The 107,784-nt window shown below is 60.6% G+C and carries 135 protein-coding genes and 1 tRNA gene (2 of these 136 cut by a window edge); 66 read left to right on the forward strand and 70 right to left on the reverse strand.

Annotated features, from left to right (window positions below; translation table 11 throughout):
• The 6 genes from hscB to Q3Y64_RS04290 all read right to left on the reverse strand — a co-directional run.
• On the reverse strand, nt 1-413 hold the 5' portion of the coding sequence (gene hscB / locus Q3Y64_RS04265) for a Fe-S protein assembly co-chaperone HscB (RefSeq protein WP_101943835.1). 100 nt of this gene lie to the left of the window's left edge; only the first 413 of its 513 coding nucleotides appear in the window; its start codon is at nt 411-413; the stop codon falls past the left edge of the window.
• Between the two features lie 147 nt (nt 414-560).
• Entirely contained in the window at nt 561-884 is a 324-nt protein-coding gene (gene iscA / locus Q3Y64_RS04270; RefSeq protein WP_101943837.1) for an iron-sulfur cluster assembly protein IscA, read from the reverse strand.
• Nucleotides 884-1,273, reverse strand: coding sequence for a Fe-S cluster assembly scaffold IscU (gene iscU, locus Q3Y64_RS04275; protein ID WP_101943839.1), 390 nt, complete (start codon nt 1,271-1,273; stop codon nt 884-886). Before iscU ends, iscA begins: the two co-directional genes overlap by 1 nt.
• 19 nt (nt 1,274-1,292) lie before the next feature.
• Nucleotides 1,293-2,501: an IscS subfamily cysteine desulfurase gene (locus tag Q3Y64_RS04280; RefSeq protein ID WP_303560223.1), complete on the reverse strand. Its 1,209-nt coding sequence runs from the start codon at nt 2,499-2,501 to the stop codon at nt 1,293-1,295.
• A 31-nt stretch (nt 2,502-2,532) separates the two neighbouring features.
• Nucleotides 2,533-3,687 carry a cysteine desulfurase family protein gene (locus Q3Y64_RS04285; protein ID WP_303560224.1) on the reverse strand — a complete coding sequence of 385 codons (1,155 nt, stop codon included), beginning with the start codon at nt 3,685-3,687 and terminating at the stop codon, nt 2,533-2,535.
• A 12-nt stretch (nt 3,688-3,699) separates the two neighbouring features.
• Nucleotides 3,700-4,191 (reverse strand): Rrf2 family transcriptional regulator, encoded by a 492-nt coding sequence (locus tag Q3Y64_RS04290; protein ID WP_101943844.1) that lies wholly within the window; start codon nt 4,189-4,191, stop codon nt 3,700-3,702.
• 166 nt (nt 4,192-4,357) lie between these two features.
• Between Q3Y64_RS04290 and Q3Y64_RS04295 the strand changes: the two genes are divergently transcribed.
• The 3 genes from Q3Y64_RS04295 (at nt 4,358) to Q3Y64_RS04305 (ending at nt 8,026) form a co-directional block, all read left to right on the forward strand.
• Entirely contained in the window at nt 4,358-5,026 is a 669-nt protein-coding gene (locus tag Q3Y64_RS04295; protein ID WP_303560225.1) for an RluA family pseudouridine synthase, read from the forward strand.
• Nucleotides 5,027-5,072: 46 nt separating this feature from the next.
• Nucleotides 5,073-5,714 carry a VC0807 family protein gene (locus Q3Y64_RS04300; RefSeq protein ID WP_303560226.1) on the forward strand — a complete coding sequence of 214 codons (642 nt, stop codon included), beginning with the start codon at nt 5,073-5,075 and terminating at the stop codon, nt 5,712-5,714.
• A gap of 107 nt (nt 5,715-5,821) precedes the next feature.
• Nucleotides 5,822-8,026 (forward strand): DEAD/DEAH box helicase, encoded by a 2,205-nt coding sequence (locus tag Q3Y64_RS04305; RefSeq protein ID WP_303560227.1) that lies wholly within the window; start codon nt 5,822-5,824, stop codon nt 8,024-8,026.
• Nucleotides 8,027-8,080: 54 nt separating this feature from the next.
• Here the strand turns inward: Q3Y64_RS04305 and Q3Y64_RS04310 are convergent, their stop codons facing one another.
• Together Q3Y64_RS04310 and kduI are read right to left on the reverse strand one after the other, a co-directional pair.
• Nucleotides 8,081-8,956, reverse strand: coding sequence for a class I SAM-dependent methyltransferase (locus Q3Y64_RS04310; protein WP_101943852.1), 876 nt, complete (start codon nt 8,954-8,956; stop codon nt 8,081-8,083).
• Between the two features lie 109 nt (nt 8,957-9,065).
• Nucleotides 9,066-9,905, reverse strand: coding sequence for a 5-dehydro-4-deoxy-D-glucuronate isomerase (gene kduI, locus Q3Y64_RS04315; protein WP_216821775.1), 840 nt, complete (start codon nt 9,903-9,905; stop codon nt 9,066-9,068).
• 255 nt (nt 9,906-10,160) lie between these two features.
• Here kduI and Q3Y64_RS04320 point away from each other — a divergent pair, with 255 nt between their 5' ends.
• The 6 genes from Q3Y64_RS04320 (at nt 10,161) to Q3Y64_RS04345 (ending at nt 15,832) form a co-directional block, all read left to right on the forward strand.
• Nucleotides 10,161-11,207 carry a hypothetical protein gene (locus Q3Y64_RS04320; RefSeq protein ID WP_303560228.1) on the forward strand — a complete coding sequence of 349 codons (1,047 nt, stop codon included), beginning with the start codon at nt 10,161-10,163 and terminating at the stop codon, nt 11,205-11,207.
• Between the two features lie 68 nt (nt 11,208-11,275).
• Nucleotides 11,276-12,454, forward strand: coding sequence for an 8-amino-7-oxononanoate synthase (gene bioF, locus Q3Y64_RS04325; protein WP_303560229.1), 1,179 nt, complete (start codon nt 11,276-11,278; stop codon nt 12,452-12,454).
• Nucleotides 12,451-13,158, forward strand: coding sequence for an alpha/beta fold hydrolase (locus Q3Y64_RS04330; protein ID WP_303560230.1), 708 nt, complete (start codon nt 12,451-12,453; stop codon nt 13,156-13,158). Before bioF ends, Q3Y64_RS04330 begins: the two co-directional genes overlap by 4 nt.
• Complete coding sequence (locus Q3Y64_RS04335; RefSeq protein WP_303560231.1) at nt 13,148-13,900, forward strand: methyltransferase domain-containing protein; 753 nt, start codon at nt 13,148-13,150, stop codon at nt 13,898-13,900. The genes Q3Y64_RS04330 and Q3Y64_RS04335 overlap by 11 nt, the downstream gene beginning before the upstream one ends.
• On the forward strand, nt 13,897-14,565 hold the full coding sequence (bioD, locus tag Q3Y64_RS04340; protein ID WP_303560232.1) for a dethiobiotin synthase: 669 nt from the start codon (nt 13,897-13,899) through the stop codon (nt 14,563-14,565). Before Q3Y64_RS04335 ends, bioD begins: the two co-directional genes overlap by 4 nt.
• Before the next feature lie 103 nt (nt 14,566-14,668).
• The gene (locus tag Q3Y64_RS04345; protein ID WP_303560233.1) at nt 14,669-15,832 is read left to right on the forward strand and encodes a DUF2863 family protein; all 1,164 of its coding nucleotides are present in this window, start codon (nt 14,669-14,671) and stop codon (nt 15,830-15,832) included.
• 36 nt (nt 15,833-15,868) lie between these two features.
• Here the strand turns inward: Q3Y64_RS04345 and Q3Y64_RS04350 are convergent, their stop codons facing one another.
• Complete coding sequence (locus tag Q3Y64_RS04350) at nt 15,869-16,192, reverse strand: hypothetical protein (protein WP_143707448.1); 324 nt, start codon at nt 16,190-16,192, stop codon at nt 15,869-15,871.
• A 1-nt stretch (nt 16,193) separates the two neighbouring features.
• Between Q3Y64_RS04350 and Q3Y64_RS04355 the strand changes: the two genes are divergently transcribed.
• The 3 genes from Q3Y64_RS04355 (at nt 16,194) to Q3Y64_RS04365 (ending at nt 17,788) form a co-directional block, all read left to right on the forward strand.
• Complete coding sequence (locus tag Q3Y64_RS04355) at nt 16,194-16,514, forward strand: hypothetical protein (protein WP_303560234.1); 321 nt, start codon at nt 16,194-16,196, stop codon at nt 16,512-16,514.
• Between the two features lie 66 nt (nt 16,515-16,580).
• Nucleotides 16,581-16,934, forward strand: coding sequence for an ArsC family reductase (locus Q3Y64_RS04360; RefSeq protein WP_101943866.1), 354 nt, complete (start codon nt 16,581-16,583; stop codon nt 16,932-16,934).
• Nucleotides 16,931-17,788, forward strand: coding sequence for an Hsp33 family molecular chaperone HslO (locus tag Q3Y64_RS04365; protein WP_303560235.1), 858 nt, complete (start codon nt 16,931-16,933; stop codon nt 17,786-17,788). Before Q3Y64_RS04360 ends, Q3Y64_RS04365 begins: the two co-directional genes overlap by 4 nt.
• 48 nt (nt 17,789-17,836) lie before the next feature.
• On the opposite strand, the gene Q3Y64_RS04370 is transcribed toward Q3Y64_RS04365, so the two are convergent.
• Genes Q3Y64_RS04370 through gpmA form a run of 4 tightly spaced genes read right to left on the reverse strand, consistent with a single transcriptional unit; the run spans nt 17,837 to nt 21,766 of the window.
• On the reverse strand, nt 17,837-18,289 hold the full coding sequence (locus Q3Y64_RS04370) for a hypothetical protein (protein WP_303560236.1): 453 nt from the start codon (nt 18,287-18,289) through the stop codon (nt 17,837-17,839).
• A 49-nt stretch (nt 18,290-18,338) separates the two neighbouring features.
• Nucleotides 18,339-19,775 (reverse strand): S41 family peptidase, encoded by a 1,437-nt coding sequence (locus tag Q3Y64_RS04375; protein ID WP_101943871.1) that lies wholly within the window; start codon nt 19,773-19,775, stop codon nt 18,339-18,341.
• A gap of 12 nt (nt 19,776-19,787) precedes the next feature.
• Nucleotides 19,788-20,966: a murein hydrolase activator EnvC gene (locus Q3Y64_RS04380; protein WP_303560237.1), complete on the reverse strand. Its 1,179-nt coding sequence runs from the start codon at nt 20,964-20,966 to the stop codon at nt 19,788-19,790.
• Nucleotides 20,967-21,016: 50 nt separating this feature from the next.
• Nucleotides 21,017-21,766, reverse strand: a complete 750-nt coding sequence (gene gpmA, locus Q3Y64_RS04385; RefSeq protein ID WP_101943874.1) for a 2,3-diphosphoglycerate-dependent phosphoglycerate mutase — start codon at nt 21,764-21,766, stop codon at nt 21,017-21,019.
• Between gpmA and Q3Y64_RS04390 the strand changes: the two genes are divergently transcribed.
• From Q3Y64_RS04390 to Q3Y64_RS04410, 5 genes are read left to right on the forward strand one after another with little or no spacing between them, the layout of a single operon-like run.
• Nucleotides 21,740-22,363, forward strand: coding sequence for a rhodanese-like domain-containing protein (locus Q3Y64_RS04390; RefSeq protein ID WP_254048275.1), 624 nt, complete (start codon nt 21,740-21,742; stop codon nt 22,361-22,363). The two genes, gpmA and Q3Y64_RS04390, sit on opposite strands and share 27 nt — an antisense overlap.
• Nucleotides 22,360-22,620: a glutaredoxin 3 gene (grxC, locus tag Q3Y64_RS04395; protein ID WP_101943877.1), complete on the forward strand. Its 261-nt coding sequence runs from the start codon at nt 22,360-22,362 to the stop codon at nt 22,618-22,620. Before Q3Y64_RS04390 ends, grxC begins: the two co-directional genes overlap by 4 nt.
• A gap of 39 nt (nt 22,621-22,659) precedes the next feature.
• Nucleotides 22,660-23,130 carry a protein-export chaperone SecB gene (gene secB, locus Q3Y64_RS04400; RefSeq protein WP_101943879.1) on the forward strand — a complete coding sequence of 157 codons (471 nt, stop codon included), beginning with the start codon at nt 22,660-22,662 and terminating at the stop codon, nt 23,128-23,130.
• Nucleotides 23,131-23,145: 15 nt separating this feature from the next.
• Nucleotides 23,146-23,592: an SH3 domain-containing protein gene (locus Q3Y64_RS04405; protein ID WP_101943880.1), complete on the forward strand. Its 447-nt coding sequence runs from the start codon at nt 23,146-23,148 to the stop codon at nt 23,590-23,592.
• A complete protein-coding gene (locus tag Q3Y64_RS04410; RefSeq protein ID WP_303560377.1) occupies nt 23,589-24,596 on the forward strand; it encodes an NAD(P)H-dependent glycerol-3-phosphate dehydrogenase in 1,008 nt (335 codons plus the stop codon). The genes Q3Y64_RS04405 and Q3Y64_RS04410 overlap by 4 nt, the downstream gene beginning before the upstream one ends.
• A gap of 65 nt (nt 24,597-24,661) precedes the next feature.
• On the opposite strand, the gene Q3Y64_RS04415 is transcribed toward Q3Y64_RS04410, so the two are convergent.
• Entirely contained in the window at nt 24,662-25,330 is a 669-nt protein-coding gene (locus Q3Y64_RS04415; protein ID WP_303560238.1) for a GntR family transcriptional regulator, read from the reverse strand.
• A gap of 70 nt (nt 25,331-25,400) precedes the next feature.
• On the opposite strand from Q3Y64_RS04415, the gene uxuA reads away from it, so the two are divergent.
• The 7 genes from uxuA to Q3Y64_RS04450 all read left to right on the forward strand — a co-directional run bounded on the left by uxuA (nt 25,401) and on the right by Q3Y64_RS04450 (nt 32,202).
• Nucleotides 25,401-26,471 carry a mannonate dehydratase gene (gene uxuA, locus Q3Y64_RS04420; protein ID WP_303560239.1) on the forward strand — a complete coding sequence of 357 codons (1,071 nt, stop codon included), beginning with the start codon at nt 25,401-25,403 and terminating at the stop codon, nt 26,469-26,471.
• Nucleotides 26,468-27,322, forward strand: coding sequence for an SDR family oxidoreductase (locus Q3Y64_RS04425; protein ID WP_101943887.1), 855 nt, complete (start codon nt 26,468-26,470; stop codon nt 27,320-27,322). The genes uxuA and Q3Y64_RS04425 overlap by 4 nt, the downstream gene beginning before the upstream one ends.
• Before the next feature lie 22 nt (nt 27,323-27,344).
• Nucleotides 27,345-27,614, forward strand: a complete 270-nt coding sequence (locus tag Q3Y64_RS04430) for a DUF2164 domain-containing protein (RefSeq protein ID WP_303560240.1) — start codon at nt 27,345-27,347, stop codon at nt 27,612-27,614.
• Nucleotides 27,615-27,732: 118 nt separating this feature from the next.
• Nucleotides 27,733-29,133 carry a glucuronate isomerase gene (gene uxaC, locus Q3Y64_RS04435; RefSeq protein WP_101943890.1) on the forward strand — a complete coding sequence of 467 codons (1,401 nt, stop codon included), beginning with the start codon at nt 27,733-27,735 and terminating at the stop codon, nt 29,131-29,133.
• Nucleotides 29,134-29,228: 95 nt separating this feature from the next.
• Nucleotides 29,229-31,139, forward strand: a complete 1,911-nt coding sequence (gene mnmC / locus Q3Y64_RS04440) for a bifunctional tRNA (5-methylaminomethyl-2-thiouridine)(34)-methyltransferase MnmD/FAD-dependent 5-carboxymethylaminomethyl-2-thiouridine(34) oxidoreductase MnmC (RefSeq protein ID WP_303560241.1) — start codon at nt 29,229-29,231, stop codon at nt 31,137-31,139.
• An 8-nt stretch (nt 31,140-31,147) separates the two neighbouring features.
• Complete coding sequence (locus Q3Y64_RS04445) at nt 31,148-31,693, forward strand: DapH/DapD/GlmU-related protein (RefSeq protein WP_303560242.1); 546 nt, start codon at nt 31,148-31,150, stop codon at nt 31,691-31,693.
• Complete coding sequence (locus tag Q3Y64_RS04450) at nt 31,693-32,202, forward strand: DNA-deoxyinosine glycosylase (RefSeq protein WP_101943896.1); 510 nt, start codon at nt 31,693-31,695, stop codon at nt 32,200-32,202. The genes Q3Y64_RS04445 and Q3Y64_RS04450 overlap by 1 nt, the downstream gene beginning before the upstream one ends.
• 48 nt (nt 32,203-32,250) lie before the next feature.
• Here the strand turns inward: Q3Y64_RS04450 and Q3Y64_RS04455 are convergent, their stop codons facing one another.
• The 4 genes from Q3Y64_RS04455 to yjgA all read right to left on the reverse strand — a co-directional run bounded on the left by Q3Y64_RS04455 (nt 32,251) and on the right by yjgA (nt 36,144).
• Entirely contained in the window at nt 32,251-32,508 is a 258-nt protein-coding gene (locus Q3Y64_RS04455) for a hypothetical protein (protein WP_101943898.1), read from the reverse strand.
• 265 nt (nt 32,509-32,773) lie between these two features.
• A complete protein-coding gene (locus tag Q3Y64_RS04460) occupies nt 32,774-34,954 on the reverse strand; it encodes a patatin-like phospholipase family protein (RefSeq protein WP_303560243.1) in 2,181 nt (726 codons plus the stop codon).
• A gap of 31 nt (nt 34,955-34,985) precedes the next feature.
• Nucleotides 34,986-35,576 carry a molybdopterin adenylyltransferase gene (mog, locus tag Q3Y64_RS04465; RefSeq protein ID WP_216821783.1) on the reverse strand — a complete coding sequence of 197 codons (591 nt, stop codon included), beginning with the start codon at nt 35,574-35,576 and terminating at the stop codon, nt 34,986-34,988.
• A complete protein-coding gene (gene yjgA, locus Q3Y64_RS04470; protein WP_303560244.1) occupies nt 35,569-36,144 on the reverse strand; it encodes a ribosome biogenesis factor YjgA in 576 nt (191 codons plus the stop codon). The genes mog and yjgA overlap by 8 nt, the downstream gene beginning before the upstream one ends.
• Before the next feature lie 117 nt (nt 36,145-36,261).
• Between yjgA and pmbA the strand changes: the two genes are divergently transcribed.
• Nucleotides 36,262-37,611: a metalloprotease PmbA gene (pmbA, locus tag Q3Y64_RS04475; protein WP_303560245.1), complete on the forward strand. Its 1,350-nt coding sequence runs from the start codon at nt 36,262-36,264 to the stop codon at nt 37,609-37,611.
• A gap of 112 nt (nt 37,612-37,723) precedes the next feature.
• On the opposite strand, the gene Q3Y64_RS04480 is transcribed toward pmbA, so the two are convergent.
• Complete coding sequence (locus Q3Y64_RS04480; protein WP_303560246.1) at nt 37,724-38,608, reverse strand: TraB/GumN family protein; 885 nt, start codon at nt 38,606-38,608, stop codon at nt 37,724-37,726.
• Nucleotides 38,609-38,626: 18 nt separating this feature from the next.
• Here Q3Y64_RS04480 and miaA point away from each other — a divergent pair, with 18 nt between their 5' ends.
• Nucleotides 38,627-39,580, forward strand: coding sequence for a tRNA (adenosine(37)-N6)-dimethylallyltransferase MiaA (gene miaA, locus Q3Y64_RS04485; protein ID WP_101944036.1), 954 nt, complete (start codon nt 38,627-38,629; stop codon nt 39,578-39,580).
• Here miaA and Q3Y64_RS04490 read toward each other — a convergent pair whose 3' ends face one another.
• From Q3Y64_RS04490 to Q3Y64_RS04500, 3 genes are all read right to left on the reverse strand, one after another.
• On the reverse strand, nt 39,581-40,504 hold the full coding sequence (locus Q3Y64_RS04490) for a CobD/CbiB family protein (protein ID WP_101943906.1): 924 nt from the start codon (nt 40,502-40,504) through the stop codon (nt 39,581-39,583). It lies immediately after the preceding gene.
• Between the two features lie 75 nt (nt 40,505-40,579).
• The gene (locus tag Q3Y64_RS04495) at nt 40,580-41,191 is read right to left on the reverse strand and encodes a CoA pyrophosphatase (protein WP_303560247.1); all 612 of its coding nucleotides are present in this window, start codon (nt 41,189-41,191) and stop codon (nt 40,580-40,582) included.
• Nucleotides 41,192-41,195: 4 nt separating this feature from the next.
• Entirely contained in the window at nt 41,196-41,810 is a 615-nt protein-coding gene (locus Q3Y64_RS04500) for a TIGR02281 family clan AA aspartic protease (RefSeq protein ID WP_254048277.1), read from the reverse strand.
• 31 nt (nt 41,811-41,841) lie between these two features.
• On the opposite strand from Q3Y64_RS04500, the gene Q3Y64_RS04505 reads away from it, so the two are divergent.
• The 4 genes from Q3Y64_RS04505 to Q3Y64_RS04520 all read left to right on the forward strand — a co-directional run bounded on the left by Q3Y64_RS04505 (nt 41,842) and on the right by Q3Y64_RS04520 (nt 47,053).
• Nucleotides 41,842-42,555: a type 1 glutamine amidotransferase gene (locus Q3Y64_RS04505; protein WP_303560248.1), complete on the forward strand. Its 714-nt coding sequence runs from the start codon at nt 41,842-41,844 to the stop codon at nt 42,553-42,555.
• 51 nt (nt 42,556-42,606) lie between these two features.
• On the forward strand, nt 42,607-43,068 hold the full coding sequence (locus Q3Y64_RS04510) for an OmpA family protein (protein ID WP_170023057.1): 462 nt from the start codon (nt 42,607-42,609) through the stop codon (nt 43,066-43,068).
• Nucleotides 43,069-43,116: 48 nt separating this feature from the next.
• Entirely contained in the window at nt 43,117-45,459 is a 2,343-nt protein-coding gene (gene pbpC, locus Q3Y64_RS04515) for a penicillin-binding protein 1C (RefSeq protein WP_303560249.1), read from the forward strand.
• A 73-nt stretch (nt 45,460-45,532) separates the two neighbouring features.
• On the forward strand, nt 45,533-47,053 hold the full coding sequence (locus tag Q3Y64_RS04520; RefSeq protein WP_158239262.1) for a YiiX/YebB-like N1pC/P60 family cysteine hydrolase: 1,521 nt from the start codon (nt 45,533-45,535) through the stop codon (nt 47,051-47,053).
• A gap of 46 nt (nt 47,054-47,099) precedes the next feature.
• Here the strand turns inward: Q3Y64_RS04520 and rnhA are convergent, their stop codons facing one another.
• Nucleotides 47,100-47,561, reverse strand: a complete 462-nt coding sequence (gene rnhA / locus Q3Y64_RS04525) for a ribonuclease HI (RefSeq protein ID WP_101943917.1) — start codon at nt 47,559-47,561, stop codon at nt 47,100-47,102.
• Nucleotides 47,549-48,295 (reverse strand): class I SAM-dependent methyltransferase, encoded by a 747-nt coding sequence (locus Q3Y64_RS04530; RefSeq protein ID WP_101943919.1) that lies wholly within the window; start codon nt 48,293-48,295, stop codon nt 47,549-47,551. The genes rnhA and Q3Y64_RS04530 overlap by 13 nt, the downstream gene beginning before the upstream one ends.
• A 25-nt stretch (nt 48,296-48,320) precedes the next feature.
• On the opposite strand from Q3Y64_RS04530, the gene gloB reads away from it, so the two are divergent.
• Nucleotides 48,321-49,097 (forward strand): hydroxyacylglutathione hydrolase, encoded by a 777-nt coding sequence (gloB, locus tag Q3Y64_RS04535; RefSeq protein ID WP_303560254.1) that lies wholly within the window; start codon nt 48,321-48,323, stop codon nt 49,095-49,097.
• On the opposite strand, the gene Q3Y64_RS04540 is transcribed toward gloB, so the two are convergent.
• Entirely contained in the window at nt 49,098-49,496 is a 399-nt protein-coding gene (locus Q3Y64_RS04540; RefSeq protein WP_303560255.1) for a response regulator transcription factor, read from the reverse strand.
• Nucleotides 49,493-50,443, reverse strand: coding sequence for a diguanylate cyclase (locus tag Q3Y64_RS04545; RefSeq protein WP_303560256.1), 951 nt, complete (start codon nt 50,441-50,443; stop codon nt 49,493-49,495). Before Q3Y64_RS04545 ends, Q3Y64_RS04540 begins: the two co-directional genes overlap by 4 nt.
• A 262-nt stretch (nt 50,444-50,705) precedes the next feature.
• Here Q3Y64_RS04545 and Q3Y64_RS04550 point away from each other — a divergent pair, with 262 nt between their 5' ends.
• From Q3Y64_RS04550 to Q3Y64_RS04605, 12 genes are all read left to right on the forward strand, one after another.
• A complete protein-coding gene (locus Q3Y64_RS04550; protein WP_303560257.1) occupies nt 50,706-51,110 on the forward strand; it encodes a flagellar biosynthetic protein FliO in 405 nt (134 codons plus the stop codon).
• On the forward strand, nt 51,100-51,834 hold the full coding sequence (fliP, locus tag Q3Y64_RS04555; RefSeq protein WP_303560258.1) for a flagellar type III secretion system pore protein FliP: 735 nt from the start codon (nt 51,100-51,102) through the stop codon (nt 51,832-51,834). The genes Q3Y64_RS04550 and fliP overlap by 11 nt, the downstream gene beginning before the upstream one ends.
• Nucleotides 51,835-51,849: 15 nt before the next feature.
• On the forward strand, nt 51,850-52,119 hold the full coding sequence (gene fliQ / locus Q3Y64_RS04560; RefSeq protein ID WP_101943928.1) for a flagellar biosynthesis protein FliQ: 270 nt from the start codon (nt 51,850-51,852) through the stop codon (nt 52,117-52,119).
• Nucleotides 52,120-52,129: 10 nt separating this feature from the next.
• Complete coding sequence (fliR, locus tag Q3Y64_RS04565) at nt 52,130-52,915, forward strand: flagellar biosynthetic protein FliR (protein WP_303560259.1); 786 nt, start codon at nt 52,130-52,132, stop codon at nt 52,913-52,915.
• A 100-nt stretch (nt 52,916-53,015) separates the two neighbouring features.
• A complete protein-coding gene (gene minC, locus Q3Y64_RS04570; RefSeq protein WP_303560260.1) occupies nt 53,016-53,798 on the forward strand; it encodes a septum site-determining protein MinC in 783 nt (260 codons plus the stop codon).
• A 29-nt stretch (nt 53,799-53,827) separates the two neighbouring features.
• Entirely contained in the window at nt 53,828-54,646 is an 819-nt protein-coding gene (gene minD / locus Q3Y64_RS04575) for a septum site-determining protein MinD (RefSeq protein WP_101943931.1), read from the forward strand.
• 1 nt (nt 54,647) lies between these two features.
• A complete protein-coding gene (minE, locus tag Q3Y64_RS04580; protein WP_101943932.1) occupies nt 54,648-54,908 on the forward strand; it encodes a cell division topological specificity factor MinE in 261 nt (86 codons plus the stop codon).
• Nucleotides 54,909-54,972: 64 nt separating this feature from the next.
• Complete coding sequence (locus Q3Y64_RS04585) at nt 54,973-55,593, forward strand: trimeric intracellular cation channel family protein (protein ID WP_303560261.1); 621 nt, start codon at nt 54,973-54,975, stop codon at nt 55,591-55,593.
• Between the two features lie 51 nt (nt 55,594-55,644).
• Nucleotides 55,645-55,729 (forward strand) — tRNA-Leu (locus Q3Y64_RS04590).
• A 578-nt stretch (nt 55,730-56,307) separates the two neighbouring features.
• Nucleotides 56,308-56,514: a hypothetical protein gene (locus Q3Y64_RS04595; protein WP_303560262.1), complete on the forward strand. Its 207-nt coding sequence runs from the start codon at nt 56,308-56,310 to the stop codon at nt 56,512-56,514.
• A gap of 98 nt (nt 56,515-56,612) precedes the next feature.
• Entirely contained in the window at nt 56,613-57,245 is a 633-nt protein-coding gene (locus tag Q3Y64_RS04600) for a ParA family protein (RefSeq protein WP_303560263.1), read from the forward strand.
• Entirely contained in the window at nt 57,242-57,481 is a 240-nt protein-coding gene (locus Q3Y64_RS04605; protein ID WP_303560264.1) for a hypothetical protein, read from the forward strand. Before Q3Y64_RS04600 ends, Q3Y64_RS04605 begins: the two co-directional genes overlap by 4 nt.
• Before the next feature lie 138 nt (nt 57,482-57,619).
• Here Q3Y64_RS04605 and Q3Y64_RS04610 read toward each other — a convergent pair whose 3' ends face one another.
• The 6 genes from Q3Y64_RS04610 to Q3Y64_RS04635 form a co-directional block, all read right to left on the reverse strand.
• Entirely contained in the window at nt 57,620-57,865 is a 246-nt protein-coding gene (locus Q3Y64_RS04610; protein ID WP_303560265.1) for a hypothetical protein, read from the reverse strand.
• Nucleotides 57,862-58,218 carry a hypothetical protein gene (locus Q3Y64_RS04615; RefSeq protein ID WP_303560266.1) on the reverse strand — a complete coding sequence of 119 codons (357 nt, stop codon included), beginning with the start codon at nt 58,216-58,218 and terminating at the stop codon, nt 57,862-57,864. Before Q3Y64_RS04615 ends, Q3Y64_RS04610 begins: the two co-directional genes overlap by 4 nt.
• On the reverse strand, nt 58,215-58,661 hold the full coding sequence (locus Q3Y64_RS04620) for a DUF5675 family protein (protein ID WP_303560267.1): 447 nt from the start codon (nt 58,659-58,661) through the stop codon (nt 58,215-58,217). The genes Q3Y64_RS04615 and Q3Y64_RS04620 overlap by 4 nt, the downstream gene beginning before the upstream one ends.
• Before the next feature lies 1 nt (nt 58,662).
• Nucleotides 58,663-58,920 (reverse strand): hypothetical protein, encoded by a 258-nt coding sequence (locus Q3Y64_RS04625; protein WP_303560268.1) that lies wholly within the window; start codon nt 58,918-58,920, stop codon nt 58,663-58,665.
• Between the two features lie 171 nt (nt 58,921-59,091).
• On the reverse strand, nt 59,092-60,498 hold the full coding sequence (locus Q3Y64_RS04630) for a hypothetical protein (RefSeq protein WP_303560269.1): 1,407 nt from the start codon (nt 60,496-60,498) through the stop codon (nt 59,092-59,094).
• A 2-nt stretch (nt 60,499-60,500) separates the two neighbouring features.
• Nucleotides 60,501-60,917, reverse strand: a complete 417-nt coding sequence (locus tag Q3Y64_RS04635; RefSeq protein WP_303560270.1) for a hypothetical protein — start codon at nt 60,915-60,917, stop codon at nt 60,501-60,503.
• Between the two features lie 113 nt (nt 60,918-61,030).
• Between Q3Y64_RS04635 and Q3Y64_RS04640 the strand changes: the two genes are divergently transcribed.
• Entirely contained in the window at nt 61,031-61,249 is a 219-nt protein-coding gene (locus Q3Y64_RS04640; RefSeq protein ID WP_303560271.1) for a hypothetical protein, read from the forward strand.
• On the opposite strand, the gene Q3Y64_RS04645 is transcribed toward Q3Y64_RS04640, so the two are convergent.
• The 36 genes from Q3Y64_RS04645 to Q3Y64_RS04815 form a co-directional block, all read right to left on the reverse strand.
• Entirely contained in the window at nt 61,250-71,491 is a 10,242-nt protein-coding gene (locus Q3Y64_RS04645) for an LPD38 domain-containing protein (protein WP_303560272.1), read from the reverse strand.
• Nucleotides 71,492-71,545: 54 nt separating this feature from the next.
• Complete coding sequence (locus tag Q3Y64_RS04650; protein WP_303560273.1) at nt 71,546-72,712, reverse strand: hypothetical protein; 1,167 nt, start codon at nt 72,710-72,712, stop codon at nt 71,546-71,548.
• Nucleotides 72,713-72,714: 2 nt separating this feature from the next.
• A complete protein-coding gene (locus Q3Y64_RS04655; RefSeq protein WP_303560274.1) occupies nt 72,715-73,614 on the reverse strand; it encodes a hypothetical protein in 900 nt (299 codons plus the stop codon).
• A complete protein-coding gene (locus Q3Y64_RS04660; RefSeq protein ID WP_303560275.1) occupies nt 73,611-74,648 on the reverse strand; it encodes a hypothetical protein in 1,038 nt (345 codons plus the stop codon). The genes Q3Y64_RS04655 and Q3Y64_RS04660 overlap by 4 nt, the downstream gene beginning before the upstream one ends.
• A 445-nt stretch (nt 74,649-75,093) precedes the next feature.
• Entirely contained in the window at nt 75,094-75,291 is a 198-nt protein-coding gene (locus Q3Y64_RS04665; RefSeq protein WP_303560276.1) for a hypothetical protein, read from the reverse strand.
• Complete coding sequence (locus tag Q3Y64_RS04670; protein ID WP_303560277.1) at nt 75,288-77,057, reverse strand: hypothetical protein; 1,770 nt, start codon at nt 77,055-77,057, stop codon at nt 75,288-75,290. The genes Q3Y64_RS04665 and Q3Y64_RS04670 overlap by 4 nt, the downstream gene beginning before the upstream one ends.
• Complete coding sequence (locus tag Q3Y64_RS04675; RefSeq protein ID WP_303560278.1) at nt 77,054-77,371, reverse strand: hypothetical protein; 318 nt, start codon at nt 77,369-77,371, stop codon at nt 77,054-77,056. Before Q3Y64_RS04675 ends, Q3Y64_RS04670 begins: the two co-directional genes overlap by 4 nt.
• Nucleotides 77,361-77,708: a hypothetical protein gene (locus Q3Y64_RS04680; protein ID WP_303560279.1), complete on the reverse strand. Its 348-nt coding sequence runs from the start codon at nt 77,706-77,708 to the stop codon at nt 77,361-77,363. Before Q3Y64_RS04680 ends, Q3Y64_RS04675 begins: the two co-directional genes overlap by 11 nt.
• Nucleotides 77,709-77,710: 2 nt before the next feature.
• Nucleotides 77,711-78,517, reverse strand: a complete 807-nt coding sequence (locus Q3Y64_RS04685; RefSeq protein WP_303560280.1) for a hypothetical protein — start codon at nt 78,515-78,517, stop codon at nt 77,711-77,713.
• A gap of 13 nt (nt 78,518-78,530) precedes the next feature.
• Entirely contained in the window at nt 78,531-79,151 is a 621-nt protein-coding gene (locus tag Q3Y64_RS04690) for a hypothetical protein (RefSeq protein WP_303560281.1), read from the reverse strand.
• Between the two features lie 3 nt (nt 79,152-79,154).
• A complete protein-coding gene (locus tag Q3Y64_RS04695; RefSeq protein WP_303560282.1) occupies nt 79,155-79,493 on the reverse strand; it encodes a DUF6682 family protein in 339 nt (112 codons plus the stop codon).
• A complete protein-coding gene (locus Q3Y64_RS04700) occupies nt 79,493-79,906 on the reverse strand; it encodes a hypothetical protein (protein WP_303560283.1) in 414 nt (137 codons plus the stop codon). The genes Q3Y64_RS04695 and Q3Y64_RS04700 overlap by 1 nt, the downstream gene beginning before the upstream one ends.
• A 72-nt stretch (nt 79,907-79,978) precedes the next feature.
• Nucleotides 79,979-80,452, reverse strand: a complete 474-nt coding sequence (locus Q3Y64_RS04705) for a hypothetical protein (protein WP_303560284.1) — start codon at nt 80,450-80,452, stop codon at nt 79,979-79,981.
• Between the two features lie 51 nt (nt 80,453-80,503).
• Entirely contained in the window at nt 80,504-81,619 is a 1,116-nt protein-coding gene (locus Q3Y64_RS04710; RefSeq protein ID WP_303560285.1) for a N4-gp56 family major capsid protein, read from the reverse strand.
• 69 nt (nt 81,620-81,688) lie between these two features.
• Nucleotides 81,689-81,898, reverse strand: a complete 210-nt coding sequence (locus tag Q3Y64_RS04715; protein ID WP_303560286.1) for a carbon storage regulator — start codon at nt 81,896-81,898, stop codon at nt 81,689-81,691.
• A 3-nt stretch (nt 81,899-81,901) separates the two neighbouring features.
• Nucleotides 81,902-82,840, reverse strand: a complete 939-nt coding sequence (locus Q3Y64_RS04720) for a hypothetical protein (RefSeq protein WP_303560287.1) — start codon at nt 82,838-82,840, stop codon at nt 81,902-81,904.
• Nucleotides 82,837-85,215: a hypothetical protein gene (locus Q3Y64_RS04725; RefSeq protein ID WP_303560288.1), complete on the reverse strand. Its 2,379-nt coding sequence runs from the start codon at nt 85,213-85,215 to the stop codon at nt 82,837-82,839. The genes Q3Y64_RS04720 and Q3Y64_RS04725 overlap by 4 nt, the downstream gene beginning before the upstream one ends.
• Complete coding sequence (locus tag Q3Y64_RS04730; protein ID WP_303560289.1) at nt 85,212-85,652, reverse strand: hypothetical protein; 441 nt, start codon at nt 85,650-85,652, stop codon at nt 85,212-85,214. Before Q3Y64_RS04730 ends, Q3Y64_RS04725 begins: the two co-directional genes overlap by 4 nt.
• Nucleotides 85,653-85,709: 57 nt before the next feature.
• Nucleotides 85,710-87,242, reverse strand: a complete 1,533-nt coding sequence (locus Q3Y64_RS04735; RefSeq protein ID WP_303560290.1) for a hypothetical protein — start codon at nt 87,240-87,242, stop codon at nt 85,710-85,712.
• Nucleotides 87,223-87,792, reverse strand: a complete 570-nt coding sequence (locus Q3Y64_RS04740; RefSeq protein ID WP_303560291.1) for a terminase small subunit — start codon at nt 87,790-87,792, stop codon at nt 87,223-87,225. Before Q3Y64_RS04740 ends, Q3Y64_RS04735 begins: the two co-directional genes overlap by 20 nt.
• The gene (locus Q3Y64_RS04745; RefSeq protein WP_303560292.1) at nt 87,786-88,070 is read right to left on the reverse strand and encodes a hypothetical protein; all 285 of its coding nucleotides are present in this window, start codon (nt 88,068-88,070) and stop codon (nt 87,786-87,788) included. Before Q3Y64_RS04745 ends, Q3Y64_RS04740 begins: the two co-directional genes overlap by 7 nt.
• Nucleotides 88,071-88,249: 179 nt before the next feature.
• Nucleotides 88,250-88,597, reverse strand: a complete 348-nt coding sequence (locus tag Q3Y64_RS04750; protein ID WP_303560293.1) for a hypothetical protein — start codon at nt 88,595-88,597, stop codon at nt 88,250-88,252.
• A 527-nt stretch (nt 88,598-89,124) separates the two neighbouring features.
• Nucleotides 89,125-89,577 carry a RusA family crossover junction endodeoxyribonuclease gene (locus tag Q3Y64_RS04755; RefSeq protein ID WP_303560294.1) on the reverse strand — a complete coding sequence of 151 codons (453 nt, stop codon included), beginning with the start codon at nt 89,575-89,577 and terminating at the stop codon, nt 89,125-89,127.
• Nucleotides 89,574-89,972: a hypothetical protein gene (locus Q3Y64_RS04760; RefSeq protein WP_303560295.1), complete on the reverse strand. Its 399-nt coding sequence runs from the start codon at nt 89,970-89,972 to the stop codon at nt 89,574-89,576. The genes Q3Y64_RS04755 and Q3Y64_RS04760 overlap by 4 nt, the downstream gene beginning before the upstream one ends.
• 649 nt (nt 89,973-90,621) lie before the next feature.
• Nucleotides 90,622-91,044 (reverse strand): hypothetical protein, encoded by a 423-nt coding sequence (locus Q3Y64_RS04765; RefSeq protein ID WP_303560296.1) that lies wholly within the window; start codon nt 91,042-91,044, stop codon nt 90,622-90,624.
• A gap of 47 nt (nt 91,045-91,091) precedes the next feature.
• The gene (locus tag Q3Y64_RS04770; protein WP_303560297.1) at nt 91,092-91,265 is read right to left on the reverse strand and encodes a hypothetical protein; all 174 of its coding nucleotides are present in this window, start codon (nt 91,263-91,265) and stop codon (nt 91,092-91,094) included.
• Complete coding sequence (locus Q3Y64_RS04775) at nt 91,262-91,459, reverse strand: hypothetical protein (protein ID WP_303560298.1); 198 nt, start codon at nt 91,457-91,459, stop codon at nt 91,262-91,264. Before Q3Y64_RS04775 ends, Q3Y64_RS04770 begins: the two co-directional genes overlap by 4 nt.
• The gene (locus Q3Y64_RS19485) at nt 91,452-91,688 is read right to left on the reverse strand and encodes an ArsR family transcriptional regulator (RefSeq protein WP_368506640.1); all 237 of its coding nucleotides are present in this window, start codon (nt 91,686-91,688) and stop codon (nt 91,452-91,454) included. Before Q3Y64_RS19485 ends, Q3Y64_RS04775 begins: the two co-directional genes overlap by 8 nt.
• Nucleotides 91,688-92,203, reverse strand: coding sequence for a hypothetical protein (locus Q3Y64_RS04780; RefSeq protein WP_303560299.1), 516 nt, complete (start codon nt 92,201-92,203; stop codon nt 91,688-91,690). The genes Q3Y64_RS19485 and Q3Y64_RS04780 overlap by 1 nt, the downstream gene beginning before the upstream one ends.
• Nucleotides 92,200-92,853, reverse strand: a complete 654-nt coding sequence (locus Q3Y64_RS04785; RefSeq protein WP_303560300.1) for a hypothetical protein — start codon at nt 92,851-92,853, stop codon at nt 92,200-92,202. Before Q3Y64_RS04785 ends, Q3Y64_RS04780 begins: the two co-directional genes overlap by 4 nt.
• Nucleotides 92,854-92,879: 26 nt before the next feature.
• On the reverse strand, nt 92,880-93,836 hold the full coding sequence (locus Q3Y64_RS04790) for a hypothetical protein (RefSeq protein WP_303560301.1): 957 nt from the start codon (nt 93,834-93,836) through the stop codon (nt 92,880-92,882).
• On the reverse strand, nt 93,829-94,071 hold the full coding sequence (locus tag Q3Y64_RS04795) for an HNH endonuclease (RefSeq protein WP_303560302.1): 243 nt from the start codon (nt 94,069-94,071) through the stop codon (nt 93,829-93,831). Before Q3Y64_RS04795 ends, Q3Y64_RS04790 begins: the two co-directional genes overlap by 8 nt.
• 10 nt (nt 94,072-94,081) lie before the next feature.
• Nucleotides 94,082-94,396, reverse strand: coding sequence for a helix-turn-helix domain-containing protein (locus Q3Y64_RS04800; protein WP_303560303.1), 315 nt, complete (start codon nt 94,394-94,396; stop codon nt 94,082-94,084).
• Nucleotides 94,393-94,587, reverse strand: a complete 195-nt coding sequence (locus tag Q3Y64_RS04805; RefSeq protein WP_303560304.1) for a hypothetical protein — start codon at nt 94,585-94,587, stop codon at nt 94,393-94,395. The genes Q3Y64_RS04800 and Q3Y64_RS04805 overlap by 4 nt, the downstream gene beginning before the upstream one ends.
• Before the next feature lie 11 nt (nt 94,588-94,598).
• Nucleotides 94,599-94,922, reverse strand: a complete 324-nt coding sequence (locus Q3Y64_RS04810) for a hypothetical protein (RefSeq protein WP_303560305.1) — start codon at nt 94,920-94,922, stop codon at nt 94,599-94,601.
• 79 nt (nt 94,923-95,001) lie between these two features.
• Nucleotides 95,002-95,385 (reverse strand): hypothetical protein, encoded by a 384-nt coding sequence (locus Q3Y64_RS04815; protein ID WP_303560306.1) that lies wholly within the window; start codon nt 95,383-95,385, stop codon nt 95,002-95,004.
• Between the two features lie 119 nt (nt 95,386-95,504).
• Here Q3Y64_RS04815 and Q3Y64_RS04820 point away from each other — a divergent pair, with 119 nt between their 5' ends.
• On the forward strand, nt 95,505-95,747 hold the full coding sequence (locus tag Q3Y64_RS04820; RefSeq protein ID WP_303560307.1) for a hypothetical protein: 243 nt from the start codon (nt 95,505-95,507) through the stop codon (nt 95,745-95,747).
• 262 nt (nt 95,748-96,009) lie between these two features.
• Nucleotides 96,010-96,546, forward strand: a complete 537-nt coding sequence (locus Q3Y64_RS04825; RefSeq protein WP_303560308.1) for a helix-turn-helix transcriptional regulator — start codon at nt 96,010-96,012, stop codon at nt 96,544-96,546.
• On the opposite strand, the gene Q3Y64_RS04830 is transcribed toward Q3Y64_RS04825, so the two are convergent.
• The gene (locus tag Q3Y64_RS04830) at nt 96,547-96,792 is read right to left on the reverse strand and encodes a hypothetical protein (protein ID WP_303560309.1); all 246 of its coding nucleotides are present in this window, start codon (nt 96,790-96,792) and stop codon (nt 96,547-96,549) included. It lies immediately after the preceding gene.
• A 190-nt stretch (nt 96,793-96,982) separates the two neighbouring features.
• Here Q3Y64_RS04830 and Q3Y64_RS04835 point away from each other — a divergent pair, with 190 nt between their 5' ends.
• Both Q3Y64_RS04835 and Q3Y64_RS04840 read left to right on the forward strand, forming a co-directional pair.
• Nucleotides 96,983-97,222: a hypothetical protein gene (locus tag Q3Y64_RS04835; protein ID WP_303560310.1), complete on the forward strand. Its 240-nt coding sequence runs from the start codon at nt 96,983-96,985 to the stop codon at nt 97,220-97,222.
• Nucleotides 97,223-97,266: 44 nt separating this feature from the next.
• Nucleotides 97,267-97,569, forward strand: a complete 303-nt coding sequence (locus Q3Y64_RS04840; protein ID WP_303560311.1) for a hypothetical protein — start codon at nt 97,267-97,269, stop codon at nt 97,567-97,569.
• Between the two features lie 43 nt (nt 97,570-97,612).
• Here the strand turns inward: Q3Y64_RS04840 and Q3Y64_RS04845 are convergent, their stop codons facing one another.
• Complete coding sequence (locus Q3Y64_RS04845; protein WP_303560312.1) at nt 97,613-97,849, reverse strand: hypothetical protein; 237 nt, start codon at nt 97,847-97,849, stop codon at nt 97,613-97,615.
• A gap of 161 nt (nt 97,850-98,010) precedes the next feature.
• On the opposite strand from Q3Y64_RS04845, the gene Q3Y64_RS04850 reads away from it, so the two are divergent.
• The 18 genes from Q3Y64_RS04850 to Q3Y64_RS04935 all read left to right on the forward strand — a co-directional run.
• Nucleotides 98,011-98,160, forward strand: coding sequence for a hypothetical protein (locus Q3Y64_RS04850; protein WP_303560313.1), 150 nt, complete (start codon nt 98,011-98,013; stop codon nt 98,158-98,160).
• A gap of 3 nt (nt 98,161-98,163) precedes the next feature.
• Nucleotides 98,164-98,481, forward strand: a complete 318-nt coding sequence (locus tag Q3Y64_RS04855; RefSeq protein ID WP_303560314.1) for a hypothetical protein — start codon at nt 98,164-98,166, stop codon at nt 98,479-98,481.
• Nucleotide 98,482: 1 nt separating this feature from the next.
• Entirely contained in the window at nt 98,483-98,671 is a 189-nt protein-coding gene (locus tag Q3Y64_RS04860) for a hypothetical protein (RefSeq protein WP_303560315.1), read from the forward strand.
• Complete coding sequence (locus tag Q3Y64_RS04865; protein ID WP_303560316.1) at nt 98,668-98,877, forward strand: hypothetical protein; 210 nt, start codon at nt 98,668-98,670, stop codon at nt 98,875-98,877. Before Q3Y64_RS04860 ends, Q3Y64_RS04865 begins: the two co-directional genes overlap by 4 nt.
• Nucleotides 98,877-99,092: a hypothetical protein gene (locus Q3Y64_RS04870; protein WP_303560317.1), complete on the forward strand. Its 216-nt coding sequence runs from the start codon at nt 98,877-98,879 to the stop codon at nt 99,090-99,092. Before Q3Y64_RS04865 ends, Q3Y64_RS04870 begins: the two co-directional genes overlap by 1 nt.
• The gene (gene bet, locus Q3Y64_RS04875) at nt 99,089-99,964 is read left to right on the forward strand and encodes a phage recombination protein Bet (RefSeq protein ID WP_303560318.1); all 876 of its coding nucleotides are present in this window, start codon (nt 99,089-99,091) and stop codon (nt 99,962-99,964) included. The genes Q3Y64_RS04870 and bet overlap by 4 nt, the downstream gene beginning before the upstream one ends.
• A gap of 5 nt (nt 99,965-99,969) precedes the next feature.
• A complete protein-coding gene (locus Q3Y64_RS04880; protein ID WP_303560319.1) occupies nt 99,970-100,575 on the forward strand; it encodes a hypothetical protein in 606 nt (201 codons plus the stop codon).
• Nucleotides 100,562-102,289 (forward strand): YqaJ viral recombinase family protein, encoded by a 1,728-nt coding sequence (locus Q3Y64_RS04885; protein WP_303560320.1) that lies wholly within the window; start codon nt 100,562-100,564, stop codon nt 102,287-102,289. Before Q3Y64_RS04880 ends, Q3Y64_RS04885 begins: the two co-directional genes overlap by 14 nt.
• Before the next feature lie 68 nt (nt 102,290-102,357).
• Nucleotides 102,358-102,705 (forward strand): hypothetical protein, encoded by a 348-nt coding sequence (locus Q3Y64_RS04890; protein ID WP_303560321.1) that lies wholly within the window; start codon nt 102,358-102,360, stop codon nt 102,703-102,705.
• On the forward strand, nt 102,702-103,049 hold the full coding sequence (locus tag Q3Y64_RS04895) for a DUF1937 family protein (RefSeq protein ID WP_303560322.1): 348 nt from the start codon (nt 102,702-102,704) through the stop codon (nt 103,047-103,049). The genes Q3Y64_RS04890 and Q3Y64_RS04895 overlap by 4 nt, the downstream gene beginning before the upstream one ends.
• A gap of 1 nt (nt 103,050) precedes the next feature.
• Nucleotides 103,051-103,467, forward strand: a complete 417-nt coding sequence (locus tag Q3Y64_RS04900) for a hypothetical protein (protein ID WP_303560323.1) — start codon at nt 103,051-103,053, stop codon at nt 103,465-103,467.
• Entirely contained in the window at nt 103,464-103,706 is a 243-nt protein-coding gene (locus Q3Y64_RS04905) for a hypothetical protein (RefSeq protein ID WP_303560324.1), read from the forward strand. Before Q3Y64_RS04900 ends, Q3Y64_RS04905 begins: the two co-directional genes overlap by 4 nt.
• 49 nt (nt 103,707-103,755) lie before the next feature.
• On the forward strand, nt 103,756-104,082 hold the full coding sequence (locus Q3Y64_RS04910; RefSeq protein ID WP_303560325.1) for a hypothetical protein: 327 nt from the start codon (nt 103,756-103,758) through the stop codon (nt 104,080-104,082).
• A 466-nt stretch (nt 104,083-104,548) separates the two neighbouring features.
• Nucleotides 104,549-104,830 (forward strand): hypothetical protein, encoded by a 282-nt coding sequence (locus Q3Y64_RS04915; RefSeq protein ID WP_303560326.1) that lies wholly within the window; start codon nt 104,549-104,551, stop codon nt 104,828-104,830.
• A gap of 256 nt (nt 104,831-105,086) precedes the next feature.
• On the forward strand, nt 105,087-105,938 hold the full coding sequence (locus tag Q3Y64_RS04920; protein ID WP_303560327.1) for a phosphoadenosine phosphosulfate reductase family protein: 852 nt from the start codon (nt 105,087-105,089) through the stop codon (nt 105,936-105,938).
• A 27-nt stretch (nt 105,939-105,965) separates the two neighbouring features.
• Nucleotides 105,966-107,342, forward strand: coding sequence for an ISL3 family transposase (locus Q3Y64_RS04925; protein WP_303560328.1), 1,377 nt, complete (start codon nt 105,966-105,968; stop codon nt 107,340-107,342).
• Nucleotides 107,343-107,369: 27 nt separating this feature from the next.
• Nucleotides 107,370-107,492: a hypothetical protein gene (locus Q3Y64_RS04930; RefSeq protein WP_303560329.1), complete on the forward strand. Its 123-nt coding sequence runs from the start codon at nt 107,370-107,372 to the stop codon at nt 107,490-107,492.
• Nucleotides 107,493-107,547: 55 nt separating this feature from the next.
• Nucleotides 107,548-107,784, forward strand: the 5' portion of a protein-coding gene (locus tag Q3Y64_RS04935) for a hypothetical protein (protein ID WP_303560330.1). The gene runs 18 nt beyond the window's last position; the window shows 237 of its 255 coding nt (coding positions 1-237); it begins with the start codon at nt 107,548-107,550; its stop codon lies beyond the right edge, outside the window.

Below are 107,784 nucleotides of genomic sequence, written 5' to 3' on the forward strand. Positions count from 1 at the left end.
ACCTCATCGATGGCGTGCTTGAGATCGTCGAGCATCACACGCTCATCACGCGCCAGCTCCTTCTGCAGGCGCTGCAGCTCGACTGCATCGCCGCTGGCTTCCTCAGCCGCTTCGCGCCACTCCATCTGCTGCATCAGGAACGCGTGCGACATCCCGGTATTGCGCTCGGCTTCAACGGCATAGCCACGGCGCTCCAGCAGGTAGCGGGCCCGATTGAGCGGGCTCTTGAGGGTTCGGAAAGCTTCATTGGCGAGCGTAGCCCATTGCATGGCCACTCGCCGTTCAGCTTCAGGGCGATGGGCAAAGCGGTCCGGATGCACCTGTGCCTGCACATTGCGATAGGCCGCTTCGAGCTGGGCAGAATCGAGCGTATAACGCTCGGGCAAACCGAAGAGTGAGAAGTACTCTTGCATGGTGTGGAACGCCTTGCCACACACGGGGCACGACAAGGCGTCTGATCAGGTTAGGTTCCGGAAGGGCTGAGAAACAAGGCGGTAGGCTTTACCGCCACCGACAACACCGCATTGGAGAAGTATTGCCGGGCGCATGTCTGACAAGCCCTAGACGTTGAAGCTCTCGCCGCAGCCGCACTCGTTCTTCACGTTCGGATTGTTGAACTTGAAGCCTTCGTTGAGGCCTTCGCGCACAAAATCAAGCTCGGTGCCATCAATGTAAGGCAGGCTCTTCGGATCGACCATGACCTTCAAACCCTGACTTTCAAAGACCAGATCATCGGCTTCAGATTCGTCCGCATACTCGAGCTTGTAAGCCATGCCCGAGCACCCAGTCGTTTTCACGCCCAAGCGAACGCCGATGCCCTTGCCACGCTTGGCGAGGAACTTGGTGATATGCCGCGCAGCGGCTTCGGACAGGGTGACAGCCATTACTTTGCCTCGTGCTTCTTGCGATAGTCGTCGACAGCAGCCTTGATTGCATCTTCGGCCAAGATCGAGCAGTGGATTTTAACCGGCGGCAGCGCCAGCTCTTCCGCAATCTGCGTGTTCTTGATGTTGAGCGCCTCATCCAGCGTCTTGCCCTTCACCCACTCGGTGACCAGCGAGCTCGAAGCAATGGCCGAGCCGCAGCCATAGGTCTTGAATTTTGCATCTTCGATCACGCCAGCTTCATTGACCTTGATCTGCAGTTTCATCACATCACCGCAAGCCGGCGCACCGACCATGCCGGTGCCCACAGTGGTGGCCTCATCCTTGCCGAAGCTGCCAACGTTACGGGGGTTTTCGTAGTGGTCCAAGACCTTGTCGCTATATGCCATTTTGTTTCTCCTGCCAGATTCAGTGTGCAGCCCACTGCACGGAATTCAGATCGACGCCTTCCTGCACCATTTCCCACAGCGGCGAGAGTTCGCGCAGCTTGTCGATCTTGGCGTGCATCAGCTTGATCGTGTAGTCAACTTCTTCTTCGGTGGTAAAGCGGCCGATGGTGAAACGGATCGAGCTGTGAGCCAGCTCGTCCGAGCGTCCAAGGGCGCGCAACACATAGGAAGGCTCCAGCGAGGCTGAGGTGCACGCCGAGCCACTCGATACGGCAATATCCTTCACCGCCATGATCAGCGACTCGCCTTCCACATAGTTGAAGCTGATGTTGAGGTTGTGCGGCACGCGATGCGCCACATCACCATTCACATAGGTTTCAGGAATGTCTGAGAGCCCCTTGAGCAAACGATCCCGCAATGCGCCGATACGCGCGTTTTCGCTGGCCATTTCTTCGCGGGCGATGCGGAAAGCCTCCCCCATGCCAACGATCTGATGCGTAGCCAAAGTGCCTGAGCGCATACCGCGCTCGTGGCCACCGCCGTGCATCTGCGCTTCGATCCGCACCCGCGGCTTGCGACGCACGTAGAGAGCCCCAATGCCTTTAGGACCGTAAGTTTTATGGGCCGAGAAGGACATCAGATCAACCTTGAGTGTTTCGAGATTGATCTCGACCTTACCGGTAGCCTGCGCTGCATCGACGTGGAAGATGATGCCCTTCTCGCGGCAGATTTCACCGAGCTCGGCAATCGGCTGGATCACGCCGATTTCGTTGTTCACGAACATCACTGACACCAGGATGGTGTCCGGACGCAGCGCCGCCTTAAAGGCCTCCAGATCCAGCAGACCGTTTTCTTGCACCTCAAGGTAGGTGACTTCGAAGCCTTGTCGCTCCAGTTCGCGCATGGTGTCCAGCACAGCCTTGTGCTCGGTCTTCAGCGTGATCAGATGCTTGCCCTTGCCCTTGTAGAACTGGGCAGCCCCCTTGATGGCGAGGTTGTTGGACTCGGTGGCGCCGCTGGTCCACACGATGTCTTTGGAGTCAGCCCCCACCAGCGCGGCAACCTGCGTGCGCGCCTCTTCCACTGCGGCCTCAGCATCCCAGCCATAGGGATGCGAGCGGCTAGCCGGATTACCGAAATGTTCGGTCAGCCAGGGAATCATTTTCTGCGCCACGCGCGGATCAACCGGGGTGGTTGCTGAGTAATCGAGGTAGATGGGGAACTTCATCAGCTGCTCCAGGGGGCTTGTTGTCTTTGTTTCAGACTGCAAGCGCAGTCAGGTTCTTCAATTCATTCAGGGTCTGACGCAAGGCCAGCAGAAAACTTTCAATTTCGCTCATCTGTGTGCCCTGTCCCACGCTGACCCGCACCGCGCCACGCGCCAGCTCAGGGGCAATCCCCATCGCCAACAGGGTGCGCGAAGGTTCGGGATTGGCCGATGAACAGGCCGCGCCACTCGCCATTGCAAAGCCGGCACGATCCAGCTTGCCAACCAGGGTTTCGCCGTCGATCCCCTCAAAAGCGAAAAAACTTGTATTCGGCAAGCGCGCAGCCTGAACACCGAAGAGACAGGCCTGCAATTTCCGCAACCCGACCTCCAGGCAATCACGCAGCGCCTGCATATGCTGAACCCGCCGCTGCAGATCATCTTGCAGCAGTTCGCAGGCAAGGCCGAAGCCAACGATGGCCGCGACATTTTCGGTACCGGAGCGCAGCCCGCGCTCCTGAGCTCCACCGCCAATCAGCGCCTCTAATTCGACCCGCTTGTCCAGCACCAATGCACCAGCCCCAAGGGGGCCATAAACCTTATGCGACGAGAGCGTCAGTCCATGCACACCCAGCGCGCGGAAGTCGAGCGGGATTTTACCCAAGGCCTGCACCGCGTCACTGTGAATATATCCACCCTGCGCACGCTGGGTTTTGGCCAAGGTCACAAGATCATTCAGCACGCCTGTTTCATTGTTGGCCAGCATCACCGAAACCAGCGCAGGCTTGTCACGCAGCACTTGATCAAGCGCGGCATTTGTATCAAGTGCACCCTCAGCACTCAGCGGCAACTCGTTCAACTGCCATCCCGCATGCCGCAACTGCCGGGCCGGTTCGCGCACACAGGGATGTTCACTGGCACCGATGGCGATTCGCCCCACAGGCAGATTCGCGGCCGCGCCCTTGATGAATAGGTTGTTGGATTCGGAGCCGCCGCTGGTGAAGATCACCTCGGTCGGGTGCGCATTCACCGCCGCAGCCACTTGCTGGCGCGCCTGATCAATCGCAGCGCGTGCCTGCCGGCCATATTCATGACGACTCGACGCGTTGCCCCAGCGCCCGCCGCCCAACCAGGGCAGCATGGCCTCACGCACACGCGCATCAAGCGGCGTGCTGGCATTGTGATCGAGATAGGCCGGGGCAAACATGACAGTCTCCGCTCAGGCCAGCGCCTCAGCATCGGCCTTGCTGCCGCGACGAAACTCGTCGCACAGCACGACAGCCTGATGCGGGTTTTCGCGCTGACGAATCTGGCTGACCAGAGTATCCAGATCCACCGATTCGAGATACTCGAACATGCGGCGGTTCAGATTGGACCACAGATCATGGGTCATGCAACGGTGATGCGGCTGGCCGTTGCAGTCTTCCTTGCCACCGCACTGAGTGGTATCCAGTGGCTCGTCAACAGCAATGATGATGTCTGCGACGGTAATCTTGTCCATGGTACGGGCCAGGCAATAACCGCCGCCAGGGCCACGCACGCTAGAAACCAGCTGATGGCGACGCAGCTTGCCGAAAAGCTGCTCAAGATAGGAAAGCGAGATACTCTGACGCTCGCTGATGCCGGCCAGCGTTACTGGCCCCTTGTCCTGGCGCAGGGCCAGATCGATCATGGCGGTAACGGCGAAACGACCTTTGGTGGTGAGGCGCATGTTCTGCTCCGGTCTCTGTGGGTGGCTGGCTGAAATCCTTTGCGGGGCTGGCGCGCGGGGCCTCAGGGCAATACTTGATTGTTTTGCTCAAGAATACAATTCCCGACCAATCTGGTCAAGCATTCCCGAACCCGGAAAGACGCTATCGGCACGATAGAATCCACGCATGCTTCCCCCCCCTTCGCCCTATCAGCCACCGCCCGACCAAGGCCTGCCACTCATTTACGTTGACGAGGCTTTGCTAGTGCTGGACAAACCTGCCGGCCTGCTAACCGTGCCAGGCAGAGGCCCGGAAAAAGCGGACTGCCTCGCTGCAAGGGTGCAAAAACGCTTCCCTGAAGCACTGATCGTTCATCGGCTGGACATGGAAACCTCTGGGCTCGTCCTGATGGCACGTGGCCCGGCCATGCAACGCGCGCTGAGTCAGCTCTTCGAGCAACGGCGCATCAACAAGCGCTATCTGGCGCGGGTGGCAGGCCGGCTGACCCCCGAGCGCGGAGCAGTCAACCTGCCGCTGATCACGGATTGGCCCAGACGCCCGCGCCAGATGGTCGATCATGGCATTGGCAAACCTTCGCTGACCCACTATGCCAGCCTGCACTTCGACGCCGCAACGCAGAGCAGCCGGGTAGCACTGGAACCACTCACCGGCCGCTCCCACCAACTCCGGGTGCACATGCTGAGCCTTGGGCACCCGATCCTGGGAGATGCGCTCTACGCACCCGAAGCGGTGCGCCTGGCCGCCCCGCGTCTAATGCTGCATGCTGAATGGCTGAGTTTTCCGCATCCGGATAGTACTGAGCCGGTCGAATTCACTGCGCCCTGCCCGTTCTGAGGCACAATCCCGCCCCCTGTCCATAGCCCCCCCCTCCATCCATGCAATGAAGGTCCGCCTGCATACATTCCTTGAACTATTGCTTAATCTGCTGGCGCCTTGGCTGGCCTACTCGGCCGCGGAACCCCACTACGGCGAATTTGGTGCCCTGATCGCGTCCTCCCTGCCGCCCTTGGCATGGAGCGTCTTCGAGTTGCTCCGCTATCGGCGCGTGGATGCCCTGAGTTTCTTCATTCTCGGCGGCATTGCCCTCTCGCTGCTGGCCATGGCTTTGGGCGGGGATGCCCGCTTGTTGCTGGTGCGCGAATCACTCATTTCCGGCCTGGTCGGAATTGCTTTCCTGGTTTCGCTGCTGTTTCAACACCCGCTTGTTTACTATCTCGCGTGCGCAATGGCAAAACGTGGAGACGAGCAGCATGGCGCTGAGCGTTTTCATGCCTGGTGGCTGCTTGCCGGCAGCCGCAAGCTCATTTGCGAGATCAGTTTCGTATGGGGTACGGGCCTGGCACTGGAGGCGGCTCTACGCATCTGGCTAGCCTGGCACTGGGAACCGCAACGCTTCCTCGCTATCGCTCCGCCACTGGGCTACGCAATCGCCGGCCTGATGGGCGCATGGACATTCTGGCGTGTGCGCCGGCATTTATCGGGCCAGCCCAAAGCGACAAAGACTTCAGCAACTGCTGAATAAATCCGCTAAACATCCTGAATCGGCGACAATAGCGGTATTCCCGCGCTGTCGCCTTCCTGCATTTCCCCGGCTCGCCCATTTGCGCAGCCCAATCCGGTACCACTGCCATGTCAGACTCCATCGCCAGCTTCGCCGACCTGAAGCTTTCCGCCCCCATTCTCCAGGCCCTTGCCGACGTCGGTTATGAAACCCCGTCGCCCATTCAGGCTGCCTGCATCCCGATCCTGCTTGATGGCGGTGACATTCTCGGCGAAGCCCAGACCGGTACCGGCAAGACCGCAGCCTTCGCACTACCGCTGCTTGAGCGCCTCGATGCCAGCGACCGCCGACCGCAGATTCTGGTTCTCACACCGACCCGCGAACTGGCCATCCAGGTCGCCGAAGCTTTCCAGAAGTACGCCCGCTACCTGCGCGACTTTCATGTACTGCCGATCTACGGCGGCCAGAGCATGGTGGTTCAGCTACGTCAGCTCTCGCGCGGTGCTCAGGTCATTGTCGGCACACCCGGCCGCGTCATGGACCACCTGGAACGCAAGAGCCTTGATCTCACCAACCTGAAAGCCCTGGTACTGGACGAAGCTGACGAGATGCTGCGCATGGGCTTCATCGACGACGTCGAGTGGATACTCCAGCACATTCCTGACACGCGCCAGACAGCGCTGTTCTCCGCCACCATGCCGGACGTAATCCGCCGCGTGGCACACAAGTATCTGAAGAGCCCGCAAGAAATCAAGATCAAGGCTTCGACCAGCACCGTGGCGGCAATCAGCCAGCGCTACTGGCAGGTTCGCGGCGTAAACAAGCTCGATGCACTAACCCGAATCCTTGAAGTCGAGGAAACTTTTGACGCCGCGATCATCTTCGTTCGCACCAAAATCGCGACCGAAGAGCTCGCGGACAAACTCGAAGCCCGTGGCTATGCCGCGGCCGCCATCAACGGCGATATGAACCAGGGCATGCGCGAGCGTGTGATCGAGCAGCTCAAGAGCGGCACCCTCGACATCCTCGTTGCCACCGACGTGGCCGCCCGTGGCATTGACGTACCGCGCGTCTCACATGTCATCAACTACGACATTCCCTACGACACCGAAGCCTATGTGCACCGTATCGGCCGCACCGGCCGCGCAGGCCGTACCGGCAACGCCATTCTCTTTGTCGCCCCGCGTGAGCGCGGCATGTTGCGCGCCATCGAGCGCGCCACGCGTCAGCCGATCGAGCAGATTTCCCTGCCGACGCGCGAAGATGTTGAAGGCCGCCGCATCGCTCAACTCAAGCAGCTGATCCTTGACACTATCGAAGCCGAAGACATGCAGTACTTCAGCGAAGTGCTGGATCAGCTAGCGGAAGAGAACGAACTCTCGGTTGAAGAGATCGCCCCGGCTCTGCTCTTCATGGCTCAGAAGGAACGCCCGCTGAAGGTTGAAGAACACGGCCATGGCTGGGACGTAGCCACGGCACCAGCCGACGCCCCGCGCAAATTTGATGGAGGCAGCTTCACCGAGCGCAACGAACGCCCGGCCCGCTTCGAGGAGCGTGGTGAGCGCCCCCGTTTCGAGCGCGAAGAGCGCGCGCCGCGCGAACGTGCCCCCCGTCAGGAGTTCGTCTCGGACGGCAAGACTCAGCGTTACCGCATCGAAGTGGGCCGTGCTCATGGCGTGATGCCCAAGGAGATTGTTGGCGCCATCGCTAACGAAGGGGGTATCGACGGCCGCATGATTGGTCAGATTGACCTCTTCGACGATTTCAGCACCGTTGATCTGCCGGTGTTGCCTGAACCACTACTGGGCGTGCTCAAGCGCACCCGCGTGCGCGGCCAGGCCATCAATATCCGTGCCCTGGCAGAAGGTGAACGCTACGAAAAGAGTCGCGCCCCGCGTGAAGAACGCCGCCCGCAAGGCGCCTACGACGAAGGCCGCCGTGGCGGTTTCTCGCGCGACGAGGCCCCGCGCCCGCGCCGTGAGGGCGGCTTCCCGGAAAAGCGCAGCTTTGACGATCGCCCGCGCAGCCCCTACAACAACGAAGCCCCGCGCCGCAGCTTCGACGATCGCCCGCCGCGCCCACGTGAAGGTGGCGCTCCCTTCGATGGCCCACGCAAGAGCTTTGGCGGTGATTCCGCTGCGCCGCGCCGCAACTTCAGTGATGCACCACGCAGTTTTGGCGATGCGCCCCCGAAACGCAGCTTCGCTCGCGATGACAGCGCCCCGCGCCGTGATGAGCGCCCGACGCAGCCGCGTGAGGGCTTCAGCAAACCGGCCTTTGGTGACAAACCCAAGACCGGCTTCAAGGGCGGTAAGCCAAAGAAGAGCTGGTAAGCAGAAACGAAAAGCGGACCTACAGGTCCGCTTTTTTTTGTGTCATCCCCTGCCTCAGATCGCCATTGGCATCGCCATACCTCCGAAATGGAAGAAGCGGGCATAGTCAAGCAAGTCCCGGCGTTGAGCCGGCTGAAGCCGGCTGATCAACTGGCGGGCGCGTGCTTCAGCAGGCGCGTCTGGCAGCCAGCGCGGAGGACTGCGCAGGGCAAGCATGAAGGGCGCCATCCAGGTTCGGTGGAGACTGACGTCAGATCCCAGCACGGGCGCCAGTTGGCGTAACTCAGGCTCGCTGAAGGCAGCGCGCAGTGAGTGGCGGTAATCTTCGGTGAACAATTCCGGCTGCAGATCGGCCCGATCCGTAGCAAAAAACTCCTGGGTCTGCGGGCGACGCAGACGACCAAAGTCGATCAGCAGAACACCGCCACCAGGCTTCAGGACTCGTCTGAGCTCGCGAAAACAGGCTTCAAGTGCTGCCAGATCTGGCAGATGATGCAGCGACAGGGTGGACGTCACCACGTCAATGGAGGCATCCGCGAATCCTTCCAGCTTGCAGATATCTCCCTGCCGCAGGCGCATGTTGTCCAACTGCTGGCGTGCCAGCGTAGCTTGGCCGTGCTCAAGCATCGCAGCCGAAGCATCTAGGCCGATGAACTGTGCCTGTGGATGCAGGCTTGCCATCACACCCAGCTGGTTCGCCGGGCCACACGCCAGATCCAGCACGGTATCACCGGGGCGAATCAAGGACAGGGTCTGGAGCGCGTTATAGACGTAGGTAAAGGCGAGGATGCCATCCTCGCGCCCGGCGCGCATGAAGGCCTCGACCTTGGCCGGATCCTCCATCACCAGCGCCGGCTCCGGAACGCGCACCTGCTCGTGACGAGCGAGGCGGTCGAGAACGAGATGGAACATCATGACGAGGCCGGACATGGCAAGAGCGTGAGCAAATTGAAACGCGATTGTAATAGGCAATCCCGCACACCAACAAAAACGCCGGTCATTCGCACGACCGGCGCCCAGGCAACGGCAAAGCCCGGAATTACTTCAGGGCAGTCATGGCCACGTGATCCATGTCCGGGAAGGTCTGGTTTTCACCCGCCATCCCCCAGATGAAGGTATAGGTCTGGGTTCCTACGCCGGTATGGATCGACCAGGACGGCGAAATCACGGCTTGCTCGTTGCGCATCACGATATGACGGGACTCGGTCGGTTCGCCACACATGTGGAAGACCACTCCGTCCGCATTCATGTTGAAGTAGAAATACACCTCCATGCGGCGCTCGTGGGTATGACAGGGCATGGTGTTCCACATGCTGCCTTCTTCCAGTTTGGTCAGGCCCATGATCAGCTGGCAGCTATCCACTACGCCCGGCACGATGTACTTGTTGATGGTACGGCGATTGGAAGTCTTGGCGTCCCCCATGGTTTGCGGGCTGGCCATTTCACGGGTGATTTTCTTGATCGGATAAACCGCGTGGGCCGGGGTGCTGTTGTAGTAGAACTTGGCAGGATGAGCAGCGTCCGTACTCCTGAACACCAACTCCTTGTTGCCCTTGCCAACGTAAAGCGCTTCTTCGCCGTTCACTGCGAACTCAACACCGTCGACGACAACGACACCGTCGCCACCAATATTGATCAAACCCAGTTCACGACGCTCCAGAAAATAGGCGGTGCCATAGGTTTTGCCCAGATCAGGCATGGCGATCGGCCCTGTCACCGGCATGATCCCGCCAAAAACGATGCGGTCGACGTGGCTATAAGTCATGGTGATCTGGTCTGCCACAAAAACCTGCTCGACCAGATACTCCTTTCGCAGACCTTCGGTATCAAGCGTCTTGCTGTAGGCGGCGTTGCAGGATTGGCGAATATCGATTTGCATGCTTGCTCCAAAGAAATGAGGCGCGGCGCGGCAGGCACCCGGCCTGTGAAAGGGTCTGACAAAGCCAAAGGCGAGCCATTGTACGAGGGCGTCAGGGCTTCCTGCTGCTGGAAGGGCTGCCCGCCCTTGATCCAGGCCACATTTCCTGTCGAAATTGCGGCCCTGCCGGGTATGATCACACGGAAAACTAAATGAAAACGCTGTCACCATCCAGCAGTTGTAGTGACAGCGAAACAATAGGCAGGGGACTCTGTAATGGCAAGCGAATACCGCGTCGTATTCAAGGGTGAGATTCTTGATGGTTTCGATCCGGAAGCCGTGCGTATCAAGGCATCAGCCAAACTCAAAGCATCGCCTGAGCAGGTCGAACGCCTGTTTTCCGGACGCAGTTCGGTACTGAAGAAAGGCATCGCCGCCGATGTCGCTGAACGTTATGTGAAAGAGCTGGGCAAAATCGGCATGCGGGTGAAGCTCGAAGCCGTGGCTGAAGCAGCCCGCACACCGCCGCCCACACCAGTCGTTCAGGCCTTCTCCGATCTGGAAAAAACTCAACTTGCCGATCCCCTGGCGCTTTCGCGCTATCTTCAGGGCGAACAGGACGCAGCCAGTGCGCCCACCGTGATCGTTACCCCCGCTCAGCAGCAGGAAGTTCTGGACGCTGTTGCCAGCATGGGCGCTGCAAACGCTCCGACCCTGATCGTGACGCCTGCGCTGCGCGCCGGTTTGCTTGCCGAGCACGCGCCCAGTGCGGCCGACATGCCGACCGTGATCGTCAATCCTGCCCCCGGTGGCAGTACCCCCGGCATGGTGGTACGCGAGGAAAAAACCAGCCCACCGCGACACGATCCGGAGCGCACCCTGATAGCTAATCCAGCCGCGCTGGACGCTTATTTCAAGACTGAAAGCAGTGCCCAGCCCGCCGCAGCCCCGACCCAATCCCAGTTCCCGACAGGCGTGCCGCTGGACCCACACAAGACCGAGCTGAACCCGGATGCGCTTGACGCGTACCTGAGCGCCCATCCTCAGCCACCGGCCATCACCAAGCCGGCGCCGCTGCGCGAGGTGACCGTCAGCGTCGCCAAGGATTTCAACACCGGGTCGGGAGATCAGGCGATCAGCGTGTTTGCCCCCTCCATGCCCAGTGGCCCCTTTGCAGCCGCAACAAGCCCGACCCAGTGGATGGAAACCGAGCAGGACGAGGATCTGGCGCCACCACCCGACCACGCAGCTACCCGCCTGCGCAAGATCAAGATCGGCGCCGCTGTCACCTTGGCCTTCCTCTTACTTTGGTGGCTACTGTAGGCCGTAGCCCCCAGAGGGGGCGTCCGGGCCGCTACAATGGCGGCCCTTTGCATTTCTGTTGACGCGCCATGCCCCTCGAACACCCTGCGCATGAAGCACTCCAGGCGCAGCTTGCAGAGCTGGATGCCGCATCGCTCAAACGCCAGCACCGGATACAGGCCCACGCCTGCAGCCCGGTAACCCTGGCCGATGGCAAGTCGCTCCTGGCATTTGCCAGCAACGACTATCTTGGGCTTGCCAATGCGCCAGAATTGATTGCCGCGGCCCAGGCTGCCGCCGCTCGCTGGGGCGTTGGTGCTGGCGCTTCGCACCTTGTCAGCGGACATACTGAAGCCCATCAGGCACTGGACGAAGCGCTCGCCCGCTTCACCGGCTTCGAAGCCGCGCTAGGATTTGCTACCGGCTATCTCGCGAACATTGCCGTCATGCCCGCTCTGCTCGGGCGGGGCGATGCCATTTTTGCCGACCGTCTTAATCACGCCTCACTGGTCGACGGCGCACGCCTCAGTCGTGCCGAACTGAACCGCTACGCCCATTGCGACCTGACCATGCTGGATGCGCAACTGTCAGCCAGCCGTGCCCGACGCAAGCTGATCGTTACCGACAGTGTATTCAGCATGGACGGTGATGTTGCGCCACTCGCCAAGCTTCTGACGCTCGCCGAACAGTACGACGCCTGGCTGCTGGTTGATGACGCACATGGCTTCGGCGTGCTTGGCCCGCAGGGACGCGGCGCACTGGCCGAGGCGGGTCTGAACTCCGGGCGCCTGATCCTGATGGGCACCCTCGGCAAGGCAGCCGGCGTGGCGGGCGCTTTCGTCGCCGCTTCGCGAACCGTCATCGACTGGCTGCTGCAAACAGCCCGCCCCTATATTTTCACCACAGCCACACCTCCGATGCTGGCAGCGACGCTGCAAGAAGCTCTGACGCTGATTGCCGCCGGTGATGAACGCCGTGCCCATCTGCAGAGGCTGATTGCCGCACTCACCGCGGGGCTTGCCGATACGCCCTGGAAGCACCTCCCCTCACGCACCGCCATTCAGCCCATCCTGATCGGCGAAAACGCCCGCACACTTGCCATCTCCAAAGCGCTTGAAGCACGCGGCCTGCACGTTCCGGCAATCCGCCCCCCGACGGTACCGCAGGGCACGGCAAGGCTGCGCGTCTCTCTATCCGCCGCACACACCGCCGAAGATGTCACCCGCCTGTGCAGCACCCTGCACGACTTAGCACAGGACTTCGCGTGACGCCCGCCCTGGTCTTCCTCCCCGGCTGGGCTTATCAGCCCACGCTCTGGGATACTCTGCGCGCAACGCTCAGCGAATTCCCCTCCCATGCGCCTGAATTGCCCATTCACGCCGGGGGGCTTGAGTGCTGGGCAGATACGCTTGCTGGCAAACTGCCGGAAAACGCCCTTCTGGTCGGCTGGTCGCTCGGCGCCATGATCGCTCTGGTGCTCGCGGCACAGCACCCTGAAAAAGTGCGCGGCCTCTATCTGATCGGGGCCACTCCGCGTTTCGTCACCACTCCGGACTGGCCACATGGGCTTGATGCATCGACGGTCAGCGCCTTCCGCCGAGGGTTTTCCAGCTCACCCGAACGCACCTTGCAGCGCTTTCTGACCCTGCAAGTGCTGGGAGACGCACGCCGCAGCACCCTCACACCGCAACTTGAAGCCTGTCTGGCCAAAACCACAGAGCCCGGCCTTGATGAAGGCCTGCAGCAACTGGAACGCGCCGAACTGCGGCCGCTGCTCGCACATGTGCGCCAGCCAGTCTATCTGCTGCATGGCAACCGGGACGCGCTGATGCCGGTCGGCGCTGCAAAGTGGCTGGCCGCCCAATTACCCACTGCCAAGCTGGAAACTCTAGCTGAGGCCGGCCACGCACCGCTGTTTGACCAAATTCCCGAGTTGGCTAGGCGCATCCGGAGCTTTGCCAATGCGCGCTGAGAAGCAGCTCATTCGCGCAGCCTTCGGCGCTGCTGCGACCCGCTATGACGCGGTCGCCGAACTCCAGCGCCGCATTGCGCGTGACTTGCTAAGCCGCACCCCCGCCGCCCACCGGATGTTGGACGCCGGTTGCGGCACCGGTTTTGGCGCCCGCCTGCTGCGTTCGGCGCACGCTGAAGCGAACGTGTTTGCGCTGGATGCGGCACAGCCCATGTGTGCCCACTCAGGCGAAGCGCTAGCCACCTGCGGCGATATCGAAGCCCTGCCCTTCGCCAACGCCAGCTTCGATCTGTACTGGTCCAGCCTCGCCTGGCAATGGACCACCCCCCTGCTGGCCGCGCACGAAGCGGCGCGTGTTCTCGCGCCCGGCGGGGTCTTGCGCGTCGCGACACTGGGCCCCGACAGTTTGCGTGAGTTGCGCGAGGCCTTTGCCAGCGTGGATAGCCATGCTCATGTGCGTGATTTCGACAGTCTTGAGCACCACGCCAATGCCTTGAACACAGCAGGCTTCAGCACTCTATATATCGAGCGTGTCGTCATCCAGGCTTTCCTGCCCGATCTCAGAACAATCCTGCGGGACTTGCGCCAGCTCGGCGCCCACGCCCTGGGGGCTGCCCGCCGTCGCGGCATGCTCGGGCGCCAGGCCTGGCAGCGTCTTGAAACCGCCTACGAAGCACACCGCAGCCCAGCCGGCTTGCCCGTGAGTTACGACGTGATTTATCTCGCTGCGAGCAAAGCATGAGCGCCTTCTTTCTTACCGGAACGGATACGGAGATCGGCAAAACCTTCTCGGCCTGCGCCCTGCTTCACGCCTGGCGCAACCAGGGATTCAGCTCCGTGGCTTACAAACCGGTTGCGGCGGGTGCGGAACTGATTGAGGGCCAATGGAGCAACGAGGACGCGCGCCGCCTGCAGGCTGCCTCCAGCCCAGGCTTCGTGCTTGAAGAAATCAACCCGCTGTGCCTGCGTACCGCCATCGCACCGCACCTGGCAGCCGCCGAGGAAGGACGCGAACTCGCACTGAGCGACATGCTGGCGGGCTTCCAAGCCCTGCAGGCGCGCGCCCAGCGCGTACTGGTCGAAGGCGTGGGTGGCTTTCGCGTACCGCTCGGGCAAGACTTTGACAGCGCCGACCTGGCCGTGGCGCTGGGCCTGCCCGTGATTCTTGTGATCGGCCTGCGTCTGGGCTGCCTGAACCACGCCCTGCTGACGACGGAAGCAATCCAGGCACGCGGCCTGAGGCTCGCTGGCTGGATCGGCAACACACTGAATCCGGCGATGAACCGACTCGATGCCAACATCAGCACGCTGCATGAGCATCTGCGTGCTCCCTGCCTGGGTATCCTGCCTCACGCAACCGATGGCGAAGCCGGCGGCGTGGCGCAGCATCTCCTTCCGCCCGCTTGAGCCCAGACCGAATCAGCGGATGATTGTCAACAGACCCTGGGCACATAGCCAAACGGGGGGAATGCTAGACTCCAAGCCTTTCCCTGCCCCGCATACCTCCTCCATGAAACGCTCCCGCCTTGGCCGCCGCAGCGGCCTGCCCCGCGAAGCTGAAGAAATTCTCTGGCTGGCCAATGGCCTGGCCGAATCCGGCAGCCGCGCCGAAGACGCCGGTTGGGAGAACCCACTCCTGAAAGCCCTCGAAGCCCTTCTGCAAGCAGGCGATGAAGAAGTGCTTACGAGCACCCTCGACCACCTCTACAACACCAACCAGCGCGCTTACGATGTGCTCGCCGACTGCATCGAAACCAGCGCCGAGCAACTGCTGACGCCAGCCGGTGAAGTGCTGTTGCTGGCTGTGCCGGTACTGGCCTGGTCACGCTTCTCGATTCCGGCCAGTGCCATTCCGGCCAAGGTGCTGAACAATCTGCGCGTGCATCTGCAAGCCCATGTACTAGCTCAGGGTGTGAAGCTCGGGCTGGCTGACGCGCTCTTCAGCCCAGATCAATTGCCTCAGGGCTATTGCGAAACCGCGCGTTTTACCGCGGCCATGATCGAAACAACCCTAGCTGAAGGCGTGCTGCACATTGATCAAGAAACCCAACCGGAAACCACTCGTTTCCTGTCGGATGTTCGTTACATTCTGGCCGCCGTTGAGGTACGCCCGGGTCAGCCGGTGTTCCACTGGCAGGAAAAGGATGGCAGCAAGGAACAGGCTGGCGAACAGTGGCGCGCCCAGGGCGGAGCCTGCCTGTTACCCCTTCTGGCCGGCTGCGCCATGGAACTGGTGCTACCCGACGCCTATTTCTCAGCCTGCCGACAGGCCGATCGCGCCTCACGCCCCTATTCGGTACGCGCTTCCGCAGCATTTTTGAGCACTACGCTGGATGTCGCGCCAGGGGAATTGCGTGCGGTGGTAGCGCCGTTCTACGACCGTCAAATCGAGGAGTACCGCATCGGTTTTACCACCACCAAGGGCAAAAACGTAGTGCATGGTGTGGTGTGGCCGCTGCTCGGACCAGAGGACGACTCGGCCGAAGTGCCCGGGCAGATTGAGGCTGCGCTGAAAGATAGCGGCATCACTCGCATCGAGCACCTCGACAACCGCTTTCCGCTGGAATACTGCGATGACTGCGGAGCCCCGATGTATCCCTCGCCGGACGGCGATGCAGTGCACGCCGAGCTGCCTGAAGACAAGGCGGAGCAGATGCCCAGACACCTGCACTGAGCCCTGCAGTGGCCGCCTCAGGGCGGCCCCTTGTGCTCATTCCATCCGGTCGGCGAGGTTACGGCCATTGATCAACACAGTGGCAGTAGACAGGCCGCTGGCGTCAGTGCTGAGCGGGTCGATCATCAGGCTGCCAGATTCAAGCTGCTTTTGCAGACGCTGCTTGGCCATATCACTGCTATCCCCCTGCAAGCCAGCCACTTTGTATTTGCGACCCTGGTAGAAAAAGGTGTCTCCATCTACTGCGTAGGCACGGTCCGGGGCGCTACGGGCTTTTACTTCAGTCTCTGGCCCGTCTGCTGCCGGTTTATCCAGCGCGTCCCGGGCGATCGGGCTGCTGAGCGTTTTTTCGACCGGCACGTTGCAAATCTTCCTGCTGGTCCAGCCCTTGGCCGTCCTGACCCTCTGCATTTTGCAGCCTTCAAGTGCAGCGCTCGTTCCTGCCGTTTTTCCGGCGGACTTCCTGGCCCCAGCCTTCTTGCCCGTAGTCTTACCCGTGGGTTTGGCTGGCACCGGTTTGCTGGTGCTTTGCTTGCTGACCGGCTTTTTGCTGCTGGTTGTTGCTGCCGCAGCAGTCTGGGCAAACCCCGCGCACAGCAGGCCGGCAAACAGGACACAAAGCACTCGCTTCATCGTTTCTCCACTTCAGGCACATTCATCGCTTCCGGCATTTTCGCACTGATCACGTGCGAACATGGCGCACAGGTGAGAAAATCCGTCTCCCGCAAAGTTCCCTACCGCCTCTCCCATGCTCCGGATTTACGGCATCAAACAATGCAGCAGCATGCAGAAAGCCTTCGCTTGGCTGGATGCACGCAGCCTTCAATATGACTTCCACGACTACAAGAAAAACGGCATCGACGCCGTTACCTTGCAAACCTGGAGTACCCAGGCGGGCTGGCAAGTTTTGCTCAACACGCGCGGCACCACCTGGCGAAAACTTAGCGAGAGCGAACGTCAGGATGTTGATGAGGCCAAAGCCATTCGCCTGATGCAAGCCAACCCCAGCCTCATCAAGCGGCCCGTCATCACCGGCGGCAAGCAACTGGTCGTAGGTTTCGACGAAGCCCGCCTTGCCGCAGCCCTGGAGCCTCAAGCATGACCAATGCCGTTACCCGTTTCATGCTCGATGCACTGGATATCCGTGGTGCGGTCGTTCAGTTAGGAAGCACCTGGCAGCAAGTGTGCGTCGGTCGCCACTATCCACCGGCGGTGCAATCACTGCTCGGCCAGATGTGCGCTGTGACTGCAGTCATCGCTGCCAATCTCAAACAGGCAGCCCGGATCACCTTTCAGCTCAGCGGCCACGGCCCGGTTTCGCTACTGGTGATTGACTGTAATGAACGCTTGAACCTGCGCGGCTACGCCCGCCACGAAGCGGCGCCTGTCGGGCCTACCGGCCTACAGGAACTGCTCGGTGACGGCCGCCTGCTGATGTCACTCGACATGGAGGGGGCACGCCAGCCCTGGCAAAGTTATGTACCGGTCGAAGGTGAATCAATCGCAGCGGTTTTTGAGCACTACCTGGCACAATCCGAACAGCAACCCGCACTGCTCGTGCTGTTTGCCAACCAAGAACAGGCTACCGGCCTGTTCCTGCAGAAGCTGCCCGGTGCAGATCTCAAAGATGCAGACGGCTGGAATCGCATCGTGCACCTCGCTTCAACCGTGAAAGCAGAAGAGTTGATGGAGCTTTCAGCTGAGGAAGTGTTGCTGCGCCTGTTTTTCGAAGAAGAGGTGCGTATGTTTGAAGCACGCCCGGTGACCCATGACTTCCCACCGGATCGCGACAAGATCGCTACCATGCTGCGCAGCCTTGGTCACGAAGAAATCAAACGCATCCTGGCCGAGCATGGCGAAGTACGTATCCATGATGATCTTTCCAATCATGAGTACATATTCAGCCGAGAAGAAGCGCTGGCGCTATTTAGTCAGGGCCGACCGACCCTGCACTGACTGGCGTCAAACAACAATGGAAATGGCCGTCACAAGACGGCCATTTTTTTATTTGAACTCGCGTAATTCAGGCGGTGTTTCGTCCCGATCTCCGTGTGGATGATGCTCCCAGGCTTTGACGTAGACCTGATTGGATTGCTTGATCAGACGCTGCGGCGCGGTTGCATTGCGGCTACGCGTTTCTTCGCAGAAATGGGTCAGCGAGCGCTTGATTCGTGAAATCAGGCTGTCGTCGAGACAAAAGCCCTCAGCCTCCAGAGCCTGCTCAATACCACGCAGGGAGTAGTGCGCAAGGTCGTAACACACATGCAGACTCTCCGCGTGCACTCCGGGCTCCACATGCAGCCAAGGTTGATTCTGCAGGAACAGCAAAGCTCTGGCGCTCTGACCTTCCGGATACTGCGCAAAGCGTAGCTCGTGCTCGCACAATGCCTCAGCCAGCGCGTTTTCGTGCAGATGCTTGCGTCCGGCAAGCTTGTAGGCAGTTTCGCGACGCATCATGCCCTCCGCCGTCAAATGCGGGCCAACCGACGGCTGACCCGGTATTCACTTACTTGGGCTGCGAGGCCTCAGCTGCCGGCTCCGCGACTTCGGATTTCACAACAGCAACCGGTTTGCCCTTGAGCAGATTCATGGCTTGCTCAAATTGATAGTCACCCGCACCAGCTGGCTCAAAACGTGCAGGCGGTTCATCAGCTTCAGGCTTGCGACCATTCTTGGCCGGCTTTGCTGCCGGGGCAGACGCGGACGCAGCAGGCGCAGATTGCTCTGTCGGATTGGCAAGATGACGCGTCAGATCGGCTTCACGATAGAACGGCTCCGAAGAACCATTCGGCGTCTCATCAACCTGGAAGTCGGGATCGATACCCTTTGCCTGGATCGAACGGCCAAGCGGTGTGAAGTACTTGGCGATGGTCAGCTTGACGCCAGTCTGCCCTTGGATGATCGGGAAAATGGATTGCACAGACCCCTTGCCAAAGGAACGAATTCCCAGCACTTTGACGCGCTTGTAGTCCTGCAAGGCTCCGGCCACGATCTCCGAGGCCGAAGCAGAACCACCGTTGACGATCACCACCATCGGCACGGTCTTCACGCCCTTGGGTAGACTCTTGAGTGCATCCTCACTGCCACGCGAATACTCGCTGGCCTCTGCGTGATACTTACGCCGTGCATCGGGGATACGCCCCTCCGAATACACCACTAGACTCTTGGCTGGCAGGAATGCGGCGGAGACTCCTACCGCCGCATCGATCAGACCACCCGGGTTGTTTCGCAGATCAAGCACCAGCCCCTTGAGCGGGCCATCCTTGTAAAGCTTATCCAGATGGCGAGCCAGGTCAGCCGTCGTCTGTTCCTGGAACTGGGCCACACGAACATAGCCATAGCCCGGCTCAATCAATTTGGACTTGACGCTTTGCACCTGGATTTCTTCACGCACCAGCGTGAACTCGAGCGGTTTTGTTTCACCCTTGCGCACAATGGTGATGTTGATCGAGGTGCCAGGCTTTCCGCGCATGCGCTTGACGGCATCGGTCAAGGTCAGGCCGCGCACAGGGGTATCATCGAGCTTGAAAATCAGATCACCAGACTTGATGCCAGCACGGAAAGCTGGCGTGTCTTCGATCGGGCTGACGACCTTGACCAGACCATCTTCCATCGAAACCTCGATACCCAGGCCACCAAATTTACCCTTGATCGAGATCTGCATGTCCTTGAAGGCTTCTTCATCAAGGAACTGCGAATGTGGATCCAGACCCGCGACCATGCCGCTGATCGCATCGTTGATGAGTTTCTTGTCTTCGACCGGCTCTACGTAAAGCTGCTTGATGTGGTTGAACACGTCAGCGAGGCTACGCACCTCATCCACCGGGAGCTGCGGCGTTGCACCGCCTTCGCGATTGGCGTTGGCCGCGAACTGCAGGCTCACCAGCACCCCCAGGCACATGCCGCACAGCACCAACCCCAACTGCTTGAATCTGCTCATCAGCTCTCCGTCAGACTATTTTGCCGCCATCCATTTGGCGGGATCTTGCGGTTGCCCGCGATGTCGTATTTCAAAGTATAAACCCGATTCTTCGAGGCCACCGCTGCTGCCCGCACTGGCCAGCACCTCTCCTGCCCGTACGTCGTCTCCCGGGTTCTTGAAGAGCGACTCATTGTTGCCATACACGCTCATGTAACCATTGCCGTGATCAACGATCACAAGGTTGCCAAAACCGCGCAACCAGTCGGCAAAAGCTATCTTGCCGGAGGCGATGGCGCGCACATCGGCACCACTGGCTGTTTTGATGAAAACCCCACGCCAGCTCGCCCCCCCCTCCGCACGCGGGCTGCCGAATCGCGCCTTGATGGTACCTGCCACGGGCCACGCCAGTGCCCCCTTGCGCGCAGCAAATTCACCGCCCTCAACATCACTATCGGCCACGCGAGAAATCTGCTCTTCCTTGCCTACGGGCTTGCTTGGAGCAGACTGAACGCTTCTGGGCGCAGGCGACGGACGGCTGCGAGAAATTTTCTCCAGTCCACGCAACAGCTTTTCCATGCGCGCCTCGTCACGTTGCAGGGTCTGCATCTGCTTGCGCTGACCACGCAACTGACTGGCGATCTGCTCCAGCACTTCACGCTGCTTGCGTCGCTCGCTCTGCAAGCCCTCCTGCTCGCCGCGACGCTGCTGCTCAAGACGCAGCAGTTCAGTCCGTCTAGTCTCGGCCTGGGCTACCACGCCAGCCAACTCCTGCATCGCCGAGCGGGCACGCTCGATCGCCACAATGCGCTGACGCGCAATCTGCTCGAGGTAATAGGCATCCCGGGACAACTGATTTGGACTATCGCCAGAAAGAAAGCGGCGAGCCCCCCCCTGGCCACCTTCAACATACATGCGGAACACTGCATCGCCCAATTGCTTTCGCAATACGGCAATCTCGTTTTCAAGCGCGAGCTGCTGCTCCCGCAAGCGTTGAATTTCGGCTTCAGCTGCCTGACGTAACAGTGATATTTCACGCAGGCGGCGCTGCGCGGCAGAAATGGCCTTGTCCGAGCCAGCCAGCTCGTCAGCCACCTCCTCCTTGTTTTCTTCGCTGCGGGCAATTTCATCCTGCAGGCTATGGATCTTCTCGCGCAGGGCGGAAAGCTCACTGCGCTTGCTGTCAGCCGGGGCCGCACGGACTCCGGCTGACATCAGGCAGGCGCCTGCCATGCATACAGCGGCAAGGCCTGCTCGCCAAGTCATCAGGCCTTGGCCTTGCCCTGATTGGCAACTGCGTTCATTGCAGCCTCGATCACCGACGGATCAGCCAAGTAGTAGCTCTTGATCGGCTTCAGATCCGCATCCAGTTCATACACCAGCGGTTGTGCAGTCGGGATGTTGAGCTTGAGGATGGCCTCTTCGCTCATGTTGTCCAGGTACTTGACCAAGGCACGCAGGCTGTTGCCATGGGCAGCAATAACCACGCGTTTGCCGGATTTCACTACCGGCGCAATGGTCTCCAACCAGTAGGGAATGAAGCGCTCGACCGTGTCCTTCAGACACTCGGTGCGCGGAAATTCGCCCGGCTTCATGTCAGCGTAGCGCGGAGCCTTATCTTCCATGCGCGGATCGTCCAAATCCAGAGCAGGCGGCGGCACATCATAGGACCGACGCCACACCAGCACCTGCTCCTCGCCGAACTTGGCTGCGGTTTCAGACTTGTTGAGACCTTGTAGCGCACCGTAGTGACGCTCATTCAGACGCCAGCTGTGTTCGACCGGAATCCACAGTTGATCCATCTGTTCCAGTACGCCATTCAAGGTCTTGTTGGCACGCTTGAGCATCGAGGTGTAGGCGATGTCGAATTCAAAGCCCTTTTCCTTGAGCAGCTTGCCGGCGGTAATCGCTTCTTCGACACCACGCGGCGTGAGATCCACATCGGTCCAGCCGGTAAAGCGATTTTCAAGGTTCCAGGTGGATTCACCGTGACGCATCAATACGATTTTGTACATGACGTTAGCCTATCAGAGGGAAGTGAAAGCGGTCTCTCCGCCGCCCGTAAAACGCGGGTTGCGGCAAAAGTGGTATTGTATCGGATCACTTGGCCCGCGACGCATTGCCGCACGAGCGGATCGCGCGTGTTTTTGATCGCAGGCACGTTTTCCGGAATTTTGCAGAAAAGAACCATGGATTTCGTTTCACAAAACATCTTCCTAATCACCCTCGCCGTCATCAGCGGCCTGGCTCTCTTCATCCCCGTACTGCGCGATGCCCAGGCCAGCACCAGCCAGGTTTCGCCGGCCCAGGCCGTCATGCTGCTGAACCGCCAGAATGCGGTCATCGTTGACGTGCGCGAAACCGCAGAGCTTGCGACAGGCAAGATCGAAGGTGCCCGCCACATCCCTGCTGGCGAGATCAAGGCCCGCAGTGGCGAACTGGATAAATTCAAGAACCGTCCGCTGATTCTCGTATGCGAGAGCGGCGCGCGCTCTGGCCGAGCCCTGGCCGATCTGCGCAAAGCCGGCTTTGCCCAAGCCTACAATCTGGCCGGTGGCATCAAAGCCTGGAAAGAAGCAGGTCAGCCTCTTGCTGGTAGCAAACAGACATGAGCAAGGTCGTCATGTATTCCACGGGCGTCTGTCCGTATTGCGTACGTGCCGAGCAACTGCTGCTGCGCAAAGGTGTCACTGATCTTGAAAAAATCAGGATCGATCTGGATCCGCAGCAGCGCGATCACATGATCGAGATCACCGGCCGGCGCACCGTCCCCCAGATTTTCATCGGCGCTACGCATGTGGGCGGCTGTGACGACCTGTATGCGCTTGAGCACGAGGGCAAGCTTGAAGCCCTGCTCAAGGACGCCTGACACTTACCCGTTTTAACTTCCACGCGGAAACTCCACATCATGGATCAGAACCAGCAACCCGTTTTCAAGATTGAAAAGCTCTACGTCAAGGACCTCTCGCTGGAAGTGCCGAACGCTCCGGCCATCTACCTCGACCCGAATTCGCCTTCCGTAAATGTTGACCTCACCACCCAGGCGGCGGCCGTGGGTGAAGGCTTCTTCGAAGTGTCGATCACGGTAACCGTGACGGCCAAGATGGAAGAGGAAGAGAAGGTCGTCTTCCTGGTCGAAGCAACCCAGGCCGGCATTTTCCAGGTGCGCAACATCCCCGCTACGGACATTGAGCCTCTGCTGATGATCGGCTGCGCCAACATCCTGTTCCCGTATGCCCGCGAAACCGTGTCGGACGCGGTCACCCGCGCAGGCTTCCAACCGGTGCTGCTGGCGCCAGTTAACTTCGAAGGCATGTATGAAGCTCGCCAGCAAGAACTCGCCGCTCAGCAGCCGAAGATCGAAGTGCCGATTCAGTAAGCAGGCCTTCAAAGCATGAAGCACGGATTCCTCAGACTGATCCTGGCCTGCAGCGCGGCATCCGCGTCCTTCGCGGCGCCGGCTCTGGAGTACAAGTCCTTGGCCGACAATGCCATCTTGTATGACGCCGGCTCCACCAAGGCGCAGCCGCAGTTCATCCTGCTCAAGGGCACACCGGTCGAAGTGATTGTGACGGTGGACAAGTGGCTCAAGGTGCGTGAGCAAGGTGGTGGCATGGGCTGGGTTGAGCGCGGCAGCATCAGCGACAGCCAGCAAGTCATCGTCAGCGCAGCCACGGCTGACGTACGCCAGCGCGCCGAGGAATCCGCACCGCTGGTCTTCCAGGGCAGCAAGGGCTTGTTGCTGGAAGTACTTGAAAAACCTGTCGGTGCCTGGCTAAAAGTCCGGCACCGCGACGGGCAGAGCGGTTACGTTTCGCTCAAATCTGTCTGGGGAATCTGAACGTGTCCCGTATTGTTGTACTCGGCGCAGGTGCCTGGGGCACTGCGCTGGCGAATTCCTATTGCTCTTCCAATCACAGCGTCACGCTTTGGAGCATCGAGGCCGATCATGTCGCCGAGATGCAGGCCGAACGCGTCAATCGTCGTTACCTGCCGGACATCGCGCTGAATGAAACACTCGCCATTACGGGCGACTTTGCCACCGCCTGCAAAGATGCCGACCTGGCACTAATTGCCACGCCGGTAGCGGGTCTGCGCCCTACGCTGAAACGTATCGCCACCGAGTTTCCGACCCTGCCGGTGCTGTGGGTGTGCAAGGGCTTCGAAGCGGGCAGCGGCAAATTGCCACATGAGGTGGCCGCCGAGCTTCTGGCACCAGGTACTGGCCGCGGCGCACTAACCGGGCCCAGCTTTGCGCAGGAAGTCGCCACCGGCCTGCCCTGCGCAATCACCTTGGCCTCGAAGGACCTTGCTTTTGCGCGCCACTGGGCCGGTAAGTTGATGCATCCGCGCCTGCGCCTCTATGCCAATGACGACATTGTCGGTGCCGAGATCGGCGCTGCGGTGAAAAACGTGCTGGCGATTGCTGCCGGCATCTCAGACGGGCTCGGCTTTGGTTTCAACGCCCGCGCCGCCCTGCTGACGCGTGGGCTGGCCGAAATTGCCCGGCTCAGCACTGCACTAGGCGGACGCAGCGAAACCCTGATGGGCCTCGCCGGCATGGGCGACCTGATCCTCACCGCGACCGGCGATCTCTCGCGCAACCGTCGCGTCGGTCTGGCGCTAGCAGAAGGCAAGCAATTGCCGCAGATCCTCCAGGAACTCGGGCATGTAGCAGAAGGCGTGCTGACCACGGCCACTGTGGTGCAGCGTGCCCGCAGCCTGAGCGTCGAAATGCCGATCACAGAGGCGGTGCATGCCGTGCTTGAAGGAGGCTTGAATCCACGCGACGCGGTCGAGCAATTGATGACCCGTGAAGCCAGATTGGAGAACGGCGCGGGCTGATACTCGCCCGAGCCGAAAAACAAAGCCCGGTCATGTGCCGGGCTTTGTTTTTGCGCAGCAAGCGCTCAGAGTTCAAACATCTCCGGATACTGCGCCGCCAACTGCGGCAACTGCTGCAGGATCTCGGCCATATGAATGCGCACTGCCGCCTCGGCCGCACTGGCGTCATGCGCCGCAATGGCCTCGACGATCTCGCTGTGCTGGCCGATCAACCGTTCGGCCGGGCTGACATCGGTGTAGCTCAAATAGCGCACCCGATCCATCTGCGCCTTGATTTGGTCCACCACGCGCCAGGCCGCCTCGCGCCCGGCGATCAGGGCAATTTCATGATGCATGGCTTCGTCGGCAGCCAGAAACTCCGCATTACCTTGAGCGCCCGCCTGCGCCTCCAACGTTGCGCGCAGGCGTGCAACCGCAGCCTCATCGGCTTTCAGCGCTGCCTCCCGCGCCACCGCCACTTCAATCGCCTCGCGTACGAAGCGCGCATCCAGCACATCCGCCATCACTATGCGCTTTACATAAGTGCCACGCTGCGGGCGGATTTCGACCAGATCTTCCTGCGCCAAACGAATGAAAGCCTCACGCACCGGCTGGCGACTAACCGTGTAGCGCGCCGCAATCTCGGCTTCTGACAATGCCGTACCCGGCTTCAGCTCGGCACGCACAATGGCGTCGCGCAAGGCCTGGTGAAGCTGGGAGCCGATGGATGCGGCGCGTTGCGGAATGCTTTTCATGATTTCGTTGACCCTCAAAAACTCACTGCTATACTACCATACAAGTTAGATCACCCGAAGGAGTAGCGCAATGAAGATGACCTTCCGCTGGTACGGCGAATCCGATCCGGTCAAGCTCGAATACATCCGCCAGATCCCCGGCATGACCGGCATCGTGTCGGCTATTTACGACGTGCCGGTCGGTGAAGTGTGGCCGCTGGAGAGCCTGCAAAAGCTCAAGGCCCGCATCGAAAGCGTCGGTCTGAAATTCGAGGTGGTGGAAAGCGTGCCGGTGCATGAAGACATCAAGCTCGGCAAGCCTTCGCGCGACCGGCTGATCGTCAACTACCAGCAAAACATCCGCAATTGCGCCGCCGCAGGCGTGAAGGTGATCTGCTACAACTTCATGCCGGTCTTCGACTGGACTCGTACCGAGCTCGAAAAAGAGTTGCCGGACGGCTCCACCACGCTGGCCTTCGATGCTGCAGCGATCGAGAAGCTCGACATATCCAAAGGCATTTCCCTGCCGGGCTGGGATAGCAGCTACGGCGCCGATCAGCTGCGCGCGCTGCTCGATGAATATGCCGCCGTGGGGGAAGAACAGCTGTGGGCCAATCTGGAGTATTTCCTGAAGGCCATCATCCCGGTCGCCGAAGAAGTCGGCGTGAAGATGGCCATGCACCCGGATGATCCGCCCCGCCCGATCTTCGGCCTGCCACGCATCGTGAAGAACCGCGACGATCTGGCGCGTCTGGTGAAAATCGTCGACTCACCGGCCAACGGTCTCACGCTGTGCTCGGGCTCGCTCGGCGCGGATCTGTGCAACAACATCGAATCCCTGGTGCGCGAATTTGGCGGCATGGGTCGCATCCATTTCGGCCACCTGCGCAATGTGGCGGTGGATCCGGACGGCAGTTTCCATGAAGCGCCGCATCTGTCCTGCACCGGCTCGCTTGATATGGCTCGCATCCTGCGCGCTTACCATGAGATAGGCTTTGAAGGTTATGTGCGCCCGGACCACGGCCGCATGATCTGGGGCGAAACCGGCAAGCCCGGTTACGGCCTCTATGACCGCGCCCTCGGGGCGGTCTACCTCAACGGACTATGGGAAGCCATCACCAAGTTCGTTCCCGCCCAACCTGAACAGAAAGACGCAGCATGAGCGCCACCGACAATTCCCTGCCCTTCGCAATCGACTTGAACAACAAGGTGGCCGTCGTCACCGGCGGTGCCGGCGTGCTCGGCGCCGCCATGTGCCGGGCGCTGGCCGCCTGCGGCGCGAAGGTCGTGATTATCGGCCGCGACCTAGCCAAGGCTGAGGCCCTGGCCGGCGAAATCGAAGCCACGGGTGGCGTTGCCCAGGGCCTGTCCTGCAATGTGCTCGACCGCGCTGCACTGGAAAGCGCAGCAACCCACATTGCCAGTAGCTTCGGACCCTGCGACATCCTGATCAACGGCGCCGGCGGTAATCACCCGAAAGGCATCACCGATCAGGAGTACCTGGACACCACCGGCAGCGGCAGCAATTTCTTCGACCTGGACATGGAAGGCTTCAAATTCGTGTTCGATCTGAACCTGATGGGTACCCTGCTCCCCAGCCAGGTTTTCGCGAAACAGATGCTCGGCCGCCCCGGCTGCTCGATCATCAACATTTCCTCGATGTCCGCACTCAAGCCCCTGACCAAGGTTGCCGCCTACAGCGGCGCCAAGGCGGCAGTCAGCAACTTCACCCAGTGGCTGGCCGTGCATCTGGGGCAGAGCGGCGTGCGCGTGAATGCGCTCGCGCCTGGCTTCTTCATCACCGAACAGAATCACAAGCTGATGCTGCAGGAAGATGGCAACTACACCCCGCGCGCCCAGAAAGTGATCGCCCAGACGCCGATGCGTCGCTTCGGCGAGGCCAATGAGCTGATCGGCGCCCTGCTGTGGCTGGTGGAACCCAAGGCCTCCGGCTTCGTCACCGGGTCGATCATCGCGGTTGACGGTGGTTTCTCGGCCTACGCCGGGGTTTGAACCCTCGCGTACAGATTGCCCCATGAGCATTGAAATTTCAAAAGAGGCCCGCCTGCAGGCGATTGCTTCGATCGAACGTTATTTCATGACCCATATGGAAGAACCGATCAGCAATCTGGCTGCCGGAGGGCTGCTCGGTTTCTTCTTGGAAGAGATTGGCCCCCTCATTTACAACAAGGCGGTCAGCGATGTGCAGACGCGGATTCAGGCCAGGGTGGCGGAAATCGACATCGAAGTGCATGAAGAGGAATTCGGCTACTGGCAGAAATCGGGCCGCTCACGCAAAACTTAGTCAGACAACTTAGGGTAAATCCCGGCTTATGGCATAATTGGTCAGACAACATAATCAGCTTTTCGCTTGCGGCCCCGGTAGACCACAGCGGCCCTCACGCACTTCAGGAGATCAAAGCATGGCCAAAACTTTCATGGACGAGAACTTCCTGCTCGAGTCCGCCACCGCGCAGAAGCTCTACCACGAGTACGCCGCAGCACAGCCGATCATCGACTACCACTGCCACCTGCCGCCCGAGCAGATCGCGCAGAACAAGCAGTTCAAGAACATCACCGAGATCTGGCTCGGCGGCGACCACTACAAGTGGCGCTTCATGCGCTCCTCCGGCGTCACCGAGGATTTCATGACCGGCAACCAGCCGGATGAAGCCAAATTCCGCAAGTTCTGCGAAGTGCTGCCGATGGGCGTGGGTAACCCACTGTTCCATTGGAGCCACCTGGAGCTGCAACGCTATTTCGGCACGAAAACCCTGGTCTCGGCCGCCACGGCCGACGAACTGTGGAACCACTGCAACAGCCTGATCGGCACGCCGGAGCTCTCCGCACGTGGCCTGATGGTTCGCTCCAAAGTACGCGTGGTGTGCACCACCGATGACCCGGTCGACACTCTGGAGCACCACAAGGCCATCGCCGCCGACGGCTTTCAAGTGAAGGTGTTGCCCACCTTCCGCCCGGACAAATCCTTCAACATGGATCGTGCCGGCTTCCAGGACTACATCCGCAAGCTCGCCGAAGTTTCAGGTGTAGCGATCAATTCGTTTGCCGACGTGACCCGTGCGCTGGACAAACGCCTCGATTATTTCGCCGCCCACGGCTGTAAGGTGTCGGATCACGCCATCGACGTGGCCTTCTTTGCCGAAGCCGGTGAAGCCGAGCTGTCCGGAATTCTCGCTCGTGCCATGAACAATGAAGTCGTGAGCCGCGACGACGTCGAGAAATACAAGACGGCCATCCTGCTGCACCTGGGCCGCGAATACGCCAAGCGCGGCTGGGCCATGCAGCTGCACATCGGCGCTCAGCGCAACAACAGCGCGCGCATGTTCCGCAATCTGGGCCCGGATACCGGCTTTGACTCAATTGCCGATGACATCATCGCCGCCAAGCTGGCCCGTTTTCTCGATGCGCTGGATGGCGATGACCAGTTGCCCAAGACCATCCTCTACAACCTGAATCCGATGCACAACGAAGTGCTGGCCACCATGATCGGCAACTTCCAGGACGGCAAGGTCGTCGGCAAGATGCAGTTCGGCTCGGGCTGGTGGTTCCTCGACCAGCAAGATGGCATGAAGCGCCAGCTCACCGCCCTCTCGCAACTCGGCAACCTCGGCGCCTTCATCGGCATGCTGACGGACTCACGTTCATTCCTGTCCTACACCCGCCACGAATACTTCCGCCGCATCCTCTGCAACATGATCGGCGGCTGGGTAGAGAATGGCGAATACCCGCAGGACTGGGCACAGCTGCAAAAAGTCATCGAAGGCATCTGCTACAAGAACGCCGAGGCCTATTTCAATTTCTGATTGAAGCCCTCCCCCGCATCGAAGCCCCGCCGCGCGCGGGGCTTTTTGCGGGTGCCGCCTGCTAAACTTCGGCGACTCCAGAATCCGCCGCTCCCGTGACGCCACTCCAGCCCGCCTCCCTGCAGTTCTCCGCCGAAGGCATTCCCTTCTCCGCCGAGTATGGCGACGTGTACCACTCGGCCAGCGGCGCGCTGGCCCAGGCCGAGCACGTCTTCCTTGCCGGCAACGGCCTGCCCGCCCGCTGGCAGGACCGTGATCGCTTCGTCATCGTCGAGACCGGCTTCGGCCTCGGCAACAATTTCCTCGCCACTTGGCAGGCCTGGCGCACCGATCCGCAAGCCTGCGAGCGCCTGCATTTCATCTCAGTTGAAAAACACCCCTTTGCAGCAACGGACCTTGCCAGCGGACTGGCTGGCTCTGGCGCACCGGCCGAGCTGGCCGGGCAGCTCTGCGCACGCTGGCCCTTGCCACTGCCGGGCATGCATCGCATCGAATTCGAGAGTGGCCGCGTCGTTCTGAGCCTGATTTTCGGCGAGGCCGCAGAAGCCTTGCAGCAGATCGCCGCGCGAGCCGACGCAATTTTTCTGGACGGTTTTTCACCGGCCAAGAATCCGCAGATGTGGTCGGACGGGGTATTCCGCGCACTCGCCGCCCTCTCGGACAGCAGCACGACTCTGGCCACCTGGTCGGTGTCCTCTGCCGTGCGCGAAGGCCTCGCGCGGGCGGGCTTCGTGGTCGAAAAGGCTCAGGGCTTTTCCGGCAAGCGCGAAATGCTGCGCGGCCAATATCGCGGCGCCCGGCCGCGTCCGACCCTGCCCACGGAGCGTCACGTACTGGTGATCGGTGCCGGTCTGGCCGGCTCGGCGATTGCCGAGCGTCTCGCTGCGCGTGGTTTCACAGTCGACATCCTGGAGGCTCAGGAAGACATTGCCCAGGGCGCTTCCGGCAATCTGGCCGGCGCCTTCCGCCCCCTGCCGAGCAAGGACGACAACCTGCTCGCGCGGATCACCCGGGCCGGATTTTTCTATGGCCTGCAGCATCTGGCCAGCCTCCGAAGGCAAGGCCATGAAGTTTTGTGGGAAGCCTGCGGCGTACTGCATCTGGCCCGCAGCGCCGATCAGGAGCGCAAGCAGCAGGCCGTCTGCGAAACCCTGGACTTCCCACGCGAATATCTCGACTGGGTGACGGCCGCCGAGGCCACACTCAAGGCCGGGCATACGGCTTCGTTCGGCGGCTGGTGGTTCGCGCGAGCTGGCTGGATTCAGCCGCGCAGCCTGGTCGCTGCCAATCTCGCCGCCGGCGGCGAACGTATCCGTTTGCGCGCCGGTCTGTCAGTCACCAGTCTGCGTCGTGAAGGCAAGCAGTGGCAGGCACTGGCTGCCGACGGCTCGGTGCTTGCCGAAGCGCCCCAAGTGGTGCTGGCCAACGCGCATGATGTACGCCGCCTAGCCGAAGCCGACTGGTTGCCGCTGCGCGCCGCGCGCGGCCAGGTTAGCCATCTGCCGATGGCCCAGCTTGCCCCGCTGGGCGTGGTGGTCTGCGGTCAGGGCTACATCACACCCGGCATCGGCGGCCATGCCGCACTTGGCGCGAGTTTTGTCGTCGATGATTTCGACTTGGCACTGCGTGAAGACGAACACGCCGAAAACCTCGCCAAGCTGGGGCGCATGCTGCCGGGCATGGCCGGGGAGCTGCAAGGCAGCGAACTCGAAGGGCGGGTCAGTCTGCGCCCGGTGTCACTCGATCGCCTGCCGATGGTGGGCCAACTGCCTGCTGTCACGACTGGCGAAGGTTTCAATCTGGACACGCTGCCGCGCGCCGATGGCCTGTGGATGCTGACCGGCTTCGGTGCCCGCGGCCTCGTGTGGAGCAGCCTGTGCGGCGAGTTGCTGGCCGCCCGCATGTGCGGCGAACCGCTGCCGATCGAAGCCGAGCTAGCCGAAGCGATGGACCCGGCGCGCTTCGTGATCCGCCCGCCCGCCCGCCTCGCCTTCGGCACGGAGTAAGCACCGCCATGATCGCCGTCCTGCGCCGCCTCTATCGCCGCCTCAGCGGCCGCGATCCGCTGCCCCGCCTGATCGCGCGCGGGCTGGTCGTCGGCCGCAACTTCTACATGCAGGATGGCTGCACCATCGATGCCTGCCACTGCTGGCACATCACCATCGGCGACGATGTCACCCTCGGCCCCAACGTCACCTTGCTGGCGCATGACGCCAGCACAAAACGCGCCTTAGGCCATGTGCGCCTGGGCAAGGTCGAGATTGGCAACCGGGTTTTCATCGGCGCCGGCAGTATCGTACTTCCCGGCGTCAGCATTGGTGATGACGTGATCATCGGCGCAGGCAGCGTGGTCACCCATGACATTCCAGCGGGCAACCTCACCGCCGGTAACCCGGCCAGAATTCTGGGCCTGACGGCCGACTATCTGGCGCGCCAGGCCGAGGCGATGAAGAGCGCCCCCTGCTTCGATCAGCGCTACACCCTCAGTGCTGGCGTCACGGCCGCAATGAAGGCCGAGATGAACCGTCGCATGGGAGACGGACCTGGCTATATCGTGTGATGGCCCGCCTGGAAGCGTTTCCGCCAATTGCCACGCCAGAGGCGAAAATCCTGATCCTGGGCAGCATGCCGGGCGCGGCTTCGCTTGGCGCACAGCGCTACTACGCGCATCCGCACAACCAGTTCTGGCCGATCATGGCCACTCTCCTCGGCTTTGACCCGACTCTCGACTACGCCAGCCGCTGCGACAGACTCAGCACAGCCGGCATCGCCGTGTGGGATGTACTGCAGAGCTGCCGCCGGCAAGGCAGTCTGGACGCCGCAATCGAGCGCGACAGCATCGTGGTGAACGATTTTGGCCGCTTTTTCACAGCCCATCCGCGCCTGCAGGAGATCTTCTTCAACGGATCGACTGCAGAGCAGTTATTCCGCAAACATGTAACGGCAAGCATATTGCCAGCGGGGCTACACCTGCAGCGCCTGCCCTCGACCTCTCCGGCGCACGCCAGCCTGAGACCAGAAGCCAAGCTGCAACACTGGCGCCAAGCCCTTCAGGCCGACCGCCAATGAAAACGGGCAGCCGCAGCTGCCCGAAACACACCTTGGCTGAAACCTGTCTTACTTGGCCGTATTCCAGGAAGCACCCTTGCCATCACTGGTGAGCTTGCACTGCACCTTCACACCGGAAACCGTCGCTACGGTGCCCACAGCCTGGAAGCTTCCCAGGTCTCCGTTGTAGCACTCCGGGGCCTTGGGCGCTGCGGGAGCGGCCACCACCGGAGCTGCCGGCGCAGTTGCCGCGACCGGCTTGGTTTCGGGGCTGCTGGCACAGGCAGCGGTCAGCAGGAACAGCGAAGCAACAAGAATCGTACGCATGAAAAACTCCAGTGGTCATCGGACAGTGAATGCCCGGCATGCGCCGGGCCTGCCAGCATGATCCACGCGGAGTGTTACGTTTTCATGAAGCGTCACATGACGCGATGGTTTCGAAGGCTGTTCACGATCTTTAGCGAGAGGCCGTCGGCGGGGAGAAAAGCAGCGCAGGAACCGGAGTGTATGTGGATACATGAGGATTCTGAGCAGCGCATGAGGCCCCTCAGTTGCCAATGAGCGGCCTCGCAGTCAGATCGTGAATAGCCTTTCAGGGCGTGCCGATGAACAGATACCAGTGCGAAGAAGCATTGCGCACATGGCCCCAGCCCAGGTACATGATGCCCATCGGAGTCTCGCCACCGAAATAGAGCGAGCTGGCTTGCTGCCAGCCGTCGCGCTCGGTCTCGGTATAACGCAGGCCCATTCGGCCGGCCTCCAGTGTCGCCCCCACCCGCAGGTCACCGCGCAGGCCCAGCGGCATGCGTCCGACAATACGCGCCACACCCACAGACCCAAAGCGCATCGAATCACCGATCATCTGGTCGCTGTAGAAGCCGGACAGGTTCATGAAGCCCCCCAAGCGAGCCGCGTCATATAGCGGCAGATTGCCCTTAGGGGAGTCCGTCATGCGCAAGGCAGTCGTGAAAACGAAGTCGTTCCAGTTCTGGGCGCCCTTGAATTCCCCAGTGATCTTGCTGTAGTCCCCGCTGACCGACTCGAAATAACTGCCATTCAAGGCCCAGCCCTTCTGCGGGAAATACAACCGGTCCATCTGATCCATGTCGGCCCGCAACTCCGGCCCGGAACTCCATTTCTGTACATTGGGCAACAGGGGGACGCCGGTGTAGAACTCGTAATCACTCATGCGCGTCAGCCACCCGCCCTTGACCTGCCCAACCGAGCCGAGCGCGAGACCTGCAGCCAGGCGAGTTTCCAGCGTGCGCACCTGATATTCCGCATAACGCTTGTCGTTCTCGTAGATGCCCTGGCGCTCACGCCTTGCCAGCATGGAAGGCTGCACAAACACGTGCTGGGTCTTCTCCACAGGCTGGTACCAATCCACGCCCAGGGCCGAGCTGTTGCCGATCTCACCGGTCACCAGCAGCTCGCCGCCCAGGGAATTGATCCATGTCTTGTGATAGGCCCCGCGCAAGGCAAAAGTCGCTTCGTCTCCCAGCACCGCATCGAGGCGCAAACCGAAGCGCAGGTAATCCGGCCCCCAGGACTTTTCGATCGGAGTGATCCGCAGGATGTTCTTGTCTCGCTCCTGCAGCACGGAGTAATCAACCGACTCGTAAAAACCATCACCATAAACCCGCAACAGATCGCGTTCGATCTTCTCCGGCTCCGGCGTATTGCCATATTTCAGATTCAGATGGCGGGTCACTGCACGCGAATCGACGTCCCCCAAAGCAGCCACCTGGACCTCGTGAATGGTCAGCTCACGATCCGGTTGAGGGAAGCGCTCGCGCCAGGCCAGGTATTCTGGCTCGGGCACCTTGAAACGTTGCAGTTGCGGCACGATGGCTTCTGCGGCGGCCTTTCCGCGGTCCGCGATCTCGGCATTCTTCGGAAAATCCCCCGCCGTAAGCCCTTCAAGGTCCGGGCGCAGATAGAGGTCCCGTGCCGGATCCAGCGCTGCGATCGAGCGCGCCACGTTCTGCTCGGTCAGGATGTTGATCATCTGGGCCGACACAGTCAGCAGCGAGCCGACATCCTCGGCCTTCAGCAGCGGCGAGCCCACGTTGATGGCGATCACCATGTCTGCATTGCACAGGCGCCGCGCCTCCTCCACCGGCAGGTTATCGACCAGACCGCCATCGACGAACTTGCGCCCTCGATAAACCTGCGGCGAGAGCAGCCCCGGCACCGACATGCTGGCGCGCATGGCCTGGGTCAGACTACCGTCACGGAACACCACACGCTCACCGGTGCCGATGTCTGTCGCGATGATCGCCAGTGGCATGGCGAGCTTCTCAATCATCGGCTCGCCGTATTCAGCGCGCACCACCCGGTTGAAGAAAAGCTTGATCTTCTGGCCTGCTACCACGCCGGGCTGGTACTGCACGCCCTTGTCGGTCACCCCGGTCTCGGAGCCGGGCAGATAGCGCTGCGACACGACATGGTTGCGATAGCTCAGCTCCGAGTAAGCCGGGTTGTCCTGGAACATGTCGACCCAGTCCGCCCCGGCCAGCATCTCGCGCATTTCGGCTGGTCTAAGGCCGACAGCAAGAGCGCCCGCCACTAGCGCACCCATGCTTGTGCCAGCCACGCAATCTATTGCCACCCGCTCACGTTCCAGCACTTCGAGCACACCGATATGCGCGGCGCCTCGTGCGCCGCCGCCACCGAGCACCAGGGCCACTCGCGGACGCTCGGCCGCAACGAGTGGCAAGACCCACACGGCCAGACAAAAACAGAGGGCAAGACGCTTGGCAGTGTCAGTCATGGCGACGGGGAAACCCTAAAGGGGACGGGAGTCAGGATGCAGGCGAACGCTGGGCGCTCTTGGGGCGGAAAGCCTTGCAGACCTCCGGGCGAGTCTCGATGTAAGGTCCGCCGATCAGGTCGATGCAATACGGCACAGCGGCGAAGACACCTTCGACAAGCAGTTTGCCATCGGCATCACGCAGACCTTCGAGCGTTTCGCGGATCGCCTTGGGCTGCCCCGGAAGATTGATGATCAGACTCTGCCCACGGATGACGGCGGTCTGCCGTGACAGAATTGCCGTCGGTACGAAATGCCGCGAGATCCGCCGCATCTCCTCACCAAAGCCCGGCATTTCCTTGTGCGCCACGGCCAGAGTGGCTTCCGGCGTTACATCACGCAGCGCCGGGCCGGTGCCGCCAGTAGTCACGATCAAATGACAGCCGGCCACATCCGCCAGCTCGATCAGGGTCTGTTCGATTACAGCCTGTTCATCTGCGATCAATCGCTGTTCGGCTCGCCACGGAGAGTGCAGCGCAGCGGCAAACCACTCCAGCAGCGCCGGAATGCCCTTGTCCTCATAGACTCCGGAGGACGCCCGGTCACTGATCGACACAAGGCCGATGCGCAAACCCTCACTCACCGTGGGGACCTGCGTGATCATGCCCATCGTCCTCACTATGATGGTGCGGATGTTCGGTAGCGACACCGCCCTCTTCCATCTCACGCAGAATCTGGAAAATTTCGCGGTAGGCCTTCGGCGGCTTGTTCTCGCTGCGCTCCTTGATGGCATTACGGCGCAACTGGCGCATCCGATGCAGATCGGCTGCCGGATAGAGGTTGCCGATTTCGGTCAGCATGGTCTCGTCTTCAAGAAAGCGCTCGCGCAATTTTTCGAGGCGATGCATGCGCGCCACTTCGGCGTGAGACTTGCCCTCGATCACATCCAGAGCGGCCTGGATCGGGCCGATTTCTTCGCTGCGCATCAACTTGCCGATGTATTGCAGCTGACGCGCACGCGCTCCGTTAGCCGTGAGGCGGGCCATCTCGACGAGGGCTTCGCGCAGGTTGTCGGACATCGGCACTTTCTTGAGGCGCGCCGGCCCGTATTCCGTGAGCTTCTTGCCCAGATCCTGAAGGGCGTCCATATCGCGCTTCTTCTGCGACTTGGAGACGAAATAACTGTCTTCTGATTCTTCGTGCTTGTGCATATCGGGGTTTGGCGCGTCTGCTCACGCCGCCTTGCAGCAGCTGAAGTGCAGTGAGATGCGCCTGAAGAGGCCTTAAACGGTAAGATTATAGCCCCTCGCATCTGCATCCCCCTCCTCATGTCCAGGAAGAACAACAGCTTCAGCTATTCCCAGTCCGAACTTCACGACATTTCCCAGGACATTCTCGCCTACGCGGCTTCGCGTGGCGCCAGCGCCTGCGAAACCGACATTTCCGAAGGCTTTGGTCAGACGGTCACCGTCCGCTGCGGCAATCTCGAAACCATCGAGTACAACCGTGACAAGGGCATCGGCGTCACGGTCTATCAAGGACAGCAGCGCGGCCATGCCAGCTCATCGGACTTCTCGCGCGAGGCCTTGCATGCCACCGTAGATGCGGCCCTGTCGATCGCCAGTTTTACCGCCCCTGATCCAGCCGCGGGCCTCGCCGACGAAGCCTTGCTGTGGCGCGGAAAGAAGATGGACCTCGATCTCTACCATCCCTGGCGGATTGACACCGACCAGGCGGCCGAAATCGCCCAGCGCTGTGAGTCCGCTGCTTTTGCGGTCAGCCCTGAAATCCGCAACTCGGATGGCGCCAGCGTCTATGCCCAGCAATCCCAGTTCATGGCGGCCAACAGCGCGGGCTTCTGTGCCGGCTTCGCCACCTCACGCCACTCGATCTCGGTCGGCGTGATTGCCGGCGAAGGCGATTCGATGCAAACAGGTGACTGGTACAGCTCGATGCGCGATCCGCAAGAGCTCGCCAATCCTGCCGCCATCGGCGACTACGCCGCGCGTCGCGCGCTCTCACGCCTGGGATCGCGTCGCATCAAAACCTGTGAAGTCCCGGTGATCTTCGAAGCGCCGCAAGCCTGTGGCCTCCTGGGTAGCTTCGTGCAGGCTGTCAGCGGCGGCAGTCTCTATCGCAAGGCCAGCTTCCTGATGGACTCGCTTGGAAAACCAGTGTTTTCCGCCAACGTCCATATCGACGAATTGCCGCATATCCCGAAGGCGCTCGGCAGCACCCCTTTCGACGATGAAGGCGTGGCAACGCGCGAGCGCAAACTGGTGGACGCTGGCGTGCTCAATGGCTATTTCCTCGGCAGCTATTCGGCCCGCAAGCTGGGCATGCAAACCACTGGCAATGCCGGTGGCTGTCACAACCTGATCCTGCGCGCCGGTGACAAGAGCCTTTACGAGCTGGCACGCGAGATCGGCCGCGGCCTTTTGGTCACCGAACTGCTGGGCCAGGGCGTAAATTACGTCACAGGGGATTACTCCCGTGGCGCAGCCGGGTACTGGATTGAAAACGGAGAGATCTGCTACCCGGTGCAGGAAATCACCATAGCCGGCAATCTGCGCGACATGTTCCGCAACATCGTTGCCATCGGCAATGACACGATCGTCCGTGGTGGCAAACAATGCCCCTCGCTGGTAATCGGCAAGATGACCATCGCCGGGGAGTAAGGCTGACAGGCGCTTAACAAAGCGCCTTCACCCTGCTTTCAATACGCAAAGACAGACCGCCCGCCGTGCTATAGCGCATGGCACAAAGTATTGCTTCGGTGGCAGCCTGAAATTAGTCCCCATCGCTCAGCTGGCGCAGCTTGAAGCCTTGTTGCGCCAGCAGGGCCGGCACCCCTTTGGGGCCGACCAGATGCGCCGCACCGACCACCACAAAGAGTTTGCGTGAGGCGGGCAGGAATTGCTTCTGCAGCTTGTCGGCCATTTCAGCGTTGCGCCGATCCAGCAATTCATAAGTAATGCTCGAGCCTTTCGGCGCACCTTCTGCCGTCAAACGTTCAAGGGCGCTGGTATCGCCCCGCTGCCAGGCTTGGCGCATTTCCTCGAACATGCCGGGCAAGCGGCCGGCATTCACCTGTTGCAGCAAGAGCTGCAGCGCCTCAAGCTGCTCGTGCTCACTGCCGGCAGAAGCCGCCGCAATCTGGCGTTCCACGCTTTCAAGCTCCAGCACCTTCTTGCCTTGCGCACGAGCGCGTTCCAAGGCCCATAGATCGATCCCCTGTGAAACATCAAAACCGGCCTGCTGCGCAGCCTGCAGAGTGATGGTCAGACTCAACATCCAGGGATGAAAGCCCGCCATCATGGGTGCTGGCAAGCCCAACTTTTCGAGACTGCGCTCCAGTACCTGCCATTGCCCAGCTGACATTTTCCGCTGCAGGCTATCGCCCGCGGGATACATGCCAGCCGTCAGCAAGCCCAGTTGGGCTTCACTGCGAGCCGGATCAAGTTCCAACACCAGTGCATCACTGGCATCCAGACGACGCGTCACACTGGCGCTCAAAGGAAAGCAGCTCGCCTTGCAGACGTGGATCGAGCCGAACAAGTACACTGTGCCCTTCGCACTGCTTGCCTCCCACAGCATCAAGCGCTCGCCCGCCAATGCGAAAGGGCTACCCAGCAGCCCGAGCATCAATCCCAACACCGCCACGATCCTGTACATCCTTACGCTCCTGTCCTGATGTCTGATACCCGCCTGCAAGCTGTTCTCCTGATGGGCCCTACCGCCAGCGGCAAGACAGCCGCCGCCCTGCATCTGGCCCGTCAGTCGCCGATCGAGATCATCAGCGTGGATTCCGCCCTGGTGTTCCGCGACATGAACATCGGCACAGCCAAGCCGGACGAGGAAGAACTGGCGCAATGTCCGCATCATCTCATCGACATCATCACGCCGGAAGAAGCTTACTCAGCCGCACGTTTCTGCAGTGATGCCCAGCGCCTCATCGGCGAGATCTGCGCCCGCGGCCAGCTGCCCGTGCTGGCTGGCGGCACCATGCTGTATTTCAAGGCATTGCTGGAAGGACTATCGGACTTGCCGCAGGCTGATGCCGCCCTGCGGCAGGAGATCGAAGAGCATGCTGCTCGTGCAGGCTGGCCAGCCCTGCACGCGGAACTTGCCCGCCTCGATGCGACCGCTGCCAGCCGCCTGAATCCGAATGATGCCCAGCGCATCCAGCGCGCGCTGGAAGTTGTACGCCTGACCGGCCGCCCCCTGGCTGAGAGCTACGCCCAGCGTGAGAGCACGAGCCCAGCCATTGACTACCTGCCACTGGCGCTCCAGCCGGCCGAGCGCAGCGTACTGCACACCCGCATCGCCCGGCGCTTCGATGCCATGCTGGATGAGGGCTTTGAAGAGGAAGTTAGGCAATTACGCACGCGCTATCGCCTGAACATCGAAATGACCTCGATGCGTTGCGTTGGCTATCGCCAGATGTGGGAATACCTCGACGGCGAAGTCAATGCCGCCACAATGCGCGAAAAAGGCATTGCCGCCACCCGCCAACTGGCCAAACGCCAGATCACCTGGCTGCGGCAATTCCGCGAAAACTGGAGCGGCTATCAGGAGTTCGACAGCCTCGATGCGCAACATCTGACGCAACTTGAAGCGGCGCTCAACGCCTGGCGCAAAACCTGATCAGGCAGCCAGGCGGGACAGGCTCAGGAACACCAGCGCCAGCACGTTGAGCACCAGCGTGCGCCGTACGAGTCCCACAAAGCTCTGCAGATAGGCGACTTCAGCGTCGTCGCCTGCGCCCAGAAGCGGTCGATCCAGAATTTCGCCGCTCTCCTGCACCGGTTGACCGACCTGCACACCCAGAGCCCCCGCGCCCGCAGAGATGAGGATGCCTTCGTTGCGGTCCGGCCAGCTGCTTGCCTGGGTCCGCCAGCAGTGCGCGGCATCTTCAAAGTCACCCACAATGGCGAAGGCCATCGCGGTAATCCGTGCTGGAAGCCATTCAATCACCGCAAAGGCACGCCGTGCGAAAGCACCAAAATCACCGATTTCCGGATCACTGCGCGCGCCCCATTCGCGGTTGAAGAAATCCGCCATGCGATACAGCACTGCGCCGCTGGGACCCGGCAGAAGCAGGAAACAGACAATGATCGCGAACACCTGACGATGAGCACCGACAATGCCCTTCTCGAGCGTGAGACGCACGATTTCCTCGCTGCTGCTCTGATCGTGCAGATGGCCACGCCATTCACCGATCAGCTTGCGCGCTTGCTGCAGATCCTGCGCTCGCAAGGCCGCATGGATGCGCGTGAAGTAGTGACTGCTGTGACGAAAACCCATCGTGCAATAGAGCAGCGCAATGTTGAAGAGCAGCGCAGCGAGCGGATGGATGGCGTAGAGCAGGAAATGGATCAGGGCCGAGAGCAGTACCGGCGGCAGCACCATCACACACCAGGCAATCATGCCGTGGTGGGCTTTGCCATCGTTGAAGCGCCCTTCGAAGAAACGCCCTAGCGCGGCCAGCGCCGGATAGAGAAAGCGCGTCGCATTCAGCGGGCGGAACTGTTCAAGAACCAGCGTGAGGATGATCGCGAGCAGGGTCATCGGAAAACCAGCGGAAGAATCTCGGGGAAGCGCCTTGCCATCGTGGCGCAGGCGGGGAAGATAGCATAGGCCCCGTCAGCCCGCCCGGCCTTGTGGCGCTTTGGTCACATCATCGAGCAGGAAAGCCGCGAACATGGCCAGGATTCCTGCCGTGGCGCCCCAGATGAAACGCCCTCCATGCGGTACGGCATGAACACGACGCTCGCCCTCACGCCAGCGAACGCGATGCAACTGGTAATTTTCGCGTTGCAGCAGAAATTCCAGCGGCACCTCGAAGACCTCGGCCACTTCGAAATCATCCAGGCGTAACGCGGGGTCTCCGAGCAGCAGGCCAACGACCGGCGTAATGCGAAAACCACTCGGCGTCCCAAACTCCGGCAACACTCCAAGCACTTCGACGCACGCTGGATCGAGGCCAATCTCCTCCTGCGATTCACGCAGAGCGGTCTGGATCAAGGAAGTGTCTGCCTCTTCACGACGGCCCCCAGGAAAACTGATCTGCCCCGCATGGTGATTGAGATGATCGGTACGCCGGGTCAGCAGTACCTGCAAGCCATTCTCGGCCGGGCGCACCGGCAACAATACGGCCGCTTCGGTCTGACGCTCGCTCAGAGGCCAGGTCTCATGCCAGGCAAACTCAGCCAGATGCGCAAACCGTGCGCGTAGGGCATGGATGTCGTGAGCCATGCCGTCAGTAACGTTGGGTCAGCACCATGGTGCTGCCATCCCGGCGCATTTCCATCCGGTTCAGAAAACTCATCCCGAGCAGCACATAAGGCATATCCACCTGCATCACAGCGCCCTCAACATCGTTGAGGAGAATGTCACCGATCCGCACATTGCGGATCCGTACCCGCCACATCGGCACCACACCATTGGCAGTACCGGCCATACCCGGCTCGCCCTTGCGAAAATCGATACCGGCAGCCATTGCGGTAGATGCCCCCATCGCGACCGAAGAGGCCCCCGTATCAACCAGGAAAGTCACATTGGCACCATTGATGCTGCCAGAGGTGCTGAAGTGCCCCCGGACATCAGAGACCAGCGTCACCTGCTTGGCAGTGCTGTTTCGCTCACCCACACTGACGGGAGAATCGCCCATCCGCAAGCGCGAGCGCTGGCCGCGAATCTCGATCTCGGCGGTATCGCTGCTCACACTCAGGAGCTTCACATCGCCAACGAGCTGCCCCACAGCCAGGGTACGCGGAGCGCCGCCATCAATCACCAGCAAGGCCTTGCTGCCCAACACCCCCACCAAAGCCACTTCGGCAGCCACCGCATGCCACGCCGAAATCGCTAGAATCATTGCTATTGCGCAGCGCAGCCTCTTCATCATCATGAAACCCATCGCAGTATTCCAGCACAGCCCGCTGGTAGGGCCTGGCCATTTTGCCAGCTTCCTCGACGCCCGCAAGCTGCCCTGGCAGCACATTCGCATAGATCAGGGTGCAGCCGTGCCGGATTCAGCGGCGCCCTTTGCAGGCTTGTGCTTCATGGGCGGCGAAATGAGCGTGAACGATGAACTACCCTGGATCACACAGGAGCTGGCCCTGATCCGCGAGGCCGTAGCCCTGGACATCCCGGTTATCGGACACTGCCTTGGCGGGCAACTGATGGCCAAGGCACTCGGCGGCACGGTGACACGCAATCCGCAGCACGAGATCGGCTGGGGCCGGGTAGAGCTTGCGGCCAACGCCACCGCTCGCCACTGGCTGGGAGATTTGTCGGACTTTGACTGCTTTCACTGGCACAGCGAGACCTTCACCCTGCCGGCTACGGCTGTGCCGCTTTTCTCCAGCGCCTTCTGCTCCAATCAGGCCTTTGCCCTGGGGCCACATCTCGGCATGCAATGCCATGTGGAGATGACCGAAGGCCTGATCACAAGCTGGGCTTCAGAATGGTCCCATGATCTGGCGGTGGAGCCCAGCGCTCCCGCCCCGGTGCAGAGCCGCAGCGCCTTGCTCGCCGAGCTGCCAAGCAAGCTGCCGGCGATGCGCGCCGTTGCCGAACATCTGTATGAGCGCTGGCTCCTGAATGTGCATACGAAATGAGTTGCGCGTATCCTTCGCGTCTTCAAAAAAAGAATTTTTCCCGGAGAGAACATGGAGAAAGATGAACAGATCGGGCTCGTCGTACTGATCGGCGGCCTGGTACTGGCCTGCGTGCTGGCAGTGATCAGTTTCGGTGTCTACACCACCTCACCCGGCTACCGGAATGTATCGGTCAAAACCCAAGCCGGCATACCGCAGGGCGAGCCGGTGGCACGCATCTACTTCAATCTCGGCAGCGACGAATTGCCCGAAGAGGCCGGTGGAGCCATCCAGACCCTGAAGGAAAAAATCGCGGCCAATCCGAAGGCGCAGGTGCTGATTTCCGGTTTTCACGATCCCTCCGGCGATCCAGTCAAGAACGCTGAATTGGCCAAGGAGCGCGCCATGGCAACCCAGAAAGCCCTGATCGGGGTCGGCGTGCCGGCCGAGCGCATCGTGCTGCGCAAGCCGGAGCAGCTCACCGACACAGCTGATATGCAGGAAGCACGCCGCGTGGATATCCACCTGCAATAAACCGCATCGCTCTGAAGCAAATGCCGGCTCACGCCGGCATTTCTTTTCATGCCCCACTTCCTGCACCTGCGCGCCCTTCTTCGTCAAAGCCTCGCCTGGCTGCGCCGCCATCCGCTGCGCGGCGGCCTAGCCCTGCTGCTGACCCTCGGTCTCCTGGCGGATCAGCTCTTCCCTTTGCCGCTGCCACGTAACGAATCCGCCCAGGTCGTACTGGCCAGCGATGGCAGCAGTCTGCGCAGCTGGCCCGGGCGCGACGGCATCTGGCGCCACCCGGTTGCCATTGAGGCGGTCTCGCCGCTTTATCTGGAAGCCCTGCTGGGCTACGAGGATCGCTGGTTCCACTACCATCCTGGTGTAAATCCGGCCGCCCTGCTACGCGCCGCCCTGCAATGGGCAAGGCACGGCCACATCATTTCGGGTGGCTCCACGCTGAGCATGCAGGTAGCCCGTATCATCGAGCCGCCAGGTCGCAGCCTTGGCGGCAAGCTACGCCAGATCCTGCGCGCGCTGCAGCTTGAATTGCATTTCTCGAAGCGTGAGATTCTAGGCTTGTATCTGAATCGTGCTCCGATGGGCGGCATCGTTGAGGGCGTGGAAATGGCCAGCCGGATGTATCTGGGCAAGCCATCCTCACATCTAAGTGCCGCCGAGGCCGCCCTACTGGTCGTACTGCCCCAGGCGCCCTCGCGCCTGCGCCCGGACCGCTTCCCTGCACAAGCCCAGCAAGCACGCGACAAGGTGCTCAAGCGGATGGCGGAGCTTGGCGTATGGACGCCAGCCGCGGTGGAGGACGCCCGGATCGAACGCGTCGGCGTGAATCCGCTGCGCGCGCGTTGGGTAGCGCCGCTGGCCGCCGAGCGTCTGCGCCAGTTACATGCGGGCCGCCATGCGCCGCTCATCCGCTCTACGCTGGATGCAGAAACCCAGAGTACGGTTGAGCGTCTGCTGCAGGATCGCGTTGAACAACTGCCACCACGCGTGTCGATGGCGGTGCTGGTGATGGAGACGGCCAGCCTGGAGGTGCGTGCCTACGCAGGTTCGGCAGACTTCAGCGATGCCCAGCGCTTCAATCATGTAGACATGGTGCGTGGCCTGCGCTCGCCAGGCTCCACTCTGAAGCCCTTCCTGTATGCGATGGCGCTGGATGAAGGCCTGATCCACTCCGAAAGTCTGCTCAGCGATGCACCGCAATCCTTCGCTGGCTACGAGCCGGGCAACTTCCAGGCTAACTTCTCCGGCCCGGTCAGCGTGGCCGAAGCCTTACAACGCTCGCTCAACGTGCCAGCCGTTGACCTGCTCGACCGCCTCGGTCCGCAGCGCTTCGCCGCCCTGCTCCATAACGGAGGGCTGCCACTGCGCCTGCCTGCCGGCAGCGAACCGAACCTGTCGATCATCCTGGGCGGCGCCGGTGCACGCCTGGAGGAACTCGTCGGCGCTTACCGTGCCCTGGCCGCCGGCGGGCTCAGCGGCCAGCCTCGCCTCACCCCTGAGGCTCCCCGCATCGAGCGACGCATCATGAGCGAGGGCGCAGCTTTCATCGTGCGCGACATCCTCGAAACCGGCGGCCATCCGGATCGCCCCTTTCACGAAGGCGCGACTCATCGCCTGGCCTGGAAGACCGGCACCAGCTTCGGCTTCCGCGACGCCTGGGCGATCGGGGTGAGTGATTCCCATACCGTCGGCGTGTGGGTGGGGCGCCCGGATGGCACACCCAATCCGGGTTTCTTCGGCGCCAACATCGCGGCCCCGCTGCTGCGCGAGCTGATTGCCGCCCTGCCCGCTGGGCCTGCCACACCGCGCCAGCGGCCCGCCAGCGTCAGCACCGCGACCATCTGCTGGCCGCTGGGCACCGCGCTTGATGCCACACCGGCGGAATACTGCCCTGAAAAGCGCACCGCCTGGATACTGGCTGGAGCCATCCCGCCGACCTTGCCAGAACGCGATGCCCGCCCGGGCCTGGTCGAAACGGCCTGGATCAACCCGGTCAACGGCCTGCGCACCAGCCCGGCCTGCCAGCCAAGCGCCCAGACCCGCGAGATCCTGCGCTGGCCCGCGCATCTCGAACCCTGGCTGAGCCCGGCCCGCCAGTCAGTCCTCGAATGGGACCCTGCTTGCCGTCAGGCACTCGGAGTCGGCCCCTTACGACTACACGGCATTGCCAGCGGCGCACGCCTGCGGGCTACTCCAGGCAAGCGCGAAGCCGAGCTGAGCCTGCATGCCAGCGGCGCAAGCGGGCGCGTGTATTGGTTGCTTGACGGTGCCTTGCTGCGCCCGGCCAGCACTGACGGCAATTTGTTGCTGCGCCTGAACACCCCGGGCGAGCACCGCCTCAGTGTGGTCGATGATGCCGGCCGCCACGCCAGCGCGCATTTTGAATTCCGCCGCGATTGATCCGACGGGCAAGGCTTGGCGAGTCGTGTGCCAGCGGCTTATGCTTCTTCGCCCCGATGCTGGAGACCTTCTCGTGCGCCTGCCCCACCTACCCTGCCTGATCCTTGCCTGCATCAGTCTGCTCAGTCTGCCTGCCACCGCTGCAGCGGCCGGGAGCTGCGCGGCGCAGGAGATCGAAACGCTGCAGCCACTCGCTGCCGAAGCCGTCCAGGCCGTATTCCGCGAGCGCATCGAAGCCTTCCAGCCCTTGGCGGAAGAGGCCCTCGCCGAGCGTGAAAAACTGATCCGCGGCGCCATCGTCCTGCGTGACAAGCGCGATCGTGGCGAGCCCCTGAGTGGCGCCAATCTCGAAAACATCCGCCTCGCCACCCTCGCCCATATCAAGTTGCGCGAGCGCCTGCTGCAGATAGCTGAGCACAATGAATGCTGGCTCGAACCGCTCGCGCCTGCCTTGAGAACACGTGCGGAATTCCAGCGCGCGCGCAATGAAGGCGTAATGATGGCACTGGCCGCGGCCCTGCTGCTCTACGACAACTACCTGCTCGCCGTATCCCTCTATGAACAGGACGGTGCCCTTCGGCGCATCGTGGACCAGGCCGATCCGGGCTGGGGTCTGTCACCCGGGCAGATGCGCGAAGCGCAGCGTGGCTACCATTCGGAAGCCAAGCGCCAGCGCGTACGGCGCGCCATCGAGCATTACCAGCGCGAGATCCGCCCTCAGCGCGACAGCCTGCCCAGTAGCGAAGAACGTTACCTTGCCGGGCTGGTTGAACAGAGCCCTTCCTTCGTCCGGATACAGGAAAGCAGCGTGGCCGGACGCGTACTCAATCGCATCGGCCTCTTCAACCAGCTCACCGGCGACCAGGTACGCCGCCTTGGAAAAGACGGCATGGGCATGTTCTCAATGCTCTTCGGCAATGCCATTGGTGTGATTGAAACCCGCCAGGGCTATCTGCACGAGAATCAAAGCGCACGTACCCAATTACTCAGCCAGCTCAAGGCCGGTGACATCCTGCTGGAGAAGACGCCCTTCCGCCTGACCGACGCCTTGATCCCCGGCTACTGGGGGCATGTCGCAATCTGGGTCGGTAACGAAGCGGAACTGCGCGAACTGGGCGTATGGGATCACCCCGTGCTGCGGCCGCACCAGGCCTCCATCCGCAATGGGCGCTCGGTGATCGAGGCGCTGCGCCCCGGCGTGACCGCCAGCACCCTGGCGCATTTCATGAACGTGGACGATCTGCTCGCCCTGCGGGATCCAGCAGCCAGTCGCGAAGCTCAGGTCCAGCGCGTGCTGCGCGCCTTCCGCCAGATCGGCAAACCTTACGATTTCAATTTCGACGTCGAAAGCACCGATCGCATCGTCTGCTCAGAACTGGTCTACCAGGTCTTCACCGAGATGAGCTGGCCGACCTCACGCGCCATGGGGCGCGCCACCATCAGCCCGGATCAGGTAGCCGAACGCGCGCTCGACGGTCAGGGCCTGCATGTGGTGGCGCTGTATCAGGCAGGCAAGCCAATCGAACAGGATCCGGCACGCCAGCTCCACCGTTTGATGCGCGGGCGCGAGCCCGCGAAAGTCGCACTGCGCTAGGATCTGTCAGCATACATTCGGCAGATAGAATGTATGCCGACAGTCCCTAGACCGGCTCTACGGCCTTGCCACTCTTGCGCACCGCCTCCACCCCGAGGCGGGCCAGTTCGTCGCAGCGCTCGTTTTCGGTATGCCCTGCGTGGCCTCTGACCCACACCCATTCCAGCTGGTGGCGTGCCGCCTCGGCGTCCAGCAGGCGCCACAGGTCCTCATTTTTCACCGGCTCCTTGCCAGCAGTTTTCCAACCGCGTTTTTTCCAGCCCTGCAGCCACTCAGTCATCCCCTTTTGAACATACTGGGAATCGGTGTGCACGCGCGCCGTCACCGGCCGCTTGAGTGCAGCCAGTGCCCGAATTACCGCCAGCATTTCCATGCGGTTATTGGTCGTGGCGGGCTCCCCCCCCCACAGCTCCTTCTCGTGAGTACCCGCGCGCAGGATGGCGCCCCAGCCGCCGGGGCCGGGATTGCCCGAGCAGGCACCATCGGTAAAGATTTCTACATGTTCCATTCTGAATCCTGGTGTGGGTTTTTCTGTGTCACCACAGCCATGCCTTTCTTACTTGCCTTTAACTGACGCCAGCGCGGCATGATCAGGCGCAGGCCTTGTACCCGCTTCACGGCATGCAGCACATAGGCCCCGCCAGCGATCGGCCAGCAATGACGGCCAGCTGCTTCCATAAAAGACCAGCGCCGCAGCCACACTTCGCTCGCCAAGGGCGGCGCATAGCAGCCGTATTGCAGATCGTGCACTTCAAGGCCCAGCAGGCTCAGCCAATCCTTCAGGCGCGACACCGACAGATACTGACCGGTCCACGGAATTTCGCCCATATGCCCCGAGAAACTGCGCCGCAGCCCCCATAGGCTCAGTGGATTGAACCCACTGACCAGCAGATGGCCTTCGGGCAGCAGCACCCTTTCCACTTCGCGCAAAACCTGATGCGGATGGCTGGCGAACTCCAGCACATGCGGCAGGATCACCAGATCCAGACTCTGCGAAGCAAAAGGCAGCTCTTCGACAGCAGCCTGCAGCGCACCGGGCTCGCCTGGATCACGACAGACATTGCAGTGCACACGGTGCGGCATGCGGTTGGCACGCAGAAAGTCCTGCCCGCACAATCCGACCTGCACCGCATTGAAGCCGAAAATATCCGCCACACGCTGATCGAACTGGCTTTGCTCCCAGGCTTGCAGATAAAGCCCACGCGGCGTTTCGAACCATTGACCGAGATTGCTCAGCGACATGCGGCAAGCCTCGTAGAATAAAGGCATGGAGAAGATGACCCTGCGGATTGTTCCCGTTTCTGCCCTGCGCGACAACTATATCTGGGCACTGTGCAGCGGCACGTATTGCTGGCTGGTCGACCCAGGCGAAGCTGCGCCCGCCGAAGCCTTCCTCGCCCGCGAAGGACTCATCCTGGGCGGCATCCTGCTCACCCATCGCCATGCTGACCACCAGGGCGGCGTTGCCGAGCTGCTGACGACGAGATCCTGCCCAGTTCTGGGGCCAATTAGTCCAGCCATCCCGGCAGTGACCTGCCCGCTGCGAGGCGGTGAAAAGATTGAACTGGCTGGGCTGCCCGGCCTGGCCACTATCTTTGCAACCCCCGGCCATACCGAGGAACACATTGCCTATCTATGGCAAGGCGCACTGTTCTGCGGTGACACGCTTTTTGCCGGCGGCTGTGGACGTTTGCTGGGCGGTACCGCGCCTCAACTCCATGCTTCACTGCAAATGCTGGCAAACCTGCCCGGCGACACCCGGATCTGCTGCGCGCATGAATACACGCTGTCCAATCTGGCTTTTGCGGCCGCTGTCGAACCTGCCAACCTCGCAATCGCCCGGCGCCGTGCCCACTGCGAAACGCTGCGTAGCGAAGCTCATCCAACCGTCCCGTCACACCTGCGGGACGAGCTTGAAACCAATCCCTTCCTGCGCTGTGATCAGCCTGCGGTACGGCAAGCTGTTGAAGCCCGGGTAGGCCACTCCCTTGAGGAGCCACTGGAGGTATTCACCGCGTTGCGAGGCTGGAAAGACAGTTTCTGATCACCCTCGGAGCTTGCGTCCGGTTGCGCCTTCGATGGAGGCAATCACTTTGGCGCCGTTGAAGGGTTTCACAAGGTAGCCACAAGCACCGCCCTGAATGGCGGACTGAACGGTATCGCGATCCGTCGAGCCGGTCACCATGAGCACCCGCACATCCGGCATCTCGGCCTTGATCTGCGCGAGCACTTCAATCCCGGACACATTCGGCATCATCACGTCCAGGCACACCAGCCCCGGGCGCAGTTTGCGCACCAGCGCAACCCCTGCCTCCCCATCCTTGGCCTCCCCCACTACTTCAATACCCTCCGCGCGCAGGATGCTGCGCAACATGGCCCGGGTGGTGTCGTTGTCATCAATGATCACCACGCTCAGGCCGGCAAAACGGTTTTGCAGGCTCATTGCTCTTCTCCCGAATAAGGCACAACACGATTACGCCCCGATTGCTTGGCCTGGTAGAGCGCGCTATCGGCGTCTCCCAGAAGTTGTTCGGCGGTGCCGCGCTCACGACGCGGGATGGTACAAGCGACACCAATACTGATAGAGACCAGCCCCAGCTCCGCACCGCCATGCGGAATGGCCAGCGCCTCAACGCCCAGCCTCAACTCCTCCGCAACCTGCAGCGCGCCATCCAGCGCGGTATCCGGCAGGATCACCGCAAACTCCTCACCGCCATAGCGCGCAGCCATATCTGCAGGACGTCGTGCGCCCTCCTTGAGCACAGCCGCCACGCTGCGCAGACATTCGTCTCCGGTCTGATGACCATAGAAATCGTTGTACTGCTTGAAACTATCCACATCACACATCAGCAAGGACAAGGGCGCAGCCGAGCGCACGCCGCGCGCCCATTCTCGCTGCAGAAATTCATCGAACTGACGGCGATTAGAGATGCCGGTCAGCCCATCAACAGAAGAGAGCCTCAGCAGTTCGCGATTGGCCTCATCCAGGCGGCGGGTGAGCACCACCAGGGAGTAGCGCATCTGGGCAATACGCTGCATGGCCCGGACCTTGGCATTAAGCACGATCTCGGAGACCGGCTTGACCAGATAATCATCTCCCCCCACTGCAATGCCACGCTCAAGGTCTTCGTCGTTGGTACGTGCCGTGAGGAAAATGATGGGCGTCCATTCACCATCGCGCTCGAGCTGACGCATGCGCTTAGCCGTTTCGTATCCATCAATGCCGGGCATGATCACGTCCAGCAATACCAGATCTGGCCGGTGTTCCTTGAACAGCTCGATGCCCGTCGCACCGTCAGCAGCCGTCAGAGCCTCGATACCCATCTTGCGCAGCTGATGGCTGATCACGGTAGAACTGGTAAGCGTGTCGTCGATAACCAGTGCTTTCATCTGCTTGAATATTCCGCCCCGAAAATTGGCTGCCGATCCACCCAGACCTGACAGCAGGACAAGGTCGACGCCGTTCGCCGGAATCCCTGGTCCCTCTCCTGTTTTCGGACAGAGACCTGACATTCTTTAGGGCTCTTTACAACCGGAGGGGCCGTCGCAAGGCAAGTCGGCAGAATTTGCCGCCCTTTTCCGCGGCTTTTCCGCTGCTGATTTCAAGCCCGGCGGCCCTAAGCTGCAGACATTCCCACTTCGTCTGCACATCGTGAGCCTGCGCCTGCTCCTCCTGCTTCTGCCAAGCCCGGCTTTTGCCGCTGATGCTCTGCCGACACCTGCCACCAGCCTGCTGCAAATGCTGCTAGGGCTGGGCGCCACGCTGCTGGTGCTGCTTGGCGCGCTGATCATGCTCAAGCGCCTGCAAGGCCGTCGGCCTGGCCAGGGCAACCTGATGCACATCCGCAGCGCAATCTCGGTGGGCACGCGCGAGAAAGTTGTATTGCTGGAAGTCGGCAAACAGGTGCTGGTGCTGGGCGTCACGCCTGGCCGCATCAACGCCCTGCATTGTCTCAATGCGAGCGATCTTCCCCCGGCCACAACACCAGGTCCCTTGCCCGGCAGCGAGTTTGCCGGACGCTTGCGCCAGATGCTGGAGCGTCGCAATGAAAACTGAACGCGCGCTCGCCCTGTTGCTCCTGATCCTGCCGGCCCTGGCCCAGGCTCAGGGCATTCCAGCGCTGACCAGCACCCCTTCAGGGGGTGGCGGCACCACTTACAGCCTGTCGGTGCAGACGGTCCTGATGCTCACGGCACTGAGCTTCCTGCCGGCGGTCATCCTGATGATGACCTGTTTTACCCGCATCATCATCGTGCTCTCTCTCCTGCGCCACGCTTTAGGCACCCAGACCACACCGCCCACCCAAGTCTTGCTCGGTTTAGCCTTGTTTCTGAGTTTTTTTATCATGTCACCGGTGCTGGACAAGGTGTATGACGAGGCCTACCGGCCGCTGGCCGAAAACCGCATCCAGTTCGACGAGGCTATTCAGCGCGCCTCCGTGCCGATGAAAGCCTTCATGCTGGCGCAGATCCGCGAACCAGACCTGTCGCTTTTCGCTCAGCTCGCCAAAGTGCCGAAAGTGGACAAGGCAGCCGATCTGCCGATGCGGGTGATCGTACCGGCCTTCGTCACCAGCGAACTTAAAACAGCCTTCCAGATCGGCTTCATCATCTTTATCCCCTTCCTGATCATCGACTTGGTCGTGGCCTCGGTGCTGATGTCGATGGGCATGATGATGATGTCGCCGGTCATCGTCAGCCTGCCCTTCAAGATCATGCTGTTCGTGCTGGTGGACGGCTGGAACCTGCTGATTTCGTCGCTAGTGCGAAGTTTCGGCTAGCGCAAGGAGACCGCCATGACCCCCGCCACCGTAATGGAAATCGGCCGCAGCGCACTCGAAGTGGCGCTGATCGTTGCTGCTCCAATGTTTGCAGCCGCCCTGATCACTGGCCTGATCATCAGCATCCTTCAGGCCGCCACCCAGATCAACGAGCAGACCCTATCCTTCGTGCCAAAGCTGATCGTAATGTTTGTCACCCTGATTCTCGCCGGCCCATGGATGATCACCATGCTCACCGACTACATCCGTCGCCTCTACGGGGCTATCCCGAGCCTGATCGGCTAGCTCCAGCATCATGCTGACGATCACCGCAGCCCAGCTCGATGCCTTGCTGCTGGCCTGGATGTACCCGCTCGCCCGGGTGCTCGGCATGGTCAGCGCAGCGCCGATCTTCAACAGCCGCGCCACGCCACTACGAATCCGGCTCGCCATTGGTGTGGTTCTCACCGTCGCCATCGCCCCGATGCTGCCTCCCCCACCGGCCATGGCCCCCGGAAGCTGGGCGGGCATCGCTCTTTTTGTGCAGCAGATCCTGATCGGCAGCGCCATGGGCATCACCATGCGCATCGTGATGGCCGCATTGGATATTGCCGGCGAAATCATCGGCCTGCAGATGGGCCTCTCCTTTGCAACCTTCTTCGATCCGGACACTTCAGCGCAGACCGCCGTGCTCGGCGAATTCCTCGGTCTGCTGGCGATTCTGGTATTCCTCGCGCTCAATGGCCACTTGCTGCTGGTCGACGTTCTGATCCGCAGCTTCGAGCTGGCCCCCATCGGCGGAGTGAAGCTGACCGACAAGCCCTGGCTGGGACTGCTCCGCGTGGTCACCCTGGCTTTCTCGAGTGGCCTGCTGCTGGCCCTGCCGATCATCGCTGCGCTACTCATCACCAACATCTCACTGGCCGTGCTCACGCGTGCTGCGCCGCAGCTCAATATCTTCGCCATCGGCTTCCCGGTCACCTCCACGGTGGGGCTGATCGTGATGATCGTCTCACTTGAGGCCCTAGCGCCGGCCATGCAGCTGGTTTTTGAACGAGGTTTCGAGCTGGTCGGGCAATTCCTGCGTGCCCTGCCGGGATAAAGTCACAAACACAGGTATGCCGTTTGCAGATCCGGCTTGCCGGCAAGCCCCCCAAAAAGTAGACTCGGGCGCTTAATTACAGCCGGATTTCATGCCGTTCATGGCAAAACCCATTGAATTCAAGGCCGGTACGCTCACCGCGATGAGCGCCGTGCTGCGCGAAGTCGACAACGTTCGCCTGGCCGACGCCCTGCAAGTGATGCTGGGTGGCATGGGCGAATTTTTCGCCGGTGAGCCTACGATCATCGATATCAGCCAGGCCAAGAGCCTGCCGGACCGCGTGGACTGGAGCGGCCTGCAGAGCCTGCTGCGCCGCTATGGTCTGCAGCCCGTAGCCCTGCGCGGCGCTCCCGAACATCTGCACGATGCAGCCCGCCGTTCCGGCCTCGCGGTACTCGGCGATGAAGCCGCCAAGCTCAAAGCAGCCACGACAGTCCATCCCGTTGCGGCGCCTGTGGCAGAAGTGGTGGCCGAGCCGGCTGCGGGCAGCACCGGTGCAGCACCAGCACCGGCAGATTCTCTGCCCCCGTCCGTCGGCACCATGGTAGTTGACCGCACCATCCGCTCTGGCCAGCAGATCTACGCCAAGGGTGCCGATCTGGTGATCCTTGGGGCGGTCAGCAATGGCGCGGAAGTCATCGCTGACGGCAGCATCCACTGCTACGGCCCCTTGCGTGGCCGCGCCATCGCTGGTGCGGCCGGAAATCGTCAGGCACGCATTTTCACCACCAATTTCGGCCCCGAACTCATCTCAGTGGCAGGCGTATTCCGCACCTTCGAAAAAGGCATTCCCGCAGCGATCGCCGGCAAACCGACGCAGGCGCAGCTGCGCGGCGAGGACGACAAGGCCGCACTCGTGCTCGATCCGCTCAAGCTCGACTGAACACAACAAACAAACCAGGGAGAAACCCAGTGACCACCCGCATCATCGTCGTAACCTCCGGCAAGGGAGGGGTGGGCAAGACCACCACCAGCGCCAGTTTCGCCTCCGGCCTCGCGCTGCGCGGTTTCAAGACCGCCGTGATCGACTTTGACGTCGGCCTGCGCAACCTCGATCTGATCATGGGCTGCGAGCGCCGCGTGGTGTATGACTTCGTGAACGTCATCCAGGGCGAAGCCAATCTGCATCAGGCCCTGATCAAGGACAAGCACTGCGAAAACCTATTCGTGCTGCCCGCCTCACAAACCCGCGACAAGGACGCACTCTCCGAAGAAGGCGTCGAAAAGGTGCTTAAGGAGCTCGAGCACATGGGTTTCGATTACGTCATCTGCGACTCGCCGGCCGGCATCGAGCACGGCGCCATCATGGCGCTGACCTTTGCCGACGAAGCCCTGATCGTCACCAACCCGGAAGTCTCCTCGATCCGTGACTCCGACCGCATCCTCGGCATCCTGCAGAGCAAGAGCCGCCGTGCCAAGGAAGGCCGCGAAGCCGTCAAGGAACATCTGGTAGTCACCCGCTACTCCGCGCGCCGCGTCGAAGAGGGCGAAATGCTTTCCTACAAGGACGTGCAGGAACTCCTGCGGGTTCCGCTACTGGGCGTCATCCCAGAGTCCGAAACCGTTCTGCAGGCCTCCAACTCCGGTGCTCCGGTGATCCACACCAAGGAATCCGAAGCCGCCGAAGCCTATCAGGACGTCGTCTCCCGCTTCCTCGGCGAAGAACGCGAAATGCGCTTCGTGACCTATGAGAAGCCGGGTCTGCTCAAGCGTATTTTCGGAGGAGCCTGAGATGAGCTGGCTTGAAAAGATTTTCGGCGGCACCCAACCGAAAACGGCTCAGCTTGCCAAGGAACGCCTGACCCTGGTGATTGCCCACCAGCGCGCCGACGAAGCCGGCGCGCCGGACTTCCTGCCCGAGTTGCAGAAAGAACTGATCGCGGTGATCTCGAAGTACGTCAAGGTCAATGCCGACGACATCAAGGTGCAGCTGGAGAAGAAAGGTAATTACGAAGTGCTAGAGGTCAATATTGTGATGCCCGAAGCACACTGAGCGCAGCCCCCTGCAACACCCATGCTGCCCGGCAATGCCGGGCAGTTCCATTTTCGCTCATGCCATGGACAACCTGATTTCCTTCGACTGGCTATACCTGATCGGCACAGTCTCGTTCTCGATTTCCGGCTACCTGATCGGCGCCCACAAGCAGTTCGACATCCTCGGCATCACCATCCTGGCGCTCCTCACCGCGATTGGTGGTGGCCTCCTGCGCGACGCCCTGATCGGCCGCATGCCCCTCGTCTTCATCAACGCCGGGCCAGTCATAGCCTGCTTTGCAACCCTGAGCGTCGCCTGGCTGATCAAACTGCACCGCCACAGCCAGCTCTTCCTGCGCCGTGCCTTCATCATTGCGGACTCAATCGGGTTGGTCGCCTTCAGCATTGCCGGCGCTCAAGTCGGAATCGGACTTGAGCTGAACCTGTTCGGCGTCGCCTTCCTCGGCTTCATCACCGCGGTGGGCGGAGGTCTCGTACGCGACATGATGGTGAACGAAGTCCCCTTCATCCTGCATCGCGACTTCTACGGCACGGTCTCCATCCTTGTCGCAGTCATGCTCTACGGCGCAGCACATCTCGGCGCGGCAGACCGGGTCACCCACTGGGCCCTGTTCCTATTCGGACTAGCCCTTCGCCTGATAGCACACAGCCGTGACATGAGCCTGCCACGGGCCGACAAATAATCCCTCGCAAAGCCAGACAGAACAGGCTTTCGGGTTAGAATTCGACGCCCTGCCCGGGTGGTGAAACTGGTAGACACAAGGGACTTAAAATCCCTCGGCGCAAGCTGTACGGGTTCGATTCCCGTCCCGGGCACCATATTGAAAGCAAAGGATTTTTGCTTCAAAGCACTCCAAGAACTGCCAGCGATAAAAACAAAAAGTAGGGCTGGTGTAGGAGACAGAAAAATCTGCTACAGTTCATCAGCTGGTTAAGCGCGCATAAATCCATGTTCGTCGGGTTGGGACTGCCTGGCCGCCAGCATCCACAAGCAAGCGCACTGCTAACCAATGGCAGGGCGGCCGAAGTAAGCGGAGAGAAGCGACGGCGATGCACTCCGTGGGTCAGTCGGCAGGTAGCGCGCTTGGCTTGTGGGTGTAGCTCAGAGTCCATTCGGAGAGCGCCGGGCCTCATCGCTGCAAGACGGAGGGCTCCCGGAGGCGGCTGGCGGGCAGGCCCCAGCGACCCACTTCAACATGCCGGCATAGCTAAGTTGGCAGAGCAACCGCCTTGTAAGCGGCAGGTCACACGTTCGATTCGTGTCTGAGGCTCCAGCTCCTGCGCCGGGGGGTTCATTGAATAAGCCAGCCGCCGACCTTCCACGCGCAGGCACGGCATCAGCGGCCCTGCATCGGTAACGGTGTGGGGCCGCAGTCCATTACACTTCGATCATGGCAATGATCATCCTCTACTCATTCCGCTATCCGGACCCCATCAAGCCCGGGCGTCTGGTCAAGTCGCGCTACAAGGCGACCCGCGACGACATACTGAGCCGACATCCCGGAGCGATCATTGATGAAGAGTCCGCAGAAATGCGCGAGGCTCCAGATGATCACGCGAAGCTCCAGGCATCACACCTGATGGCGCGCAGAGGTCAGGAGTAGCCCCCCTATTCTCGCCCCTATTCTTAGCCTCGCATCCGCATGTGCGCTGATCCACACTTGCGCAATACCGCATTGGCGGTAGCGCGCAAGGGGATGCAATGCAAACAATTGTGGTGGCCAGCAGGAAGGGCGGCGTCGGCAAGACGACCATTGCCGGGCATCTGGCCGTAGCACTCGGGGAAGGTGTGGCGATCATTGATACAGATCCACAAGCCAGCCTGGCGGACTGGTTTCACGCTCGAGCAAATGAAGCGCCGGTTTTGTTCGGGTCGGATCTGGCGAGCCTGGCGGATGATCTTCGCAAGATCGAGGGCCGCGGCTACCGGTATTGCATCATCGACACGCCGCCTGCCATCGGCGCGGACATCAAGCGGGCGATCCGCTGCGCCGATCTGGTATTGGTGCCAGTGCGGCCAAGCCCGCATGATCTGCGCGCCGTGGGTGCCACGGTGGATATTGTTGAAGCAGAAGGCAAACGCATGGTGTTCATCGTGAATGGCGCTACGCCTCGGGCAAGGCTCACGGCTGGCGCTGCCATCGAGCTATCGCAGCACGGCACAGTCGCACCAGTCACACTGCATCACCGCATCGACTACCAGGCCAGCATGATCAACGGCGGCACAGCACAGGAGATTGACGCATGCAGCAAGTCGGCCGGAGAAGTTGGGCAATTGCGGGAATACATCGTTGCGCAACTGGCGCGTCACGCAAGCAAGGAGGCGGGCAAATGAGCAAGCAGCCACAATTCCCCGGCATGGGCGGCCTGGTCAAGAAGGCAATCCAATCGACCACCAGCACCAAGGGTGCGAAGGCCGTCACCGTCAAGCTGGAAGGGGCGCGCTACATCGCCATGCGCCTGGCGGCAATCGATACCGACTTGAGCCACCAGGAGATTCTGACGTCCGCGCTTGATGCGTGGCTACGGAATCACGAGATTGCGAAGGCCATCACTTCCGCAACCGAGTAGGTACGGGCTTGCGTAAATGCGAACCGTTATTCGGCTCACGCTTCTCGCGGATCTGAGCCGATTGGGCCACGATCCATTCGAAGACGTTGCCGTCTTGCTCTGGCCGGTAGGTCGGCAGCTTGTCCTGTGGGCAGATCATCACCGGCACCCCGCCATTTGCGTGACGAGCTCCGCGGCGTAGGCCTTGGCTGCGTTGAGGTCCGACAGCAGCACGCGACTGGCGGCCGTCTCGCCCGGGTATTCGCCGGTGCCAAACTGATAGGCCGGAGCCTGCGGCGCTGGCCCCAGGCATGGAACTGATACCGGGACTTCCTCGCGCACGATCTGCGGATTGCAGGCGGGCATCATCAGAAGGATGGCCGCAATGATCAGAATTCTGCTCACAGTCGCCCCCATGCTTCCTTGAGGTTGTCGCCGCAGGATCCGGTTAGCTTGCTTATCCAGTCGTCACGCTTTTTGGCTGCTGCGCGCTGGGCAATCGCCTCACGCTCGGCGCGCTGGCGGGCGGTGTTCGCCGCATCTGCGGCAGTGCGCAATTGCGCAATTGCGCTATCGTGGTCCTTGGCGGCCAGCTCCAGCGCGTGAATGCGATCGACCTTTTCAGCCATGGCCTCGGCTTGGCCTGCCTTGATCCGCCAGCCATTCACCGCGGCGCCAGTGACGCCTGCCATTGCGAAGCCTGCGAATAACGCAACAGCACGCACCCACGGCGGAATAACGACGTCTGCAACGTTCATGCTGGATCATCCTTGATCGTAATGAAAACCCGCCCACGCTTGAGCGCGGCCCGGGCCTCCTGGTTGAATTGCGCCATGGCGGCGCGAGAGTCAGCCACTCCGTTTCCGGTGTGGCGCATGCCGAGAATCAGGCAGCCTTCGGTGTCGTCAGCCGTGTTGCCGGAATGAATCCTGATGCCGACAAAGCCAGGCACGCCGACGAGCTCCAGCATGTTCTTGCCGAAGCGCGGGCTCCATGTGTCGCGGATTTCGTAGGTGCCTGCCGGTATCGCGGTCTTGCCGTCGATCTTCCCTGTGCAGGTTGTGGTGCTGCAGTTCGACAGCGGCCGGACGGTATCCTCTACCGTCGAATACTGATGCGCGCCGGTGACCAGCACGCCAAGAGTGAAGGCGCCGGCCAGTATCTTGCGCGTCAGCGTGAAGCGCGTTTCAGTCGCCGCCATGTCAATCATCAGCCTCGGCACGCAACGTACCGGCCGCTGCGGCTTCCATCACAGCCTTTGTGCGCTTGCGCTGCTCCAGCCAAGACATCAGGCCGAAAGCAAACGTCAGAATCACCCCGAGTCCCGCAGCATGGGTGTTGAGCGTGCCGAGTGTTTTATCAACCAATCCAAGCAGCGTTGTCATCAACCCGCTTATCCAGGTGGCCGGCCAGCTCCACTTTTCACGATTACTCCAAACCAGCGAGGCAATCAGCGCCATCGCAACGAGTACCCCAGCCATCCATGCCCGCGCTTTCGCCATATCCGCCTCACCGGTTGTTTAGCGGCAAGGTGCCATACACGGCGCGAGCCCTCGCGCAAGGTCGCGGCAAGAAAAAGCCCGGCGCTGGGCCGGGCTGTTTATTCGATCAGCGTGCCGAGGGGATTAGATTTACGCCACGCGCTTGACTGACAGCGCCCCGAGATACCCATACCGAGACCCGGATGTGCGGTCGTCGTTCGACAGCTCAAACTCGATCACTCCGGATGCGTTCGGGGTAACAACAAACGTGACGTAGTTTGCGATTGTTCCGCTTGCCGGATTGCTTGCGCTGTACTGCTGTGACGATCCACCGGACGTAGGCGTGCCCGTCACAATGTCAATCCGCGTCATACGAGTAGTGTCTGTGCTGGCGGAGCCACGGCTTCCGGACATGACCAGCTCATAGCTTGCGCCCGGCGTCAGGCGCTTGACGGCGAACTTTGCGACGGTCGTGCCTTGGCAATACAGGCTGTGTGATAGGTCGCCTGCGTCAAAGTGCCCGGGAACCGTAAGCGCCGCATTCCCGCCAGTGTTGTAGGACGTAGGCAACGCGACCTTGCGGAATACGGAAGGCAGATATGATCCGGTTACGGTGTCTCGTCCAAGGTCTCCACGAGCGGAGTCCTTGCCCATCGCACATGCGTTTGATCTGACGGTTTTCAGCGTCGGGTCATACACAACCCACACACACTGCGACCCTATCGCATCGCTGCCGATTTCCGGCAGGGTGAATTTAGTGCTGACAGGCGGAGATTTAGTCCAGCTCGGGACGACGATCTTATCGACTATCTCCTGACGGATCGGATTGCTCATTACCCCGGGGGCGTTATGCACCTCATCAGTCAAAAATGACGCATGTCGCATCCACAGATGGTAGTAATCGAGCCAGCTAGTGCCGTCAGGGTAGAACCTGTTCTTGTATGGATGCGTCAGAGACAGATTCAAGGCGTGTGCGATGCGGTCTCTGAATGGAGCAGCACCAGCAGATTCATCCTCGAAACAGTTATTCCCGTAATCGCGCCACGAAATATCAACAATGTGCCAGTCCCAGCCACGGGCATTGCAGTCGTTGATGATCGCGGTCAGATCCGCATTGATCGTCGCAATTAGCGCGTCGTCTGATGCGCCATACGGCTTCATGTTTGTAATATCGTTGCCGTAACACATAAGCAACACCATCGTGCTGGAATCGTAAGGCAATGGGGTTGCGCCGCCAGTGCTGTACTTGGCTCGGATAGTGCCGTCCCAATGGGTTTTTGCACCATCAACGGTGCGCCCATTTACCGACTCGTTGTAGAACGTCACCTGCCCAGCGGCAGCGGGAACAGCGGCGGCAATCCTGCTCTGAATATCAGTCGTGTCTGCGGCGGTGTTAAACGTGAAATTCTCGATACTCGCGCCCAGCAGGATGATGTTGCGCACCGGCAGTGTCGTGTCACCCGAATAAACATCGCGAGTCCCTACCTTTACAGATAGAACTTGGCGGGTGCCGATATAGCGCGCCAGCACATCACGCGAACCGATCTTGATAGCCATAATCAGGCGCTCACGATGTTGTATTCGGTTTCGGAATCCACTGTGCCAGCAGCTACCAGCGCGTCATATTGGGCCTGAGTCACTACCGCGATTTTTGTAATCCCCCCGGTGACCGACGTCGTGACTGTCACAGACTGGCTGCCGCGCGTGCGGCATTGGATCATTCCGTCGCCAGACAGGAAGCGAACCCTTACATGCTGATCGACGTCCGCCGCAGCATTGCCAATATCCATCCAGTTGGCGCCGGTGATGGTTGCAGTGGCCACCTGCTGCCAGGTTGAACCTAGACCAACCTCGAGCGCTACGGTTACGCTTGATCCCTCGCGCAGCCATGCTTCAACGAGATGGCTTTCCATCCACGGATCGAATTCTGCAATCAGCCCTGGCTTGACGTTCCCAATGATCTTTACGCGGCTCATGACATGCCTCCGGTCTGTAATGACAGCAGGCTGACATACACGGCGCGAGAGGCTCTATATCCGCCCCCTTTCCTGCCCTTGTTTGCAGGCGGCATGATCGCCATACTTCCGGAATGCAATTCGCTCTTGTCCTTGCGCTCGTAGTCGCCGGACTGATCACGCTCGCCTGGTCGTTCCTCTTCGGCGCGCTGCTGATCGTCGCCGGCGTTCTGCTGCACGCCTATATCAGCAAGCAATCAGAGGAAGTGTTTTTTGCGTGGCTGTTCATGCTGGCAGGAATTTCCATTGCGGCAGAGGTCGGCGCCGATCTGTGGCGCCGCCTCTTTTCCTGATCAGATCGATCCGCCCCAGGCCTTGATTCCCTGCTTGGCGATGTCGGCCGCGCGCAGGTTCCGGCGCTCCAGAATCTGGTCGATCTGCTCGCGCTTCTCGTCCGGCGTCAGGTCTTCGCTCTTGCGAACCCGCTCGATCTGCTTGCCGGCCTGCGTCATGGACTTGGCCGCATTGCGCAGGCGCGCTTCCTGCTGGATCTTCTCGCCATGCTCGGCTTTGATTTTCTCGGCGCGTTCGGTGTTGCCTTCCTTGCGTGCCGCGTCCATCGAGCGTTTCAGCTGGGTAGCATCGGCCGCCATTTTGTAGATGTCTTCCACGTACTGGCTGTTCTTGGCCGGGTTCTCGCGGTAAAACACCCCAAGCAGCGGGTATTCATCAAGGCGCATGGCCTCGCGGTACGGCAGGCCCTGGAAGCGGCGCACCACCATGTCAGACCCGGCAAGCACGGTTGCGCCCACTGATCCGAGGTAGCCATTGAACAGGTGCTCCAGCTTCTTCGGGCTCAATCCGGTGGCGTCGGAGACGCCCGGCGCCATCCCGGCCAGCGCCTTCATCGTGTCGCTGGTGTAGTAGCTGGCGCGCATGCTCGGCAATTTGCCCTCGTCGCCCTGGTTCTCGATCGGACGCTTGGAAAACCCGTCCTCGTTCTTCCAGACTTCGATTGCCGGCTTCACGATCTGCGGCCACTGGATCAGGTTGAACTGCTCGGCCACGTTGAACCAGGCGCGCGAGGCAAGTTTCTTGGGCGAATCGCTCGCTGCCGCACGGAAGCCGATCCATTGAGCCGCGTCACGAACAGCGTCAATCCCAAGCGCAGCCCTAGTGATCCGCTCCGGAAGCGTGCCGAAGATCACGCCCACTTCAAACGGCTTTGGCATGCGGAAGTGATGGCCGCCGATGAAGAAGTGCCAGTAGGTGTCCTTGTCCCAATCCGGCAGAGCTTCATATTCATCATCGCCAGCGTTCGCCATGGCCAGCAGCACAGACGGCAGCAGAAGCATCAAGGCGCTGCGCATGGCTGCCTGCTTCAGATCCGAACGGCCTAGGCGATACAAGCCCTGCACGCGGGCATTCAGGAACGGGGTAATGTCCGCGAACAGCTGATACAGGGCAGCGGATCCGCGCAGGCGGAAGTCCATCAGGTCCAGCGCTTCAAAGGCCGCGGCCGTGTCGCTCTTGCCGGCCAGCTTCGCGGCTTCAAATACCGCTTCACGGTTAGCGTTCTCGACGGCTTCGCCGATCTTGTTCCAAGCATCCAGCATCTTGGCGCCAGTATCAACGACCGTTCCCATGAACTCTTCAGTCGATGCGGCTGAAAGTTTCTTCTTTCGCAGCGCTCTGCGCATCGCACTGGCAGCGGCCTCTTGGTCTGAACCATAAGCCTGGCCGCCAGCGAACGACGCCCCAGCGAACAGCATCTGCTCGTACCCGCCCGTCTCGTTGAAACTCTTCAGCACGCCGCGCATTGCCCCGAGTACCGCGGTACGGTCCCGGCTGATCATCGCCGTAGAGGCCGAATCGCGGATAAAGTTGCGCGCCATGAATGCCGGCGTTGCGGTAACCGATTGGGTCAGCACGCGCTTGAAGACGCGCATGGTTCCAAGCCCCGGCACGTTGAACGGCTCAAAGCTGGTGACCGCCTTCAGCAGCAGCGGATCGGTCACGCGGTAGAAGTGCGGCTTGCCCCCATCCATCACGCGAACAATGTCCTTGCCTTCAGGTGCATGCAGCGCCCACATCTTGGCCAGACCTTCAAAGGCCTCTGGCGGCATGGCCGAAATCTGCAGCGGATCCACACCGGCCGCCAGCAATTGCTTCTCGACCTGAGCGCGCGGGATCATCACTCCCTGCATGCCGTAGCCGACCGATTCAAGGAAGGCGTCCGCATCCGGGCCTTGCTCGATGTTGGCGATCACCTTGCGCAGCGCGTTGTTCTTCAGGCTCGCATCAATCAGGTGCTGGAAGTTCATCAGAATGTTTTCAAGCGGGTCGTTCATGGCCGATTCGCCGCCTTTCAGCTGGCGGATGCCGGAAGACTGCTTCGACAATCCACGCTTGCCGCCCGGCGCCTTGGTCGTGTCGTCCTGCATCTGGCGATAGAACGGGATCCAGTCAGCGTGATCCCACAGCCGGCGCCCGGCCGGATCAATCAGCCCGGCCTGCTCGGCAATGTCCAGCACGCTGCGCTTGAAGTCTGCGAATTCCTTGGCCACCGCCTTGAACTCAGCCTCGCGGCCGTTGGCCAGCGCCAGACCGGCCTTGATGTCGTCGGCCGTGAAGTTGTTTTCGCGGCCTTCCTTCATCAAGCGGGCGGCGCGGTTCGCCACCATCCAGCCCAGCCAGTCGTCCAGCTGGCCCTCAACCGGCTTGAGGATGTCCAGCAGCCCCTTGCTGCCGTCGATCTTCTCCAGGTGCTGGCCATTGGCCGCCCACTTGGCTTGACCATGGCCCAGCAGCCCGGCCATCACCGAAGACGAGCCGGTAGCCAGTCGCGCCGTCACATAGGCCGATTGCTCCACCGGCAGCATGCCCACCGTGCGGGCTTCTGCCAAACGGATGCCGTGGAACTGGTCAAGCGCGCCCTGCCTGAAAGCATCCCAGCTGATCGAATCGCGGAAGTCGCGGAACATGCGCTCGATCTTCTGGCGGATCGTCGGCCGTGCCCCGATGCCGGCCTTCTGGCGGAAGGCTTGCTGCTCGGGGGTGTAGCGGATGTTGCGCATGGCCCGGGCCTCAATCTGCACGGCGGCATCATCGAAGATCACATAGTTGTAGGTGCCGCCACCTGTGCCATCTACGCGGCTCGCTCCGTCGCGGTACTTGATGCCCTTAATGCCGAACTCTTCAAGCCATTTTGATGCAGCCTGATCGTCACCAACCATGCGGGAGCTTGCCTTGTAGATTTCCTCCCCGGTCGGGTCCATATCAAGGATATTTTGCCCTGACCGATTCGGAATGCTGCCGCCAGCAAGGGCGTCACGCACCACTACAGGCTGCTCACTCAGCGGCAGATCCCAATGCAGCATTTCGCCGTCTTCAGGAATCTCGACTTCGTAAAGGCTGCCGTTCATAGCCTTGGCCGCCTCTGCCAACTCCTGAGACACATCATACAGATCAGGCTCTTTGAACAAAGATGTAAGCGCTTGCGCCGGGTAATCAAACCCAAGCCAGTCCTCCGCAGCAAGGGCTTTTATCACGCGCGCCATTTCTTGTGGCGCGTCACCGCTTTCAGCCCATTCCAGCGCTTCGCTGGTGTCAGCATCGTCCGGCATGGCATCGCGGAACTTGCGCACCATGTCGCGATAGCTCAGGTTGCCCCGATACCACTCTGCAATGTCTTTCTTCTGGGCGAAGTACAGCCCCCAGCCGTAGGCTTGCGCCCCTTCACCGTTGCCGATGTGATCCAGGCTGAACTTGTCGAACCGGTGCGGCGAGCCATGGTAGGCGCGCTGCGCCCGCGTCCCATTCGCCACCGCCTGCGCGTAGGCATTGCGCGGCTTGTCCTGCCAGTACGCTTGCGCCTCCTGCAACAGCAGGCGGATGTCGTTGTCCGACCACTGGCGCACAAAGCCCAGGCTGCGCAGCCACTTGCGGACCACTGCGGCGATCTTGCCGAAGCCCTTGAGCTTCGCCATTTCGTTCGCCTGCGACCACTCGGCCAGCACTTCCTCGGTCGCCTCGGAGACCGAAGCGCCCGGCACGTCCTGCATGAAGTTCTCGACCAGATCCGCAATTGCCGGGTTGTGCTCCCGGATCTGCAGCATCAGCGCGTCCAGCGTGTTCTTGTCCATCAAGCCACGCAGGCCATAGTGGAAACCTTCGTGCAGGATCGCCTCGCGGGCTTGGTCCAGGTGCGTAAGGTTGTCCGTGAAAATGTAGATCCGGCCGTTGCTCATGAGCGCGGGCATGTTGTCCAGGCCGTTGCGGTCCTTCATCCATCCGTAGGCGGCCTGATCAATCTCGTCACCCTTGCGAATCTGCTCGGGGCTCTTGAGCATCTGAACGGGCGGCAGGTTGTGGGCAGACTGCAGCAGTGGCGCAATCGCTGCGCGGGCATCCTCCGAAGTCACGCGCGGCACCTTCACCAGCCGGCCGCCTTCGCCCATCTTCAAGGAGCGATTCTGCGGCGCGGCGCGGGTGGGGCCGGTGTTCATGGCGCGTGTCCGCATGGCCATGGTTACGCCCTGCTCGGTTTCCTTGGTCTGGATGGCCCCGATGAACTTGTCGAATGCCGCATTGATGGCTACGCGCTCTTCGCCGGCAGGATACGGGCGGACCCAGCCCCACGGCGTTTCGACGAGCTTGTTCGTGCCATAGGTCAGGAAGTAACTCTTGCTGTCCTTCTCGGCCAGCTTGTCTTCGACGTATGCCTGGAAAGCACGCGCTGCCATTTCGTGTTCTGTCGTCCAGTAGTCTGACGCGCGGCCCTGGTCGATGGCCTTGGCATCCATCGCAAAGTCAGTCGGCACACTTTTGGTTTTCTCGGTACTGGCTTGTGCTTCGGCCAGCATTTTCAGGCGCTCGCTGTACCGCGCCATATAGCTGCGCAGTTTATCCATCGCCCCGGTCTTCTCGGCGTTGAACCCGGAGCGGCCACGAACGGCCTTGTAAATTTCTCCAAGCTGCTCCATGGCGTCGTTCGTCCAGCGCCCGCCGCTTACCTTCGCCCGGGTCTTTCCGATCTGGCTGTTGTAGCGCCATTCTGTCGTCAGAGACTCCCCGGCAATCATCGCCTCGGCGATTGTGTCAAAGGCGGCAAGCTGTTCCGCGCTGGCGGCCTTGTTGTTGCGCTTGTAGTAGCGCGGGTCAAGATCCTTGGCGAGATAGTCGCGCAGGCTTTGAAGTTCCTGGGCAAGATCGGTCTTGGCTGCGCCGACAAATTTCTCTGCGCGCTGCGTGTCCTCCACGAACTTTTCCGCCTTGCGGAACATCGTCTTGATCAACGCGGAATACGCCTCACGCAGCTCTTCGCGCACGCCGGAACCCGCGTACTTGAAGCCGTGGCTTGCAAAGGCGCTCTCCGCGTCCTTCGCGCCAAACACCATGTCGCCGCGATCGTTAGGAGACCGCGTTGCCGGCGTCTTGCCGTCCTGCCTGCCGAAGAAGTGATCGAGCGAGTGGAACCATTCATGCGCCAGCGACCCGGCGCCCTTCATCTTGGTTAGGTTGATGGCGCCATAGTCCAGCTCGTAATGCGCCCGCGCACCGCTCAAGCCGTGGCCACGCGCACCGAACGCCAGCGCCAGTTCGCCGTTCAGGCCAATGGCACGCGCCGGAATGTTTAGCACTTCGGCAAGATCAGCCAACGCGTCGTAGGCGTGATTCATTACCTCCTGGCGCTCGTCCTGATTGTTCCAGTTGCCGAACTCCACGCCACGAAAGCCGAAGGTTTCCTTCAGGTCGCGCCCTGTCACATCGCCATCACGACGGGGAGCCCCGCTGCGCAAAACCTTCTCAGGGCGCGGCAGGATCTCTTCTCCGAAGCTGGTCTTCGTCTCGATGACCCTCTCTGCGTTTTCGACCATGTACTGCATGGCCTCGTCGCGGGAGCCGAACGTCTGGCCGACCACCTGAACGCGCTTGCGGTCTGACACGTCGCGGTAGATCTTGAAGCCCCCATCCGTCGCCACAACACGGTGATTGCGCGCAACTTCAATCCCCGGCAGCGCGGCTTCGGCCTCGGCCTCGCTCTTGAACTCAGCCCGAACGTAGCCATTCCGGACGGCCTTCTCCTTGCGCTTGTCGAAGATCACCCAGGGGCGCTGATCTTCCGGAATCGTCATGTCCCGCAAATCCTGCAAGACAGCATAGCGCTTGCGCCATGTCGGCGTTTCGTCGGCCACTCCGGCGCGGCGACCGCGCGTACCGCCCTTGGTAGCGGTGTCCTTGCGCGCGCCGCCGATCTTCTCGCCTACGTCCTCGATCTTAGCGGCCGGCGATTTCGATTGCGATCCATTCAACGCCTTAACAGCCGCGATTAGCCGATCCGCACTATCCATCGTCACATCAAGGTTGAAGTGGAATTGAGCCGGAACCAGCCCAACTCCTGCATCAACCGCTTCTCTAGCAATACTCAGTGCTGTATCGAATGGGACATAGCGCAGGCTCGTTGTAACGATGTCGTCATCTGCCGCTTGGCCGTCATTTGCCGAGGCGCGCATTGCACGCTCAAAGCGTTCTGGATCATTGTCAGCGCTGTTTTCCTGCTCTGCTCGCGCGGTTTCTGGCTGTTTTGCGGTGGTTTCGGCGCGAGCAGGCGGGTTTTCTTGCGCTGCTTGCTCGTCGTGCCAGTTCCGCCCGGTCGCAAATACAGGGCGCGGATCGCGTTCAGGCGATGCGCTGGCTGTATCAGGAACCAAGTGGAAGCGCACAACGGTATCGCGGCTGACTTGCGGCTTGCCATTCTCGATAGGCGCAGCGTCAAGCCAGTCATGCCGGGCATGCAGCGCCATGTACTCTTTGCCTTGCTCGTCCCGCACGATGTCGCCGGAATTGAAGTTTCCAGCTTCGTCCGGGGTTACGCGAGAAGGCCCAGACTGTGTACCGAATACCTTGTGTAGTTTGCGCGGATAGACTATTGGATACTTCACGCCGCCGTCGCTGGTAACGTCTCCAGACGCAGCCCCCAAGGCCTTCCTGATCCCGTTGCGCGAAACGCCCATGTACTCAACCAGGAAGGCGCCGACAGCGCTCTGTTTGACATAGGCATTCATTGGGTTCAGCCCGAACAGGTCTTTCAGTTCCTTGTCTGTCGGTTGCTCTCCGCGCTTGAGCTTTTCGGCTACCACCTGGCTGAGTGCCGCCATATCCGATGCCGCCTGTGCGCGGGATTCTTCTGCGCTGATTTGCTGGGCAAGAGACTGCGCTGCTGCGTCGATGGATTCCGACAGTCCGCCTGTAACGCCGTCCGCCTCGGCGTACCACTTGCCAGATCCTAGCCGGCCCTTCCCAGGCTTGAACTCCGTGCTTTCAGGCAGCGCGTGTTTCGCAATGGCGGCCTGCGTCTCTTGATCTGCCGCCTTCATTTCTACAGCAGATTCGCCAGAAGCCTTGCCGCTACTGGGTTGCGTTATTTGATCGTTATTTGATTGTGAATCCGCGCCAGCACTGGCTTCAGGCTGGGTGTCGGTTTTCGGCTGTGATACCGGCTGCGCAAACAGATCAGCCCCGGCGCTCTGCCCTGCCTGCTGGCGGGCGCGCTCCTGGCTCTTCTGGAGGTCGGCAACACTCGGGCCGCCGAAGAGGTCGGCGCCCTGCTGCATCGTCGGTGCGAATCCGCCCGGCTGCGCATCGAGCGTGAAGCCTTCGCGTTGCGCGTCGGCAGTCTGCTTATCGGCCAGCGCTTGATCGTTCTCGCGCTCGGCCTTGGCCGTCAGTTCTGCGGCGTCTTGGGTTGCGAGGCTGAAGCCTTGATCGCCTTGGTCACCAGCATATCCGCTGCCAGCTGCGTCACCTTCTCGCGCTGCTCGGGCGTCAGTGCGTCCAGCTTCTTCTGCGTCGATTCCGAAAGGATTGCGTTCAGATCCGGCATTTCCATTGAAAGAGCCCTCGATAATCTTGTCGATTCGCTCGGCCTCTGCCTTGCGGTCGTTCAAAGCATAGAAAATGCTGTTGGCAAGTGCATCATAGCCGGCCTTGCGGCGGATTGCATTCTGTTCTGCAGAAATCGCGCCGGCTCGCTCGGCCGCCCACTGCACAGCAGGGGCGCTTGCACCGAGTTCCTGTGCCATCAGTTCGACGGCTTCGGCCACGGTGGCCTGCTCGGCCATGACGGCGGAAAGCCTCTTGGCTTCCTGCTCTTCGCGCTTCGCGGCCAGCGCAAGCGTTTTCCGCTTGGCCAGGTCGTCGGTCAGGTTCTGCCACAACTTTCGGTTCTGCGCGGTCTTGTTCGCCTTGTAGGCCGCGGCGGCCTGCTTCACCTTGGCGGCCAGATCCTCGTCGCTCATATTGGCGTGCGCCTCCAGTGCGGATTCGATCTGCGCGATGCTCTTGTTGCGGGTGTTGATGCCCACCGCATCGGCGCGGCCCGAGAGGTCCGCACGATAAGCCTGCTCCTGATCGCGGGCGCGGCGCTCTTCCATGTCCGCCAGCGGATAGATCTTCTCGCCAGCGATGGCGCGGCCGATCAGCTCTTCGGCATTCCTTGCGTCATCTACCGTCACGTCGCCATCGGCGCCGGTCGGCGCCATGTAGCCCTGTTCAATCAAGCGCATGGCCAGCGCGTCGAAGTCTGCGCCACCATCCCGGAACAGGCCCGGCGTGCGGTTGTTCTGATCCAGATCCGGCTTGCGCTTGAGCGATACCCCGCCATTCTGGTTCAGGAAGCCAAGCAGTTCGCGGGCAGCCGGGAAACCTGCCTTGGCCTTAATGGGGGTTGCGGGCGCCGCGCCCTGGTCGGCGCTCGGCGCGATCTGCGCTTGAGCCCTGCCGCTTACCGCCTGCTCGATCTTATCCAGCTGCGCTTCCATCTGCGACAGGCGATCAGTTGCAGCCGGGGCAATGGCAATCTGCCCATCATCAGCCAGTGCTGCCTGTGCCGGCTGGCCGATCACTTCGGCAGCCGGGCGGCCGGTGATCTGCTCGATGCGGGCCTTGGCGTCTTCCGGCGTGATGTCCAGATCCTGCGCCATCTGCAAGGCGGAAACCTCGCCGGCCTGTGCGATCTGATCGCGGGCTGCGTTCAAGCCCATGTCCTCGCCGGCTGCGTCGGCCCTGGCTGCATCCTCGACCTGTCCGACCGGGCTTTCCTTGAGCGCTTTATACTCGGCGCGCAGTCCTTCGTACGCAGGGTCTGCTTTCCTGATGGCCGGCGACACGCCTTTCTGGCGCAAGAAATCCGGCCAGCTCGCCGGGGTTACTGCAGCCTGTTGCTGGGGCCCCACGCCTCCAACAGCCACAGCCGGTCCGCCACTTCCTGCATCACCGGCGGCAACAGGCTCACTGAGCCCAGCGGCGTCGTCATCGAGTACCCCTGTATCAAGTGCGCCTCGCGCAGCGTCAGGGCTTGCGCTTTGACTGCCTTGCGCAACCATTTCGGCAGGTGCTGCGGGTTGTCCAGCGGCTGCAGGCTCTCGGCTGACATTTTCGCCTCCTTGCTGTTCCGGGATTTTCACTTCTCCGCGTTGGCGCACGGCGCCTGCGGCATGGAATCCGCCACCCAACACACCACCGGTCACGGCGCCCATCACGCCGGCCTCATTCACGCCCTGCAGCAGATCACGATTGGCATCAAGGCCTGAAGCCTGGGCTCCCAGGTTCTGCCCAAGCTGTTCGCTCAAGCCTTCCTGCAGGTATTCCTCGCCGGCTTCCTTGCCGATGTTGCCAAGCAGTGCTGTTGCGCCGCGCTTCTCCAGCGTGCCCATGACGGCGGTTGTTTCCAGCCCGGCGCCAAGTCGCGCAGCCAGCGCAGAAGTCGGTGCGGCGTAGGTGAATGCAACGCTGGCGGCCTTGTCTGCCATCACCTGGCGGGCCGCCTCAACAGATCCGGTCTGCTCCAGCAGGCGGACGAATTCCTTGTTCTTCAGCAGATCGGCATCGCTGGCCTTGGTGACTTCCTCGCGCGCCTGCGTGGCGGCCGATGCGCCGCCCGATACGCCAGAGAGCGCCATGTTTGTCTTGATGCCGGCCTCGGTCGCGGCAGACTGGATCTGCTTGCGCACCGCAGCCTCTGCCGCTTCGCGCGTGGCGCCCTTGGCAATCAGTGCTTCGATCTGCGCCGGCGCCCTGGCTGCCAGACTGGCAATGCGCGCTTCGCCGGCCGCGCCGCCTGTCGCGGCGATGACAGCCATTTCAGGCGCACTGTTGAGAACGTCGTCCGCGAGCAGCGTAGGATTGCTCAGGGTCGTCTTGACCTTGCCCCAGGTGCTGCCGTCGCTCTCGCGTTGCGCGGAAAGCGCCTGCAACTTGTCGGAGCGCTGATTGCGCCAGTGCTCGGCGTTGTCAGAAAACAGACCTTGCGCCGAGTTGATTACGCTGTCGCGCGCAGCATTGGCCTCTGCGGTCGGATCAGTCACGCCAAGGTTCTTGGCGATCCAGGCGGCTGTTTGCTTGTTGCCATTCGGCCGCACGGCTTCAATGCCGTGCTCAACCATGCTATTTAACCCGCCCGCCAGCGCTGCACCGGTGTCTTTGGCTACATCAAGCCATGACCGACCTGGGGCTACAACATCGCCGTCATACGGCTGCAGCGCCGCGCCGTTCTCTTCGGTGGAAACAGGTCCGGTGTAGGGTGTCAGTTTCATGGTCGCGCCGTGCTGAAGGTGTCATTCGGACACTGCCATACACGGCGCGAGGTACTAACCTCCGACGTAGCGCTTGCCGTCGTTACCGAGGAATACAGGCCTTCCTTCTGGAGTATTCCCAATGAACTGCTTCATGCCTGCTGGCAAGCTGTCAGGTTTAGATGGAGCAGAGTTTGCTGAAGCTCCGCTGGGCTTGGATGGTGATCCACCCTGTTGCCCAGGCGTAAAGATCCGCGTTGTTTCGTTCGATCCGGAGGGCTTGTAATCCACCGACCCATCCGGGGCAACGATTGTCACGTTCCCTTCGCGATCCGCCCGAACTTCTGCCTTGGCTGTGTTGTTCTCGTACTTCCCGTCAAACGCACGCAGCGCCCGGACCGCGTTGGCCTCCGCCGTCTTGTCGCCATTCTTCTGCGCCTCCAGCAAAGCCATGTTCAACGTCTCGCGCTGCTTGTCCTTGCCCTTTGCAATGTCAAGCTTCTCGCGCTCGATTGCCGCGTTGCTCGCACCATTTGCCGCGGCAATCTGCGCCACGCGCACAGAGTTCTGTCCCTGACGATCGATCTTCTCAATGTCGTGTTTGCGTGCTGATTCGGTATCGGCTTTCTTTTCTTCCTTGGCCGCCTTCTCCTTCAGCTCGGCCATCATCCCGGCCATGCCGCCCAACTTGCGCGATTCGACGTACGGGTTGTAGGCAAAGCTGCTGCCGTCCTCGTACTGGCCCTTGATAATCTGTACCTTCTGGCCGGTCACCGGCTCGACATCCTCAGACGACTGCAGCGATTCAAGGTTGATCTTCTTCTGGCCGAAGCGGTTGAACACTTCGCCGGCCGCCTTCGCGTCACCGGTTTGCATGTAGGTCAGATGCCCTTGCAGCATGCCTTCGTCGCGCATACCCTGAACCGTCTTGCGCACCGCCTCCATGTCACCGATACCGGCCTTTCCGTACTTGGCGTCCAGTTGCCCGCGTGCCTCATAGCCACGCATCAGCGCCAAGCGGCGCTGGTTCTCGTCATCTCCAGCGCTCTGAAGATCTGACGACATCTGCTGAGCCAACTGCGCCTGGTCGGATCGATACGCCCTCTCCCTATCGCGCTCTTCACGGCGATAGGTACGCTCTTCTTCTGCAGCCTTTGTGTCGGCGGCGAGCTGGCGGCCCTTCTGCCACGCCAGACCAGACGCCCCAAGCGCCGCAATGATTCGTGCCGTATTGTTTGCCATGCTTACCCCCAAAGCGCTCCTGCAATTGATCCAATCGTGGAAGCCGCTGCAAGCCAATTCGCGTCATCTGCGCTGGATTGCTCCTGGTTGTAGCGCTCCTGAGCTAGTGCGCGCGAGGCCGCATTGTCCGAAGCACCTTGCGCTGTCGATTGGGCATTCTGCTGCGCGTTGAAGCCCTGCCCCACCATAGACGTCGTATTCAGGGCATTACTTACGCCGGTGCCGGCAGTATCGGCAGCGCTCGCCCCGATAGTAGAGGCTAGGTTTGCCGTACTGTTTGCTTGACTGAGCGTCTGGTTACCCTGGGTAACCGCTTGGCCGCGCAGCGCAATGCCCTTGTCCTTCACGTCTTGCGCGGCAGAGGTCATGATCGCAGCCTTCTTTGCCGCCCCCTCAACATCTGCAGACTCCTGCAGCCCGGCAAAGCGTCCGCTATTCGGATTGATCCCCATGCTTGCCATCTGACGAGCGCTTGAGCTGCGTGCATCAGCAAGCGCTGCGTCGGTGGTCTCGCCAGCCTTTGCGGCTGCGGCCGCTTGATCTGCAGAATTTCCGTAAGAACTAGCCTCGCTTGCAAATTGCTGAGCGATCGGGCGCCAGGTGCTGGAGTAGTCGCCGCGAAGCGTGTCGGCGGTTCCGGACAGTTTTTCCGCCTGCCCATACTGCAGATTCGCTGCATTCGAACCGAGTTCCAGCTGATTCACCAGCGCAGGCTGCAACAGCGATGCCTGATTGAGTCGATAGCCAAGGTTATTGTCGGCCACCTGATTATTGATGTTGATTGGCGACGAACCGGATGCTGACATCGAGCTCGTAGAAGCGGTGCTATCAAGCGGAAGAAAGCTGATTCCGTTCTGTGCGATCTGAGCGTTTGTGAGACCCGTATTTAAAGTTCTGCTCATGACTTACCCCACCAGAGTTGTTCCGCCATGCCACGAGGCGCGCCTCCTGACGATCCTGAAATCAAGCCAGTTTGTGCCTGCGAGACGCCGGTATTTGCTGCCACGCTTGCGGTACTGTTCGCAGCCGCAGTAGAGGGAGCGCCAGCAGAAGAAGAATTTGCCGCCTCAGCGCTACCGTAACTCTCTCCTGTTGGACCGCCGCTTTTGCTATCACCTTCCATGGAGTTCATGTCATCCAGCGACAAGCCGTGATTTGCCGCAATTGCGGCTGCGTTATCTTGATTGCTGAATCCAACGCCCTGGTTGTACGAAGATCCACCGATAATCCCGCCAGCAATCGATCCGAGCGCAGAGCCAACCGGTCCAGCCGCAAGACCGCCAACCGCACTCCCTGCCTTTGACCCAGAGCTTGACCAACCAAAACTAAAGTCGCCAGTATTCAGCGCATCAGCTAGAGCCCCGATATTCCCTGCTGACTTACTGCCTTCGTCATACTGGAACTGCTCTTCAGCCGTTCGTCCCGCCTCATTTATTCCGGGACCGTTCTTAGCGCCGTCAAGTGTCGAATCAAAGTCATTCGTCACGCCGCCGCTTTTACCTTCTCCAGCATCGCTTCCGAATCCTGCAGACGAGAACCCGCTGTCATCAATGCTGGCTCCGATGTCGGTATTCCATGAGTTATCAGTGTCATACCCGGAAGACCAGCCTGAATCTGTTTCGTGCCCAGAATCATTCTCAGAAGCGCCGCCTTGGCCTTCGTTGCTACCGCTACCGCTTTCGCTTGAACTGTCCCCTCCGTCGCTGCTATCGCCGCTATCGCCACCGTCTCCACTATCGCCGCCGTCATCAAAATGCAGCGCTCCTGTATCGGGGTCTGTTCTTCCTGATCCGCCGCGCTTTTTGAGAAGTTCAGCTTCTTCAGGCGTGATGTGCGCCAGAATTGTGTCTTGGCCGCCTACTGAGTTCAGCGTGCCAATCCGCCTGATCAGCGCAGCAGCGCTCATGACATTGCTTTGATCGACATTACCGGCCATTTTCCGCGCCTCTGCTAACGATGCCGATCAGCCTGCCATACACGGCGCGAGGCTCCTTATCGGTTCCTCGTAAGCTTGATCCCGAAGTTTCCGCGCTCACGCCATCCGACATAGAACTTGCACCGACCGATGTAACTCAAGAACGGATAGCGCCGGCCGTTTGCGCCGATTCGAACACAGCGGTTCCATCCGCCGAACGGCGCGAACACATCATTCGGGAAGTCGCCCACCGACACAAATGGCCTCGGAACCCCGATGACATGGAAAGTGAGGTTGTGAAACGGATTGCGGACCCACCAACGCACAGCCGTTATTCGGTCGCGGCGCCCGCCAGGATTAAAAGAGGCGTCTCCGTATATTCCGTCTTCGTCGTTTCCGAACAGCGCCCATGCGATCCATTTCGATGCGGTCATGCGCATAACGCGGGGCCTCCTTTGCGTGCAATTCAATCGCCCTGTAGCCGATTGATAACCTCGTTCAGCTTGGCGATGATGTCAGCGACAGAAGCATTCTCCGGGAGAGTCTTGATCTTGTTGCCGCGCGCACCAGTCATGTACTCAAAGTTTTGAGACAACACCTTGGCGCTTCGTTGAATGCTCTGCAGGTCACCGCCAGGCGCAGGGATTGCGGATAGTTTGCTCACGATATGCCCCTGAGCTCAGATGCGGTGCTGGCCAACGTCACGGAATACACGGGAACGTCAGCACTGATCGAAACCTCCACATCCCGCCCGACGTACCCTGACGGAAGCATCCTGGATTTTGCATTTTCGAAGCTGGCCGTCACGCGCGGCAGCCCCTCCGAGAAGAGCGTTACAGTAATAGCCCGTTCATCTGCCAAGGAAGGCAAAGCCTCGATCTGCGAACCTGCAATGGTGTAGCACCCGAGCAACCCCCCAACTTCGCCGCACCAGACGTCATCCAGGTAACCCGCATTTCTGGCTCTGACCTGTGCCACCTTTTCGTTATATTCATCGCTGTCTGACAGCGCAGCGAAATCAGCGTCGATCTGGATGGCTCCGAAGTTCGCAGGCCGAGGTAGCGAAAAAATCTTGCTGCGCCATTCCGCCCGAGTCTTGTTGATCGGGTGTGCGTCGAACTCGTAAATCTCTCCGGTCGAAGTGAGAAAGAAGTCCCCAAATGCGGCTATCGCGCCAACGTCCAGCTGCACAAGAGGCGGCGTATCGTTCGGCTGCAGGACCATTCCTCGGGTCTTATATGGCGTTTCCGAACGGTCCTCGTAGAACGCAAGGTAGCTTCCGTAGTACGACTTAGCCACAATCGATTCGGGCTCAAGAGCAGACCAGTCCTCGTAATCCAGCAAGGCTCGCGTAACCAGTGAATGCTGCCCTGAAGACGAAATGGCAGCTACGCCATCGCGCGCGGCGTAGAACACGTTGTAGCCATCCGAAACCACAGACATCGCCGATACGCAAGGCGACACGACGTCTATTTTCTCTTGAGACATCGAGGCCGGGTGAGTTCCGGAAATGATGAATGGCGTACTCTCGGTGAGAACTATCAGGGCAGCACCGGCCGGGGCGATCGAGACGATAGAAGCCGGGATCGTTTGCCTGTATCCGACTGGCCAGGCATGCGGATACCATGGTTCTGAAAACAGAATCTCGTTGCCACGAAACGCCGCCAGGACGCCGTTTGGCATCGCCACCAGACCCTGCATATCATCGGGTGGTTCGTGCCAGTCGTTCGACGGCAGTACAGTTGATTTGGGCGAGCTAAGATTGTCAGTAAAAGACGTCGTGCTGATCGGGATGTTTTCGGAGACCAACTGGTATTCGCCTGCAGATGTGGAGCGATAGACGCACCAGAACTCTGCGGTAGATCCAGTAGGGATAGCTCCGCGCGTGACGGTGACGCCACCGACTGCAGCAAGCGTGATCAGCGCAGCAGGACTCGGGCGACTCTCTTCGAGCACACCTGCACCGGCGGGGCCGAATCTCTCGATTAAGGTTGCCACATAGGCGTATGTTCCGACCGGCACAGATCCGGCTGCCGAAGCTAGCGTTGGCGCAGCAGTCAATGACTTTACGGCAAGCGTTTTCCAGTTTGCTCCTGGTGCGTGCGATGGGCTTGATATAGCGTAGGCATACCAAGTTTTCTTCGGCACTCCGTCTCCGGTGAAATAGATCCGGCCCTCACCATCCGTGTCTGCGATCGGCGATGCAGCAACGCTAACCCTACCGCTCCACGAAAGCCAGGCGCCGCGCAGTCTGAAGATGGTATGTGCATCATCAACAAGAGAAGCTGCGATTTTTAAAGGCGCTCTGAACGGCCGAATCTCACCAGACTGCAGCCTGCAATTGCGGGCAATCTGAGCCTGGTTATCCGCCAGCAATTTTGCGGACAGTCGCGGCGCAATTCCAGAGAAATTGGCGATCTTCAGTTTCATCGGTGACCGATCTGACCGGCGCTGCTTGTGGCCTGCCAGGCTGAGCTCAAAGCCTTCGCCGTCTCCTGTTGCCCGGCCACCATTTCATTGCGAAAGCTTTCAACAGCGGCCGATGTACCACGGGCGGCGCCTGCCGTCTCCACAAGAAGCACAGGTATCCACTTCATGGCGCAGCCCTTTTCGGGCTTCTCTTCGCCGGTGTTGGGGTTGCGGCCCTGGAGTTCGATCAGCCAAGCGCAGCGGTGGATTTTCCCGTCGCGGGCTTCTTCGCATTTATGACCAAGGGGGCACGAGAAGACGGTTTCAATTTGCATCGCTCGCTCCTGCCGTGGCGGCTTCGCGGGCGGCCTGGTCTTCGGCGGTCCAGGTTCCGTGCGCCTTCATCAACTCGACAGTGGCTTCCGTGAGCAGCGCATAGTTATCGATGACAGGGCGCATCGTGGCACCGGATTCGATGCGGAGCGTCCAGGCGCCGTCCGTGTAGCAGGGGTGCTTGCCCGCCGGGGCTTCAGGCGGCGCATCCAGAACGGTATTCGGAGGCAAATGAATATCCTCCTTGTCAAGATTGTTCGGGAATTCATAGGGGCCGATGTAGCGGCCGGTATCGGGCGCGTACTGGTAACCAACGACGGCTGTTTGTTGTTCGCTCACGGTCAGTCCTTCTCGCAGAGGATTAGGTCGATATAACGCGGCTGCCAGTTTGTCTGGCTAGAACCGTTGTCGGTGCTGCCGGAGTGCTTGTGGTTTGCACTCACCCCGCCGCTTCGGAAATAGTGGCTGTGGTCATTCGATGTGCCGGAGGTGCCGATGTATGTCACGTTGTCGACGGAAAAGTCGGAGGAGAGAGCCCCTCGATCGGTGTCACTCACTATCTCTGGGCGGTGGTATGAGTGGTAGTGATCAGCTGTTTGCCCGTTCGTGTACCCCTCGTGCGTGTGGTTCGTGTCTTCATATCCGGTGGTGAATCCGTGGGTGTGCGCGGGGACGACGTTATTCAGGATCGGGCTGTGGGTGCCTCCGATGCTGCCGCCGGCAGTTTTTACGACGCGCAGCATCCGGTTGTCGGCCGCGTCGGTGACTACCTGCGTCCAACCAGTAGGGGCCGACTCTTGAGCGAAGAACAAGCGTGTACCGCTCGCAAATGAATATTGCTCGGCCGCGTCTCGCAAGGTCTGGTGGGTGATTGAAAGAGACACTCGAGAGCCTGCCGGCCAAGATCGTGCAGTAGTCCCTTCTTGGCCGCGTGAAATCCCCGCCAATACGGTTGGGGATACCGCCGTAACCTTAATGATTTCTCGGTTTCCATCGCTATCCTGCAGGAGAGCGAAGAACCATTCTCCTGATCCGAGGTCAGGAAATGCAGCTCCCGACGTCCGCAGGTACGGGATAGATGTGTCTGTTGCGATAATGGACGCACTCAGAACACCCCAAGCGTTATTCTCTAGCTTGATTCCGGCCATTTAGGTCGCCTTTCTAGTGCCAGCCAACAGGTCTGCGAGAGCGCGCCCGGCCAAATCCGCTTGCACGATCGCTGATTGCCTGTCCGATGGCGGCCTCAAATTGGCCTTGGTACATCGCTGCCTTGGCCTCGTCTGTGTAGGGCTTCTTGGCTGACTTCATCAGCCGCGCGAGCGCACCTGCTGCGATGCCGTCGCGGTATCGCACGGCATACTCGTCCGGAATTCCGGTAGCTGAATCGGAAGGAATCACCGCCACGGATACCGTGATCGGTGCGCCGTCTTCAGATGGGATCGGGAAGAGCCGCACGCTTGCCGGCGAGAGCTGCAGCAAGTCCTTTGGATCGCCGGTTTGCGTCCTCCAATCCGTTCCGAAGCAGCGCTGCATGTCCTCGTCGGTCATGTAGATGTCCAGTCTTCCTGCGCTCATGATCTGAACTGGAGTCATGTCGATGCTTGGCGAAAGGCTGTATTCCGGCACGCCGGCCTGTGGCGTAATGGTCCTATCGGTCTTCCAAACCTTGGAGCGCGCGAAGAATTCCTGCGCCGCGCGACGGATGGCATGCTCCACCACGGGCAGCAGCGCCCCAGGCACTTCAGGCATCACGTCATTCAGCCAGCTCGACCAGATAGCCATTGATCAGCCTCCAGCAATCTGCGCCGCAAACGCGGAGAAGAACCCCGAGGCAAGCGCCTGGCTCGCCTCTTCTTCGTCAATCATGTTGCAGCGCGCGCAGACGTAATCCGCCAGCGGTTGCAAGAATTCGTCAGCCACCGGCAAGGAGTCGGCTATTTCGGCCACCCTTGCGGCAGCCGACCAGTTCCCGAAAAACGCATCCGGGCGGCGGACCTTCAGGATTGCAAGGCCCGCGTTCAGGTAAGGGAGGATGACCGCCGTTGAATCCCAACGATAAGGCGCGGTACGGTCATTCAGACCAATACGCGCAGCAGCCTCAACCTGTTGCCCGGTGATCGCCATCAGTCAGCAACCGTTTCGGCGATTGAGCGCAGCTTGTCGATACCTGTAGCCGGCGCGGGCGCCGTGCCAGTACGCTGCTTGATGAATTCGCGCAGAGACTTGGCGTCGGCCGTGGCGACGTCGAAGGCTTCAACGCCGTCAGGCAGCTTGCCTTCTTCGACTTCATCGACATCAACGGTCACTTCTTCCCATCCCGGGTCTTCGGTCTGCTTGATCGCCGTCTCGGCTTTCTCGTAGTCCTCGGCTTCGGCCGGAATGAATTGCTTGGTGCCCAGCAGATACTTGACGTGCTTGTCGTCCTGCACGTCACACACAGGCGGTTCGCCCTTGAACGTGTAGGCCTTGTCGGTATCGGGGATGCGGGCGATAACAGTGCCGTCAGCGCGCGGCGGAATGGTGGTCAGCAGCTTCATGCGCGTGTCCTTTTGCTTGAGAGTTGGAAAGACGGGGCCGAAACCCCGCCCTTTACTGCGTCAGCCGGCCAATCACACCGACTTGAGCCAGACGGTCAGACCGATCTTGGCGCCCACGCCACCGGTGCCAGCCGCAGTCGCCACCAGGGCAATCATGCGATCGGAACTGGCGGAGGCCATGCGAGCCAGAGCGGTTTGCTCGGCAGCCGACCCGGCGCTGTTGCGGGTGACAGCAGCAGCCTGCAGCGCGGTGGTCGCGCTCTTCCACTTGCCGCCATCGGCAGCGGCGGAGCTGATCGCAGTACCGGCAGCCGTCAGCAAGCCGAGGTCTGCAGCCAGCGTGGTGCCGGTGTCGCAGTCGTCGTTATCGAGCGCCCAATCGGTCACGACATAGCCGGCCGGCAGGGGCAGGAAGGCCAGCACATCACCAGAGGCGACGGCGGCGGCAAGAGCGATTTCTGCGCGGACGTGGCATTCCACGCCGCCAGAAGCATTGGTCGGCGCCTGAAGCTGACCGGAGGCATACAGGGAATTGATACGAGCCATGATTCTTTCTCCTTTGACGGCCCGCCGTGACGGGCCTTGTCCGGTCAGTGGTTAGACGGTGGCGGCCGCGGTATCCAGCGCCATGACGCCGAAGTCCTTGGTGGTGCCGTCTTCCATCGTGAAGGCGACCTTCTTCGTGCCGAAAATCGAGCTCGAGGAAATCACCACCTTGTCGCCGTTGTCGCGGGCTTCTTCGTACCAGTCGTAGCGCAGCGAAGTGCCCGGCGAGCCATAGGCCACCACACCGGCCTGAACGCCCATGAACAGGCCGCGAGCGCAATCCACTGCACTACCGGCGCCGCCCTTGAAGCGGATGACGTTGCGGTGCGAGTGCAACACGGTGTTGCGGTACATGCCCAGGCCGCCCTTGAACAGCGGAGAATTCTTGCCGTCCGCAGCTGCAGCAGCTTTTTGGATGTCCAGCCAGCCACCGGTGCCAGCATCGGTACGCAGCGCGTTTTCCTGCAGCGGCGAGAGTACGCAGACGAAATACTCTTCGCCTGCGATCTTGCACGGCTGCATGGTCGCCACATTGTCAGCACCACCGCCCTGCATAGCAGCCCGCGTTACTGCACGATCCAGCAGGCCCAGAGTCATCTTGTCCGTGGAGTCGATGTTGCTGGTTGCGGTAGCATCACCACCGAAAAGCTGATGCTCAGCATCCGGGGCGCGCAGCGCGTTGTTGGCGCGACCGGTATAGCCCTGGCGCACGATGAAGTTGCTATTCACCCCACGGATACCCGAGAGGTAGATGAACAGCAGTTCGTCATGCAGGCGGGCCCACCACGCGGCCTGCTGGCGCTTGGCGATCGCACGCAGGTCATGCAGCGTGCGCTTGCGGGTCATGCGACCACCGGTATTGGCGCCCACGCGAGCCTGATCGATGTAGATCTGGTCGGTGTAGAAGCGCTGGTTCTCTTCCTTGTTCTCGAGGATGTCTTCGCCCTCGACCGGTTCCATGCGGAGTTCGGCAACAAGGTCGTAGTTAATCACCTCGCCGGCGTCAGACGCCAGATCGGTATGCACCTGGATGGGGGTGGAGGATTCGCTGCCAGCACCCATGAACTTGCGATTGAAGAACGACTGGGCGCTGACATCGAATGCCAGCGCACCACTCCACCGTTTTACGGCTTTCGGGTCATTGACCCCGACGACAGTACGCGCCATTTGCGTTTCTCCTTGAAAGGTAACAATTCCTCTCAGGGCGCACTCCAGCGCACCACTGCGGTAAGGCCATTAACTCATACACGGCGCGAGGGCCGGCCCGTCTCCCTCGTCAGAATTGCTGGATTTTTCGATGGCCACATCACGAGGCGCATGCACGCGAAGGCGAGCAGTTCGCCCGCTTTTCTCGCACACTTCGATAGTGATCAGGCCGCCAGCGAGCTTGACGGACTCGCCGGCTTTCACATCAAGCGTCAGGCAGCTGGTTTCGCGTTCAGTCATTGATCAGCTCGCGAGGTAGCGTGCCCGCTGCTCGTCGGTCAGCTTAGCGAGCGCCTGTTCATACTTCTCGCCGCTGAGTTTGTCGATGTGTGCAAACTCACCACCGCCAACGTCGTCGGAATCGCTACTGCCCGGAAGGTCCCCGACCGTCTTGGGGATCGAATCCACCGGGGGCTTGCGGCTGCGATTGGCTTCTGCTGCCGGATCCGCCTTGGCTGCCTTCGGTGCAATTCCGCGCAGCGCCAGCACGCGCTTGTGGGCTTCGGCCAGGAAGAACTCGGCGTCACGCTCGGCGTTATCCGGGTCGTTGGCCAGCGCCTTAATCATGAAGTCCAGATCCTTCTGCAGCTTAGCGTCGGCGTTGTAGTCGATGCAGTCCGTGCTCTTGGCCTGCTTCATGAACTGGCGCACTTGGAACTGCCATTCCTGCGTCGCAGTTTGCTGCTGCTGATCCGCGTAGATGTGAGCCTTGAGCTCGGCTGCTCGGATCTGCTCCAGCTGATTGCTGACTGCACGGTCCTGGCTCTTGTATTCGTCGAACTCAATTTCGCCGTCGCGGAATTTGCGCTCCAGCTCGTCCTGCTTTGCCTGAAGATCGGATTTGATCTGCCCGACGTTGGCGGGCAGCTCGGCGCGCAGCACCGGGCGAAAGGTTTCGGAGGGCTCGGCAGGCGGCAGCTCATTCGATGCAGGCTGGGCGCCATCGTCGGATGCAGTTGCAGCGGTTGCGCTGGCTGAACCGTCGCCGCCATTGTCTTCGTCATTCTTATCGGCGGCATCATCCTTGCCGGCCAGCGCAGCCTTCACTTCGTCGTCGCTCAGATTCGCAACATCGGCAATGGCGGTCTGCATATCCGGGTCATCCAGACCCTCAAGGAACGCTTCGCGCTCGTCCTTGGTCATCGTGGCCAACAGGGATTCGTCGTACTCGGGTGTGCTCATGCTTCGTTCTCCTTGCCTTCCTGGGCGTCGGGTGTTGCGGGATTAAACGGGGCGTCTGCACGCTCGGCTTGCAGCGCTACGGACAATTGATTGATTCGGCCTTGCAGCTGCACCAGCCGCGCGTCGTGCTCGCGCTCCATTGCGGCAACTTTCAGGCTGGTTTCCTGCTCGATCAGCGCAATCTCCTTGCGCACGTCAGCGTCCTTCTTCACCTGCAGGATTCGAATGGCGTAATCGCGCTGGGTAGCCTGCAGCCGGCTCTGCAGATCCTCGATGGCCTTGTCAGCCTCGGCGCGAATTGCGGCAATCTCGCTGCCGTTCTGCCCGCCTGTGTCCTGCTCGGCCTTCGCGGCTTCTGCCATTACCTTGCGGGCCTCGCCTTGTGCTTTCTGCAGCAGCGCAATGTTTTGCTGGCGCTGCATTTCCATGGCTTCCTGCTTGGCCTGAGCGTCAGCCATGGCGGCCTGCTGCTCTTCCGGAGTCATCGGCTTGTTCGGGTCGCGCTCGCCGATCACCTTGCGCATTTCCTCAACGATCTGGTCTTTGTTTGCAAGATCGGAGAACTCCTGCGCGATGATGAAAAGCCGGATGGACATTTCAGGCGGTAGCTTGCTGGCCAGCTGCAGCAGGTTTTCGGCCATCACCTGGCGCATCGTTCCGGCGTAGTCCTGCTCGGCCACTACGAAATCACTCATGCTTGCTGAAATGTCGTTCAGGATGCGCACCGTGCCATCCGGATCAACGACAGGCTGATTCACGCGCAGCCATTCGATCTTGTCCTTTGCTCCCGTCAGGCGGACTACGCGCTCTTGCGTCATGAACTGCTCGGCCGTAGCGAGTTCTTTCTCTCCAGCCACCTGCGTTGCCAGGCGCAGATTGTCGAATGGCTGAGTATTGACCACGCTTCCCTGCATCTGGCGGGCCTTGATCGCCTCGCCGCTGGCCGCGTTGGTCTGGATTCCGCGGTTGTCGTCATTCACGCCACTGCTGCGCTGAATCTTCTGCGCGGCCATGGTCATCATCTGCACTTGGGCGTTCGCCATTTCAGAGTCGCGGCGGATCTGCACGCGGTTGGACTGAAGCGCACCGGCTTCGACTTCCATATCGCCGTCCGGACGCCCCAGCTCGTCCATGAAGCGGTTGATGTCTGGAATCGCCCCTTTCTCACGGAGCACCTGATTGGTGTTGAACAGGAACAGCGCCTTGCTGGCGCGCTTGTTCAGATCCTTCTGCACGTCGCGGATGCGGCGAATCACGCCATACGGCAGGCGATCACGCCCACGGCGGTAGCACCAGAGCGGCGTAAGGGTGTAGCGGTTGTGCCGGTAGATCGAAGGCGACAACGCCAGCAGGCCGGATTCCGTCATCACGGCGAAGTGGGTACGCATCACTACGCGATCGATGATGTCTGCGCGGTCCTGCATCGCCATGCGGATCAGCGCTTCATCGTTCGGGTGCGCCATCGCCCCTTTGAATGCGCCGGAAGCGATGATCTTGACCCTGGCCGGAACCTTGAACTGGCACTCGATCAGGCGAACCCTGCGCCGGCGCGTATCTTCTGTGCCGACGTAGTTGGAGCCACGCATCAGCGCGGAGCCTGTGTTGATAACCTGCGTCGGGCCCATGTTCAGCAGCTCTTCGTCGCTGAACGTGCGGTAGGCGTCGTGATCCTCCATGGCCTGCATGACCAGGTGCTGACGATCTTCGAACATCAGGGCGGCAACATCTTCATCCACCCAGCGCCAGCGGAACACATAGCGCGCATCGTTCAGGCTCAGGTCGTAGCTTCCTGCCGAGTCCCAAAGCACATTGCGCCAGTCCTCGTAGCGGGTATAGACGGTTTCCTGCGTCGGGTCATCGCGGGCGCCGGTATCGATCCAACCAATGCCGGCCTTCACGCAATCCTCAAACGCTTGCGATCGCACGAACTGCGTGCGATTCACGTCGGACAGGTATTTCAGCACCTTTGTCTTGATGTCTGCGGCCTGAACATCGTCCTCGGTGCGGGGCATCACACGCCAGTCGATGCGCGCCCGGCGCTCGGTTCCGATCAGCCAGTCGGCCACCGGGGCGACCTCGTTATAGACAAGCGGCAGCTGACCGCGGTCGATCAGGTCTTTCGCGTCCTCTTGATCCCACTGGATGTTGTCGTAGAAGTCGCAGTCCGTCGCCATTTCAAGGCGGTTCTCGGCCTGCCGGTCGCGCTCCATCAGCCACCATCCCAGCAGTTTCTTGTGCGTGGCGCGTGCCTCGTCGGTGTCCAGCGGATGCACCTGGCGCTCAAAGTCTGCCCGCTCGGCATCGATCAGGCCAGACAGGAAGGCATCGCCATCGGTGTAGCCGTTGCCGCGGCGGAAGTTTCCGACGCCGCTCATGCCGGCACCGCCTGGAACTCGTTAGCCTGGCCGCCGACCGTAATGTCCTGCGATCCGATGATTTCTCCATCGGCCTTCAGGTGCATTTCGCCGATGCGCTTCAGGTTCTTGACGGCTTCCTCCACCGCATCGGGCGGCTCGGGCGGCATCAGCACCAGATCACCCAAGCCCTCGTGGATGATCTTGGCGATGCTGAAGGCGGTCGTATGGCTCTCGCCAAAGCCCATGACCTCGCAAGCCTTGATCGCGGCCCGCATCAGGTAATGATCGTCGTCGTACAGGTAGGCGGCCGAATCCGCCACCACATACCAGCCCGCCTTGCGGAATGTCGGGATCAGGACCAGCGCGCGCTCGTCATTGACCCAGGTATAGACAGCGGTAATGTCGCCGTGCTGGCGGACCTGATGGGCTTTACGGGTGTCGATGCAAACGCTCATGCGTTGGCCCCTTGCGGAAAATTTCCGCCATCAGGCCATACACGGCGCGAGGAATGATCAGGCCGCCATGGCTGATCTGCCTCGGCGGCGCTGGCTGCTGGCCGGCGTGTGGCCTCCTGCCGGCAACAACTCCCAGGCCATGCCGAACTGCTGCATCGCATCCGAAGCGTTCGATGCGTCGTTATGCAAAGGCTCCTGCATCCAGCAACCGTTCGCCTTGTCCCACTTCCAGACGTAGTTATCCAGATGGGTGATGCCCTTGGCGCAGCGCTCGGCATCAAACCAGCAGCGGCGCAGCATCTTGCGGGTCTGCTCGATACTGCCGATCTTGGTCTGGCAGCGCGGCACAATGATGATGTCGCCAGCCGGCACGCCCAACTCGATCAGGCGCTCCTTGGGGCTCTTGCCGACCACGTTCTTGTATTCCGCATCATGCGGCAGCACCCACTTACCCAGCAGATAGCCGCGCTTGCGCACCTCGGTAACGTAGTGCTCCAGCCCATGCGCAAAGCCTTCCTCGTAGTCGAGGAGGCGATGATCGCCGCCCGGCGCGGATTGGTGGAACCAGATCGCGTTGATGTCGTTGTGGCCCAAGTCCCATATCGTATTGACCGGCTCGGGCAGCGGCGCAACCTGCGTGATTCGGTTGTTCGCGCGCAGGAACTGCATGGCTCGGCCGAAGATCTGTCCTTCTACTGCGACTTCGAAGGCTTCATCCGGAAAGCTCGGATGTTCTCGCTTCATCGCATCCTCTTTGCCGGCTGTGTCCAGCGTGGCTTTCGTCTTGGCGTACCAGGCGCGCTGCTGGGCATCCAGCACAATGCCGTGATCGGTGTATAGCTTCTTGAAGTACGCCTTGTTCTCGGCCGTAATCTCGACGCCTTCCGGGTCCATCCGGTTGCGGTCGTCCTCATGCCAGGCGAAGAAGTGAAAGCGGAAATCCAGCGCGGTCAATTTCGTACCCCTTTCAAGCAGCTTTCTGGCGTCTCCCACCAGCTTGAAGAAAACACCGTCCTTGCCCTCAGCCGTGCTTTCCACAAACAGGAAGCCCTCCTTATGCACGGTCGGGAAGGTGCCGGTCACGATTTCAACGGCGCGGTCGGGGAACTTGCGGGCGATCTTGCCCATTTCCGACACATGCACGAACTGATAGGTGCCAGAGCGCAGCGACGTTGCTACCTGCAGGCTTGAGCCGTTGGCCAGCACCAGCTCTGTCTTGCTGTCGGTCACCACAGGAACCGCGTCACGGATCGCCTGCGGCAAGCGGTTGTATGCAAACTTGATCTTTTCCCGGAACAGCTTGATCGCGTCCGGCATGGTCTGCAGGATGATCCCGGCGTTCGTGTTCGGGGTGAAGATGCACATATCCAGCATCATGATCTGGATCAGCGTGCTGAAACCCTGCTGCCGGCTCTTCAGGATGATGTTGCGCCGCCACAGCCTGGCCATCAGCCTGCGCTGCGAGCGGTTGAGCTGGAACTTTACCTCTCGCCCGTTCTCGTCCTTGATCCAGTAGAGATTGTTGAGCCGCCAGAGAGGATCGGACCACTGCGCCAGATTCAGGCGCGGATCAAGCGCTTCCGGCTCCATCGGGCTCGCTCACAATCGGGAAAGCAGGAGCACCCTCGCGGCCCCGGTGAATCTCGGTCAGCATCGCCGCCACTGCATCCACCTTCTGGCGGTTGTCCTTCTCGTAGCCGCCCAGGTGCTTCATCAGCTTGTCAAGTGCCGCGTTCTTGTCGGCAATCTTGTACTCGATGATGTCTGCCGTCTCGCCGTCCTCTCCACGAATGCGGCGAACCTTCACGCCAGAGATAGCCGCAGCGGTGTCGTCGTCAAGCTCATGGATCGGCTTCGGCGTGCCGTCCTCGTTGAGCAGCCGGCGCGGATCGAACAGCGCCAGGCGGCCAACTTCCTTTAGTGTTCGCGTCAGGTCGATCTGCGCTTCCTCGATTGCGGGTTTGCGCAGCTCATCAAGTCTTTGGACGATCTTTGGATTGGCTGCGAGCTTGCACGCCTCTTCGTTGATCTGCTTCGGCGTCATCTTCGTGCCAGGGAATGCGGCGCGATAGGCGTCAGACTTCGATACCTGACCTGAGAATAGAATCTGCGCGAAGTTCTCCTGCTTGGGAGTCAGCATGGATGTACGCCACTGGCCATCACAACCAGCTCGCCAATGAACGTGTTCACCAGCCTGGCGTGCAAGAGCTTCGCCCAATCCACCCCCTGCGCCGCCAGATAGTCCAGATCCGAACTGCGCGGGCAGCCGGCGCACTGAGCGTCGGCCGGGCGCTTGTCGTATCGGCAGGGCTTGCCGTGGGTGTAGGACTGGCAGGCGTAGGGAGTAACGGCGGTTCTTCGGCCCGGATCAAAGTTGGCGGCCGGGTTTATCTCGCTGAGAGGGTGTGCAAACTGCATGATCGGCATCCTTGCCTATTGGCATAAGCCATTAAGAAAACAGAAGTGCTGCAAACAGGAACCATCCCCACCCGCTGCGCCCCTTAATGGACAGCGCTCCAGCAATCCCAAGGCACACACAAATGGCGACGAACTGATATGCATTCACAGCGCTTCCTTTCGCTTGATGGTGGTTGCGGTCAGCCTGCAGGGTGGCATACACGGCGCGGGGGAAGCTGATACACAATCAGCCCTGTCTCTTCATTCTTTTTCGCATCCACCATCCCAAGAATGACCATGCTCTGCAAAAGCTCCAATGTTTGGGCCCATAAAGACCCTCCGTTGATCCCAGCACCAAGGAGCAAGGTGTCTCCGGTAATACTTTGAAGCCGCACAGGCCGGCGCCACTCCCTGCCTCGAAACCATGCATCGAACTCGCGCTCGCTGAAACTACCCCGCTTTCGCAGCAGTCTAATAAGCACGCTTTGCTCGCGGGAATAACTTGCGATTCCAGAAGCAAGGTTCATAAGTCGGTCAAGGTTGTTCATTTCGCCACCTCCAGTTTTCCAGCCATCACCAGCGCCCGCACGTCAGGTACTTCCCGGCTTTGCTCGGCGGGAGCCAGTATGATCTGCCGCAGACTGCGCAGCTGATTTCGATCAGCCTGACGTTTGGGTTGAACCTTTGTTGGTACCAGTCGCCTTTCACGCCGAAATCCTCAACCTTGAAATTGTAATAGCCAGCAGATCAAGCTCCGTCACACCGGCAAGCCGCAGCCTTGAACGATCCCCATGAACCCCCTGCGGCCCTTGATGGCACGCCTCGTGGCACAACGGGATCGTCAGGAAGTCGCTGTTCCGCTGCCCGGCGCCAGCGCCGTTCCGAATATGATGGACGTCGGTCTTCCCTGCTTGCGGAGTCCCGAGCAACTCGCACAGCACGCACGGCCTCGCCGCGATCAGCCCCATATGGCGAGCGCCGGCTGCACTTCCGTTTCTCTTCGGCTTGGCTGGCCTTGCTGTTGGCGCCTCGTCACCATGGCGCGGCACAATCTTTGACGGGCGGGCGGTGGAGCTCATGCTGCCTCCACAAACGGATGTTCAAACAATGCACGCGGGTTGATGGTCACCACCGTTTGCGCAACCTCCCGGTATTCCTTGCTCACGCTCAGGCAGCAAGCCAGCGCATCGTCGGTCAGCGCGATGCCGTTACACGCATCAAGGATGGCCTTGGCCACGTTATCCAGATCCGGCTTACCGGTCGGCATAACGCCACCGCGCAAGGCAAGGTCGCGCTTCTTCTTGCTCCAGCTCGCGGGCGGCGTGATGTAAATCTCGATCCACACCGACGCGGCCACATCCAGCGGTGGGCGCCCGTCCATCGCCTGCGAGGCGACCAGCTTCACCAGGCTTTCGTAGCTGGCGGTTTTCTCGGGCGTGTAGGCCTGCACGAACTTGCCGCGCCGCGCGAACTTCGGCCGGCCCTTGCCAACCGGCGCGCCGGGGATAGTGAATTTGATTTCCGTCATTCATCCACCCAGCTTTCAGCCATTTCCTCGACCTGCTCAGGGCTCACGCTCGGCCAGTAGCGGGACGCTACATATCGGCAGATGCCCTTCACGGATTCTCGGTACTCAGCTTCATCCATCGACTCAAACCCGAATGAGCGGGGAAGCTTCTGGATACACATTCCAAATCCCGGAACGCTAATACCAACTTCATCACAGGCCACTCCGGATTCGATCTGCAGCCGCTTCAGAGCCTTGTGAGAATCCATCCCAGCGAACGCCTCGACGTTCTCAGCAACCAGCCCACCAATACGGTGTGCCAGCCGGTTGAATCCTTGGCTGCGAAGCTTGAAAACCTCGGCCTGGATGATCTGGCCTGGCTTCAGGCTGCGCGCCCGTAGCTGCTCAGTCGCCATACGGTCAGCTGGAACAAGAGCTCCACGCTCAACGCGTAGATGGATCCGCTCACGCCTGCCCATTGCGAGCCTCCATGCTGATCCTATGCTCGCAATTCTCGTCAGGCGATCTGATGAATACCGAAACCAGTGGCCACACATGCGGTGGCCGATCTTTCTCGGGCAGATCCTTTCTCGACCGGCTGAACTCGCTGAACACCTGATAGCGCAAACACTCTGCGCGCAGCGAACATTGCCACGCGCCTCCGATTGGCTGGCCCGTGCAGCGGGATTGATCGTCTGCCAGCTTCATCGCATGCCCTTCACTGCCCGGCGGTTCTTTTGCTGGGCAGTCGTCGGCGTCCTGCAGCTAGTCAGGTGCCATCCGCTACAGAACTTGCACTGATAGGCCTTCATCGGCTTGTACCCGGGCCGGCGCCGGATCACGATGATCTGCTGCTCGGCCTGGGCATGGGAGTCGTAGCAGATCTTCCCGGTTTCGTCGCAGAGGTTCATGGTCAGCCCCCGGCGCGAGCACGAAAACCGGGCTGGCTGATCAGTCTCCAGCAGCGCCAGGCGTCGCGCGGATTGGTGGAAATCGTCTTGTGACGCCCGCAGTAGCACTCCCATCCGGCGCGCGTCCTGCGTAGGTGCGGCTTGATGTGCGGTTTCATGCGGCCTCCCTGTTCGCCTCGGCGTGCGCGGAGCGCTTCCAGTCGCCGGTCTTGTCGTATGCCCGGAAGTAGATGCTGGCTGACTGGCGCGGCCAGAAGTCGGCCGACGTTTCCACCAGCAAATCCAGGGCCCTGAGCTCATCACCGGTCGCGCCCAGCTTCTTCTTGTCGTCGTAGCGGTCGCGGATGTTGAGCAGCGCGGAGGATGCAAACTGGCAAACGTTCAGCGCGTTCGTGTCCGGCGCGTCTTTCACCGGGTCGTTGGCCGCAAACTGCATCATCATCAGGCACTCAAGCAGCATGTCGAAGTGGCAGGAGTCGGCCCAGCCGCTGCGGAACGCCAGCACGGCCGAATGCTCGGCCAGCAGCATTTCCTTGAGCTGGCTGCAGAACAGCAGGCTTGGTGGGGCCTTCTTCACAAACCGGGTTTCGCGGCCCTTTGCAGCGGCACGGCGGGTGGCTCTGTTCATTTGCGCACCTTCACTTTCCCGCCAATGCGCAGCAGCGAACCATCGTTTGCCACCAGATATTCAGTCCCGGCGCGTTCGACCATCTGCACCACCGCAAAGCCCTCGGATGTCACCCAGCGGCAGCCGAGCGCGAATTTCAGGTTGCGGATCTTGTTCTTCAGCCACATCATTTCGTGCTCTCCTTGTTTTCAAGCCAACGATCAAGCACGCCCGGCCTGGCTCCGCCAATTTCAGCGAGGTAGGCCTTGGCGGCAGCAAGTTTTGTGGCGGCAGGCGTGCGCTGCGCAAGCGCGTTACTCAGCGGATGCGCCTCTGCGGATTTGCGCAGCCCGTGAATGCCGGGGACGTTCTGAACATCAAGCATGCGAAGCCCCCCATACGATCGGTTTGATCCCACGCACGTAGCGCCTACGCTCGATGCTCACCGGCCGCACCAATCCGCTCTTGTCCAGCGCGCATACGTGAGCGCGGATCTGGCTTTTGCTCAGCCCCCGCAAGTGCTTCCGAATCTCGGTCAGCGTGCATGGCTTCAGCCTGAGCACGTTCAGCACCTGATTGCGGGTTCGAATTCCGCGTTCAATTCGGCCGTCCATCACGCAGCCCTCACATCTGAGCAAGTACCGCCAAGATGTCCGCCCTGCTCGGGCTTTCCTTGAACCTGGCTATCGCCTCCAGCACGCTTGCCGCAAGCTGCTTGTTTGGCCTGGTAGAGCTCACGAGCCGCGCGCAGCAATTCACGCACCGAAGGTTGTACGTGCTGCTCGTTTGGCAGCACGAGCAAGTCGATTCCATTTGAAAAACTCCAGAGCTGACGCTTGGGTCCTTTGGGGTAGCTGTCGCTGATGATCCTCAAGCGCTTGAGTACCAGCACTCCAGAGCAGGCCGTTCTGTAGTCCAGCCCGCCGATGTCGCGCAAAACGGTTCTTGATGAAGGCTGACCAGCCATCTGAAGCGCGCACAGCAGCCGGCAGAGGACTGATGGATCAACCTCGAGGTCATCATCGAACGGATCTCGCTTCATTGCCGAAACGACCCGCGTAGCCGCCCGGGCTTCAGGAGTGCGGGACGGGACTGCGCTTAGTCCGAGGTTCATTGCAAGCAGGCTCATGCTTGCCCCACTTTCGCGCGAAGCTGAGCAAGGCGCTCACGGATTACCGATGCGTCCTCGACCAGCGGCTTAACCGTTTCTCCATTGCTCGCCACAAGTCGCACCGGGCTATTCAGGACCAAAGCCGCAACCGGGTCTGTACCTTCGTGCTTCACTGCAGGCAACAGCGCGCGCACTGAAGTACCGGTCAGTTGCTTACGCGCTTGAGCGCGCTCAATGGCGGCCTTGCGTTTGACCGGACACCCACCAAGAGAAGCCGACCACGCAGGCGAGATTCCTGCCTGCTGCGCTTCTGCCACCATGCGCGAATAGGCTTCACGAAACGCCATGCGCGCACCGATTTTGTCTCCAGCAACCAACAGCGGATGCGCCGCCTGGTGGTATGCCGCAGCCATTTCCTGAGTCCAGACGACCGTTTCCTGCTCGTCACCGGCAAGCATGGCCGTCGCCCACGCTTCATCCGGGCCAGGCCGTCCATCCGCCCCCTGCACGCGTTCGATGATCGCCGCTAGCGAGAGGCGGCCGGTCAGCTCACGTCTGCAACGAACGAGTGCCGCAAGAACGGCGTCTTCCGGATAGGCCGAAAGATCCGACACCATCACCATCAGCGCAGCAGCGGAAAGGTCTGTGGAAAGCAGCTCAGCCGTCACAGCAACAGCCTTAGCTATGTTCGCGCTCATGCTGCGGCCTCCAAGTTCGCCAGAACTTCGTCAAGCGCGGCCGCATTCCCTCCCTTGCGGTCCGACTGCCTGGCCTTGCTTTCGGTCATGACGCGCCCTGTCGCCCATTCGGTGCGCAGCTTTTCGCAATCAGCCAAGAGGCTTCCAACGTCGTGCATCCGCTTGGCGTAGTAGGCGTTCGGATGATTAACGAACCAGGCTGCAACGGTAGGGGCTTCGTCTCCACCAATGCGCTGCACCAGCCCCTTGATCGACGCATTGACCTTCGCATTGCGAACAGGAGGGACGCCGTACTTCGACGAGTACGCAGCGGCATAGGCACACCATGTCGCCCGGCAATGTGCCTGCAACACAGTTTCAGGGTCAGTCTCAACTTCGTGGTCCGCAGCTGCGCCAGCAGCGGCGGGAAGCAATTCGACCGCCGAACCGTTTTCTGCGCCGAACCCTTCCTGCTCTTGCTCCTGTTCCTGCTCTTGTTCCTGCTCTTGGCTTACAAGGGGCTTGCAAGGGGCTTGTAAGTAGCTTTCGCGCCCTCTGATTTTTTCCATCTTGAAAGCCGCTGCGTATTTATCGAAAAACTCAGGCAGGAAGGGGTTTTCAGGCAGCGCGTCATACTCGTTTTGCACCCCTTTGATACGCAGATCCTTGCCGTTCAACTCTTCAGCGATCTGGTAAGAGGCCATTTCGAGCACAAAAACTACTTCTGAATCCTCGTCGTACTTGCAGAATCCGGCACTGATGCAGCTTTGAAGCCCCTTAGAAGCCCCTTCCAAGCCCAGCCCTGTCTCATGCGCAACGAACATTGTCGGCAGGTAATAGAGGCCAAGCATGTTTGCGTGCGGGCTTGTCATCAGATACATCGCCACGACCGTAGCTTCTGCACCTGAACGGCGGATCTCTTTACCAGTCTTGCCTATCCAGAACTGAGGCGAAACCTTCCCGTAGTCACGCATTTTTTACCCCTTTTTGCGTGTTGCACGTCGTGCAAAGAACGCGGAGATTTTCTCTTTCATGTCCTCCGCCGAGCGACTTTGGTTTTATGTGATCGATGCTTAAAAACACGGCTGGATCATTTGTGTAGTAGCCATACCCGCCTTTCGGGAATTTCTTCTCAAAACCGACTACTCCGCACTTCGCGCAAGTGAAGTTTTCTTCATGGAAAACACGCCTTCTCATGGCTGTTTTCACTCCAGATCCGTTAGGCATTGCGCACCCCTGCAAACAAGTCAGTCTGAACAGCAGGCAGCGCCACCGGGCGGATCAGCACACCAGAAACGCGATCCTTGCGCTTCGGGCGCTCCTGCAGCTCGCCGCAGGCCAGCAGCTCATTCAGGCGGGCCGAGACTGTCGATTTCTGCCAGCCAAGCTCGTTCGCCAACTCGCCAATGCTCCAGTCGCGCTGTGCGCCGGCCTCGATGTGCTTCAAGATCTTCTCGCGCTGGCCAGCAGCTGCGCCGGTAAGGTTGTGAGCGCGGAACGCACGGATAGAGGTGTCCTGCGCAGCGATTCTCATGCTGCCTCCCGATCGAACTGATCACGCAGACCGTCACAGATCGGACGACGGCTCAGCTCAGCGTTAAGGCGCTGATAGGCATAGTTGGTAGCCGACTCCGCATCAATTCGGCGCGCCATCTGCCAGGCGAACAGACACAGCATGACAATGGCCACCAGCCAGCCGCTCCAGATCACAAGCAAGTTCAACATTTCCGCCTCCGTCAGCAGTTTGTGTAGGTCACTGGCGCATCAGGCACGGCCTGATAGCGCAGGTACTTCGGGTTGCGCGAGTCGCCGAACTCCTTGATCAGCGATTGGCCGCGCAGGTAATGCAGGGCCCAGCTCACTGCGCCGCGGGCAAACCCGGCGCGAGCCATCAACTGGCCCTGAGAAAGCGTTTCCGGATAGGCCGCGCGCAACACCTTCAGGCACTCATCTGTCGCAGAGCCCTGAACAACACCGGGCCCACGGATCTGGCCGATCCAGCGGCGGTTTTGCTGGCCGTTCGCCGCTTCCGCAGCGAGGCCCATCAATTGTTCAAACATGCTCGGGATGCCTTTAGGTGTCGTCATTCGGTAGGTCTGTTTGAAAGTGCAGGCACGGGCAAAACCCCGATTCAAGCCCCTATTCCGCGCCTTTCGAGCCTGGAGCGGCCTGTGCCATCCTTTGAGCATGAACAAGCCCGAACGCATGCTCGATCAACGCCTGGCGGATGTACTCCTGAGTGCTGAGCCCGCTCATGCAGGCCAGCGCGCGGATGGCGTCATCCACATCCACAACAGGGGCCTCAAACGGATCAGCCTCGGTTCCGGTAGCGGCAGAGCGCACCGCGTACAAGCGGCCGAAACACTGCATTTCCAGCATCACCCGCATGCTTTCGCGCACCGGGCGACCAGACGAAACAGCCAGCGACGAGACGGCGTTCTTCAGCGGCTCGGCGCACATGGTTTTCAGTTCTTCAGTGAGCTTCCCGCCCGCATTCGTGGTTCCGCTACGCATGGCGCGCACTCCCAAGGTTTCCGCTCTCATGGCGTTACAAGCTCCCTGACTTCAGTTCAAAAAAATGCCGGGGCGCTTGCAGGCAGCCCGGCACGAAAGCCCACACCATGGGCGGAGGAGACAAACGGATGAACAGCGTTACGCATGACAACGCGCCCGCTGCTCTGAGTTTCGGAGAGGCGGCTCTGGCCTTCGACATTGGCTTGCAGATGCTGCTGGCCGTACTGGTTCAACGCGACCCAGGCGTCGGCTCTGCACTGATCGCGGAGCTCGATGTGTTGCTCGCTGCTCGCCTTCCCACACTGGGAACCCAGCGCGCCATTGCGCAACTGCGCGACCACGTAGCGGATCTGACCCGGCCGGTTCATTAAGCGGCCCTCTTCTGGCGCTTGTTCGACTCAAGCAACTTCAGGAGGCGTATGCCATCGTCAGCCGACTCGACGCCTATGTTCGACGCCCAGCGAGACAGACGGGGTTGCGGAATTCCGGTTGCGCGAGCGATTGCACACTGCGACCAGCCTTTTTCCATCAGAGCGCGGATGACTTGCTGTGTTGAGATCATGCCTTGATTATACGCAAACGCATTGCGGAAGCAATACCCCTTCGCATAATTCGACAGCGCATAATCCGCGCATGTCGCTCAAGGAAAACTTACGGGCCGCCATGTTGTTGCGCAAAGAGAATCCGAATTCTCTTGCGGGCAAATCGCGCGTGCCACAGCCGACCATCCACCGGATACTCAACGGAACGTCAGCAGATCCTCGTCGCTCCACCGTAGAGAAGCTCGCGAAGTCCTTGGGGGTGTCGACGGACGACCTATATAAAGGCGCAGTGCCGGCAGCGGCAGGGACGACGCAGGAACGTCCGGACGCCATGCCGATTGCGGCCACGCCACCCGCGATGACCGTCCGTGAAATCATGGCGGCACTTGAAACAGTGCTGGCACTTGCGCGCTTGCCAATCGATGCACTCGCCTACCCTACCCGATCGGATCTCGAAGCCCGGCTACAGGCGGAACTTGAAAAGGCCGGCACTTTTGCGCCCAAGCGCCGCCCGCAAGCTACAGTATGGCTGCCGAAGCGCCTGACCGCCGCCGACATCCCGGGCGTATTCATCGACCACAAGCAGCTGCCTGGCGCAGCGCCAGCAAAGTCGCGCAAAAAAGCCTGATCACCAGGAGAGGTGCGAAAGGATCTCCGTCGCAGCCCGCCCCACGGCGCCTGGCTCGCGCGTAACCTCGCCGGCCTGCAGCACCCCGGCCACATGTCCGTCCGGCAGCATCACCACCACTACCGCGCCGCCAGCAACGCCGGAGCGCGCCGCATGGGCGAGCTTGCGCGCCAGATCCAGCGTTTCAACGGCATCGGCGGGCAGGGTCTGATCATCATCAGGGAGCGGGCAACACGGACAAGCCACAAAAAGACACGCACAAAAGGGCAGGCTTGACGATAGCAGCCCGCGCACCACATCAGGGCAAACCATTGTTAAATTTGCCAGATGTGATGCAGATCACAAATCGGCCGCAGGTCTGCCCAAAAGGGCATACGGGATTTGAGCATGTCGCGCGCTAACATTTGCGTTCCATTGTTTGTCGGTGTAATAAATCATGGGCGCCGTCGTACCGCTGTTCAGGAAACATCAAGCGCACGTCGATGACGTGGGCGACGTTATCAACTGCCTGGAGCAAGCCAGCATGATTGCGGAGTCTGGCGGCGCCGATGGCATCGTGATCGCCATGACCTTGGGCGGCGACATCATCATGCAGATGGCAGGCGGCGCACCGACCCGCGACAAGCAACTGACCAAGCGCGCGGCGCTGTCGATCCTGCAGCGCCTCTCGTGGTAAATCAGGTAAGCGCCACACTCAACAGCAACACACAAGGGGAAATCATGAAAAAGATCGCAGCAATCATTGCTTTGGCGCTCACGGCCGGCCCTGCCCTTGCCGACAAGCTGACCAGCGGCTACGTCCGCCAGGACGGCACCTATGTTGCCCCAAGCTACCGCAGTACGCCGAACAACACCACGCTGGACAACTACAGCACGCGCGGCAACACCAATCCCTACACCGGGCAGGCCGGCACGCGCTCGCCCGACTACGGCTCGACGCACACGCCATCGCAGCGCCAGCCGAACTACGGCACCCCGGCGCCGAACCCATACCAGCCCTACCGAAACCCCTACGACCGCTGATCGGACTTCCATCAACGCACCAAACCGCCTCCGGGCGGTTTTTTTACGCCATCAGGAACACCAGCAGGAACAGCGCCAAAGCCAGGCCGATGACAACCAGCCCGAACGCTGGCGACGCCACGACACCCGCCCCGATAGCTGCCATCACTCCGAGCGTGATCAGGAATCGACGCAAGCCCTTCTTATAGGCATCTACAAGGATCAGCAGCAGGATCACCCCGAGGACAAAGAAGCCCTCTCCCGCGCCATCGGTGAAAGTGTAAGGGTCGATCCGATCCATGGAATCACCAAGTAAATAAGCCGTTCAACGGAAACGCATTGTCCTGTTAAAAATTATGCGTTTGCGTATTGACATGCGTTATACGCTTTCGTATAGTTCAGCCCATGGACGCAGCACAACGAAACACGCAGCGACACACGAAACAACAAAAGGGGCGACACATGAGCAACGACGCAGTAGCAACCATCCTCCGCGAACTGGCAGCAGCCGGCGCAGAAATGCGCGAGTGCGCAGAGCGTGGCGACATCCCGGCCGAATACCGCAGCGAAGGCGCAGCTGCCGAATCCATCGTTTTGCTTATGGGGGCCTGAGCCATGGCAAACATGATCCCCTGCAACTTCGCTGCCACCCTGGCCGCCTACGAGCGCAGCCAGATCGACGCCGACCATGCCGCCGACGCACGCGAAGCTGAAGAAGTCTCCCTGCTGCGCGGCGAGTGCAACCCGAATACCCCTGCGAACTTTGCCGAAGCGCTGCATGAAACCTTCGCCAGCGCTACCGGCGAGGCCCATGCCCGCGCCATTCTGGATCTGTCCCGCAATGCGCCTGAGCTTGTCGCCGCCTATCTCGACGGACTGAGCAAAGGCTATTGGGAATCCATCGCTGCATGGAAAGCCGGAAAGGCCCACTGACATGGACGCCAAATCCGCCGCAGTCATCGCCTTCCTGTTCCTGTGCTTCGGCATTGCTGGAACGCTGGATGTTGATGCCGAAACCATCCTGAAGCTCGAGCGCGAAAACGAACACCTGCGCAACTACGCACAAACGCACATGAGCGATTGCGCATCCCCGCAACTCACCACAGCCACTGCACTGAAATGACCAAGACCATCGAAAACAACGCCGAAGCCCTGCGCCTGATCGCCCTCGCACAAGAGGCTCTGATCAAGGCCCGCACCAGCCGCCACGTTGAAGGCGCCGGCCTTCTTCAAGACGCGATCCGCCAGCTGCACGTCGCGTATCGCGTTCTGGCCGAAGACTTCCAGAACGACACCCTCAACACCCTGCGCACGGTCGGAGCGATCTGATGGAACCGGTCAAGGGCCTGGACAACTGGCTGACGGAATGCCGGATCGAAAACCCCGGCATCGACCCGCAGATCGTGATCGAAGCCAGGAACGGCCGTCTGTTCCTGCTGTTGGGAAATTTCAATCTTTACCAGGCCCGCCAGCTGGCCGACCTGATCAACAAAACCTGCGACGACGCCGAAGGCATGTTCGCAAATCAGGAGATCCGCAAATGAGCAACCTCGCAATTGCGCCACAAACGGCCAGCGCCATCCCGGCGCTGATGATGGACGAGCAGGATCTTGCACACGTCCTGCAGACCAGCCTGTACCCCGGCGCCGCCATGCCGAGCATCAAGATGGTTGTGGCCTACTGCCGCGCCGCCCAGCTCGACCCGATGCAGAAGCCCGTCCATATCGTCCCGATGTGGGACAAGAACAGCAAGAGCATGCGCGACGTGATCATGCCCGGCGTCGGCCTGTATCGCACCCAGGCCGCCCGCTCTGGCGAGTATGCCGGCATGAGCGAACCCGAGTTCGGGCCGGACGTTACCGAGAAGGTCGGCGGCATCGAAATGACCTACCCGAAGTGGTGCAAGGTGACGGTTCGCCGCCTGCTTCCGAACGGGATCATTGTTGATTTCCCCGCAGTTGAATACTGGAAGGAAAACTACGCGACGGCGGGCAAGGACTCCGAAGCCCCGAATGCAATGTGGAAGAAGCGCCCCTACGGCCAGATCGCCAAGTGCGCCGAAGCCCAGGCGCTGCGCAAGGCATTCCCTGAAATCGGCAGCCAGCCGACCGCCGAGGAAATGGAAGGCAAGGAATACCAGCCGCAGGCCGAGCCGGCCCACGCACAAGTCGCCGAGGTTGTTCTGCCGGACTACTCGGAAGATCAGCTAAAGCAGAACCTGCCCGCATGGCAGAAGGCGGCCGACGAAGGCAAGTTCAGCGCAGAAAACATGATCGCCAAAATCAACACCCGCTACACGCTGAGCGCCGCGCAGCAAGCCGTGATCCGCTCGATCAAGCCGCACACCACCGAACAACAACCCGCAAGCGACATGGCCGACCACGCCGATTTTGTTGCTGCGATGGATCAGGAGTAATCGGAGTGGCCGCACACGTAAAACAAATGGCAGGGGAGAAATTCGGAAGACTTACCGCTATTTCAATCTGCGGAAAAGAAAAAAGCCGAGGGCTATTGTGGAATGTTGTTTGCGAATGCGGAACTGAATTTGTTGCATCTGGTGGAGAAGTAAGACGAGGCGGAATAACTGAATGCAGACAGTGCGCGAAGGCAAGAAAAGTTAATGCAACGTCAAGTCACAAGAAGACAGGAACTGCTGAACATCGTGCGTGGCTGTCTATGAAGCGCAGATGTACAAACAAAAACAGCTTCGCCTATGACAAGTACGGAGGGCGCGGAATAACAATTTGCGAAGCATGGATGGATTCGTTTTTGTCTTTTTTTGAAGACATGGGGCCACGCCCTACGGACACACACTCGCTGGACAGAATAGATGTAAATGGGAATTACTCGCCAGAAAACTGCAGATGGGCAACAAAAGTAGAGCAGGCGAACAACAAGCGAAATAACCGAATAACTGAAATAAACGGCAAGCCGCAAACAATTGCAATTGCTGCAAGAGAGATCGGGATAACGGAGTCCGGTCTTCGCAAAAGACTAAAAAGGAGTTCTTCAAATGGACGTAATTAATACCAAACAAGGGTCAAGCGATTGGATCAATATCAGATTGCGTCACTTTTGCGCATCTGAGGCTCCTGCTGCTCTTGGTCTCAGCAAATACCAAACCCGCACCGACCTGCTGGCGATGAAGAAGTCCGGCATTGCTGAAGACGTTGCCCCGGCCACGCAAGCGCTGTTTGATCGCGGCCACGCCGCCGAAGCCAACGCCCGCCCGATCGCCGAGCGCTTCATTGGCGAAGAGCTTTACCCCTGCACCGGCCGCGCAGAAGTTGAAGGTCTTCCGCTTCTGGCATCGTTCGACGGCCTGACCATGGCAGAGGATGTTGCTTTTGAGCACAAGCTCTACGCCGGATGGCTGGCAGACTACCTGAGCGAGCACGACGATCTGCCGGACACCCATTGGCCGCAGGTTGAGCACCAATTCATTGTGTCCGGTGCTACGTGCTGCCTGTTCATGTGCAGCGACGGCACGGAGAACAACTGCGCACACATCTGGTACGAATCGAAGCCAGAGCGCCGCGCCGCCGTGCTGGCCGGCTGGCATCAGTTCGCTGCCGACCTTGCCGCCTACGAGCCGCAGGCCCAGCCCGCGCCTGTTGCTGCCGCGCCGGTCGAAGGCCTCCCGTCAGTGTTCGTGCAAGTCACTGGCTCGCTGGCGATCACCGACAACCTGCAGAAGTTCGGCGAAGCCCTGCGCAGTTTCCTTGATCGCACCCCGACCAAGCCGGCCACCGATGAAGAGTTCGCCGTATGCGAGTCGGCCATCAAGACGCTGACCAAAGCAGAAGAAGCCCTCGACGCAGCCGAAGCTGCGGCGCTGGCGCAAGTCTCCTGCGTGGATGAAATGCGCATGCTCAAGGCCACGCTGCGCGATCTTGCCCGCAGCAATCGCCTGGCGCTGGAAAAGCTGGTTAAGGCCGAGAAGGAGAACCGCAAGCAGGCCATCGTGCAGAAGGGACAGAAGGATCTGGCCGCATTCGTTGCCGCCCTGCCCTGCGCCGAGTATATGCCGACGATTACCGGAGACTTCGGTGGCGCAATCAAAGGGCTTGGAAAAGGCAGAGACCCGATGGCCAGCATCCAAAATGCCGTGGATACAGAGCTCGCCCGCGCCAAGATCGATGCAACCGGCCAAAGCCAGAAGATCGCCGCAAACATGGCCGCCATCGAAGCGCACCCGGAGCATGCCGCCCTGTTCGCAGATCGCCGCACGCTCGCGCTGAAGGATGCCGAGTTTGTCGCCCTCACCGTCAAGCAGCGCATTGCCGACCACCAGGCCGCCGAAGCCGCGAAGATCGAACGCATCCGCGCCGAAGAGCAGGCCAAAGCCGAGAAAGAGGCGCGCGACAAGCTGGCACAGGAACAGATCGAAAATGCCAAGGCTGAAATTCAGGCAAAGCCAGATCTTCCTAAGCTATCTGCTGAAACGATGGCCGCACTCGTCGGGCCTTCGAACATTACCCCGGCAGCTCCGAACATTCCGGCCGCAGCTCCGAACATTGAGCCCGTCGCCAAGCGCGGCGCCCCTACCCTCTCGCTGGGCAAGATCGCTACCCGGCTTGGCTTCGCAGTATCGCGCGACTTCCTGCACCAGCTTGGCTTTGAAGGCACCAAGGATCGCGCCGCGTACCTGTATCACGAAGCAGACTTCCGCGCGATCTGCAACGCCATCGCCGCGTACGTGCTGGCCAAGGCTGACTACGTTGAGCAGGAGGCGGCATGAGCACGAAACACCACAGCATGCGCATGGCCAGAGCTGACGCGAAGGACTGCGATGCAGCATATGACCTGATGGCGCTGATCGACGCGATCGACCGGGGAGACTACCCCGCAAAGCAAGGCGAGGAAGTTCCTGACTGGTTTGATGAAGACGACTTCGAGCACCTTCAGCACCTGCACACCAGACTGAAGGGGATCATCGACAGCGCACCGGGCTTCATGGGCCGGATCGTCGGCGGTTTCTGCGCTGTGATCCTGAACCCGAAAAACAACCTGATCGACATGGAAGACGATTGCCTGTCTCTGCATCCGCGCCTGGATGAAGCACAGAGACTGCTTTCATGGGTTGAAGAGAATCGCCAGGAGCTTCTGGCTGAGTTCCGCGCTGTGTCGGATGAAGAAGAGAAGGAGGCTGCATGATCTACCTCGCCGCCCCCTACTCCACCGGCCTGCCTGAAGGCATGGAACCAGCCGAAGCCATGCGCCAGCGCGCCGACCTCATCAATAAGGCCGCGGCGCAGCTCATGGAAGAAGGCCACATCGTCTATTCGCCGATCAGCCACGGCGTGAGTCTCGAAGCGCACGTCAGCGCCGACAACCTCAAGAGCCACGACTTCTGGATGAACCACTGCTTCGGCATGCTGGATCGCGCCCGTCAGCTGTGCGTGCTGCGCATCCCGGGCTGGGAAGCCTCGCGTGGCGTGCAGATGGAAATCAACCGCGCCCGCCGCAACGGCCTGCTAGTTACCTACATGGAGGCTTGAAATGGTAGCGATTGTCCGTAGTGACGGAAGTATCTGGGCGCAGGAACCGCTGAAGCCGGGAACGCGACTTGTTCCAGAGCATGACTCAGAGCTGCGCCGCCAGCTTGAGAACGAGCGTGCTCGTGGAATCCATAGCTGCGGCCCGAAGTGCAACTTCAGCGGCTGTGTGAATCGCCGGTTGAGGGAGCAGCTTGAGCTGGTGACGGGGGCGCTGGAACTCGGATTACAGATTGGAGACCAGTTCAGCCGTGGGTTCATTGCGCAGTTTCATGACAAAGCCCGCGCAGCCCTCACCGCTGAAATCGAGGCGGCAAAGGCTGAAGAGCGGGAGGCTTGCGCTCAAGTGTGCGAGTCCATGCACGAAGAGGACGGGCCCAATGCCTACGCTTACGCCATCCGAGCAAGGAGCAAAGCATGACACCAACAATCCCCGAGCAAGTCGCCATGGCCATGCGCTTTGACCTAGCCCCAGACGACGCACTGCTGCCGCTGGCCGTGATCGAAGCCGGAACAGGAATGAGCGGCGCGCTGCTGAGCCAGCGCCGCAAGGACTACCCGAACGACCCTCCCTTTACCAAGCGCGGCAAGTTTGTGTACTACCGGGCCGGAGCGGTGCGCAAGTACCTGGCCGGCGGAGAAGAGCCTAACGTGGAGTGAAGGGACTAGCTGAAAGCCGGTCCATCTTGCACGCAGGGTTAGCCGACACATGGAGCAGGAGAATATTTTGCAAACAATGAAACTTGATTTTCGCGGCGGAGCGCTGAGGAGGATTTATATCTCTGCCAAGTTTATGCAGATTGCCTTGTTTGCGCTGATCCCGTTTTGCAGCGGCGCTGAAATGAAAATTGTCGGGCGCAAATCTTTGCACGATATGACCGATGCGGATTTTGACGAAGTGCTGCGCGTCAAATGCCATTGCGAGCGCTGCGATATTGAGGCCAATATTCTGCGCACTCGGATGTCGATTTGCCCGAAATGTGGCGACAAAAGATGCCCGCATGCTCTTTATCACGGCAATGATTGTGTCGACTAACGTGGAAGTGAGGGGCCGCCCTCACGAACAGAAACAGGAGTGATGGGCATGGAGCAACAACCGAACACAGAAGCGCCGCAAGGGGCGGTCCCATCGACTGCAGTGTTATGCGGAAGACTCACCTATAGCGACCTGATGACGCTGGCAGGAAACGCCGGGCTTGGGCCTGCAAATGTAAGCGGAATGCTGCAGGCGAGGCTGGAACTTTTTGGCCGAGCGGTTGAGAAGGCGGCACAGAAAGCTGAACGAGCAAGGTGCAAAAAGGACATTGTTACCGTGATTGATGAGCGCCGAGACGCGGGGCTTGAAACTGGGTGGCCAGCGATACATGACGCGCTGGACAGGATAAGCAGCCGGGACTCTGACGCATAACGTAGAGGTAAGGGGCGAGCCGCGCAGCGGCGAGTCCAGTGAGTGAAACGAACGACCTTGACCGCCGGGTTAGGCGGCATTTTGAAAAGGACAAATGATGCACACACCTGAACCTTGGAAGGTTTCTGAAGAGTCTTTCGATAACGACGGGGTAGAAGAGTCGGTGATTCGCGGACTTGATGACCGCGCAGCTATTGCGGTGACGCTCGACTTTGGCGAAAACAACCCGACCATGCGAGAAGACAATGCCCGGAGAATTGTTGCCTGCGTGAATGCTTGCAAGGGATTGAGCACGGAAGTGCTGGAAAACATCCTGCTTATGGGTGACACGATTCTGAGCCGGTTTGAGGCTATGAAAACGGACAAGGTGCATTGACGCCTAACGTTTGAGCTGAGGGGCTGGACCGCAGGGACGGTCCCGATCAAGCGAATTGTTAGGCTGGCTAAATAATGACAGGGGTTGATATGGCAGAACAGCAAGAAATCAGGCTTTTTGATAGCCAATGGGTGAATGTAGTGAATCACGACAACTGCTACGCCGGGTATTCGGTTGAAGGGGTAATCGGAATAACGTGTGGAAACCATGATGATGCACTATAATCATGAGACGGAATTTCGTGTGGAATGCTGAGATGAACAAACCCCGACTGCGCGTATCTTTTTCTGGCGGCAGAACGTCTGCCTATATGAGTATCTGGCTGAAGCAGCACTTGTCTGAACGGTACGACATGAAGTTCGTATTTGCGAATACTGGATGGGAGCATCCCGACACTTTGCGCTTCGTTAACGAGGTCGATAATCGCTACAACCTCGGCGTTGTGTGGGTTGAAGCCGTCCCGAGACGGGAGACTGGGAAATCGTCTGGGCATCGAGTCGTCACCTATGAGACCGCAAGTCGGAATGGCGAGCCTTTCGAAGCTGTTTGCTCCGCTTATGGCTTGCCGAATATGACTTTTCAGCTCTGCACACGCGAACTGAAGCGCAATGCAATGCAGAGCTACGCCCAGTCCATCGGATGGAAGAATAGGAGTTACGAGACTGCTATTGGAATTCGGCTGGATGAGACACGTCGAGTCAATCCTGAGACTGCGAAGCGAGAGCGCATTGTGTATCCACTCATTGACTGGACTCCGACATTCAAAGACGACGTCCTGGCTTTCTTTGACGGATTCGACTGGGACCTGAATATCCCGGAGCACCAAGGAAACTGCATTGGCTGCTTTAAGAAGTCTGACCGAAAACTCCTGACGCTTTACCGGGAAGACCCCGCGAACTTCGATTTCCCTGTGAAGCTGGACATGCTCTATCGGAACGTAGGCCCGAACAATGTCCCTGGCCCGCGTCGCATGTATCGCGGCTTCCGGAGCGCGCCGAGCCTTGTCGCGGAGTTCAAGTCCGTAGATTCCACTTACAGACCGCCAACCCATGACGGAGGTTGCTCGGAGCAATGCGACCTCTTCGAAACCGTGGAGTTGGCTGCATGAGGTTCGTTTCCACACTAAAATCCGAGGATGAGAGACATTCTGGATATGGACGGCTGGACGCTGACCGACAAGAGGACCGAGGGGATGGTGGAGACCTTCTCGGCGGAATACCTGCACGAGCCCAAGGCATGCACCAAGTGCGGAAGCGTGAGCCTGTACCGGCACGGCACGAAGAAGACGACGTATGCGGACTCGCCGCTGCGCGGCTTTGCAGCCAAGCTGGAAGCGACGGTAAGGCGCTATCGGTGCCGGGATTGTGGGGAGACATTCCTGCAGCCGCTGGGTGGCGTTCTGGACGAGCGGCGCATGACCATCCGGTGCGCGGAGTTCATCGCCAAGCAGGCGCTGCAGCACACGTTCGTGCATGTAGCCAGAGAGGTTGGCATCGACGAGAAGACGGTGCGGGCCGTGGCTGCGGAGCGCATGGGAGAGCTGGAGGCCAAGCACGCGCCCAGGCTGCCCAGGGTGCTGGGCATCGACGAGACGCAGATTGCCGGCGAGATGCGCCTGGTGCTGACGGACGTGGAAGGCCGCAGGCTGCTGGACATGCTCCACTCCAGGGACAAGGACACGCTGGCCAGATGGCTGGGGCACTTCAGGGACCGCAACGCCGTCAAGGTCGTCACCATCGATATGTGGCGCCCCTATCAGCGGATTGCCGCCGAGCTGCTGCCCAACGCGGTCGTGGTGGTCGACAAGTTCCACATCATGCGGATGGCCAGCGAGGCGATGGACCAGGTGCGCATCAGGCTGGCCAAGGCAAGAGACACTGGTGTGCGGCGGCATTGGGTTCGCTCCAAGGTTATGCTGCAGAAGCGGCCTGCCAATCTGACCGACAAGCAGCGCTTCAACCTGGATATGTGGCTGGACAACGAGCCGGAGATTGCGGCGGCGTACCGAGCCAAGGAGGCGTTCTACAGCCTCTTCGACCTGCCCAGGGACGAAGCCATCAAGGCGTTCGACGAATACACCGTGCCGGTCAGCATCAAGCCGGAGTTCAGGAAGCTGCTGACCGCTATGCGCAACTGGCGTGGGGAGATTCTGGCGGTCTTCGACCATCCCTACACCAACGCCTACACCGAGTCGCTGAACAGCCTGACCAAGCACATCGTCAAGGCTGGACGTGGGTACAGCTTCGAGGTGCTGCGCGCCCGCATCCTGGCCAACTACGGCGACCCGGTGAAGCAGCCCTTGCACATCGAGTTCCTCATCAAGGACAACGGGAACCCGTGCGAGAACTGCGGGCTGCCGTGTCGAGCCGAGGACATGCACCTGGTCACACTGCCGCCAGTAATGCGTGGCCAGCGTGCGAAGCGCGCCCTGGTCTGCGAAGTCTGCGAACCTCGTTTCAACACGGAGAAGCTTATTGCTCATCGCAAGGCTTCCACACGGAAAACCGGATAGCCGGTTGAAGATGCTGTGGCGAAGGCGGTGAAGCTGACCGAAGAATACATGGCGAAGAACTTCAAGGACGGTATCTGGCCGACCGCCAACTACCCGAATGACGTTTATGCCGCTGCTGGTGGCATGACACAAACAGCGATTGAACGGTGAAGCCTAACGTTTGAGCTGAGGGGCGGCGTCAGCCGTCCCGATCAAGCGAAGAGTTATGGATCTGGAGAAAAGAATGGGACAGGCAAAACAACGCGGAACCTTTGAACAGCGCAAGGCCGAAGGCGAGGCCAAGCGGAAGGCTGAACGCGCGGCGGCAGAAGAGCGCGAAGCACAAGCACGGGCAGAGCGGGCTAAGAGGCTGGCCGCGAGAACGCCAGAGCGACGCGCAAAAGACTGGATGGTGAACCAGATCCTGTTGATGGGCGTGGCTTCACTGTCCCGGATTCCTCGC

The organism is Uliginosibacterium sp. 31-12, assembly GCF_030548425.1.
GTDB classification, from domain to species: Bacteria; Pseudomonadota; Gammaproteobacteria; order Burkholderiales; family Rhodocyclaceae; genus Uliginosibacterium; species Uliginosibacterium aquaticum.

Coding starts and splice junctions, on each gene's coding strand:
- iscA (WP_101943837.1), bottom strand. CDS start 884: ATGGCTGTCACCCTGTCCGAAGCCGCTGCGCGGCATATCACCAAGTTC.
- iscU (WP_101943839.1), bottom strand. CDS start 1,273: ATGGCATATAGCGACAAGGTCTTGGACCACTACGAAAACCCCCGTAAC.
- Q3Y64_RS04280 (WP_303560223.1), bottom strand. CDS start 2,501: ATGAAGTTCCCCATCTACCTCGATTACTCAGCAACCACCCCGGTTGAT.
- Q3Y64_RS04285 (WP_303560224.1), bottom strand. CDS start 3,687: ATGTTTGCCCCGGCCTATCTCGATCACAATGCCAGCACGCCGCTTGAT.
- Q3Y64_RS04290 (WP_101943844.1), bottom strand. CDS start 4,191: ATGCGCCTCACCACCAAAGGTCGTTTCGCCGTTACCGCCATGATCGAT.
- Q3Y64_RS04295 (WP_303560225.1), top strand. CDS start 4,358: ATGCTTCCCCCCCCTTCGCCCTATCAGCCACCGCCCGACCAAGGCCTG.
- Q3Y64_RS04300 (WP_303560226.1), top strand. CDS start 5,073: ATGAAGGTCCGCCTGCATACATTCCTTGAACTATTGCTTAATCTGCTG.
- Q3Y64_RS04305 (WP_303560227.1), top strand. CDS start 5,822: ATGTCAGACTCCATCGCCAGCTTCGCCGACCTGAAGCTTTCCGCCCCC.
- Q3Y64_RS04310 (WP_101943852.1), bottom strand. CDS start 8,956: ATGTCCGGCCTCGTCATGATGTTCCATCTCGTTCTCGACCGCCTCGCT.
- kduI (WP_216821775.1), bottom strand. CDS start 9,905: ATGCAAATCGATATTCGCCAATCCTGCAACGCCGCCTACAGCAAGACG.
- Q3Y64_RS04320 (WP_303560228.1), top strand. CDS start 10,161: ATGGCAAGCGAATACCGCGTCGTATTCAAGGGTGAGATTCTTGATGGT.
- bioF (WP_303560229.1), top strand. CDS start 11,276: ATGCCCCTCGAACACCCTGCGCATGAAGCACTCCAGGCGCAGCTTGCA.
- Q3Y64_RS04335 (WP_303560231.1), top strand. CDS start 13,148: ATGCGCGCTGAGAAGCAGCTCATTCGCGCAGCCTTCGGCGCTGCTGCG.
- bioD (WP_303560232.1), top strand. CDS start 13,897: ATGAGCGCCTTCTTTCTTACCGGAACGGATACGGAGATCGGCAAAACC.
- Q3Y64_RS04345 (WP_303560233.1), top strand. CDS start 14,669: ATGAAACGCTCCCGCCTTGGCCGCCGCAGCGGCCTGCCCCGCGAAGCT.
- Q3Y64_RS04360 (WP_101943866.1), top strand. CDS start 16,581: ATGCTCCGGATTTACGGCATCAAACAATGCAGCAGCATGCAGAAAGCC.
- Q3Y64_RS04365 (WP_303560235.1), top strand. CDS start 16,931: ATGACCAATGCCGTTACCCGTTTCATGCTCGATGCACTGGATATCCGT.
- Q3Y64_RS04370 (WP_303560236.1), bottom strand. CDS start 18,289: ATGATGCGTCGCGAAACTGCCTACAAGCTTGCCGGACGCAAGCATCTG.
- Q3Y64_RS04380 (WP_303560237.1), bottom strand. CDS start 20,966: ATGTCAGCCGGAGTCCGTGCGGCCCCGGCTGACAGCAAGCGCAGTGAG.
- gpmA (WP_101943874.1), bottom strand. CDS start 21,766: ATGTACAAAATCGTATTGATGCGTCACGGTGAATCCACCTGGAACCTT.
- grxC (WP_101943877.1), top strand. CDS start 22,360: ATGAGCAAGGTCGTCATGTATTCCACGGGCGTCTGTCCGTATTGCGTA.
- secB (WP_101943879.1), top strand. CDS start 22,660: ATGGATCAGAACCAGCAACCCGTTTTCAAGATTGAAAAGCTCTACGTC.
- Q3Y64_RS04405 (WP_101943880.1), top strand. CDS start 23,146: ATGAAGCACGGATTCCTCAGACTGATCCTGGCCTGCAGCGCGGCATCC.
- Q3Y64_RS04415 (WP_303560238.1), bottom strand. CDS start 25,330: ATGAAAAGCATTCCGCAACGCGCCGCATCCATCGGCTCCCAGCTTCAC.
- uxuA (WP_303560239.1), top strand. CDS start 25,401: ATGAAGATGACCTTCCGCTGGTACGGCGAATCCGATCCGGTCAAGCTC.
- Q3Y64_RS04425 (WP_101943887.1), top strand. CDS start 26,468: ATGAGCGCCACCGACAATTCCCTGCCCTTCGCAATCGACTTGAACAAC.
- Q3Y64_RS04430 (WP_303560240.1), top strand. CDS start 27,345: ATGAGCATTGAAATTTCAAAAGAGGCCCGCCTGCAGGCGATTGCTTCG.
- uxaC (WP_101943890.1), top strand. CDS start 27,733: ATGGCCAAAACTTTCATGGACGAGAACTTCCTGCTCGAGTCCGCCACC.
- Q3Y64_RS04445 (WP_303560242.1), top strand. CDS start 31,148: ATGATCGCCGTCCTGCGCCGCCTCTATCGCCGCCTCAGCGGCCGCGAT.
- Q3Y64_RS04450 (WP_101943896.1), top strand. CDS start 31,693: ATGGCCCGCCTGGAAGCGTTTCCGCCAATTGCCACGCCAGAGGCGAAA.
- Q3Y64_RS04455 (WP_101943898.1), bottom strand. CDS start 32,508: ATGCGTACGATTCTTGTTGCTTCGCTGTTCCTGCTGACCGCTGCCTGT.
- Q3Y64_RS04460 (WP_303560243.1), bottom strand. CDS start 34,954: ATGACTGACACTGCCAAGCGTCTTGCCCTCTGTTTTTGTCTGGCCGTG.
- yjgA (WP_303560244.1), bottom strand. CDS start 36,144: ATGCACAAGCACGAAGAATCAGAAGACAGTTATTTCGTCTCCAAGTCG.
- pmbA (WP_303560245.1), top strand. CDS start 36,262: ATGTCCAGGAAGAACAACAGCTTCAGCTATTCCCAGTCCGAACTTCAC.
- Q3Y64_RS04480 (WP_303560246.1), bottom strand. CDS start 38,608: ATGTACAGGATCGTGGCGGTGTTGGGATTGATGCTCGGGCTGCTGGGT.
- miaA (WP_101944036.1), top strand. CDS start 38,627: ATGTCTGATACCCGCCTGCAAGCTGTTCTCCTGATGGGCCCTACCGCC.
- Q3Y64_RS04490 (WP_101943906.1), bottom strand. CDS start 40,504: ATGACCCTGCTCGCGATCATCCTCACGCTGGTTCTTGAACAGTTCCGC.
- Q3Y64_RS04495 (WP_303560247.1), bottom strand. CDS start 41,191: ATGGCTCACGACATCCATGCCCTACGCGCACGGTTTGCGCATCTGGCT.
- Q3Y64_RS04500 (WP_254048277.1), bottom strand. CDS start 41,810: ATGATTCTAGCGATTTCGGCGTGGCATGCGGTGGCTGCCGAAGTGGCT.
- Q3Y64_RS04505 (WP_303560248.1), top strand. CDS start 41,842: ATGAAACCCATCGCAGTATTCCAGCACAGCCCGCTGGTAGGGCCTGGC.
- Q3Y64_RS04510 (WP_170023057.1), top strand. CDS start 42,607: ATGGAGAAAGATGAACAGATCGGGCTCGTCGTACTGATCGGCGGCCTG.
- pbpC (WP_303560249.1), top strand. CDS start 43,117: ATGCCCCACTTCCTGCACCTGCGCGCCCTTCTTCGTCAAAGCCTCGCC.
- rnhA (WP_101943917.1), bottom strand. CDS start 47,561: ATGGAACATGTAGAAATCTTTACCGATGGTGCCTGCTCGGGCAATCCC.
- Q3Y64_RS04530 (WP_101943919.1), bottom strand. CDS start 48,295: ATGTCGCTGAGCAATCTCGGTCAATGGTTCGAAACGCCGCGTGGGCTT.
- gloB (WP_303560254.1), top strand. CDS start 48,321: ATGGAGAAGATGACCCTGCGGATTGTTCCCGTTTCTGCCCTGCGCGAC.
- Q3Y64_RS04540 (WP_303560255.1), bottom strand. CDS start 49,496: ATGAGCCTGCAAAACCGTTTTGCCGGCCTGAGCGTGGTGATCATTGAT.
- Q3Y64_RS04545 (WP_303560256.1), bottom strand. CDS start 50,443: ATGAAAGCACTGGTTATCGACGACACGCTTACCAGTTCTACCGTGATC.
- fliP (WP_303560258.1), top strand. CDS start 51,100: ATGAAAACTGAACGCGCGCTCGCCCTGTTGCTCCTGATCCTGCCGGCC.
- fliQ (WP_101943928.1), top strand. CDS start 51,850: ATGACCCCCGCCACCGTAATGGAAATCGGCCGCAGCGCACTCGAAGTG.
- fliR (WP_303560259.1), top strand. CDS start 52,130: ATGCTGACGATCACCGCAGCCCAGCTCGATGCCTTGCTGCTGGCCTGG.
- minC (WP_303560260.1), top strand. CDS start 53,016: ATGGCAAAACCCATTGAATTCAAGGCCGGTACGCTCACCGCGATGAGC.
- minE (WP_101943932.1), top strand. CDS start 54,648: ATGAGCTGGCTTGAAAAGATTTTCGGCGGCACCCAACCGAAAACGGCT.
- Q3Y64_RS04585 (WP_303560261.1), top strand. CDS start 54,973: ATGGACAACCTGATTTCCTTCGACTGGCTATACCTGATCGGCACAGTC.
- Q3Y64_RS04595 (WP_303560262.1), top strand. CDS start 56,308: ATGATCATCCTCTACTCATTCCGCTATCCGGACCCCATCAAGCCCGGG.
- Q3Y64_RS04600 (WP_303560263.1), top strand. CDS start 56,613: ATGCAAACAATTGTGGTGGCCAGCAGGAAGGGCGGCGTCGGCAAGACG.
- Q3Y64_RS04605 (WP_303560264.1), top strand. CDS start 57,242: ATGAGCAAGCAGCCACAATTCCCCGGCATGGGCGGCCTGGTCAAGAAG.
- Q3Y64_RS04615 (WP_303560266.1), bottom strand. CDS start 58,218: ATGAACGTTGCAGACGTCGTTATTCCGCCGTGGGTGCGTGCTGTTGCG.
- Q3Y64_RS04620 (WP_303560267.1), bottom strand. CDS start 58,661: ATGGCGGCGACTGAAACGCGCTTCACGCTGACGCGCAAGATACTGGCC.
- Q3Y64_RS04625 (WP_303560268.1), bottom strand. CDS start 58,920: ATGGCGCTGATTGCCTCGCTGGTTTGGAGTAATCGTGAAAAGTGGAGC.
- Q3Y64_RS04630 (WP_303560269.1), bottom strand. CDS start 60,498: ATGGCTATCAAGATCGGTTCGCGTGATGTGCTGGCGCGCTATATCGGC.
- Q3Y64_RS04635 (WP_303560270.1), bottom strand. CDS start 60,917: ATGAGCCGCGTAAAGATCATTGGGAACGTCAAGCCAGGGCTGATTGCA.
- Q3Y64_RS04640 (WP_303560271.1), top strand. CDS start 61,031: ATGCAATTCGCTCTTGTCCTTGCGCTCGTAGTCGCCGGACTGATCACG.
- Q3Y64_RS04645 (WP_303560272.1), bottom strand. CDS start 71,491: ATGAAACTGACACCCTACACCGGACCTGTTTCCACCGAAGAGAACGGC.
- Q3Y64_RS04650 (WP_303560273.1), bottom strand. CDS start 72,712: ATGGCAAACAATACGGCACGAATCATTGCGGCGCTTGGGGCGTCTGGT.
- Q3Y64_RS04655 (WP_303560274.1), bottom strand. CDS start 73,614: ATGAGCAGAACTTTAAATACGGGTCTCACAAACGCTCAGATCGCACAG.
- Q3Y64_RS04660 (WP_303560275.1), bottom strand. CDS start 74,648: ATGGCCGGTAATGTCGATCAAAGCAATGTCATGAGCGCTGCTGCGCTG.
- Q3Y64_RS04670 (WP_303560277.1), bottom strand. CDS start 77,057: ATGAAACTGAAGATCGCCAATTTCTCTGGAATTGCGCCGCGACTGTCC.
- Q3Y64_RS04675 (WP_303560278.1), bottom strand. CDS start 77,371: ATGCAAATTGAAACCGTCTTCTCGTGCCCCCTTGGTCATAAATGCGAA.
- Q3Y64_RS04685 (WP_303560280.1), bottom strand. CDS start 78,517: ATGGCCGGAATCAAGCTAGAGAATAACGCTTGGGGTGTTCTGAGTGCG.
- Q3Y64_RS04690 (WP_303560281.1), bottom strand. CDS start 79,151: ATGGCTATCTGGTCGAGCTGGCTGAATGACGTGATGCCTGAAGTGCCT.
- Q3Y64_RS04695 (WP_303560282.1), bottom strand. CDS start 79,493: ATGGCGATCACCGGGCAACAGGTTGAGGCTGCTGCGCGTATTGGTCTG.
- Q3Y64_RS04700 (WP_303560283.1), bottom strand. CDS start 79,906: ATGAAGCTGCTGACCACCATTCCGCCGCGCGCTGACGGCACTGTTATC.
- Q3Y64_RS04705 (WP_303560284.1), bottom strand. CDS start 80,452: ATGGCTCGTATCAATTCCCTGTATGCCTCCGGTCAGCTTCAGGCGCCG.
- Q3Y64_RS04710 (WP_303560285.1), bottom strand. CDS start 81,619: ATGGCGCGTACTGTCGTCGGGGTCAATGACCCGAAAGCCGTAAAACGG.
- Q3Y64_RS04715 (WP_303560286.1), bottom strand. CDS start 81,898: ATGACTGAACGCGAAACCAGCTGCCTGACGCTTGATGTGAAAGCCGGC.
- Q3Y64_RS04720 (WP_303560287.1), bottom strand. CDS start 82,840: ATGAGCACACCCGAGTACGACGAATCCCTGTTGGCCACGATGACCAAG.
- Q3Y64_RS04725 (WP_303560288.1), bottom strand. CDS start 85,215: ATGAGCGGCGTCGGAAACTTCCGCCGCGGCAACGGCTACACCGATGGC.
- Q3Y64_RS04730 (WP_303560289.1), bottom strand. CDS start 85,652: ATGAGCGTTTGCATCGACACCCGTAAAGCCCATCAGGTCCGCCAGCAC.
- Q3Y64_RS04735 (WP_303560290.1), bottom strand. CDS start 87,242: ATGGAGCCGGAAGCGCTTGATCCGCGCCTGAATCTGGCGCAGTGGTCC.
- Q3Y64_RS04740 (WP_303560291.1), bottom strand. CDS start 87,792: ATGCTGACTCCCAAGCAGGAGAACTTCGCGCAGATTCTATTCTCAGGT.
- Q3Y64_RS04745 (WP_303560292.1), bottom strand. CDS start 88,070: ATGCAGTTTGCACACCCTCTCAGCGAGATAAACCCGGCCGCCAACTTT.
- Q3Y64_RS04750 (WP_303560293.1), bottom strand. CDS start 88,597: ATGAACAACCTTGACCGACTTATGAACCTTGCTTCTGGAATCGCAAGT.
- Q3Y64_RS04755 (WP_303560294.1), bottom strand. CDS start 89,577: ATGACGGAAATCAAATTCACTATCCCCGGCGCGCCGGTTGGCAAGGGC.
- Q3Y64_RS04760 (WP_303560295.1), bottom strand. CDS start 89,972: ATGGCGACTGAGCAGCTACGGGCGCGCAGCCTGAAGCCAGGCCAGATC.
- Q3Y64_RS04770 (WP_303560297.1), bottom strand. CDS start 91,265: ATGATGTGGCTGAAGAACAAGATCCGCAACCTGAAATTCGCGCTCGGC.
- Q3Y64_RS04775 (WP_303560298.1), bottom strand. CDS start 91,459: ATGCTTGATGTTCAGAACGTCCCCGGCATTCACGGGCTGCGCAAATCC.
- Q3Y64_RS19485 (WP_368506640.1), bottom strand. CDS start 91,688: ATGGACGGCCGAATTGAACGCGGAATTCGAACCCGCAATCAGGTGCTG.
- Q3Y64_RS04780 (WP_303560299.1), bottom strand. CDS start 92,203: ATGAGCCTGCTTGCAATGAACCTCGGACTAAGCGCAGTCCCGTCCCGC.
- Q3Y64_RS04790 (WP_303560301.1), bottom strand. CDS start 93,836: ATGCGTGACTACGGGAAGGTTTCGCCTCAGTTCTGGATAGGCAAGACT.
- Q3Y64_RS04800 (WP_303560303.1), bottom strand. CDS start 94,396: ATGAGAATCGCTGCGCAGGACACCTCTATCCGTGCGTTCCGCGCTCAC.
- Q3Y64_RS04805 (WP_303560304.1), bottom strand. CDS start 94,587: ATGTTGAACTTGCTTGTGATCTGGAGCGGCTGGCTGGTGGCCATTGTC.
- Q3Y64_RS04810 (WP_303560305.1), bottom strand. CDS start 94,922: ATGTTTGAACAATTGATGGGCCTCGCTGCGGAAGCGGCGAACGGCCAG.
- Q3Y64_RS04820 (WP_303560307.1), top strand. CDS start 95,505: ATGAACAGCGTTACGCATGACAACGCGCCCGCTGCTCTGAGTTTCGGA.
- Q3Y64_RS04825 (WP_303560308.1), top strand. CDS start 96,010: ATGTCGCTCAAGGAAAACTTACGGGCCGCCATGTTGTTGCGCAAAGAG.
- Q3Y64_RS04835 (WP_303560310.1), top strand. CDS start 96,983: ATGGGCGCCGTCGTACCGCTGTTCAGGAAACATCAAGCGCACGTCGAT.
- Q3Y64_RS04840 (WP_303560311.1), top strand. CDS start 97,267: ATGAAAAAGATCGCAGCAATCATTGCTTTGGCGCTCACGGCCGGCCCT.
- Q3Y64_RS04845 (WP_303560312.1), bottom strand. CDS start 97,849: ATGGATCGGATCGACCCTTACACTTTCACCGATGGCGCGGGAGAGGGC.
- Q3Y64_RS04850 (WP_303560313.1), top strand. CDS start 98,011: ATGAGCAACGACGCAGTAGCAACCATCCTCCGCGAACTGGCAGCAGCC.
- Q3Y64_RS04855 (WP_303560314.1), top strand. CDS start 98,164: ATGGCAAACATGATCCCCTGCAACTTCGCTGCCACCCTGGCCGCCTAC.
- Q3Y64_RS04860 (WP_303560315.1), top strand. CDS start 98,483: ATGGACGCCAAATCCGCCGCAGTCATCGCCTTCCTGTTCCTGTGCTTC.
- Q3Y64_RS04865 (WP_303560316.1), top strand. CDS start 98,668: ATGACCAAGACCATCGAAAACAACGCCGAAGCCCTGCGCCTGATCGCC.
- Q3Y64_RS04870 (WP_303560317.1), top strand. CDS start 98,877: ATGGAACCGGTCAAGGGCCTGGACAACTGGCTGACGGAATGCCGGATC.
- bet (WP_303560318.1), top strand. CDS start 99,089: ATGAGCAACCTCGCAATTGCGCCACAAACGGCCAGCGCCATCCCGGCG.
- Q3Y64_RS04885 (WP_303560320.1), top strand. CDS start 100,562: ATGGACGTAATTAATACCAAACAAGGGTCAAGCGATTGGATCAATATC.
- Q3Y64_RS04890 (WP_303560321.1), top strand. CDS start 102,358: ATGGCGCTGATCGACGCGATCGACCGGGGAGACTACCCCGCAAAGCAA.
- Q3Y64_RS04895 (WP_303560322.1), top strand. CDS start 102,702: ATGATCTACCTCGCCGCCCCCTACTCCACCGGCCTGCCTGAAGGCATG.
- Q3Y64_RS04900 (WP_303560323.1), top strand. CDS start 103,051: ATGGTAGCGATTGTCCGTAGTGACGGAAGTATCTGGGCGCAGGAACCG.
- Q3Y64_RS04905 (WP_303560324.1), top strand. CDS start 103,464: ATGACACCAACAATCCCCGAGCAAGTCGCCATGGCCATGCGCTTTGAC.
- Q3Y64_RS04910 (WP_303560325.1), top strand. CDS start 103,756: ATGGAGCAGGAGAATATTTTGCAAACAATGAAACTTGATTTTCGCGGC.
- Q3Y64_RS04915 (WP_303560326.1), top strand. CDS start 104,549: ATGATGCACACACCTGAACCTTGGAAGGTTTCTGAAGAGTCTTTCGAT.
- Q3Y64_RS04920 (WP_303560327.1), top strand. CDS start 105,087: ATGAACAAACCCCGACTGCGCGTATCTTTTTCTGGCGGCAGAACGTCT.
- Q3Y64_RS04925 (WP_303560328.1), top strand. CDS start 105,966: ATGAGAGACATTCTGGATATGGACGGCTGGACGCTGACCGACAAGAGG.